The organism is Flexivirga sp. YIM B11880 (assembly GCF_058148645.1).
Genome location: NZ_JBMAMH010000005.1, coordinates 56385 through 169029, shown reverse-complemented (window position 1 = coordinate 169029; position 112645 = coordinate 56385). Strand labels below are relative to the sequence as shown.

At 68.3% G+C, this 112645-nt stretch carries 102 protein-coding genes, 3 tRNA genes, 1 pseudogene and 1 riboswitch (1 of these 107 running past the window's edge); of the genes and pseudogenes, 61 read left to right on the top strand and 45 right to left on the bottom strand.

The annotated features are described in order from the left end of the window. Positions 1 to 334: 334 nt before the first annotated feature. A complete protein-coding gene (locus ACN8HC_RS09980) occupies positions 335 to 1201 on the bottom strand; it encodes a hypothetical protein (RefSeq protein ID WP_490074678.1) in 867 nt (288 codons plus the stop codon). A gap of 220 nt (positions 1202 to 1421) precedes the next feature. On the opposite strand from ACN8HC_RS09980, the gene ACN8HC_RS09975 reads away from it, so the two are divergent. Both ACN8HC_RS09975 and ACN8HC_RS09970 read left to right on the top strand, forming a co-directional pair. Then, complete coding sequence (locus ACN8HC_RS09975; RefSeq protein WP_490074677.1) at positions 1422 to 1769, top strand: hypothetical protein; 348 nt, start codon at positions 1422 to 1424, stop codon at positions 1767 to 1769. Continuing rightward, the gene (locus ACN8HC_RS09970) at positions 1766 to 3202 is read left to right on the top strand and encodes a hypothetical protein (protein ID WP_490074676.1); all 1437 of its coding nucleotides are present in this window, start codon (positions 1766 to 1768) and stop codon (positions 3200 to 3202) included. Before ACN8HC_RS09975 ends, ACN8HC_RS09970 begins: the two co-directional genes overlap by 4 nt. Positions 3203 to 3392: 190 nt before the next feature. On the opposite strand, the gene ACN8HC_RS09965 is transcribed toward ACN8HC_RS09970, so the two are convergent. Continuing rightward, positions 3393 to 4571 (bottom strand): tyrosine-type recombinase/integrase, encoded by a 1179-nt coding sequence (locus tag ACN8HC_RS09965; RefSeq protein ID WP_490074675.1) that lies wholly within the window; start codon positions 4569 to 4571, stop codon positions 3393 to 3395. Positions 4572 to 4732: 161 nt separating this feature from the next. Then, positions 4733 to 4805: transfer RNA gene (locus ACN8HC_RS09960), tRNA-Thr, on the bottom strand. A 108-nt stretch (positions 4806 to 4913) separates the two neighbouring features. Between ACN8HC_RS09960 and mgrA the strand changes: the two genes are divergently transcribed. Continuing rightward, positions 4914 to 5966, top strand: a complete 1053-nt coding sequence (gene mgrA / locus ACN8HC_RS09955) for an L-glyceraldehyde 3-phosphate reductase (protein WP_490074674.1) — start codon at positions 4914 to 4916, stop codon at positions 5964 to 5966. A gap of 186 nt (positions 5967 to 6152) precedes the next feature. Here the strand turns inward: mgrA and ACN8HC_RS09950 are convergent, their stop codons facing one another. Both ACN8HC_RS09950 and ACN8HC_RS09945 read right to left on the bottom strand, forming a co-directional pair. Beyond that, a complete protein-coding gene (locus ACN8HC_RS09950; protein ID WP_490074673.1) occupies positions 6153 to 6917 on the bottom strand; it encodes an SDR family NAD(P)-dependent oxidoreductase in 765 nt (254 codons plus the stop codon). Further along, positions 6914 to 8089, bottom strand: a complete 1176-nt coding sequence (locus ACN8HC_RS09945; RefSeq protein WP_490074672.1) for an acyl-CoA dehydrogenase family protein — start codon at positions 8087 to 8089, stop codon at positions 6914 to 6916. Before ACN8HC_RS09945 ends, ACN8HC_RS09950 begins: the two co-directional genes overlap by 4 nt. 120 nt (positions 8090 to 8209) lie before the next feature. Here ACN8HC_RS09945 and ACN8HC_RS09940 point away from each other — a divergent pair, with 120 nt between their 5' ends. From ACN8HC_RS09940 to ACN8HC_RS09930, 3 genes are read left to right on the top strand one after another with little or no spacing between them, the layout of a single operon-like run. Next, the gene (locus ACN8HC_RS09940; protein ID WP_490074671.1) at positions 8210 to 10324 is read left to right on the top strand and encodes a DUF6421 family protein; all 2115 of its coding nucleotides are present in this window, start codon (positions 8210 to 8212) and stop codon (positions 10322 to 10324) included. Next, positions 10321 to 11019 (top strand): SDR family NAD(P)-dependent oxidoreductase, encoded by a 699-nt coding sequence (locus ACN8HC_RS09935; protein ID WP_490074670.1) that lies wholly within the window; start codon positions 10321 to 10323, stop codon positions 11017 to 11019. Before ACN8HC_RS09940 ends, ACN8HC_RS09935 begins: the two co-directional genes overlap by 4 nt. After that, positions 11016 to 12083 (top strand): threonine aldolase family protein, encoded by a 1068-nt coding sequence (locus ACN8HC_RS09930; RefSeq protein WP_490074669.1) that lies wholly within the window; start codon positions 11016 to 11018, stop codon positions 12081 to 12083. The genes ACN8HC_RS09935 and ACN8HC_RS09930 overlap by 4 nt, the downstream gene beginning before the upstream one ends. A gap of 101 nt (positions 12084 to 12184) precedes the next feature. On the opposite strand, the gene ACN8HC_RS09925 is transcribed toward ACN8HC_RS09930, so the two are convergent. Further along, complete coding sequence (locus ACN8HC_RS09925; protein ID WP_490074668.1) at positions 12185 to 12862, bottom strand: uracil-DNA glycosylase; 678 nt, start codon at positions 12860 to 12862, stop codon at positions 12185 to 12187. Positions 12863 to 12898: 36 nt separating this feature from the next. Here ACN8HC_RS09925 and ACN8HC_RS09920 point away from each other — a divergent pair, with 36 nt between their 5' ends. Continuing rightward, the gene (locus tag ACN8HC_RS09920; RefSeq protein ID WP_490074667.1) at positions 12899 to 14257 is read left to right on the top strand and encodes a pyridoxal phosphate-dependent decarboxylase family protein; all 1359 of its coding nucleotides are present in this window, start codon (positions 12899 to 12901) and stop codon (positions 14255 to 14257) included. Here the strand turns inward: ACN8HC_RS09920 and ACN8HC_RS09915 are convergent. Beyond that, entirely contained in the window at positions 14254 to 15198 is a 945-nt protein-coding gene (locus ACN8HC_RS09915; RefSeq protein WP_490074666.1) for an RNA polymerase sigma-70 factor, read from the bottom strand. The two genes, ACN8HC_RS09920 and ACN8HC_RS09915, sit on opposite strands and share 4 nt — an antisense overlap. Next, positions 15195 to 16127: an NAD-dependent epimerase/dehydratase family protein gene (locus tag ACN8HC_RS09910; protein WP_490074795.1), complete on the bottom strand. Its 933-nt coding sequence runs from the start codon at positions 16125 to 16127 to the stop codon at positions 15195 to 15197. Before ACN8HC_RS09910 ends, ACN8HC_RS09915 begins: the two co-directional genes overlap by 4 nt. A 280-nt stretch (positions 16128 to 16407) precedes the next feature. Between ACN8HC_RS09910 and ACN8HC_RS09905 the strand changes: the two genes are divergently transcribed. Next, entirely contained in the window at positions 16408 to 16704 is a 297-nt protein-coding gene (locus ACN8HC_RS09905; RefSeq protein WP_490074665.1) for a DUF3263 domain-containing protein, read from the top strand. Here the strand turns inward: ACN8HC_RS09905 and ACN8HC_RS09900 are convergent. From ACN8HC_RS09900 to ACN8HC_RS09890, 3 genes are read right to left on the bottom strand one after another with little or no spacing between them, the layout of a single operon-like run. Next, positions 16701 to 17930, bottom strand: a complete 1230-nt coding sequence (locus ACN8HC_RS09900; RefSeq protein WP_490074664.1) for an acyl-CoA dehydrogenase family protein — start codon at positions 17928 to 17930, stop codon at positions 16701 to 16703. The genes ACN8HC_RS09905 and ACN8HC_RS09900 overlap by 4 nt on opposite strands. A gap of 8 nt (positions 17931 to 17938) precedes the next feature. Then, entirely contained in the window at positions 17939 to 18973 is a 1035-nt protein-coding gene (locus ACN8HC_RS09895; RefSeq protein WP_490074663.1) for a phosphotransferase family protein, read from the bottom strand. Next, complete coding sequence (locus ACN8HC_RS09890; protein ID WP_490074662.1) at positions 18973 to 19719, bottom strand: SDR family oxidoreductase; 747 nt, start codon at positions 19717 to 19719, stop codon at positions 18973 to 18975. Before ACN8HC_RS09890 ends, ACN8HC_RS09895 begins: the two co-directional genes overlap by 1 nt. An 82-nt stretch (positions 19720 to 19801) precedes the next feature. On the opposite strand from ACN8HC_RS09890, the gene ACN8HC_RS09885 reads away from it, so the two are divergent. From ACN8HC_RS09885 to ACN8HC_RS09870, 4 genes are all read left to right on the top strand, one after another. Continuing rightward, entirely contained in the window at positions 19802 to 20950 is a 1149-nt protein-coding gene (locus tag ACN8HC_RS09885) for a CaiB/BaiF CoA transferase family protein (protein WP_490074661.1), read from the top strand. Next, entirely contained in the window at positions 20947 to 21483 is a 537-nt protein-coding gene (locus ACN8HC_RS09880) for a GNAT family N-acetyltransferase (protein WP_490074660.1), read from the top strand. The genes ACN8HC_RS09885 and ACN8HC_RS09880 overlap by 4 nt, the downstream gene beginning before the upstream one ends. Before the next feature lie 391 nt (positions 21484 to 21874). Then, a complete protein-coding gene (gene groL, locus ACN8HC_RS09875; RefSeq protein ID WP_490074659.1) occupies positions 21875 to 23506 on the top strand; it encodes a chaperonin GroEL in 1632 nt (543 codons plus the stop codon). A gap of 229 nt (positions 23507 to 23735) precedes the next feature. Further along, complete coding sequence (locus ACN8HC_RS09870; RefSeq protein ID WP_490074658.1) at positions 23736 to 25751, top strand: NADPH-dependent 2,4-dienoyl-CoA reductase; 2016 nt, start codon at positions 23736 to 23738, stop codon at positions 25749 to 25751. A gap of 94 nt (positions 25752 to 25845) precedes the next feature. On the opposite strand, the gene ACN8HC_RS09865 is transcribed toward ACN8HC_RS09870, so the two are convergent. The 5 genes from ACN8HC_RS09865 to ACN8HC_RS09845 all read right to left on the bottom strand — a co-directional run bounded on the left by ACN8HC_RS09865 (position 25846) and on the right by ACN8HC_RS09845 (position 32569). Further along, positions 25846 to 26154: a WXG100 family type VII secretion target gene (locus ACN8HC_RS09865; RefSeq protein ID WP_490074657.1), complete on the bottom strand. Its 309-nt coding sequence runs from the start codon at positions 26152 to 26154 to the stop codon at positions 25846 to 25848. Positions 26155 to 26256: 102 nt separating this feature from the next. Further along, positions 26257 to 28272, bottom strand: a complete 2016-nt coding sequence (locus ACN8HC_RS09860) for a HelD family protein (protein ID WP_490074656.1) — start codon at positions 28270 to 28272, stop codon at positions 26257 to 26259. Positions 28273 to 28614: 342 nt separating this feature from the next. Beyond that, a complete protein-coding gene (locus ACN8HC_RS09855) occupies positions 28615 to 30174 on the bottom strand; it encodes a S1C family serine protease (RefSeq protein ID WP_490074655.1) in 1560 nt (519 codons plus the stop codon). A 74-nt stretch (positions 30175 to 30248) separates the two neighbouring features. Beyond that, on the bottom strand, positions 30249 to 31799 hold the full coding sequence (locus ACN8HC_RS09850; RefSeq protein ID WP_490074654.1) for a sensor histidine kinase: 1551 nt from the start codon (positions 31797 to 31799) through the stop codon (positions 30249 to 30251). Between the two features lie 71 nt (positions 31800 to 31870). Then, positions 31871 to 32569 carry a response regulator transcription factor gene (locus ACN8HC_RS09845; protein WP_490074653.1) on the bottom strand — a complete coding sequence of 233 codons (699 nt, stop codon included), beginning with the start codon at positions 32567 to 32569 and terminating at the stop codon, positions 31871 to 31873. A 131-nt stretch (positions 32570 to 32700) separates the two neighbouring features. Here ACN8HC_RS09845 and ACN8HC_RS09840 point away from each other — a divergent pair, with 131 nt between their 5' ends. Beyond that, entirely contained in the window at positions 32701 to 33126 is a 426-nt protein-coding gene (locus tag ACN8HC_RS09840) for a MarR family winged helix-turn-helix transcriptional regulator (protein ID WP_490074652.1), read from the top strand. 61 nt (positions 33127 to 33187) lie between these two features. Continuing rightward, positions 33188 to 34486 (top strand): MFS transporter, encoded by a 1299-nt coding sequence (locus ACN8HC_RS09835; protein ID WP_490074651.1) that lies wholly within the window; start codon positions 33188 to 33190, stop codon positions 34484 to 34486. Between the two features lie 92 nt (positions 34487 to 34578). On the opposite strand, the gene pepN is transcribed toward ACN8HC_RS09835, so the two are convergent. Further along, entirely contained in the window at positions 34579 to 37215 is a 2637-nt protein-coding gene (gene pepN / locus ACN8HC_RS09830) for an aminopeptidase N (protein ID WP_490074650.1), read from the bottom strand. 89 nt (positions 37216 to 37304) lie between these two features. After that, entirely contained in the window at positions 37305 to 38417 is a 1113-nt protein-coding gene (gene serC / locus ACN8HC_RS09825; protein ID WP_490074649.1) for a phosphoserine transaminase, read from the bottom strand. A 33-nt stretch (positions 38418 to 38450) separates the two neighbouring features. Between serC and pdxH the strand changes: the two genes are divergently transcribed. The 6 genes from pdxH (at position 38451) to ACN8HC_RS09795 (ending at position 43116) form a co-directional block, all read left to right on the top strand. After that, a complete protein-coding gene (gene pdxH, locus ACN8HC_RS09820) occupies positions 38451 to 39131 on the top strand; it encodes a pyridoxamine 5'-phosphate oxidase (protein WP_490074648.1) in 681 nt (226 codons plus the stop codon). A 605-nt stretch (positions 39132 to 39736) separates the two neighbouring features. Then, positions 39737 to 40426 carry an iron-dependent transcriptional repressor DtxR gene (locus tag ACN8HC_RS09815; protein ID WP_490074647.1) on the top strand — a complete coding sequence of 230 codons (690 nt, stop codon included), beginning with the start codon at positions 39737 to 39739 and terminating at the stop codon, positions 40424 to 40426. A 119-nt stretch (positions 40427 to 40545) separates the two neighbouring features. Continuing rightward, positions 40546 to 40742: riboswitch (cyclic di-AMP (ydaO/yuaA leader) on the top strand. Beyond that, positions 40743 to 41537, top strand: a complete 795-nt coding sequence (locus ACN8HC_RS09810; protein WP_490074646.1) for a C40 family peptidase — start codon at positions 40743 to 40745, stop codon at positions 41535 to 41537. 94 nt (positions 41538 to 41631) lie between these two features. Beyond that, positions 41632 to 42069, top strand: a complete 438-nt coding sequence (locus tag ACN8HC_RS09805) for a DUF6918 family protein (RefSeq protein WP_490074645.1) — start codon at positions 41632 to 41634, stop codon at positions 42067 to 42069. A gap of 33 nt (positions 42070 to 42102) precedes the next feature. Continuing rightward, positions 42103 to 42846, top strand: coding sequence for a dienelactone hydrolase family protein (locus tag ACN8HC_RS09800; RefSeq protein ID WP_490074644.1), 744 nt, complete (start codon positions 42103 to 42105; stop codon positions 42844 to 42846). Between the two features lie 3 nt (positions 42847 to 42849). Continuing rightward, the gene (locus ACN8HC_RS09795) at positions 42850 to 43116 is read left to right on the top strand and encodes a DUF6295 family protein (protein ID WP_490074643.1); all 267 of its coding nucleotides are present in this window, start codon (positions 42850 to 42852) and stop codon (positions 43114 to 43116) included. Positions 43117 to 43128: 12 nt separating this feature from the next. Here ACN8HC_RS09795 and ACN8HC_RS09790 read toward each other — a convergent pair whose 3' ends face one another. Then, positions 43129 to 43617, bottom strand: coding sequence for a hypothetical protein (locus tag ACN8HC_RS09790; RefSeq protein WP_490074642.1), 489 nt, complete (start codon positions 43615 to 43617; stop codon positions 43129 to 43131). 80 nt (positions 43618 to 43697) lie between these two features. Here ACN8HC_RS09790 and ACN8HC_RS09785 point away from each other — a divergent pair, with 80 nt between their 5' ends. Then, a complete protein-coding gene (locus ACN8HC_RS09785; RefSeq protein ID WP_490074641.1) occupies positions 43698 to 45455 on the top strand; it encodes a DUF429 domain-containing protein in 1758 nt (585 codons plus the stop codon). A gap of 8 nt (positions 45456 to 45463) precedes the next feature. On the opposite strand, the gene ACN8HC_RS09780 is transcribed toward ACN8HC_RS09785, so the two are convergent. Beyond that, complete coding sequence (locus ACN8HC_RS09780; RefSeq protein ID WP_490074640.1) at positions 45464 to 45922, bottom strand: SRPBCC family protein; 459 nt, start codon at positions 45920 to 45922, stop codon at positions 45464 to 45466. A 104-nt stretch (positions 45923 to 46026) separates the two neighbouring features. Between ACN8HC_RS09780 and ACN8HC_RS09775 the strand changes: the two genes are divergently transcribed. From ACN8HC_RS09775 to ACN8HC_RS09765, 3 genes are all read left to right on the top strand, one after another. After that, positions 46027 to 46467: a PPC domain-containing DNA-binding protein gene (locus tag ACN8HC_RS09775; RefSeq protein ID WP_490074639.1), complete on the top strand. Its 441-nt coding sequence runs from the start codon at positions 46027 to 46029 to the stop codon at positions 46465 to 46467. A gap of 122 nt (positions 46468 to 46589) precedes the next feature. After that, a complete protein-coding gene (locus ACN8HC_RS09770) occupies positions 46590 to 47156 on the top strand; it encodes a dihydrofolate reductase family protein (RefSeq protein ID WP_490074638.1) in 567 nt (188 codons plus the stop codon). Between the two features lie 72 nt (positions 47157 to 47228). Continuing rightward, the gene (locus ACN8HC_RS09765; RefSeq protein WP_490074637.1) at positions 47229 to 47789 is read left to right on the top strand and encodes a hypothetical protein; all 561 of its coding nucleotides are present in this window, start codon (positions 47229 to 47231) and stop codon (positions 47787 to 47789) included. A 102-nt stretch (positions 47790 to 47891) separates the two neighbouring features. On the opposite strand, the gene ACN8HC_RS09760 is transcribed toward ACN8HC_RS09765, so the two are convergent. The 5 genes from ACN8HC_RS09760 to ACN8HC_RS09740 all read right to left on the bottom strand — a co-directional run bounded on the left by ACN8HC_RS09760 (position 47892) and on the right by ACN8HC_RS09740 (position 53255). After that, positions 47892 to 48443: a hypothetical protein gene (locus ACN8HC_RS09760; protein ID WP_490074636.1), complete on the bottom strand. Its 552-nt coding sequence runs from the start codon at positions 48441 to 48443 to the stop codon at positions 47892 to 47894. 228 nt (positions 48444 to 48671) lie between these two features. After that, positions 48672 to 50936: a S8 family peptidase gene (locus ACN8HC_RS09755; RefSeq protein ID WP_490074635.1), complete on the bottom strand. Its 2265-nt coding sequence runs from the start codon at positions 50934 to 50936 to the stop codon at positions 48672 to 48674. Positions 50937 to 50938: 2 nt separating this feature from the next. Continuing rightward, positions 50939 to 52048: an AAA family ATPase gene (locus ACN8HC_RS09750; protein ID WP_490074634.1), complete on the bottom strand. Its 1110-nt coding sequence runs from the start codon at positions 52046 to 52048 to the stop codon at positions 50939 to 50941. Positions 52049 to 52639: 591 nt separating this feature from the next. Then, positions 52640 to 52712: transfer RNA gene (locus tag ACN8HC_RS09745), tRNA-Arg, on the bottom strand. A gap of 66 nt (positions 52713 to 52778) precedes the next feature. Beyond that, positions 52779 to 53255, bottom strand: a complete 477-nt coding sequence (locus ACN8HC_RS09740; protein ID WP_490074633.1) for a hypothetical protein — start codon at positions 53253 to 53255, stop codon at positions 52779 to 52781. 94 nt (positions 53256 to 53349) lie between these two features. Here ACN8HC_RS09740 and ACN8HC_RS09735 point away from each other — a divergent pair, with 94 nt between their 5' ends. Then, complete coding sequence (locus ACN8HC_RS09735; protein WP_490074632.1) at positions 53350 to 53979, top strand: DUF2461 domain-containing protein; 630 nt, start codon at positions 53350 to 53352, stop codon at positions 53977 to 53979. Between the two features lie 12 nt (positions 53980 to 53991). Here ACN8HC_RS09735 and ACN8HC_RS09730 read toward each other — a convergent pair whose 3' ends face one another. After that, positions 53992 to 55299: an AI-2E family transporter gene (locus tag ACN8HC_RS09730; protein ID WP_490074631.1), complete on the bottom strand. Its 1308-nt coding sequence runs from the start codon at positions 55297 to 55299 to the stop codon at positions 53992 to 53994. A gap of 148 nt (positions 55300 to 55447) precedes the next feature. Here ACN8HC_RS09730 and ACN8HC_RS09725 point away from each other — a divergent pair, with 148 nt between their 5' ends. Together ACN8HC_RS09725 and ACN8HC_RS09720 are read left to right on the top strand one after the other, a co-directional pair. Beyond that, complete coding sequence (locus ACN8HC_RS09725; RefSeq protein ID WP_490074630.1) at positions 55448 to 59332, top strand: AAA domain-containing protein; 3885 nt, start codon at positions 55448 to 55450, stop codon at positions 59330 to 59332. After that, positions 59325 to 59597, top strand: a complete 273-nt coding sequence (locus ACN8HC_RS09720; RefSeq protein WP_490074629.1) for a hypothetical protein — start codon at positions 59325 to 59327, stop codon at positions 59595 to 59597. The genes ACN8HC_RS09725 and ACN8HC_RS09720 overlap by 8 nt, the downstream gene beginning before the upstream one ends. Before the next feature lie 99 nt (positions 59598 to 59696). Here ACN8HC_RS09720 and ACN8HC_RS09715 read toward each other — a convergent pair whose 3' ends face one another. The 6 genes from ACN8HC_RS09715 to ACN8HC_RS09690 form a co-directional block, all read right to left on the bottom strand. Then, the gene (locus tag ACN8HC_RS09715; protein ID WP_490074628.1) at positions 59697 to 60059 is read right to left on the bottom strand and encodes an MscL family protein; all 363 of its coding nucleotides are present in this window, start codon (positions 60057 to 60059) and stop codon (positions 59697 to 59699) included. A 130-nt stretch (positions 60060 to 60189) separates the two neighbouring features. After that, positions 60190 to 60912 (bottom strand): SAF domain-containing protein, encoded by a 723-nt coding sequence (locus ACN8HC_RS09710; RefSeq protein WP_490074627.1) that lies wholly within the window; start codon positions 60910 to 60912, stop codon positions 60190 to 60192. Beyond that, entirely contained in the window at positions 60909 to 61742 is an 834-nt protein-coding gene (locus ACN8HC_RS09705) for an S-methyl-5'-thioadenosine phosphorylase (RefSeq protein ID WP_490074626.1), read from the bottom strand. The genes ACN8HC_RS09710 and ACN8HC_RS09705 overlap by 4 nt, the downstream gene beginning before the upstream one ends. 116 nt (positions 61743 to 61858) lie before the next feature. Further along, positions 61859 to 62194 carry an FmdB family zinc ribbon protein gene (locus ACN8HC_RS09700; protein ID WP_490074625.1) on the bottom strand — a complete coding sequence of 112 codons (336 nt, stop codon included), beginning with the start codon at positions 62192 to 62194 and terminating at the stop codon, positions 61859 to 61861. Positions 62195 to 62248: 54 nt separating this feature from the next. Continuing rightward, the gene (locus ACN8HC_RS09695; RefSeq protein WP_490074624.1) at positions 62249 to 63787 is read right to left on the bottom strand and encodes a potassium/proton antiporter; all 1539 of its coding nucleotides are present in this window, start codon (positions 63785 to 63787) and stop codon (positions 62249 to 62251) included. Between the two features lie 48 nt (positions 63788 to 63835). Beyond that, positions 63836 to 64405 carry a 5-formyltetrahydrofolate cyclo-ligase gene (locus ACN8HC_RS09690; protein ID WP_490074623.1) on the bottom strand — a complete coding sequence of 190 codons (570 nt, stop codon included), beginning with the start codon at positions 64403 to 64405 and terminating at the stop codon, positions 63836 to 63838. A gap of 62 nt (positions 64406 to 64467) precedes the next feature. Here ACN8HC_RS09690 and galU point away from each other — a divergent pair, with 62 nt between their 5' ends. The 10 genes from galU (at position 64468) to ACN8HC_RS09640 (ending at position 71512) form a co-directional block, all read left to right on the top strand. Beyond that, a complete protein-coding gene (gene galU / locus ACN8HC_RS09685; RefSeq protein ID WP_490074622.1) occupies positions 64468 to 65436 on the top strand; it encodes a UTP--glucose-1-phosphate uridylyltransferase GalU in 969 nt (322 codons plus the stop codon). A 33-nt stretch (positions 65437 to 65469) separates the two neighbouring features. Next, on the top strand, positions 65470 to 66684 hold the full coding sequence (locus tag ACN8HC_RS09680) for a molybdopterin molybdotransferase MoeA (protein ID WP_490074621.1): 1215 nt from the start codon (positions 65470 to 65472) through the stop codon (positions 66682 to 66684). Positions 66685 to 66707: 23 nt separating this feature from the next. Continuing rightward, positions 66708 to 67190 carry a cyclic pyranopterin monophosphate synthase MoaC gene (gene moaC, locus ACN8HC_RS09675; RefSeq protein WP_490074620.1) on the top strand — a complete coding sequence of 161 codons (483 nt, stop codon included), beginning with the start codon at positions 66708 to 66710 and terminating at the stop codon, positions 67188 to 67190. Next, complete coding sequence (locus ACN8HC_RS09670; RefSeq protein ID WP_490074619.1) at positions 67190 to 67660, top strand: MogA/MoaB family molybdenum cofactor biosynthesis protein; 471 nt, start codon at positions 67190 to 67192, stop codon at positions 67658 to 67660. The genes moaC and ACN8HC_RS09670 overlap by 1 nt, the downstream gene beginning before the upstream one ends. After that, positions 67626 to 68276: a GNAT family N-acetyltransferase gene (locus ACN8HC_RS09665; protein ID WP_490074618.1), complete on the top strand. Its 651-nt coding sequence runs from the start codon at positions 67626 to 67628 to the stop codon at positions 68274 to 68276. The genes ACN8HC_RS09670 and ACN8HC_RS09665 overlap by 35 nt, the downstream gene beginning before the upstream one ends. 164 nt (positions 68277 to 68440) lie before the next feature. Further along, positions 68441 to 69496, top strand: coding sequence for a hypothetical protein (locus tag ACN8HC_RS09660; RefSeq protein ID WP_490074617.1), 1056 nt, complete (start codon positions 68441 to 68443; stop codon positions 69494 to 69496). 86 nt (positions 69497 to 69582) lie between these two features. Next, positions 69583 to 69658 (top strand) — tRNA-Ala (locus tag ACN8HC_RS09655). A gap of 106 nt (positions 69659 to 69764) precedes the next feature. Then, positions 69765 to 70082, top strand: coding sequence for a hypothetical protein (locus ACN8HC_RS09650; protein WP_490074616.1), 318 nt, complete (start codon positions 69765 to 69767; stop codon positions 70080 to 70082). A 50-nt stretch (positions 70083 to 70132) separates the two neighbouring features. After that, complete coding sequence (locus ACN8HC_RS09645; RefSeq protein WP_490074615.1) at positions 70133 to 70489, top strand: PRC-barrel domain-containing protein; 357 nt, start codon at positions 70133 to 70135, stop codon at positions 70487 to 70489. 48 nt (positions 70490 to 70537) lie between these two features. Then, positions 70538 to 71512 carry a YihY/virulence factor BrkB family protein gene (locus tag ACN8HC_RS09640; RefSeq protein WP_490074614.1) on the top strand — a complete coding sequence of 325 codons (975 nt, stop codon included), beginning with the start codon at positions 70538 to 70540 and terminating at the stop codon, positions 71510 to 71512. An 84-nt stretch (positions 71513 to 71596) separates the two neighbouring features. On the opposite strand, the gene ACN8HC_RS09635 is transcribed toward ACN8HC_RS09640, so the two are convergent. From ACN8HC_RS09635 to ACN8HC_RS09625, 3 genes are all read right to left on the bottom strand, one after another. Next, on the bottom strand, positions 71597 to 73537 hold the full coding sequence (locus ACN8HC_RS09635) for a S53 family peptidase (RefSeq protein ID WP_490074613.1): 1941 nt from the start codon (positions 73535 to 73537) through the stop codon (positions 71597 to 71599). Positions 73538 to 73811: 274 nt separating this feature from the next. Further along, a complete protein-coding gene (locus tag ACN8HC_RS09630; protein WP_490074612.1) occupies positions 73812 to 74543 on the bottom strand; it encodes a maleylpyruvate isomerase family mycothiol-dependent enzyme in 732 nt (243 codons plus the stop codon). Continuing rightward, a complete protein-coding gene (locus ACN8HC_RS09625; protein ID WP_490074611.1) occupies positions 74540 to 75124 on the bottom strand; it encodes a TetR/AcrR family transcriptional regulator in 585 nt (194 codons plus the stop codon). The genes ACN8HC_RS09630 and ACN8HC_RS09625 overlap by 4 nt, the downstream gene beginning before the upstream one ends. A gap of 444 nt (positions 75125 to 75568) precedes the next feature. Here ACN8HC_RS09625 and ACN8HC_RS09620 point away from each other — a divergent pair, with 444 nt between their 5' ends. Both ACN8HC_RS09620 and ACN8HC_RS09615 read left to right on the top strand, forming a co-directional pair. Beyond that, positions 75569 to 76936 (top strand): HNH endonuclease signature motif containing protein, encoded by a 1368-nt coding sequence (locus ACN8HC_RS09620; protein ID WP_490074610.1) that lies wholly within the window; start codon positions 75569 to 75571, stop codon positions 76934 to 76936. A 52-nt stretch (positions 76937 to 76988) separates the two neighbouring features. Next, the gene (locus ACN8HC_RS09615) at positions 76989 to 77951 is read left to right on the top strand and encodes a proline iminopeptidase-family hydrolase (RefSeq protein ID WP_490074609.1); all 963 of its coding nucleotides are present in this window, start codon (positions 76989 to 76991) and stop codon (positions 77949 to 77951) included. Between the two features lie 7 nt (positions 77952 to 77958). Here ACN8HC_RS09615 and ACN8HC_RS09610 read toward each other — a convergent pair whose 3' ends face one another. After that, entirely contained in the window at positions 77959 to 79110 is a 1152-nt protein-coding gene (locus tag ACN8HC_RS09610; RefSeq protein WP_490074608.1) for an alkaline phosphatase family protein, read from the bottom strand. 200 nt (positions 79111 to 79310) lie between these two features. Here ACN8HC_RS09610 and ACN8HC_RS09605 point away from each other — a divergent pair, with 200 nt between their 5' ends. Genes ACN8HC_RS09605 through ACN8HC_RS09595 form a run of 3 tightly spaced genes read left to right on the top strand, consistent with a single transcriptional unit; the run spans position 79311 to position 82731 of the window. Beyond that, on the top strand, positions 79311 to 80153 hold the full coding sequence (locus tag ACN8HC_RS09605; protein ID WP_490074607.1) for a MerR family transcriptional regulator: 843 nt from the start codon (positions 79311 to 79313) through the stop codon (positions 80151 to 80153). Beyond that, complete coding sequence (locus tag ACN8HC_RS09600; RefSeq protein ID WP_490074606.1) at positions 80150 to 81133, top strand: ABC transporter ATP-binding protein; 984 nt, start codon at positions 80150 to 80152, stop codon at positions 81131 to 81133. The genes ACN8HC_RS09605 and ACN8HC_RS09600 overlap by 4 nt, the downstream gene beginning before the upstream one ends. Then, positions 81130 to 82731 carry a hypothetical protein gene (locus ACN8HC_RS09595; RefSeq protein ID WP_490074605.1) on the top strand — a complete coding sequence of 534 codons (1602 nt, stop codon included), beginning with the start codon at positions 81130 to 81132 and terminating at the stop codon, positions 82729 to 82731. Before ACN8HC_RS09600 ends, ACN8HC_RS09595 begins: the two co-directional genes overlap by 4 nt. Before the next feature lie 75 nt (positions 82732 to 82806). On the opposite strand, the gene ACN8HC_RS09590 is transcribed toward ACN8HC_RS09595, so the two are convergent. Together ACN8HC_RS09590 and ACN8HC_RS09585 are read right to left on the bottom strand one after the other, a co-directional pair. Then, positions 82807 to 84036 carry a S53 family peptidase gene (locus ACN8HC_RS09590; RefSeq protein ID WP_490074604.1) on the bottom strand — a complete coding sequence of 410 codons (1230 nt, stop codon included), beginning with the start codon at positions 84034 to 84036 and terminating at the stop codon, positions 82807 to 82809. A 146-nt stretch (positions 84037 to 84182) separates the two neighbouring features. Continuing rightward, entirely contained in the window at positions 84183 to 84551 is a 369-nt protein-coding gene (locus ACN8HC_RS09585) for a DUF488 domain-containing protein (RefSeq protein WP_490074603.1), read from the bottom strand. A gap of 87 nt (positions 84552 to 84638) precedes the next feature. Between ACN8HC_RS09585 and ACN8HC_RS09580 the strand changes: the two genes are divergently transcribed. The 4 genes from ACN8HC_RS09580 to ACN8HC_RS09565 are packed head-to-tail and all read left to right on the top strand — an operon-like array spanning position 84639 to position 88569. Then, positions 84639 to 85676, top strand: a complete 1038-nt coding sequence (locus tag ACN8HC_RS09580) for a Dyp-type peroxidase (protein WP_490074602.1) — start codon at positions 84639 to 84641, stop codon at positions 85674 to 85676. 3 nt (positions 85677 to 85679) lie between these two features. Next, entirely contained in the window at positions 85680 to 86480 is an 801-nt protein-coding gene (locus ACN8HC_RS09575; protein ID WP_490074601.1) for a family 1 encapsulin nanocompartment shell protein, read from the top strand. A 2-nt stretch (positions 86481 to 86482) separates the two neighbouring features. Continuing rightward, positions 86483 to 86968 (top strand): PH domain-containing protein, encoded by a 486-nt coding sequence (locus tag ACN8HC_RS09570; RefSeq protein WP_490074600.1) that lies wholly within the window; start codon positions 86483 to 86485, stop codon positions 86966 to 86968. Further along, a complete protein-coding gene (locus ACN8HC_RS09565) occupies positions 86965 to 88569 on the top strand; it encodes a PH domain-containing protein (protein WP_490074599.1) in 1605 nt (534 codons plus the stop codon). Before ACN8HC_RS09570 ends, ACN8HC_RS09565 begins: the two co-directional genes overlap by 4 nt. Positions 88570 to 88694: 125 nt before the next feature. Here the strand turns inward: ACN8HC_RS09565 and ACN8HC_RS09560 are convergent, their stop codons facing one another. Beyond that, entirely contained in the window at positions 88695 to 90359 is a 1665-nt protein-coding gene (locus ACN8HC_RS09560; protein WP_490074598.1) for a dolichyl-phosphate-mannose--protein mannosyltransferase, read from the bottom strand. Between the two features lie 150 nt (positions 90360 to 90509). Between ACN8HC_RS09560 and rsmI the strand changes: the two genes are divergently transcribed. After that, entirely contained in the window at positions 90510 to 91340 is an 831-nt protein-coding gene (rsmI, locus tag ACN8HC_RS09555) for a 16S rRNA (cytidine(1402)-2'-O)-methyltransferase (RefSeq protein WP_490074597.1), read from the top strand. Continuing rightward, positions 91315 to 92742 carry a DUF2079 domain-containing protein gene (locus ACN8HC_RS09550; RefSeq protein WP_490074596.1) on the top strand — a complete coding sequence of 476 codons (1428 nt, stop codon included), beginning with the start codon at positions 91315 to 91317 and terminating at the stop codon, positions 92740 to 92742. The genes rsmI and ACN8HC_RS09550 overlap by 26 nt, the downstream gene beginning before the upstream one ends. A gap of 4 nt (positions 92743 to 92746) precedes the next feature. Here the strand turns inward: ACN8HC_RS09550 and ACN8HC_RS09545 are convergent, their stop codons facing one another. Together ACN8HC_RS09545 and ACN8HC_RS09540 are read right to left on the bottom strand one after the other, a co-directional pair. After that, positions 92747 to 93112 carry a hypothetical protein gene (locus tag ACN8HC_RS09545; RefSeq protein ID WP_490074798.1) on the bottom strand — a complete coding sequence of 122 codons (366 nt, stop codon included), beginning with the start codon at positions 93110 to 93112 and terminating at the stop codon, positions 92747 to 92749. 43 nt (positions 93113 to 93155) lie between these two features. Further along, positions 93156 to 93344: pseudogene (locus ACN8HC_RS09540) on the bottom strand (DUF4126 domain-containing protein); the annotation flags it as partial. Between the two features lie 35 nt (positions 93345 to 93379). On the opposite strand from ACN8HC_RS09540, the gene metG reads away from it, so the two are divergent. From metG to mobA, 9 genes are all read left to right on the top strand, one after another. Continuing rightward, entirely contained in the window at positions 93380 to 95161 is a 1782-nt protein-coding gene (metG, locus tag ACN8HC_RS09535) for a methionine--tRNA ligase (RefSeq protein ID WP_490074595.1), read from the top strand. Between the two features lie 132 nt (positions 95162 to 95293). Beyond that, positions 95294 to 96154: a TatD family hydrolase gene (locus ACN8HC_RS09530; RefSeq protein WP_490074594.1), complete on the top strand. Its 861-nt coding sequence runs from the start codon at positions 95294 to 95296 to the stop codon at positions 96152 to 96154. A 278-nt stretch (positions 96155 to 96432) separates the two neighbouring features. Next, a complete protein-coding gene (locus tag ACN8HC_RS09525) occupies positions 96433 to 97200 on the top strand; it encodes a resuscitation-promoting factor (RefSeq protein WP_490074593.1) in 768 nt (255 codons plus the stop codon). 253 nt (positions 97201 to 97453) lie between these two features. After that, positions 97454 to 98746 carry an MFS transporter gene (locus ACN8HC_RS09520; protein WP_490074592.1) on the top strand — a complete coding sequence of 431 codons (1293 nt, stop codon included), beginning with the start codon at positions 97454 to 97456 and terminating at the stop codon, positions 98744 to 98746. Continuing rightward, the gene (locus tag ACN8HC_RS09515; protein WP_490074591.1) at positions 98743 to 102423 is read left to right on the top strand and encodes a nitrate reductase subunit alpha; all 3681 of its coding nucleotides are present in this window, start codon (positions 98743 to 98745) and stop codon (positions 102421 to 102423) included. Before ACN8HC_RS09520 ends, ACN8HC_RS09515 begins: the two co-directional genes overlap by 4 nt. Positions 102424 to 102444: 21 nt before the next feature. Next, positions 102445 to 104172 carry a nitrate reductase subunit beta gene (narH, locus tag ACN8HC_RS09510; protein WP_490074590.1) on the top strand — a complete coding sequence of 576 codons (1728 nt, stop codon included), beginning with the start codon at positions 102445 to 102447 and terminating at the stop codon, positions 104170 to 104172. Then, entirely contained in the window at positions 104169 to 104888 is a 720-nt protein-coding gene (gene narJ / locus ACN8HC_RS09505; protein ID WP_490074589.1) for a nitrate reductase molybdenum cofactor assembly chaperone, read from the top strand. Before narH ends, narJ begins: the two co-directional genes overlap by 4 nt. Then, positions 104888 to 105637 (top strand): respiratory nitrate reductase subunit gamma, encoded by a 750-nt coding sequence (gene narI, locus ACN8HC_RS09500; RefSeq protein WP_490074588.1) that lies wholly within the window; start codon positions 104888 to 104890, stop codon positions 105635 to 105637. The genes narJ and narI overlap by 1 nt, the downstream gene beginning before the upstream one ends. Further along, positions 105634 to 106224, top strand: coding sequence for a molybdenum cofactor guanylyltransferase (mobA, locus tag ACN8HC_RS09495; RefSeq protein WP_490074587.1), 591 nt, complete (start codon positions 105634 to 105636; stop codon positions 106222 to 106224). Before narI ends, mobA begins: the two co-directional genes overlap by 4 nt. A 12-nt stretch (positions 106225 to 106236) precedes the next feature. On the opposite strand, the gene ACN8HC_RS09490 is transcribed toward mobA, so the two are convergent. Then, positions 106237 to 106677: a pyridoxamine 5'-phosphate oxidase family protein gene (locus tag ACN8HC_RS09490; RefSeq protein ID WP_490074586.1), complete on the bottom strand. Its 441-nt coding sequence runs from the start codon at positions 106675 to 106677 to the stop codon at positions 106237 to 106239. 144 nt (positions 106678 to 106821) lie between these two features. Between ACN8HC_RS09490 and ACN8HC_RS09485 the strand changes: the two genes are divergently transcribed. Next, positions 106822 to 107025, top strand: a complete 204-nt coding sequence (locus ACN8HC_RS09485; RefSeq protein ID WP_490074585.1) for a hypothetical protein — start codon at positions 106822 to 106824, stop codon at positions 107023 to 107025. Between the two features lie 13 nt (positions 107026 to 107038). Here ACN8HC_RS09485 and ACN8HC_RS09480 read toward each other — a convergent pair whose 3' ends face one another. Genes ACN8HC_RS09480 through ACN8HC_RS09470 form a run of 3 tightly spaced genes read right to left on the bottom strand, consistent with a single transcriptional unit; the run spans position 107039 to position 109877 of the window. Next, complete coding sequence (locus ACN8HC_RS09480; protein WP_490074584.1) at positions 107039 to 107485, bottom strand: pyridoxamine 5'-phosphate oxidase family protein; 447 nt, start codon at positions 107483 to 107485, stop codon at positions 107039 to 107041. A gap of 40 nt (positions 107486 to 107525) precedes the next feature. Further along, entirely contained in the window at positions 107526 to 108179 is a 654-nt protein-coding gene (locus tag ACN8HC_RS09475) for a response regulator (protein WP_490074583.1), read from the bottom strand. Between the two features lie 9 nt (positions 108180 to 108188). Beyond that, on the bottom strand, positions 108189 to 109877 hold the full coding sequence (locus ACN8HC_RS09470) for a sensor histidine kinase (protein ID WP_490074582.1): 1689 nt from the start codon (positions 109875 to 109877) through the stop codon (positions 108189 to 108191). A gap of 195 nt (positions 109878 to 110072) precedes the next feature. On the opposite strand from ACN8HC_RS09470, the gene ACN8HC_RS09465 reads away from it, so the two are divergent. From ACN8HC_RS09465 to rsmA, 3 genes are all read left to right on the top strand, one after another. Beyond that, the gene (locus ACN8HC_RS09465; protein WP_490074581.1) at positions 110073 to 110648 is read left to right on the top strand and encodes a hypothetical protein; all 576 of its coding nucleotides are present in this window, start codon (positions 110073 to 110075) and stop codon (positions 110646 to 110648) included. 169 nt (positions 110649 to 110817) lie between these two features. Then, positions 110818 to 111726 (top strand): universal stress protein, encoded by a 909-nt coding sequence (locus tag ACN8HC_RS09460; RefSeq protein ID WP_490074580.1) that lies wholly within the window; start codon positions 110818 to 110820, stop codon positions 111724 to 111726. Between the two features lie 125 nt (positions 111727 to 111851). Further along, positions 111852 to 112645, top strand: partial view of a 16S rRNA (adenine(1518)-N(6)/adenine(1519)-N(6))-dimethyltransferase RsmA gene (gene rsmA, locus ACN8HC_RS09455; protein WP_490074579.1) — the 5' portion only. The gene runs 91 nt beyond the window's last position; the window shows 794 of its 885 coding nt (coding positions 1-794); it begins with the start codon at positions 111852 to 111854; its stop codon lies beyond the right edge, outside the window.

Sequence of the window (112645 nt, the reverse complement as noted above, 5' to 3'; positions counted from 1 at the left end):
GTTGTTCCGACGCGTCTGCGACGGTGCAGGTCACAGCTGAGGGCAGTGAGCGAAGGTCCGCTCACCAAACGGTGAGCGGACCCTCGTGCGTCAGGCGGGCGTCAACCTCGTTCGTGAGGCAGCGCTCGGCTGAGAGTCTCGCGAAGTCCCTCAGCCGCTCCTCGATCTGGGCGACTGCGCGAGGAGGCTGCGGGTGGCCGGCGCGCAGCCAGTGCGCCGCAGCCACGGCCTCGTGCTCTCCGATGGTCGCCACCAGGTTCGGACGCGACCGCGCCGACCTCGATCGCCGCGCGCGCATCACCTTCGGCCACGATCAGCGGTCCGTCCTCCATTGTCACGGCGCAAGAACAGCCCGGTCGGGCGCCACCGGTGCCGGCACCGAGCGCAGCCGGTGCACCCGTTGGAGAACCCGCGGCGATCGCCGTCCTCGCTCAAGGAACCGGCACAGCGCATCTCCGAGGCCAGCGGCGGCGACGAACCGGTCGGCCTCGTCCTCGCCCGACAGTCCCGCTCGCTGCTCCGCCCACGGGACGGCGTACGACAAGGCCGCCACGCCGGCGCCGATCAGACCGAACGCGGCCTGGCGATCGGTGAACCCCTGCACCAGGGCGACGGCGCCGGTGACGAATCGCACACGCCATGCGAATGCGGCCATCGGAAACCAGCCGATCACTCGGCCGACGCCGCGGGCGACAGACTGAAGCAGCCGGTACGGCAGCATCCAGAATTCCAGTGCCACGTCGTAGCGGCTCTGGCCCAGACGGATCCGGCCGATCGCATGCGCGAGAAGGGCCGCCGCTTCGTCGGGTCGGATCCGGCCGTTGGCAATCGCCTCGACCAGACCCTGCGAGATCACCACGGTCCGCCGTCCGACGGCACAAACGCGGACGCCGGTCTGCCCAGCACGCACCAGCAACTGCACCGGCGGCGAAACCAGGTCGAGCTCCTCGAGCACGGCGATCGCCGGACGCAATGCGGCCAACTCGTAGTCGCGCGGTTTGCGCGCCCGTGCCAGCAACCGGACGAACAGGCTCTCGCCATGCCCGGAGAGCAGAACACCGAACGTCACCAGACCCACGACGAACAACGCCGCACCCGCCACGGGCTGCACGAGGGCCCCCACGACGCAGGTGATGAGCGTGCTCACCACCATGCCGACCCCGTCGGATACGGCCCGGTACACCTTTCGCCGACTCCTCATCGCCACCACTCCCTTCCTTCAAAGCACTAGTGCAAGTGCCTTGATCTGGTGACCGGTTGCCGCCAGAGCAAGCTGCGCTCCTTAGGGCTTGCAGGACCAAGTTTCGCGTGCACCCCGGACACGACGCGGAAGTTATCCACAGGCGATCGCTGAGTGGAGCGGGAGAGGGCGATGGCCTGGCTGGATTGCTGGAGACCGAACGAACGAAAAGGAGAAGCCTGTGACGACCTCGACTTTGTGGCCGCACGACACCCAGGAGACGATCGCTGCGATCGCGAGGCTGCTGCATCATGCAGCCGACCGGACCGCCCACCATGCGGCCACCGAAGGCCCTCGCTCGGAACTGCACGTCCTCGGCTTGGGCTTGCACGTGGCGGCGGCCGAGGTCGCGTTGCTGGTGCCTCCGGACCTGGAACCGTACTGGCCGCAGCCCACCCAAAACGACCCGCTGGAGCTGCTGCGGAATGCCGAACGGCTCGCCCGCACTGTGCCCGTCACCGACGAGACAGCTGGCTTCTCCAAGGTCGTCGTCAGCGTCACGGATCTACTGCGCGAGGCCGGGTCGTGAGCACGTCGACCACGGTGGATCAACGATCGATCGGTGAGCTGTTGCTGGATGCCGATTACCAGGCCCGGCAGTTGCTGCTTGACGTCGATGGCGCTGATGCCGCAGCGATGCTGCGGACTTGGGGCGAAGTCGTCCAGGCGGCAGGTGATCTGTGGTCCTCGCTGCCGCCTACGCCGTACACCAGCCCGCTCGACGGGGCCACGATGCAACGCCTGGAGACGATGAGCCAAGCCCAGCACAGGGCACAGTTGGCCCGAGGCTGGCCAGGCGACGGACCACCCGATGAGCGGCTGCTGGGCATTGCCGAAAACTTTCAGCGGGCCGCCGAACTAGCCGCCGGCCCAGGGCGTCGCGTCAGGCCACGGACCCCGGCCGCGTACGACGACCTTGACGCTGCCCGGATGCGGGTGATGCACACCCTGTACGTCGGCGCACACGCCGTCGGGGTCGCTGTGCATCAACACGTCGACGACGTCCGGACAACCGTGGGTCGGCACGCATCCGATCGAGAGACCCGAGACATCCCTCGAGGGCAGGACGCCGCCACCCGGATAGCAGCCTTCGAGCAACTCGCCGGCGACTTCGTGGGCAACCGATTCAGTCAGACCATGGCCGGTCAGCACTACACGCCACCGACGGGCACCCGCCGACTGCACCAGGCCCTGATCGGCTGGGACATCCAGGCGCACCGAACCCTGGCAGTCGCCCCGAGCGCACCGAACCTGCACCTGGCCGCAGGCACCCAGGCCATGATCGCGACGGCAGGCACAGCGATTCTCGACGCGGCGGCCACGGCAGGCCGGGTCCGCGTCGAGGACTACCAGCACCGGCTCGCTCCTGCGCTGGACGCCAACCAGCAGTCGTGGGCCAAGGCAGCGAACCGCTGGGGCACCCTGAGCAGCAGGGGCGAGCGCGCGGACCCGGACCTCGTGCAAGCGGCCAACGAGGTTCGCGCAGCCGTGTACGAGATCGCCTTCGATCGCACACAATGGGCCACGCCGGAAGTGATGGCCGGACGCATCGATCTGGCAGAGGCCGCCGCCATGGTCCAGCAGGCGATGATTGCGGGCGCCGAACTGGCCTGCGTGCACCGAAACATTGCCGAACACGAACCGGGCCTGACCGGATCCGCCCGCGCCATCGCGGCATGGAGCCGCGAAACGGGCAGCGACGACGAGATCGCACTCATCTCGCCCGCCGATGTCTACACCAACCGGGCCGTCAAAGTCCCTGACATCATCCGGCAGGCTCTGGTCGCCAATGCCGAGCAGCTCATCGACGTCAGCGACGCCACCCTGTCAGCGGCGGGAGCTCTGGCAGACGTGTCCCGGCGGGAGTCCGGCCCGACACCAGGACGCCCGCAGTGCAGATCGGAAGAAAGGGACCCAGCGCGCATCCCAGCACCCGGGCGGCCACCGACCGCAAGCCGCTGACACGCACGGGCGATCCGCCGCCTTCTTCACGCGGCAGAGCTGTGGCTCACAGCTGGGACTCGCCGGGAAGGGCGACCGTCCATAGATCCTTCACTGCCTGCGATGCGAACGAGGGCGACGCATCCTTTCAACTCACAAAGCTGCGGCATCAAGCCTGGGCGGTCCAGCGGGGCCCGGGCGGTGATGAAGGTCAGCTCCCCGTCGTGGTGTTTGTTGCTCGTTCGCTCATCGCTCGCGCAATAGCGGCGTCGCGGCCTTCGGCGACGTGTTGGTAGCGCAGCGCCATCGTTGGTGTTGAGTGCCCGAGTCGCTGCATCAATTCTTTGAGGGTGGCGCCCGATTGCGCTGCCAGGACGGCACCGGTGTGTCGAAGGTCGTGGAACCGCAAGTCGTCCCGGTCGGCGGCGTCCCGTGCGACCGCGAATACTCTCGCGAATGGGCCGCCGTTGGTCCAGGGTTCGTCGCTGCCGGGGACGCACGGGAACAGCAGCGCGTCACGGCCTTTGCCGGTGTGCTTGCGTAGGTGGTCCTCCAGCATGGGGACGATGTGCGGGGGTAGCGCGATCGTCCGCACGCCGGCGGCCGACTTCGGCTCACCGATAATGTTCTGACCGTCCAGGTGGACCACAGCCCGCTCAACTCTCACCGTGCCGGCCTTGGTGTCGATGTCGCGGCGACGTAGCGCGGCGACCTCACCGAAGCGCAGACCGCACCACGCGGACATTATGACCATGGCTTGCAATTCGTCGGGCATGTTCTCGGTGATCGCCGCCAGTTCCTCGACGGTGGCGGGTTTGATCTCGCGGACACGCTCGGCGACTCCGGCGCCCTTGATCCGGCAGGGGTTCACGCGCACCACGGGTTTGTTGGTGCGGTCGGCTTCCTCGTCGATGTCCTGCTGTAGCAGCGATGACAGCAGGCTGTATGCGTGCGCGCGCTGGGTTGGGTGCTCGGCCGGGAGGGCGTCGTACCAGGCGGAGACCTGTTGGGGCGTGATGCGCGACATGATCGTGTCGCCGAACCTCGGGTAGAGCACCTTTTCGAGCAGCCGATCGTAGTGCGCGAGCGTCCGTGGTGTGAGGGATCGGCCGCGTACCTTCCGGCGGCGGGTCGCGTCGGGTGCGAAGGCACGCAAGGTCATGCCGGACTGTCGCCGTGCCTCACGGACACGCGGTGATGTCCAGGCGTCGGGATCGTCAGTGAGTCTGCGCTCTTTATTGAGCCATCCCTCGGCATCCTCGCGGGCCTCGAACGTGCGAATTGCGGTGTGCCGCAGCAGATCCGGTCCGATGTAGGACGCCTGGTACCGCCCTGACGGCAGCTTGCGGATTTTGCCGAATCCACGTCGCGCTCGGCGCTTACCTGGCATCGTCGCACCTCCCTTGAGGGCACGTGCCCTAACTGTGTCACCCTACGTGCACTAACTATGGCAGCGCGTGGGCAGTTGTGTCCATCACGGACAGAGCCTTGAGTCGCGCGATTGCAGGTGATTTCGCGAAGATCGTTGGAATTGCCCGAGTGGCGAAACGGAGCCGGTGACAGGAGTCGAACCCGCGACATCTTCATTACAAGTGAAGCGCTCTACCAACTGAGCTACACCGGCGTGTCGCGGGTGTGCGCCCACGAGCGGACCAATGTTATCCATCGGTGTGTCACTCTCACGAATCCGCATTGCACCGCAATCACCGACCGCTCGTGCACCTGCGCTTGAATGTATGGCGTGACGATGCACGTAGACGATTACCAAGCCGACCGCCGCCGCTACGACTCGATGAGCTACCGCCGGTGCGGAGCGAGCGGACTGGACCTTCCGGCGATCTCGCTCGGCCTGTGGCACAACTTCGGCGATGACGTGCCGCTCGACCGGCAGCGCGCAATCCTGCGCCGGGCGTTCGACCGCGGCGTGACGCATTTCGACCTGGCGAACAACTACGGCCCGCCATACGGCTCGGCCGAGCGTAACTTCGGCACGATCTTCGCCCAGGACTTCAAGCGGTACCGCGACGAGCTGATCCTGTCGACCAAGGCCGGTTACGACATGTGGCCCGGGCCCTACGGCCAAGGCGGCGGCTCGCGGAAGTACCTGCTCGCGTCGCTCGACCAGTCGCTGCAGCGGATGGGTGTGGACTACGTCGACATCTTCTACAGCCACCGCTTCGACGCGACGACGCCGCTCGTGGAGACCCTCGGCGCACTGGACACCGCTGTGCGTCAGGGCAAGGCGCTGTATGTCGGGATCTCGTCATACAGCGGCGAGCGGACGCGCGAGGCCGTGAAGATCCTGCGCGAGATGGGCACGCCGCTGCTCATCCACCAGCCGTCCTACTCGATGCTCAACCGTTGGGTCGAGGAAGACCTGCTGGACGTGCTCGCGGTGAACGGCATTGGCTGCATTGCGTTCTCGCCGCTCGCCCAAGGCATGCTGACGTCGAAATACCTCAAGGGCGTGCCGGAGGGATCGCGCGCCACCCAGGGCAAGTCGCTCGATCCGAAGCTGCTCACCGAGGAGACGGTCAAACACCTGCAGGCGCTCAACCGGATCGCCAAGAAGCGCGGTCAGACGTTGGCGCAGCTCGCGCTGGCCTGGGTGTTGCAGGACAAGCGCGTCACGTCGGTGCTCGTGGGTGCCTCGAGTGTCGAGCAGCTCGACGACAATCTCGGTGCGCTCGACAACCTCAAGTTCACCGATGACGAGCTGAAGAAGATCGACCGGCACGCCGTCGAGTCCGGCATCAACCTCTGGGCGAGATCGTCCAACAGCTGATCGGAAGGCGCGCGGGACCTCGAGATGCTCGTTCCTCGCTCCTCGGCCACCGCGTGGTGGCGACCCACGATCAGGTGAGTGGACGACAAGTGGACGGCCGTGAGACGACGACCAGGGCAGCGCCGGCGCACCGCGAGCTTGCGAGCGGGAGCCGGCACTGCCCTGCGAGGAGTCGAGCCAATAGGCTCAGCGGGGCGGCATGCGCAGGGCACCGTCGAGCCGGATGACCTCGCCGTTGAGCATCGGGTTGTCGACGATGTGGGCGACGAGGGATGCGTATTCGTCGGGCCGACCGAGGCGTGACGGATGCGGCACCTGTGCCTCGAGCACCGACTTCACGTCGTTCGGCAGGCCGGCGAGCATCGGGGTCTCGAAGGTGCCCGGAGCGACCGTGACGACGCGAATCCCCTTGTCCGCCAGGTCTCGTGCTGCGGTGAGAGTCAATCCGACGATGCCTGCCTTGGACGAGGCGTATGCCGCCTGGCCGATCTGCCCGTCATACGCGGCGATGGATGCTGTCATGGTGATGACGCCGCGGTCGCCGTCGACCGGCTCGTTGCCGACCATCTGTTCGGCGGCCAGCCGCAGCACGTTGAAGGTGCCGATCAGATTGATCTGCACGACCTTACTGAACGCCTCGAGCGGCAGCACCCCACGCTTGCTGATGACGCGCCCCGGTGTCGCGACGCCGGCGCAGTTGACGACGATCCGGAGGGTGCCGAGAGCGCCGGCAGCCGCGATCGCGGCCTTCACCTGCTCCTCGTCCGTGACATCTGCGGCGACGAAGGTGGCTGTGTCGCCGAGGGATTCGGCGACCTCGGCACCCTTGGAAGTCGGGAGGTCGAGCACCACGACGGCGGCGCCTTCGGCGGAGAGCTTTCGCGCGGTCGCCTCGCCGAGGCCGGAGCCGGCGCCCGTGATCAGGGCGACGGTGGTGGGGTCGATCTTCATCGGGTGGTGCCCTTTCCGTTGCTGATGTCCCGCAGCAGGTGCCGCGAGATCACGAGTCGCTGAATCTGGTTGGTGCCCTCGAAGATCTGGGTCACCTTGGCCTCGCGCATGAACCGCTCTGCGGGGAAGTCGGTCGTGTATCCCGCACCGCCGAGCACCTGCACCGCACCGGTGGTCACCCGCATCGCCGCGTCGGTGGCGACGAGTTTGGCGACGGCGGCCTGTTTGGCGAAGTCGCGCCCGGCATCCTTCAGCCGGGCCGCGTGCAGATAGGTCGCCCGGGCCGACGTCGTCGCCGCCTCCATGTCCGCGAGCAGGAAGGCCAGGCCCTCGAAGTCCGCGATGGGCCGGCCGAATTGCTTGCGCCCAGCCGCGTATGACGTCGCGAGGTCGACCGCCGACTGCGCCAATCCCGTGGCGGCGGCAGCAATGCCGAGCCGCCCCGAGTCGAGCGCTGAGAGCGCGATCGGCATACCTTCACCGCGCGCACCGATCATCCGGTCCGCGCTCACGGCGACCTTGTCGAAGTGCACTTCCGCGACGGGGTCTGCCGCCAGACCCATCTTGCGTTCCGGCGACCCGAAGCTGAGCCCCGCGGCGTCGGCCGGCACCACGAAGCACGAGATGCCTTTGCCACCAGTGTCATCGGTGCGGGCGAAGGTCGTGTAGTAGTCGGCGTGTGCCGCGTGTGAGATCCAGCTCTTGGTGCCGGTGAGCGTCGCGCTGCCGTCGTCGGCGAGCATTGCCCGCGTACGCATGGCCCCGATGTCGGAGCCAGCCTCGCGCTCGGAAAGGCAGTAGCCGCCGAGCGTTTCGCCACCCAGAATGTCCGGCAACAGTGCCGCGCGCTGCTCGTCGGTGCCGTAGTGCTCTATCGGGTATGCCGTCAGCGAGTGCACCGAGACGCCGATCGCGACGCTCATCCAGGCGATGGCGAGCTCCTCCACCACCTGCAGATAGACCTCGTAGGGCTGACCGCCGCCGCCGAACTCCTCCGGGTAGGCGAGCGACAGCAGACCCGCACGGCCCAGCGTGCGGAAGATGTCGCGCGGCGGCGCGCCGGTGCGCTCCGCCTCGTCGACACGGGGGGCCAGTTCGCGGGCGGCGATCTCGCGGGTGAGCTCGATCAGATCCGTCGCGTCGGCCGTGGGAAGGATGCGTTCGACCGGCATGTCATGGAGCGTAATCCGCGTCACATCGAACCAGCACTCGGGGTTGGAGGCAGCAACTTTTCCTGTCTAGAATGCTCTTGACAAGAAAATCTTCAATCGATGGCGAAGGATGTGACCGAAATGACCGTCTTCCCAAAGGTGGTCGTCGAGCAGGCCCACAGCAGCGCATGGGCTCTGCGGCGCGACACCGCGGCGGCGATGAACCCCGCGAACCCCGCGGACTCGTCCCTGGAGAAGGCCGCGGACACCTTGCGCGCCAAGGGATTCGACGTCGTCGGTCACGACTCCGGTCGCCTGGATGCGTCGGCCCTGGCGGACGCGGACGTCCTGGTCATCGACCACCCGTCCGACGCACAGGCCGAGAAGGTCACCGGCGACCTGCCGCCGGTGCTGGATGCAGCCGAGCTCGACACCATCGTCGACTTCGTCGAGCAGGGCGGCGGCCTGGTCGTTCTCGCCGAGTGCGACCAGGACACCTACGGCAACAACGTCAACGACTTGCTCGCGCGGTTCGGCGTGCGCGTGACCAGCACGACCGTGCACGAATCGGCCGAGAGCGGTCGCCGCTTCCACAACAACGCCACCTGGGTGCTGGCCGAGATCGAGGGCGGCCTCGGCCAAGGGCTGCTCGCCGGCGTCGACGAGGTCTGCTTCTACCGGGCAGGTGTCATCGACATCTCCGGTGCGCCGGGCGCGCAGGTCCTCGCTCGGACCAGCGGCACGGCATACCCGGCCCGTGAGCCGCTCGCCGTTGCTCTGCCGTATGGCGCGGGCCGCGTCGTCGTGCTGGCCGACTCCGACCTGGTCGGTGACGACTCGATCGACGAGCTCGACCACCGCCGCTTCTGGACCAACCTGGTGACCTGGGCGTCCGCCGCGCGCAAGCCGGTCGCGACCGTCACCTCCATCGGCTCCGGCGTCGAGCGCAGCCCGGAGTGGATCGCCCTCAAGGCGGCCGTCGAGGAGTTGCGGCTGCTGCAGGGCAAGGACGGCTCCATCGAGGACGCGACGCAGCACGCCCGCGCCGCGGAGCTGGTGGAGACCATGAAGACCGAAATCGCTGCCCTGGCGCCGCGATTCCCGCACGACGCGGATTACCTGGCGGAGCTGCCGGTGGACCTGACGAAGTGGGTCGACTCCGGATTCGGCAAGCCGGACTTCCTGGACTCGCTGATGAAGTTCCGCCCGGACCTGTGCCGCGAGGACGGCATCGAGCACCTCGTCGTCTTCCCGATGTACACCCAGAACGGCAACCTCGACCGGGTCTTCGAGGCATTGCTGATCTCGGTGCAGTGGCCGGACTGGCTCGCGCAGCTGGAGCAGGTCTACGACAACAAGATGTTCCTGGCGGTCAACTTCATCGACTTCACGCCCGGTTACGACACCAACTCCGCGGTGCTCTTCCCCGAAACCGTTGCCGTGCGTGAGGTTCCGAAGTTCAGCTGGGGCGCGATCTTCTGCGACCGCGAGGGAGCGCGCTTCCGCCGGGTGGTCTCGGCCGCCTCCGAGCTGCTGTCGCTGCAGCTGCCGCCGGATGCCGAGCGCCTCGTCGCCTCCCAGGAGCTGGTGCAGTCCACCTTCGCGATGTGGGACATGATCCACGACCGCACGCACAGCCACGGCGACCTGCCGTTCGACCCGTTCATGATCAAGCAGCGGATGCCGTTCTGGATGTACGCACTCGAGGAGCTGCGTTGCGACCTCAACACCTTCCGCCAGGCGGTCAAGCTGGAGGACGAGGGTCAGCCCTACGCCCGATCCGTCCAGCTGGCAATCCTGTTCGACCGGCTCTTCCGCTTCCCGATCACCGGTGACCGGGTGCGCAACTACGACGGACTGGGCGGCCAGCTGATGTTCGCCTACCTGCACAAGGCGGGTGCGCTGAACTGGACCGACAACCGGCTGTCGTTCGACTGGCGCCGAGTGCCCGAGGTCGTCGTCGAGCTGTGCGAGAAGGTCGAGGAGCTCTACCGCACCGGCATCGATCGGTCGAAGGTCGGCCACTGGCTCGCGGCCTACCAGTTCGTGTCGGCGTATGTCGCCCCGAGCCCCGCCTCGACGTGGGCCAAGGGCCCGGACGCGCTGCCGCTCGACGGCCCGGTCAAGGAGCTGGTCAACCTGGTGCAACCGGACGAGTTCCCGCTCAACGTCTTCTACGAGGCGCTGCGCCGCAAGATGAAGACAGTCATCGAGTCGACCTCCGGCATCACCGCGTCGACGCCGGACGCAGCATGACAGATCTGCACGATTCAGTCATCGTCGTCACCGGTGCGGCCGGCGACCAGGGAAAGCCCACGGCCGCGGCGTTCGCCGCGGCCGGGGCGACGGTCGTCGCCGCCGGCCGGGACGCCGGCCGGCTGGCCGAGGTCGTCGCACTCGATCCGGAGCACATCGTGCCCTCAGTGGTCGACCTCAGCGACGAGCGAGCCACCCGGGAATGGGCGCAGACTCTGCTGGCCGAGCAGGGTCGGGTTGACGGGCTGATGCACCTGGTCGGGGGCTGGCGCGGTGGCCAGGGCATCGTGGAAAGCGACCTCGCTGACTGGGACTTCTTGCAGGCCAACCTGATTCGTACCCTCCAGCACGCCACGCGCGCCCTGCACGGTCCGTTGCTGAAGTCGCCGCACGGTCGGCTCGCGATCATCTCGACGACCGGCCTGGACAAGCCGCGCGCCACGAACGCGGCATACCTGACCGCGAAGGCCGGCGCCGAGATGTGGCTGCGCGCGGTGGCCGATTCGTTCGCCGACACCAACGCCGCGGCCGCGATCGGCCGCATCATGGCGCTCGTGACGCCGCAGATGCAGGCCGCGAAGCCGGACGGTTACAAGAAGTTCACGCCGGTCGACACGATCGCGGACTGGCTGGTCGGTCTCTACGACCGGCCCGCTGCCGAGGTCAACGGGCTGATTGAGACGATGAGCCGGTGAGCGACTCCCAGACCTTCCCCACCCCCCTGCACGACCCGTCGGTTCGCGGCTTCGCCAGCGACAACTACTCCGGCGTTCACCCGGAAGTCCTCGCGGCGATCGTGCGCGCGAACGGCGGTCACCAGGTGTCGTATGGCGAGGACGTCTACACCGAACACCTGCAGGAGGTGTTCGCCGCGCACTTCGGACCCGGCGTCCAGGCGTTCCCCGTCTTCAACGGCACCGGCGCGAACGTCGTTGCCCTGCAGTCGGTCACCCGTCGATGGGAGGCGGTGATCTGCACCAGCACGGCGCATATCCAGGTCGACGAGTGCGCGGCGCCGGAACGTATGGGCGGGCTGAAGCTCTTCGCCGTGCCGACCCCGGACGGAAGGCTCACTCCGGAGCTGATCGACACCGTCCCGGTCCGAGTCGGGGACGAGCACCACGCACAACCCCGGGTCGTCTCGATCACCCAGACCACGGAACTCGGCACGGCATACACCGCCCCGGAGATCCGGGCGATCGCCGAGCACGTCCACGCTCGCGGCATGGTGCTGCACGTCGACGGCTCCCGGTTGTCCAATGCCGCTGCGAGCCTCGGGGTCTCGTTCCGCGAGATGATCACCGACACCGGTGTGGACATCGTGTCGTTCGGCGGCACGAAGAACGGCCTGCTCGGCGGCGAAGCGGTGCTGGTGCTCAACGCTGACGCGGTGTCCGGGATGAAATACCTGCGCAAGCAGTCGATGCAGCTGGCCTCGAAGATGCGGTTCATCTCCGCCCAGCTGATCGCACTGCTCACCGACGACCTCTACCTGCGCAACGCCGGGCACGCCAACGCCATGGCGCAGCGGCTCGCCGACGGTGTCCGTGATCTGCCGGGACTGACGATTCCGCTGCCGGTGCAGGCCAACGGCGTGTTCCCGATCCTGTCGCGCGAGGTGTCGGAGCGGCTGATGGAGAAGTTCCGCTTCTACTTCTGGGACGAGGCCACCGGTCAGGTGCGGTGGATGTGCTCCTTCGACACCACCGAGGCCGACGTCGACGCGTTCATCGCCGCCATCCGCGCCGAGCTGCACTGACCGCGCCTCCTGCTGGTCACCTCTCGGCGAAGTGAGTCACTCGGTTTCGGTGACCTGTGTGCCGAGGTCGACACCAGGCCGACCGGCAGCCCGAGCCGTTTTCACGGCAGGCTCCAGTCGATCGGCTCGGCGCCCTGCTCGGCGAGCAGCCGGTTGGCCCGGCTGAACGGGCGGGAGCCGAAGAAGCCGCGGTGCGCCGACAGGGGGGACGGGTGTGCGCTGGTCAGATAAGGAACCGGCCCGAGGTGCCGGGTGAGACCGGCCGCGTCGCGACCCCAGAGGATCGCCACCAGCGGTCCGCCGCGCGCGACGAGCCCGTTGATCGCGGCCGCCGTCACGTGTTCCCACCCCTGGCCACGGTGGCTCGCCGGCGCGTTGGACCGCACCGTGAGCACCCGGTTGAGCAGCAGGACGCCTCGGTCGGCCCACGGCGACAGGTCGCCCGTGCTGGGCCGCGGGCAACCGATGTCGTTGGTCAGCTCCTGGTAGATGTTCTGCAGACTCCGCGGGATCGGCGTGACGTCGGGGGCGACCGCGAAGGACAGCCCGATCGCATGCCCGGGGGTCGGGTAGGGGTCCTGCCCGACGATCAGCACCCGAACGTCGTCCAGTGGTCGCTCGAAGGCCCGCAGCACCTTGTCGCCGCTGGGCAGGTAGCCGCGCCCGGCGGCGAGCTCCGAGCGGAGGAACTCGCCGCATGCTGCGACCTTGTCGGCGACCGGCTGCAGCACGGGCAGCCAGGAAGGGTGCACGAGCTCAGCGAGGGGGCGCACCGTCATACCGACAACTTAGTGGGGTGTCTCTAGACTTCGCGGGTGCACCGTTACACCGAGGAGACCGAGCAGCTCGGCCACGCGATCCTGAAGTATGCCGCCGACCGTCTGGCGCTCGACCCCGTGCCGCTGGATTTCAGCCGCACCGTCGAGGAGCTGGACGCCGTTGCCGGTGGAGCGATTTCGCCCGAAGGCATCGGCGGTCAGGCCGCGCTCAAGCTCTTCGAGGAGGAGCTGGCGCTCGCGTGCTTGTCCATCGACCACCCACGCTATCTGTCGTTCATCCCCTGCGCGCCGACGCGCGAGGCGGCGATGTTCGACCTGGTCGTGGGTGCCTCCTCCATCTATGCCGGTTCCTGGCTGGAGGGCGCCGGCGCGGTGTATGCCGAGAACCAGGCGCTGCGCTGGATCGCGGATCTCGCCGGGATGCCGGAGGGCGCCGGCGGTGGCTTCGTGCAGGGCGGCACCATTGGCAACCTGTCCGCCCTGGTGACGGCACGGGCGACCGCCCGGGCGAACGCCGCCCGTGGCCGGGACGACGCGCGGCCGTTCCGGGTGGCCGCGACGGCAGGATCGCACTCGTCGATCGCGTCGGCCTGCGAAGTGATGGACGCCGAGCTGGTGCCGGTGCCCGTCGACGAGCAGTTGCGGCTGACCGGTGAGGCACTGCGCGAGGTGCTGCTGCGCGAAGGTCCGGAGACGTTCTTCGCAGTCGTCGCGACCGCCGGCACCACCAACCTGGGCATCATCGACGACCTGGAGTCGGTGGCCGCCGTGTGCCAGGAGTTCGGCATCTGGTTCCACGTCGACGGCGCGTATGGCGGGGCGGGTCTCGCCGCACCGAGCGTGCGCGACCGCTACCGCGCTGTCGAGCTGTGCGACTCCTTCATCGTCGACCCGCACAAGTGGCTGTTCGCGCCGTTCGACTGCTGCGCGCTGCTCTACCGGGAGCCGGCGCTGGCGCGGGCCGCGCACACGCAGCACGCGTCATACCTCGACGTCCTCAACGAGACGCCGGACTGGAACCCGACCGACTACTCGGTGGGACTGACCCGGCGCGCGCGTGGCCTGCCGTTCTGGTTCTCGTTGGTCGCCAACGGCACCGACGCCTACACCGCGGCCATCGAGCAGACGCTGGAGGTGGCGCGCTTCGCTGCCGAGCAGATCACGGCCCGGCCGGAGTTCGAGCTGATCCGGGAGCCGGACCTGTCCGTGGTGGCCTTCCGGCGGCTCGGCTGGACTCCCGCCGACTACCAGGCCTGGTCCGACGGACTGCTGCAGCGCCAGGAAGGCTTCGTGGTGCCCAGCTCGCACGACGGCGAGACCATCGCGCGCTTCGCGATCGTCAACCCGAAGACGTCCGAGGAGGACATCGCGGCGATCCTGGACTCGATGGTCTAGAAAGGTCGTCCGCGGGTCCCGAACGCCTCGCGCAGGACCGCCCAGGCGTCGGCGACCGGTCCCACGTGGGCGAGCTTGCCGGGGTTGAGGACGGTGCGGATCGTCTGGATCTGACCATCTCGGATCTCCAAGGTCCACGTGTTGACGACCAGCCCGTCGCGGTCGCGGAAGATCGCGCCCGGCTCGCCGTTGACTTCGTGCAGCTGCACGCTGCCGCCGATCCGCTGGAACGGCCCGGAGAGCGCGACGAGCACCCGGGCCACCTTGTCGGTGCCGAAGATCCCGCCGCCCCACTGCGGCGCGCGGCCACCGCTGTCGCTCACCAGGTGCACGTCGGCCGCCAGCAGCTGGCGGAGCGCGTCGATGTCGCCGTGATGAAACGCGTCGAAGAAGCGATCGGCCAGTGCGTCCCGCTCCCGTCGATCGACGGCGAAGCGCGGGCGACCGGCCGCCATGTGGCGTCGGGCGCGGCTGGCGAGCTGGCGACACGCGTCCTCGCTTCGGCCCACCGCCGCCGCGACCTCGGCGACGTCGAAGCCGAAGACCTCCCGGAGCACGAAGACCGCGCGCTCGAGCGGCGACAGGCGTTCTAACAGCAGCAATGCGGCCATCGACACGGAGTCGGCCAGCTCGGCGGCGCGCTCGGGGTCCTCGTAGGGATCGTCGAGCAGCGGCTCGGGGAACCACGCACCGACATACTGCTCGCGCCGGACCCGGGCCGACCGCAGCACATCGATCGCCAGCCGGGTGACCACGGTCGAGAGGAATGCTTTGGGGGAGTCGACGGTGCGGGCCGCCTGCTCGAAGCGCAGCCACGCTTCCTGCACGACGTCCTCGCTCTCGGCCACGCTGCTGGTGATGCGGTAGGCGATCGAGAACAGCAGCGGCCGAAGGTCTTCGAAAACCTCTGCGGCAGAAGCGCTCCCGGGTGCGCCGGTCATCGCAGTTCCTTGTCGAACCCCGTGCGCCAGGAGGTGTATGCCGGAAGCCAGCCGAGTTGCCGCTTCGCCTTGGCGTTGGCGAATCCACGGCCGGCCGTCATCATCACGACTGCCTGGTCCCCGGCCGCGAGGCGGCCCAGCCAGACCGGGATCCGGATGGGACGTTTGGCGCCGGCGCACTCGGCCAGCCATGGCAGCCACTCGCCGGCCGGCGCGGGGTCGTCGTCCACGATGTTGAACAACCCGGTGGCGCGTTGCTCGATGGCCAGGACGGTCGCGCTCGCGGCGTCGTCCAGGTGCAGCCACGAGCTGATGCCGGCACCGCTGCCGATGAGCGGGTATTGCCGTTTCCGCAGCAGGGTGACTTGGTCGTCGATGGCGCCGGGGCCGTAGAGGGCGCCGTACCGCAGCACCGCGCCGCCGACCGCGAGCACCTTCGCCTCCAGGTCGTGCAGGATCTGCAGCCCGGGGTGGGAGGCGGTGCCCGGCATGAGGTTCTGCGGCTCGTCCTCGCTCTGGGCGGGGCCGCCGCTCGGATTGCCGTTCCAGCTGGCGTAGCCCTGGGCGACGATGTGGCCCACCCGGGCGAGCCGTGCCGCGGCGAGCAGATTGTCGGTGCCTTCGGAGCGGAGCCGGTTGGTGATCGCGAACCAGCGGTCCGGGTGTTTGATGTCCGGCTTCCCGGCGTGCTGCGCCGAGATGGCGGTCATCTGATGGACGATCGTGTCGGGCGCGGCTGCGACCACAGCGCCGGCAACGGCCTCCGAGTCGAGTCCATCCATGACCACCGGCTCGGCGCCCATGCCGGCGAGCAGGCGCAGCTTGGCCGGATCGGTGGTAGTCGCAGTGACCTGGTGGCCACGCTCGATCAGTTGCGGAATCAGCCGCCGGCCCAGGACACCGCTGCCACCTGCCACGAACACTCTCATCACGTGCACTCCTCGTCGTTCGACATCTTCACAGCTGGAGACGGGGCACGGCTTCGGTCTGTGACATCGGTCGGGCGGTCCCCCGAGTCGGAACCACAACTGCCACACCCGTCACGACATGCCGGACGCGGTGCTTGCCGGAATGACATCGATGTGATTTACCGCCTATCATCGGTGACGGAGATCGGCTCACCACTGAAAGGACCGCATTCATGGGCGAGCGCAGCGAGCTGCAAAGAGCGCAGCCGGATGCCAGCACCCGAGGCACGAGGGGGCTGGCATGAACGCCGCCGCGGAGCAGCAGGTGATGCCGTCGAACGACGGTGAGCTGAGTGAACGCGATGCCGCGATCCTGGCTTTCGAGCGCAACTGGTGGAAGCTCCAGGGTGCCAAGGAACAGGCGATCCGCGAGACGTTCAACATGAGCTCGACCCGCTACTACCAGGTGCTCAACGCGGTCATCGACACGCCCGCCGCACTGAAATACGACCCGATGCTGGTCAAGCGGTTGCAGCGGCTGCGCGCCGGCCGGATGCGCCAGCGCACCGCGCGCCGGCTGGGCTTCGAGCTCGATTAGCGCTCGGCGCGACGCGCTGCTTGCCGGCGCAGTTCACGGCGCGCCAATGACGCCTTGTGCACCTCGTCCGGGCCGTCGGCGAAGCGCAGCGTGCGGATGCCGGCATACGCCTTGGCGAGGGGGAAATCCTGCGAGAGACCGCCTGCGCCATACACCTGGATTGCCTTGTCGAGGATCCACTGCACGGTCTCCGGGGTGGCGATCTTGATGGCCTGGATCTCCGTGTGGGCGCCCTTGTTGCCGACGGTGTCCATCAGCCACGCCGTCTTGAGCACCAGCAGCCGTAGTTGCTCGACGCGGACCCGCGCCTCTGCGATCCAGTCCCGTATGACGCCCTGCTCCGACAACGGTTTCCCGAAAGCGGTGCGCGCGTCGGCGCGCTCGCACATCAGCTCGATGGCCTTCTCGGCCAAGCCGATCGAGCGCATGCAGTGGTGAATCCGGCCAGGACCGAGACGAGCCTGCGCGATCGCGAAACCCGTGCCTTCACCGGCGATCAGGTTGCTCGCCGGGACCCGCACGTCGTGGAACGTCAGCTCCGCGTGGCCGCCGTGGTCGTGGTCGTCATACCCGAAGACCTCCATGCCGCGCTTGATCTCCAGCCCGGCGGCGTTCCGCGGCACCAGGATCTGCGACTGCTGGCGGTGTCGCTCGGCGGCCGGGTCGGTCTTGCCCATGACGATGAAGATCTGCGCCTCGGGATTCATGGCGCCGGTGATCCACCACTTGCGACCGTTGATCACGTAGTCGTCGCCGTCGCGCTCGATCCGGGTGGCGATGTTGGTGGCGTCGGAGGAGGCCACGTCGGGCTCGGTCATCGCGAACGAGGAGCGGATCTCACCGCGCAGCAACGGTTTCAGCCACTGCTCCTGCTGCTCCGGACTGCCGAACTCGTTCAGCACCTCCATGTTTCCGGTGTCCGGAGCGGCACAGTTGAAGACCGCCGGAGCGAGGAAGGAGCGGCCGGTGATCTCGGCGAGCGGTGCGTATTGCAGGTTGGTGAGGCCGGCGCCGTTGTCACCGGGGAGGAAGAGATTCCACAGGCCGGCGGACTTGGCCCTGTCCTTCAGCTCCTCGAAGACCGGGACGGTGCTCCACGCCCACCGATCCTCCAGGCCGGCCAGCTGCTCCTCGAAGACCGGCTCGGCCGGAGTGATCTCCTGGTCGAGGAAGTCACGCACGCGCACGCAAAGGTTCTCGGTGGTGGCGTCGAACTCGAAATCCATTGTGGCCCTCAGTCTTTCGGTGCTGCGTCGTAGTGCTGTATGACGGCCAGCCCGGCGGCGAGCAGTGGCTCGGTGGAGTTTCCGATCTCCTCGAAGCCGGCGCCGACGGTCTGCCCCTGCTGGTGCCGGAAATAGATGCCCTCGAGGATCGCGGCGAGTTTGTAGTAGGCAAGCGCCTCGTGGAAGGCCAGGTGACTGACGTCGCGACCGGACCGCTCGCTGTACCGCTGGACGATCTCGTCACGGCTCGGATGACCGTCGGCCTGCGACACGGTCGAGACCGCACCCGGCGCGACGTCGGCAAGCGCCTGGTACACGAGCATGAGCGCGACGTCGGAGAGTGGATCGCCCAAAGTTGCCATCTCCCAGTCGAGCACGGCGGTCACCCGGTCGTCCGCGATGAGCGTGTTGTCCATGCGGTAGTCGCCATGGACGATCGTCGCCCCGCTCGACTCCGGTATGGCGGAGGCGAGTCGTCGGTGCAGTTCCTCCTCGCCGGTCAGCTCTCGGGATCGGGAAGCGTCCATCTGCCGCCGCCAGCGGTGGACCTGGCGCTCCAGGTAGCCCGCCGGCCTGCCGAAGCCGGTCAGCCCGACCTCGTCGATGTCGACGGCGTGCAGGGCGACCAGAGTGTCGGTCACGGCATCGGCGATCGCCCGAACACGGTGCGGGCCGAGGCGATTCAGCTCGTCCGCGGTCCGGTATGGCGTGCCGGCCACGCGTTCCATGACGTAGAAGGGGGCACCGATCACGTCGGGGTCGGTGCATGCGGCATACATCCGGGGGACCGGGACGGGGGTCTTCGCGAGGGCGGCCATCACCCGGTGCTCGCGAGTCATGTCGTGCGCGGTGGCGAGCACATGACCGAGTGGCGGGCGGCGCACGACGACGTCGCGCGTACCGTCCGAGACGATGTAGGTGAGGTTGGACTTGCCGCCGACGATCAGCTCGGCGGTCAGCCGACCGTCGAGCAACCCGGGGGCCTTGTCGGCCAGGAACCCTTGCAGCGCTCGCAGATCCAGGCCGGGCAAGTTCTCGCTCATCAGATGCCTCCGCCGAGCAGTACGCCGCCGTCGACGGCGAGCGTCTGCCCGGTCATCCAGCCGGCTTCTTCGGAGAGCAGGAACGCCACGACACTGCCGATGTCGTCCGGCACGCCGAGGCGCTTCAATGCGTATGGCGCGGCCACCTGCTCCTCGCGGCCGTCATACAGCGCCTTGGCGAAGTCGGTCTTCACGATCGCCGGCGCGACGGCGTTGACCCGGATGTTGGGTCCGAGCTCCCAGGCGAGTTCTTCGGTCAGATGGATGAGGGCGGCCTTGCTCACGCCATACATCGCGATGCCCGGGGCGGGGCGCAGTCCGGCGATGGAGGCGAGGTTGACGACGGCTCCGCCGTGCTCGCCCAGCCATGCCGCGCGCAGCTTCTGTACCCAGGACAGGGCCGCAATCACGTTGACGTCCATGATCTTCCGGGCAACCCCGGGTTCGATGTCCATCAGTGGCCCGTACGCCGGGTTGATGCCGGTGTTGTTGACCAGGAAGTCCGCACTGCCGAACCTCTCCAGTGCCGCGGCGATGACCTCGTCCTGGTGCTCGGCGTCGTCCGCGCGACCTGCGACATACGTTGCGCGCTCGCCCAGCGCGCGGGCGGCCTCGGCGAGAGTGTCCTCCTTGCGCGCGGTGATGAGGACGTTGGCGCCCTCGGCGATGAGGCGCTGCGCGATGGCGAGGCCGATGCCACGGCTGGCACCGGTCACGATCGCGGTCTTTCCGGCAAGGCCATTCATGCGGTGCTGACTCCCTCGATTCGGCGGGCTGCCGCACTACAGTAAGTGCTAAGCAAGCGCTTAGTCACTAGTTGGAGGCGTGATGCCGGGTCCACTGGAGGGCGTGCGGGTCATCGAGCTCGCCGCGATCGGTCCCGCGCCATTTGCGGGCATGCTGCTCGCCGACCTCGGCGCCGAGGTGATCCACGTCGCGCGGCTCGATGACGCCGGAGGTATGCCGGCGTCGGCTGCTGCGCACCAGGTGCTGCTGCGCGGGCGACGGCGGGTTCACGTCGACCTGAAGCATCCGGCCGGCGCGGACGTGATCCGCGACCTCGCGGCGGGCGCTGAGGTGTTTGTCGAGGGGTTCCGGCCGGGCGTCGCCGAGCGGCTGGGCGTCGGCCCGGACGATCTGCTGGCCGCCAACTCGCGGCTGGTCTACGGGCGGATGACGGGCTGGGGGCAGGACGGCCCCCGCGCCACGGAGGCCGGCCATGACCTGGGCTATCTCGCACTGTCCGGCGCGCTCGCACCCTGCGTCGGTGACGACGGTCGGCCCGTGGCGCCGCTGAACATGCTGGGCGACTTCGGCGGTGGCGGAATGTTGCTCGTGATCGGCGTGCTGAGTGCACTCTTCGCGGTGCAGCAGACGGGGGAGGGGCAGGTCGTCGACGCGGCGATCGTGGACGGTGCAGCGCTGCTCACCGCGATGCACCAGGGAATGCTGGCCGGCGGACTGTGGGAGTCGCCGCCCGGCGGCAACCTCTTCGACGGTGGTGCGCCGTTCTACCGGGTCTATCGCACTTCCGACGGCAAGTGGCTCTCGGTGAGCGCCGTCGAACCGAAGTTCTACGCGGCGCTTCTCGAGGGGCTCGGCCTGTCGATCGACCCGGCGGCGCAGCACGACCGCAGTCGATGGCGGGCCTGGCGTGAGACGTTCGCGGCGCGCATCGCGACTCGCACCCGCGACGAGTGGGTCGAGCTGTTTGCCGGCTCGGACGCGTGCGTGGTGCCGGTGCTGGAGCCCGATGAGGCTGCCGCCGACCCGCACCTGGTCGAACGCGGTGTGTATGTCGACGCCGGCGCCATACGTCACCCGGCGCCTGCGCCGCGGTTCAGTGCGACACCGACCGAGCTACCGGACGACTCCGTCGAGGACGAAACGGCCACGGTGCTCGGCGAATTCGGCTACACCCACTCCGACCTCCGGCGGTTGGCCGACGCCGGAGTCATCGGGCCACTCCGTCAATGACGGGTTCCCCCGGGACCGGCAGCGGCGTGCGGATAGTCCAGGTGGCGGATGATGCCGAACTCATCGCGCAGGTCGGGGAGTTGCGGTGGCGGGAGTGGGGATACGACACCACCTCGCGCGAGGAGTGGATCCAGATCACCGCTCGAGAATGTGGTCGCGCCCATCTGCCGATCACGCTTGTCGCGCTGGACGACTCCGGCGCGGTCCTGGGCGCCGTCGGCCTCGGGGAAGGCGATGACGCACTCACGGAATCCGAACGCCGCGGACGCCACCCATGGCTTCTGGGGCTCGTGGTCCGTGCCGATCGTCGCGGTGAAGGCATTGCCCGGCAGCTGGTGAACGGGCTGCGGCGTCAGGCCGGCGACCGTGGTTTCCTCGAGGTCTGGGTCTCGACCGGTGACGACGCGGTGTCGTTCTACGAGCGATGTGGCTGGACGGTCGAGGAGCGGCTTGTGCTGAGCAGGGGCGGCTGGACGAATCACGTCCTCGCAAGCCGGACCAGCTCATTCGATGGTGCCAAACGTGCTCCATGAAGCGCGTTCGGCACCATCGAAGCCAGAGGGCCTCGTTCGACCGTGCCAAGCGTGCTCCATACGGCGCGTTCGGCACGGCAGGAGACGTCGCAGCGCGGGTGCTCGCGGAGACGGGCTTCGCTGAGTGACGGTCAGTTCGTCCGGTGACGGGGAGATCGTGCCGCCGTTCGGCGAAGAAGCCGTCATTGACCGAAGTTGGTGCGCCGACGCGTTTGCACTCTCCCCCCGAGAGTGCCAATAATGGGGTTAGCACTCTCCAGTTAAGAGTGATAGTTCGGATGTATGGCGAGGGTCGGACCTCGCGGTGCTCAGACAGCGCCGAAGGACCGGCTCGTCCGTCGCGGGCGCCATACGACTGACTCCGCAACAACACGTGAGGATTGGACTGCACATGGCCAAGACCATTGCATTCGACGAGGAGGCCCGGCGCGGGCTCGAGCGGGGCATGAACACCCTCGCCGACGCCGTCAAGGTCACCCTCGGCCCGAAGGGCCGCAACGTCGTCCTGGAGAAGAAGTGGGGCGCCCCCACCATCACCAACGACGGTGTGAGCATCGCCAAGGAGATCGAGCTCGACGAGCCCTACGAGAAGATCGGCGCCGAGCTCGTCAAGGAAGTTGCCAAGAAGACCGACGACGTGGCCGGTGACGGCACCACCACGGCGACGGTGCTTGCCCAGGCCATGGTGAAGGAAGGCCTGCGCAACGTGGCCGCCGGCGCCAACCCGATGGCTCTGAAGCGTGGCATCGAGGCCGCTGTCGGCGCCGTGTCCGACGAGCTGACCAAGGCGTCCAAGGAGATCGACACCAAGGAGCAGATCGCGGCGGTCGCCGGGATCTCCGCCGGTGGCGACGCCAGCGTCGGCGAGCTGATCGCCGAGGCCATGGACAAGGTCGGCAAGGAAGGCGTCATCACCGTCGAGGAGAGCAACACCTTCGGTCTGGAGCTGGAGCTCACCGAGGGCATGCGCTTCGACAAGGGGTACATCTCCGGTTACTTCGTGACCGACACCGAGCGCATGGAGACCGTGCTCGAGGACCCCTACATCCTGATCGTCAACTCGAAGATCTCGAGCATCAAGGACCTGCTGCCGCTGCTGGAGAAGGTCATGCAGTCCGGCAAGCCGCTCGCGATCATCGCCGAGGACGTCGAGGGCGAGGCCCTGTCGACCCTGGTGGTCAACAAGATCCGCGGCACCTTCAAGTCCGTTGCCGTCAAGGCTCCGGGCTTCGGTGACCGTCGCAAGGCCATGCTGGGCGACATCGCGATCCTGACCGGTGGCCAGGTCATCTCCGAGGAGGTCGGCCTCAAGCTCGACACCGCCGAGCTGGACCTGCTGGGCAAGGCGCGCAAGATCGTGGTCACCAAGGACGAGACCACCATCGTCGAGGGCGCCGGCGACGCCGACCAGATCCAGGGCCGGGTCAACCAGATCCGCGCCGAGATCGAGAACTCCGACTCCGACTACGACCGCGAGAAGCTGCAGGAGCGCCTGGCCAAGCTGGCCGGCGGTGTTGCGGTCATCAAGGTCGGCGCGGCCACCGAGGTGGAGCTGAAGGAGCGCAAGCACCGCATCGAGGACGCCGTCCGTGCGGCCAAGGCCTCGGTCGAGGAGGGCATCCTCGCCGGTGGTGGCGTTGCGCTGCTGCAGGCCGCGAAGGTCGCCTTCGACTCCCTCAAGCTCGAGGGTGACGAGGCCACCGGTGCCAACATCGTCCAGGTCGCCGCTTCCGCGCCGCTGAAGCAGATCGCTGCCAACGCGGGCCTGGAGCCGGGTGTCGTCGCCGCCAAGGTGGCCACGCTGCCCGTCGGTGAGGGCCTCAACGCCGCCACCGGTGAGTATGTCGACATGCTCGAGGCCGGCATCCCGGACCCGACCAAGGTGACCCGTTCGGCGCTGCAGAACGCCGGCTCGATCGCCGCGCTGTTCCTCACCACCGAGGCGGTCATCGCCGACAAGCCGGAGAAGACGCCGGCGATGCCGGCGGATCCGTCCGGTGGCATGGGCGACATGGGCTTCTGACGAAGCGCGAAACGGAGGTTGTCCGCGCAGCGACGAAGGAGCGAAGCGGGCGGCCGAAGTGGAGTGCGAGGAAGAAGCCCAGAAAAATGGGCTTCTGAGTCCACAGACGCATCGGCGGCCGTCCACCCGCAAGGGTGGGCGGCCGTTCGCGTTCGGTATGGCGCCGCCCCGCAGCTCTGCTACTCGCTGGTAACATCGGCGCACACCCGACGCGCGAAGGCGGCAATCCGTGGCATACGAGCGACTGCTGGCACCCCTTGAGATCGACGGCGTGCGGCTGCGCAACCGGGTGGTCATGGGCTCGATGCACAGCGGCTTGGAGGACCGCAGCAAGGACTTCGGCCGGCTGGCGGCATACCTCGCCGAACGGGCCCGCGGCGGCACCGGACTCATCGTGACCGGCGGCTTCGCACCCAACATCGAGGGCTGGCTGCTTCCCGCCGGCTCGTTGCTGACCACCCGGCGCGCCGCCGGCAAGCACCGCGCGGTCACCGACGCCGTACACGCCGAGAACGGCCGCATCCTGGTGCAGTTGCTGCATTCGGGACGCTACGGCTATCACCCCTTCATTCGGTCGGCGAGCGGTCGCAAGTCGCCCATCACGCCGTTCAGACCACGGGCGCTGTCCGCCAGGGGAGTGGAGCGCACGATCGATGCGTTCGTCCGGGCGGCGCGGTTGGCCAAGATCGCGGGGTATGACGGCGTCGAGATCATGGGCTCCGAGGGCTACCTGATCAACCAGTTCCTAGCGGCACAGACCAACGACCGCACCGACGCCTGGGGTGGCACCGCTGAGAAGCGGATGCGCTTCCCGGTGGAGATCGTGCGACGCGTGCGTGACGAGATCGGTCCCGATTTCATTGTTAATTACCGGATCTCGCTGCTCGACCTGGTCCAGCAGGGCCAGACGTGGAACGAAGTCGTCACGCTCGCCGGCAAACTGGAGGAGGCCGGCGCCTCGATGTTCGGCACCGGCATCGGGTGGCACGAGGCCCGCGTGCCGACGATCGTGACCTCCGTGCCGAGGGCGGCGTTCGTCGACTGGACGGCCCGGCTGAAGCAGGAGGTCGACCTACCGGTCATCGCCTCCAACCGGATCAACACCCCGGACGTGGCCGAGCAGATCCTCGCGCACGGGCAGGCGGACCTGGTGTCGATGGCGCGCCCGCTGCTCGCCGATCCCGACCTCGTCCGCAAGGCGCAGGACAACCGCGCCGACGAGATTAACACCTGCATCGCCTGCAACCAGGCGTGCCTCGACCACACGTTCGCGAACAAGAAGGCGAGCTGCCTGGTGAACCCCCGCGCCGGCCGGGAAACCTCTCTCGTGTTGCTGCCGGTGCCCGCGGGGCGGCAGCGGCGCATCGCGGTCGTCGGTGCCGGTCCGGCCGGGCTCGCCGCCGCGGTCTCGTGCGCCGAACGCGGGCACCAGGTCACGCTTTTCGAGGGCAGTTCGCAGCTCGGCGGACAGTTCCGGCTGGCGATGCGGATCCCCGGCAAGGAGGAGTTCGCCGAGACGCTGCGTTACTACGAGCGGCGGCTGGAGGTCCTCGGTGTCGACGTCCGACTGAACACCGTGGCGGGCGAGGGCGACCTGCGCCGCTTCGACGACGTCATCGTCGCCACCGGCGTCCGCCCACGGGTGCCCGACATCCCGGGCATCGACCACCCCAGCGTCGTTCTGTACGACGCACTGCTGCGCGGCGAGGTCGAAGCCGGACACCGCGTCGCCGTCATCGGCGCCGGTGGCATCGGGTATGACGTCAGCGAGTTCCTGCTCCAGGACCAGCACGAGAAACTGGCCGACTGGCAGGCGCAGTGGGGCGTGACCGACGATCCGATGGCGCCGGGCGGTCTCACCGCGAAGCGGCCAGCCGAGCCGCGCCGGCGGGTCCATCTGCTGCAGCGCAAGCCCGCCCCGCTCGGCGCCGGTCTCGGCAAGACCACCGGTTGGGTGCACCGTGCCGCGCTCAAGGACGCGCAGGTCGAATTGATCGGCTCGGCGTCATACGAACGCATCGACGACGCCGGCCTGCACATCACCGTGCGGCACAGGAGCGGGCAACCGCAGCAGCGCACCCTCGAGGTCGACACCATCGTCATCTGTGCCGGCCAGGAGTCCGTGCGTGAACTCGCGCGCGACGGCGACGCGGCCCGGCACGTCATCGGCGGCGCCGACGTCGCCGCCGAGCTCGATGCCAAGCGCGCGATCGCACAGGCCACCGAGCTGGTAGCCATGATCTGACGGGAGGATTCGTTCCTCATCCTTCCGTCGTCGACCCGATGTTGATGGTCCGGCCTTCGGCCGGCACGAGCTGACCTCAGAAACAGTCCCGTTGTCAGGCGCTCGGCGTGAACGCCTTGACCACGTCGGCCTCGACCTGGGCGTAGGCCGTGCCGGCGGAACCCACGGCGACGCCGATCTCACTCAGCGCAGTGCGGACCTTGGTCTGCGCCTTCGCCCACTCGGCGTTGAGCGCGGCGTATTGGTTGGCGCCCTTGCCGGTCCAATTCGACTGCAGGTTGGCCAGTTTGCCCTTCATCCGCTGCATCAACAGGTCGATCTCCTCCGCCATCTGGGCGATGTCGGAACTGTGCGTGCCGAGGTCCGCGCTGCTGACGGAGTAGCCGTCGTTCGGTGTGTGCATGTCTGCCTCCCATGAAGCCGTCCGCCGGATGCGAACGTGATGGGTCGACGCTAGGCAACGCTGCCGGTCGCCCGCAGAAGTTATCCACAGTGACGGGAGGCATCAGCCGATCTCGGCGAGCTCCGCCGGCAGCGGCCGGGAATGTATGACGGTGAGTGACGAAACAGCGCGGGTGAGCACGACATACAGACGACGCAGCCCGGTGCGCGTGTCCGGTTCGGCGTCCGCGATGTCGGCCGGGTCGAGCACTACGACCTGGTCGAACTCCAGGCCTTTCGCCACCGTGGCGGGGATCACCTGGACGCGGTGATCGGCTTCGTCGCCCGTGTCGACGTCGAGGCGACCGTGCTCGATTCCTTCTGCGTGCAGCGCTTTCGACACCTTCGCGCCCTCCGCGTCACGCACGATGACGCCCACCGACCCTTCGCCGGCGAGCCCGGAGCGGACAACGGAGACGAGGGTGTCGAGGGCGCGTGCCCGGTCCACCGGCAACAACGTCAGCTCGCCGGGGTTGTCGCGGACACTGACCGGTGCGCCGAGCCCGGGCGCCATGCTCGGCAGCAGCCGCGCCGCGAAGTCGATCACCGACGCCGGCACCCGGAAGCCGCGGTCGAGCACCTCGAGATGGTGGTCGGGTTTGCCGAGGTGCCCCATCGCCTCCGCCCAGCTGTCGGTCGCCCACGGTGTCGTGCCCTGGGCGATGTCCCCGAGCACGGTGACCGAGCCGGTCGAACAGCGTCGACCGACCGCACGCAGTTGCATCGGTGACAGGTCCTGCGCCTCGTCGAGGACCACATGCCCGAGGCTGCGGGTGCGGCCCATGAGGTCATGGAGTTCGTCGAGGAGCGTCAGGTCCGCCATCGACCACTTCGCGCTGCCTCTGCTGCGAGCAGGCTTGTCCCACAGCAGCATTCGTTGTTCCTCGGCGGACAGCACCTCCGCTGCCGCGTCCCCGAGGATCTCCGGCGAGGACCACAGGTCGAAGAGGACCTGCGTCGGGTCCGCGGCCGGCCAGATCGACGCGGCGTACTTCTTCACCGGCGCACTCCGGGCCACCGACTCCTGCACCCGGTCGTCCGGCGAGTCGCCCGCGCGTTCCATGCGCAGCAGAACGGCGTGGGCGAGGCGGCGGGGGAGCATGTCGCGAGCCGCGTTGAACCGCACCCCGCGGGTGGTCAGCTCGTCGACGATCTCCTGCACCTCGTATGCCGGGATCCTCCATTTGCGGGATCCGCGCGGCACGACCAGGGCTTCTGGGGGTTTGCCGACGCGGGACCAGAGTGCCCGGCGGAGCACCTCCGCCATACGCGAATCGCCTTTCAGGCGAGCGGCTTCGGTGCTGTCTGCTGTCCGCACTCGCGCGTGCGCGACCAGATCGGCGGCGGTGGAGTGCTCGACCCGGATCTCGCCGAGCGCCGGCAGAACGGCGCTGATGTGGTCGAGGAAGGCGCGGTTCGGCCCGACGACGAGGACGCCCGAGCGGTCCAGCCGATCGCGGTGCGTGTAGAGCAGCCAGGCGGCGCGGTGCAGGCCGACCGCCGTCTTGCCGGTGCCCGGAGCACCCTGGACACACACCGACACGTCGACGTCGGAGCGGACGATCTCGTCCTGCTCCGGCTGGATGGTCGCGACGATGTCGCGCATCGGTCCCGTACGTGGGCGCTCGATCTCGTGCGCCAGGATCTGACTGGAACCGCGGGACTCATCTGCAGCCAGCAGGTTTTCGTCCTCGATCGCGGAGATCTGACCGTGGTCGATCCCGAACCGGCGCCGACGTACGACCCCCATCGGCTCAGTGCGCGAAGCGCGGTAGAACGCGGTCGACACCGGCGCGCGCCAGTCGAGCACGACCGGGTCGCCGTCCTCGTTGCTCACGTGCCGCCGACCAATGTAACGAGAAGGCGGGTCGACGAGGTCGAGCCGGCCGAAGAAGAGCGCGGTGTGCGGGTCGTCCTGCAGGGACGCGACTCGCCGGGCGAGCGTGACGGCCAGCTCGTATGCCGAGTCGCCGTCACTGGCCCGCGTCGGGTCCAGGGACTCAGCACGTTCCCGCATCCGGGCCAGGTCGGCGCGTGCCGCTGCGAGATAGGCGCGTTCGGCGTCCAGTTCAGGGGTCAACGGGCAACTCCGAGGGATTGACGGTGACTTTGGTCTCGGGGTCCCCGCGAAGTATTCGGGGGAGCGATGGCGGGGTCCTCACGAAGTATTCGGAGGAGCGAAGCGGGGAGAAACTTCGTGGGGTGCCGGAGCGGAGGAGAAACTTCGTGGGGTGAGGCGAAAGGGGCGCCTCTTCCGGCGGTTGATGGTGGGGGAAGAGCGAGTATAGCGCTCGATTCCGCCACCTCCGCCGTAGGAGGCGCCCCTCGCGAGATCCGGCCCCGTCACAAGCCGGATCCACCCCGTCAGGACCAACCGGGCACGGAGGAAGGGAGAGTTACCCGGGGTCCTTTTCGTCGCGGCCTAACCAGACGATGCCTCGCCCAGCGTGACCGTGACGTTCTGCTGCTGCCCACCGCGCACGATGGTCAGCGTGACCTTGTCCCCGACGTTGAGCGCTCGGACGTAACCGACGAGCGCGTCGGAGGATGAAACCTGTTCGCCGTTGAACTTCGTGACCACGTCGCCCGCCTTGAGGCCAGCCTTGGCGGCCGGCGAGCCACTGTTGACCGAAACGATCTTGGCGGCCTGCACCGTCGCGTTGCCGAGCTTGACCGAGGTCGGCTGCGACGAAACTCGAACACCCAGCTGAGCGTGCTTCACCCTTCCGGTCTTGATCAGCTGCGAGGTGATGTTCTGGACGACGCTCACAGGGATAGCAAACCCGATTCCGATGTTGCCGGACTGAGAAGAACCTGACGATTGACCGAGAGTCGCGATCGACGAGTTGATCCCGATCAGCTTGCCGGACCCGTTGACGAGTGCGCCACCGGAGTTGCCGGGGTTGATCGCCGCGCTGGTCTGGATGGCATTGGTGGTTGAGCTGTTGTCCTGCGACGACTGCGACCCGCCGAACGGGTCGCTGCCGCCGCCCTGGCTCTCCTGCTGGGTGGTGACCGGCCGGTTCAGCGCGCTCACGATGCCGGTGGTCACGGTGCCGGACAGGCCGAGCGGGTTGCCGACCGCCATCACCGGCTGCCCGACGACCAGCTTCTTGTCGTCGCCGAAGCTGATCGGCTTCAGATCGTTCGGCGGCTTGACCAGCTTGACGACCGCGAGGTCGGTGCTCGGGTCGGTGCCGACGACCTTCGCCTCGTAGGTGCGGTTGTCGTTGAGCGTCACCGTGACCTTCGGGTTGCTGCCCGCGCCGGTGACAACGTGGTTGTTGGTCACGATGTTGCCGGCCTTGTCCAGGATCACGCCCGAACCCTGGTCGCCGGCGTTGCCCGCGAGGACGGTGATCGACACGACGCTGGGCCCGACCTTGCTCGCGGTGGCGGACCAGTCGACCGTGCCGGCGTTGGCGAAGTCCGCGGGGTCGGCCTGCACCACTGTCGTGTGGGAGCCGCTGCTCGCTGAGGAACCGCCGTTGTCCTGGGTCAGTGCGTAGGTGCCACCGCTGGCCAGGACGGCGGCGAGAAGGGCCGCCAGGGGCACCGCCGCCCAGCGGGTGCGCTTCTTGCTTCCGGTGCCGTTGTCGCCGGGACGGTACGGCGTGTTCGAGGCGTATGACGGGACGCCGTAACCGTTGCCCGCGCTGCCGGCGTGGTGCTGCGCCGGCGGCGCATAGGGATTGGGCGCCCCGGCGCCGTACGACTGCTGGGGCGACCCCGCGCCGTACGGCTGCTGCTGCGATCCGGTGCCGTAGGACTGCTGCTGGGGTCCGCCATACGTCTGCTGACCCCCGCCGTACTGCTGCTGGGCACCCGAAGGGCCCTGCTGCGTGCCGCCCTCGTGCTCGGGCCGCGGGTGCGCCGGCAGGTGCGCGGTGTGGTCGTCGGCTCCGTAGATGCGTCCGGTCGTCTCGGCATCCTGGGGATCGCGCCTCCCGCCGTCCTGCTCAGGGTGCTGCTCAAACGACATGCTTCATACCCCTCGTGGTGTGTGTGCCGCGTTCGCCGGCTTCCTGGCCTCCACTGAACGTCGCGCGGCTGTTCTCATGCTTCGCCATGCCTGTGCGCCTCCTGTGGCTCACGGACGCCCGGGTTCGCGGCGGTTCGGTCGGCCTCTGTCGTGACCGAGGGTATTTTCGCGACGAAGGTGGCACCACCGCCGGGGGTGTCCCGCACCTCCACAGTGCCCTTGTGGCTCTGCACGATCGCGGTCACGATCGCCAGCCCCAGCCCGCTCCCGCCGCGCTCACTGTTGCGCGACGCGTCCGCGCGGTAGAACCGCTCGAAGATGCGTTCGCGCAGGTCGGGTGGGATGCCGTCGCCGTGGTCGATCACCTGCAGTTCGGCCGTGCCGTTCGCCGCCCCCACGGCGACCTCGATGGGAGTGCCGGAGGGTGTGTAGCCGATCGCATTGGCCACCAGGTTCGTCACGACCTGGCGCAGCGCCGCGTCATCGCCGAGCACAGTGGTCGGTCGCACCGGGCCGTGCAGTCCGATCAGCCGCACGTCCCGGCTGTGGTCGATCGCGGTCGCGTCCTGCACCGCGTCCGCCGCGAGGACGGTCAGATCGACGGGGCTGTGCGGCTTTTCGGTGCTGTCCTTGTGCCGGCGCTCGAGCCGGGTGAGGAGCAGCAGGTCGTCGACCATCGCGGCCATCCGGGTTGCCTCGTCCTCGATGCGGCGCATCGCGGACCGCACGTCCGCAGGCGTGGAGACCGCGCCCTGGCGGAAGAGCTCGGCATACCCCCGCACCGTGGCGAGGGGCGTCCGTAATTCGTGCGACGCGTCGGCGACGAACCGGCGCATCCGCTCCTCGGACGCGCGGCGTACGGCGAAGGAGTCCTCGATGCGCGCCAGCATGACGTTGAGCGATTTGCTGAGGCTGCCGATCTCGTCCTGGGCGCCGGGCGCGGGAACGCGTTGGGTGAGATCACCGCCGGCGATCTTCTTGGCCGTGTCCTCGATCTCGCGCAACGGGCGCAACGCCCGCCGTACGGCGAACCAGCCGAGACCCGCGCAGGCCACCAGGGCGACGAGACCGACCAGCACGATCACCAGCTCGAGGTGCTCGATCACCTCCTGGGTGTGGTCCATGGAGACGGCCACTGCGTAGACGTAGGTGACGCCCTCGTCGGTGACCGTGCCCGCGACCACGTGCCAGGTGCCGCCGCCGTTCTGCGAGCCGACGCTGAAGACGCGCCCGCTGGTGACCCGGGGGTCGGTGCTGGTCAGATTGGGGATCGCCGGCAGGGTGCCGTGTGCCGAGTTGCCCGGATCGGTCATCAGGCTGCGTTCCTGACCGTCGATGGTCAGCAGCTCGATGGCGTAGGTGTTGGTCGGCACGTAGGCGAAGGCTCGTTGTTCGGTCGCCTGGTTGGCCACCGCGCCGTCGACCAGGTGAGCGCTGGCGGCGCGGAGTTCGGCATCCTGGCGTGCCGTCATGAAGCTGCGCACCTGGGTCGTCACGGCGGTGCCGGTGACGAGCAGGGCGACGGCGAGCAGCACCATGAGCAGTACCGTGAGGCGTAGCCGCAGCGGCATGGCGGACAGTTCGTGCCCGACCCGCCGCAGGTTGGGAGAAGATCCGTTTCTCATCTTCTCTTCATCTTGCTGCATCCGGTGGCCGTGTTCCGGCCGGACCGGTGAAGCGGTGTGCTCGACTCGGGTCACTCCCGCGGTGCGCGCAGCACGTAGCCGACGCCGCGCTTGGTGTGGATCAACGGAGCGACGTCGCCGACGTCGATCTTCCGCCGCAGGTAGGAGATGTAGCTCTCCACGATGCCGGCCTCACCCCGGAAGTCGTAATCCCAGACGTGGTCGAGGATCTGGGCTTTGGACAGCACCCGGCCCTGGTTGAGCATGAGGTAGCGCAGCAGCTTGAACTCGGTGGGGGAGACCTCGATCACCTGGCCGGCGCGGCGTACCTCGTGCGAGTCCTCGTCGAGCTCGAGGTCAGCGACCTGCACGGTCGAGCGAGAGTCGTCCTCGACGTGGGTGCGACGCAGCACCGCACGGATGCGGGCGACGACCTCCTCCAGGCTGAACGGCTTGGTCACGTAATCGTCCCCACCGACGGTCAGCCCCTTGACCTTGTCCTCGACGGCGTCGCGGGCCGTCAGGAAGACGATCGGCAGGTCGATGCCGTTGCCGCGCAGCTTGCGGGTGACGGTGAAACCGTCCATGTCCGGCAGCATCACGTCGAGCACGGCGAGGTCGAGCGGGTGCTCGCCGGCGACGGTGAGGGCCTCGTTGCCGTTGGCTGCGGTGTGCACCTCGAAACCGGCGAACTTCAAGCTGGTTGCGAGCAATTCGCGGATGTTGGTCTCGTCCTCGACCACAAGGAGACGTGCTTCCGGTGAGTTCATGCCCGTCACTGTGACCTCCGACGCTGGGAATTGTCTGAGAGTCCCATGATATTGCTCCGGAGGCCGGTGGAGAGTTGCCGAAACGGCTCGGCAAATGTACTTAGCTGTGTTAATGAGTTATGCTAAGTATCGTGACTCCTGCCGAACGAAGACAACTCGCGGTCGATCTCCGGTCGGTCTGCATGCGGATCAGCAGGCGGGTCCGGTTTTCCGGAGGCTCGGTCCTGCCACCGCACCAGGTGTCGGTGCTGGGAAAGCTGGAGACGCAGGTGCGCACCCCTCGCGAACTGGCCGAGCTCGAGTGCGTCAGCGCCCCGTCGATGACGCGCACCGTCAACGCACTGGTCGACCAGGGCTACGTGCGCCGTGAGTCCGACCCGGACGACGGGCGTCAGGTGCGGCTGCAGATCACCCCGGAAGGGCGCAAGAAGCTGCTCGGCATCAGGCGGTCACGTGACGAGTGGGTACATACCCGGATACGCAACATCTCGGACGAGGAGTGTGACGTGCTGCGTCAGGCAGCGGACATCCTGGACAGGGTGGTGTCCTCCACATGAAAATCACCCCACGAAGTTTCTCCCCCGCTCCGCTCCTCCGAATACTTCGCGGGGACCCCGAGTGAGTAGAAGCCGGACGTTCGCGTCCCTGTCCGTCTACAACTACCGCGTCTACTTCGCCGGCGCCCTCGTGTCGAACATCGGCACCTGGATGGGGCGCACCGCCCAGGACTGGCTGGTCCTCACCCAGTTGACCGACCACGACTCCACCGCCCTCGGCATCGTCACCGCGCTGCAGTTCGCGCCGGTCGTCGCCCTCGCGCCGTGGGCCGGCGCGATCACCGACCGCTTCCCCAAGCGCCGGGTGCTCTTCGGCACCCAGACGGCGCTCGCCGTCACCTCCGCACTGCTCGCCGCCCTCGTCCTCGGCGGCGTCGTGCAGTTGTGGCACGTCTACGCGCTCGCGCTGCTGCAGGGCGTGGCGACCGCCCTCGACAATCCGGGCCGGCAGGCCTTCGTCTCCGAGATGGTCGAATCCGACCTGCTCAGCAACGCGGTCGGCCTGAACGCCACGTCGTTCAACGCGGCCCGCCTCATCGGCCCCGGCATCGCGGGCCTCTGCATCGGCCTGCTCGGCACCGGGCAGACGCTGGTCTTCAACACGTTCTCGTTCGTGGCGGTTCTCATCGCGCTCAAGGCGATGCGTCCGCGCGAACTGATGCCGGCGCCACAGGTCCGCGGCAAGGGCAAGGTCCGCGAAGGCCTCCACTACGTCAAGCGCCGGCCGGACATCATGCTCATCATGTTCATGGTCTTCATGCTCGGCACGTTCGGCATGAACTTCCAGCTGACCATCGCGCTGATGGCCACCACCATCTTCCACAAGGGCGCTGCCGAATACGGCCTCCTCGGCTCGGTCATGGCGATCGGCTCGCTCGCCGGTGCGCTGATGGCTGCACGCCGGCAACGGCCGCGACTGCGGATCGTGCTGGGGTCGCTCGCCGGGTTCATGGTCTTCTCCGCATTCGCGGCACTCGCCCCGTCATACCTGCTCTTCGCGGTGTTCCTCATCCCGACCGGACTGTGCGCGATCACCTGCCTCAACACGGCCAACGCCACCGTGCAGCTCAGCGTCACGCCGGTGATGCGCGGCCGGGTGATGGCGCTCTACATGGCGATCTTCATGGGTGGCACGCCGGTCGGTGCGCCGCTGATCGGCTGGATCGGGTCGGCGTTCGGCGCGCGGTGGACCATCCTCGTGGGCAGCGTCGCCACGGCGGCTACCGTGGTCGGCACGATGGTCTATCTGATGCGACGCGATGACCTACGGGTCCGGCTGGAAGGGCGGCCGATCCCGCACTTCGAGGTGCGGCACCGTGACGGCACCAGCGCCGATCTCGCCAGTCAGCGCGTCGCATGATGTCCCCGCGCACCCAGCGCCTGGTGGTCGTCGTCGCGCTCGTCGCCCTGGTCGGTGTGGCGATCCTGGGCGCGATCCTCTAGACGCGCCGGTCAACCGAGTTGGGCCGTCAGCCGGCGGCGGGTGTCGTCCAGTCCCTCGAGGACGATGCGGCGCAACGCCTGCGGCGCGTCCTGATGTATGGCGAGCCACTTCTCGGCCGCCACGACGACCGGGTTGTCTTCGAAGCCCTCGGCCACGGTGGTTCGCGGAAAGAGCCCGGCGGCGAGCCGGGTCGCCATGGCCATGGTCTGCTGTTCCCACCACCGGCCGACTTCCTCGAAGTACGGATCGATGAAGCCGGCGGTGTCCTCCTCGGAGCCGGTCACGAACCCGGCGAGCAGGGCACGCTGCCGGTCGTTGGTGAGCGTGGTGTCGGTGGTGAGTTCCCGCCATACCCGCTGCTTGACCGTGGCACCGGGCAGGGAAGCCAGTGCACGATCGCGCGCGACCGCGCCGCTCATCGTCGGGTCGGCCCCGTATTCGTCGTGCAGCCGGGCCTCGTCGACCGCGCCGAGTTCCGCGAGCGCCGTCAGCAGCTCCCAGCGCAGCGACGGAGTGAGCTCCAGGCCGGTGACGGAACCGTCGAGGGTCCGGCGCACCGGCTCCTCGCCGGCCGGGGAGAGTCCGCCGGTGATGGCGAGCGCCTGAGCCCACGCGCGCTGCAGGTCCGAACCCGACGGTGCCGCCCCGAGTCCGTCGGCGACTGCGGCGACCAAATGTATTGCAGCTTCAGCGCGTTCGGCCGGTGGGAGATAACCGGTGAGCGCACCGCGCGCCTGGCGGAGGACGAGGGCGAGCAGGCCGGCATCCGACTCGGTCCGGGCGTTCCGCTCGACCGCGATCAGGTAGTGGCCGGCGTGCAGTTCGGCATCGCGCACGGCGTTCCAGAGCGCCGACCAGACGACCGCCCGGGTGAGGGTCGGCTCCAGGGACGAGAGGTCGGCCAGCAGTGTCATGACCGACCGGTCGTCCAGGCGCAGGACGGCGTAGGTGAGATCGTCGTCGTTGGCGACGACCACGTCGGCGCGCGTGCCGGCCGGGAGCGGGACGGCGACCTTCGGGGCGTCGAGGGTCATCTCGACGCGTGCCGTGCGCTCCAGACCGTCGGCGGTCCGGCCGAACGTCGACACCACGATGCGGTGCTTGCGGTCGATCGGTGCGCCGGTCAGCCGGTCGACGGATTCAGTTGTGAGGTAAAGCTCTTCGCCCTCGCGGGCCACCCGGATCTGTGAAGGCCCGGTGGTCTCCAGCCAGGTCGGCACCCAGCTCGACAGGTCCGTTTCGCTGCTGTCCTGCAGCGCGTCGATGAGGTCCTGCAGCCCGGTCGAGCCGAAGGCGTGCCGCTGGAAATACAGCTGTGCCGCGGGGAAGAACGCGTCGCGACCGGCATACGCCATCAGCTGCTTGAGCACCGACGCGCCCTTGGCGTAGGTGATGCCGTCGAAGTTCTGCCGGGCGGCTTCGAGGTCGGGGATGTCGGCGACGATCGGGTGCGTGGTCGGCAACTGGTCCTGCACGTAAGCCCATTGCTTGCGGCCGAGTGCGAAGGTGACCCACGGGCCGGAGAAGCCGGCGGCCTCGGTCGCGGCGAGGTAACCCATCAGATCGGCGAACGACTCCTTGAGCCAGGTGTCGTCCCACCAGCGCGGGGTGGCCAGATCGCCGAACCACATGTGCGCCATCTCGTGCATGATGACCTCGGCCCGCGACTCACGTTGGGTCTCGCTCGGGGTGCCGCGGAAGATGTAGCTGCCCTCGCTGAAGGTGACCAGCCCGGGGTGCTCCATCGCACCGATGTTGTATTCCGGCAGGAAGATCTGGTCGTATTTGCCCCAGGGGTAAGGGAATCGGAAGTTCTCGTCGAAGAACGTCAGACCCTGCTTGGTGATCCGGAAGATCTCCTCCGACTCCAGGTGCTCGGCCATCGAGTCGCGGCAGATGGCTCCCAGTGGAACCTCGAGAACGCTGCCGTCAGGGCGCTCGGCCCGCCATACATCGTGGACCTCGTGGAAGGGACCGGCGGCCACGGCGGTGAGGTATGACGAGAGCGGCAGTGTCGGCGCGAACGTCACCGTGTGCACGGTGTTCCGTGCGAGGTCCTCGGCGACCGCCTGGTTGCTGAAGATCCGGCAGTTCGCGGGTGCGGTCACCGAGAAGGTGAAACGGGCCTTGAGGTCCGGCTGCTCGAAGCAGGCGAAGGTGCGGCGGGCGTCAGTGGGCTCGAAATGCGTGTAGGCGTAAGTCTTCTCGTCGACGGGATCGGTGAAGCGATGCATTCCTTCGCCGGTGCGGCTGTAGCGGCAGCGCGCCTCCACGACGACCTCGTTGACGACGTCACCCGTGCGCAGCCCGTCGACGGTGAGGCGCCCGCCGTCATACGCGATGTCAGCCGGGACACCGTTGACCGAGACCGAGGTGACCTCGTCGGCGATCAGATCGAGCCAGGTCGACGCGTGCGTGCTGGTGAAGCGGATCGTGGACCGGGAGCCGAAGGTCGTGGCGTCGGACCGGTCCAGCTCGCTCAGATCGAGGTCGACCCGGTGGGTGTCGACGGCGATCCGGCGACCGCGCAGCGCGCAGTCGTCACGAGTGAGGTTGAGGTCGCGGGCAGCCATACCGGCCATCGTCGCTGATGCCGCCCGGTGCACCGCCTCGGGGGCCACCACCTCCCACGCCGAGAGGCTCACCAACGTCCGACAGGCTCACTTGCGCCCGGCCAAATCACCTCTGTAACTGAGCCTCTCGGTGCAGATGTGAGCCTCTCGGCGAAAGGGCATCAGAGGTGTTCCACCACGTAGTCGATGCAGGCGGTGAGCGCGGCGACGTCGTCGGGGTCGACCGCGGGATACATGCCGATCCGCAGCTGGTTGCGGCCGAGCTTGCGATAGGGCTCGGTGTCCACGATCCCGTTGGTGCGCAACGTCTTTGCGACGACGGCGGCATCGACGCCGTCGAAGTCGATCGTGCCCACGACCGGGGAACGCTCGGACGGATCGGTCACGAACGGTGAGGTGTATGGCGTGCGCTCGGCCCACTCGAAGAGGGTGCGGCTCGAGGCGGCGCTGCGCTCGGCGGCCCAGGCGAGACCGCCGTTGCCCAGGATCCAGTCCAGCTGCGCCGCCATGAGGCCGAAAGTGGCGACGGCAGGGGTGTTGTAGGTCTGGTTGAGACGCGAATTGTCCACACAGACCTGCAGATCCAGGATCGCGGGCGTCCACCGCTGCCCGGTCAGCTCGGCGATGCGGGCCAGTGCCGCCGGCGACATGACGGCGAACCAGAGGCCGCCGTCGGCGGCGAATACCTTCTGCGGCGCGAAGTAATAGACATCGGTCTCGGCGATGTCGACCGGCACCGCACCTGCGGCCGAAGTGGCGTCCACCAACATGAGCGCGTCCCCGGACCCGGGCACGCGGCGGACGGGCGTGACCACGCCGGTCGAGGTCTCGTTGTGCGCCCAGCAATAGACGTCCGCGTCCGGCGTGGCGCTCAGCTGCATCGACGTGCCGGCCGGTGCCTCGCTGACGACCGGGTCGCCCAGGAACGGCGCCTTGCGCGCGACGGTGGCGAACTTCGCGCTGAACTCGCCGCAGACCGCGAACGCGCCGAGATCGCGGATGAGCCCGAACGAGGCTGCGTCCCAGAGGAGATTGGTGCCGCCCATGCCCACGACGATCTCGTAGCCGTCCGGCAGGTCGAAGAGTTCCATGAGCCCGGAGCGCACCTCACCGACGAGATCCTTGACCGGCGCCTGCCGATGCGACGTGCCGAGCACCGTCCGCCCTTGCGACAGCAGCCTGTCCAGCTGCTCGCTGCGCACCTTGCTGGGACCGGAGCCAAAGCGGCCGTCCACGGGTTTCAACGAGTCGGGGATGACGAGCTGGTCGGTCACGGGGGACAGTTTGCCAGCGGTAGCGTCGGGTCCATGCAGCCGATCACACGTTGGGACTACGCGGGCGAGGGCCTGGACGAGCACGATCTGCCGGCGGCGCCGCTGCCGCTGGTCGAGCAGTGGGTGCGCGATGCCGTGGACCGGCAGGCCGCCAGGGGCGATGTGCCGGAGCCGGACGCGATCTCGGTCGCGACCGTCGACGTCGCGGGCCAGCCGCACGTACGGACGGTGCTGATGCGTCACCTCGGCGCCGACGGGCCCGGCTTCTACACCAACTACACGAGCCGCAAGGGCCGCGACCTGGAGGACAATCCGAACATCGCGGCGGCCCTCACCTGGCCCTCGATGTTCCGTGCCATCCGCTTCGTCGGGGTCGCGCACCGGATGACCGCCGAGCGGTCGGAAGCCTACTTCCGCAGCCGGCCGTACGGGTCGCGCATCGGGGCGTGGGCCTCGGAGCAGTCGCAGCCGGTGGCGAGCCGTGCGGAACTCGAGGCGGCGGTGGCGGCATACGAGCAGAAGTGGCCGGACACCGGAAGCCCGCAGGATGTGCCGCTGCCCGACTTCTGGGGCGGGTATGTGGTGCACTGCGACGAGGTGGAGTTCTGGGCCGGGCGCAGAAGCCGGCTCCACGACCGGCTCGTCTTCGTCCGCACCGGCGAGGGTGACCTGGCCGATCCGGCGAGTTGGAGTGTGCAGCGCCGCCAGCCGTGAGAGCACTTGGTCTCGATAGGCCCTCCGCCGGCGCTCCGCGCTACTCGACCAGCGTGTGCGGACATCGGACAGCCCGTGGGTTGCCGGCACGAGTGCCGGCGAGCGCGATAGACGAGATCGCGCCACCCACGGGCTGCGGTGGCTGCGTTGGAGTAGCTACCGAACGTCCGTTTCGTCGGTCCACCGGAGGTGGCCGGCGACGAATACGAAGGCTGCGCTAGCGCGCAACCACCTCACGCGTCCTTTGAGAATTCACTCTTGGACCACCTCCTTTCTCGTGTGCCACCACGCTAGAACGGGTTGCCGGATCCTGGCAACGGATTAACCCGCGCCGACGAGATCCGGCCGGCGGCCAGAGATCGGAGACAAAGAACGGCTGGCGCCCAGGGGAGGTGCGCCAGCCGTCCGAGCACTGCTGCGAACAGCGTGCTCACCCCGTCCGCAGTGCGGACGGTTCGGGAAGCCGAGGGTCAGGGGGGAGGAGCCCCTCGGCCTCCATGGAGAAGAACGTAGCGCCCCTACCTGGGATTCCCGAATCAATCCAGGAATATTGCGCGGAAGATGCCAAATGGCACCGGTCCGTCCTAAGTGGCAGGCTTGTGCGTGTGAGCGACCTGATCGACACCACCGAGATGTATCTCCGCACCATCTTCGACCTCGAAGAGGAGGGGATCGTCCCGTTGCGCGCGCGCATCGCCGAGCGTCTCGGACACTCGGGACCGACTGTTTCCCAGACCGTGGCACGGATGGAGAGAGACGGTCTGCTCACGCTCGCCGGCGACCGGCACCTGGAGCTCACCGAACGCGGACGGCTGCTGGCCGTGCGGGTGATGCGCAAGCACCGACTTGCGGAGCGGTTGCTCGTCGACGTGATCGGCGTCGAGCTCGAGTTCGCACACGACGAGGCGTGCCGGTGGGAGCACGTGATGAGCGAGCGGGTCGAACGCAAGATCCTCGGCCTGCTGGACGAGCGGCACATCTCGCCCTACGGCAACCCGATCCCCGGCCTGGAAGAGCTGGGTGAGGAGGAGACCCGGCTGCACTTCCGTGACGGCGTGCAGTCGCTGACCGAGGTCGTCACCGAGGAGCCCGCCAAGCACGTCGTCCGCCGGGTGGGCGAGCCGGCGCAGGCCGACCAGGAGGCGCTCAGTGTGCTGACTGCCGGCGGCATCACGCCGGACGCCACGGTGCTGACCCAGCTGGAGGGGGACCGGGTGCTCGTCAAGGCCGACGGCAGCGACGCGGTCTCGCTCCCGCGGGACGTCGCCATGCACGTCTTCGTCGACAGCCAGTGACGTCCGGCACGGCGCGATTGGTTGGCGTCATACCTTTCGACAAGCAATTCGTGACCTCGCTGTGACATTGTCGTGACGGTTGTGTACCGTTACCTCCGGCTCGCCGACCGGTGAGCTCCCGGAAGGCAACGCCGAGTCCTGCCAGCCGTCCGGGTGAGCGATTCCGCCAGGCAGGAGCGGGGGACCCAAGATCGGGTGGCGAACGTCATCCTTGGGGCGAAGTAGCGGCGCAGCACCACGGGGATTGCTGCACCGAGACCGGGCATCTTCGGCCCGAGCCCGACAGCTCACCTCGTAGGCGACGGAGAGGTTCTACGTGTCCATTCTTGGTCCCCGCGGTCGCCACCGCGCCCAGAGCAAGCTGTCGACCACTTTCAACTCGACCGCCCGTGTGTCCGCGACCGTCGCCGTTGCCGGCGGCCTGGTCGCGTCGATCGCTGCTCCGCAGGCCGCGAACGCCGCCACCGGTGTCGCCTCCATCTCGGGTGCGAGCACGGTCGACTTCGCCGCGCAGACCGCACGCGCTCAGGCGCTGGCCCACCCGCTGAAGACGACCCGCGCCCAGCAGCAGCTGGGTGCCGTGCCCGCGCAGACCGAGCTCGCCTCGGCGGTGCAGGCGAAGACCTTCGTCGTTCCGAAGCCGGTCGTTCGGCCCCGCGTCTCGACCGTGTCGCGTTCGACGACCCGCCCGACGCCCACCCAGCCGGTGCAGCACTCCCAGCCCGCGCCGCCCACCCCGCCGAAGGCCAACCCGACGCCGGCCCCGCCGGCAGCCACCGGCGGCATCGTTGCCATCGCCGAGCGTTTCATCGGTTCGCCCTACGTCTACGGCGGCTCCAGCCCGGCCGGCTTCGACTGCTCCGGCTTCACCTCCTACGTCTACGGCTTGGCCGGCAAGTCCCTGCCGCGCACGGCGACTGCTCAGATGCAGGTCGCGACCCGCGTGAGCAGCCCGCAGCCGGGTGACCTGATCTTCTTCGGCAACGGCAGCTACGCCTACCACGTCGCCATCTACATCGGCAACGGCATGATGATCGACGCCAACCACCCCGGTGGTTCGGTCGGCATCCGCGCCATCTACAGCGGTGTGTCCGGTTACGGCCGCATCTGAAACATCAGCCATTCTGCGAACCCGTCGTGCTCCTCAGGGCGCGGCGGGTTCGTGCGTCCAGCCCATCCCTGCAGCCCACCAGACAGGATCCCGTATGTCGTCGTTGTCCGAGACCTTGCTCGCGGCGGACCGCCGCCCCGCCGTCGTCGCCGATCTGGTGTCGGTGATCGACGCCGAGGTGAAGGGCAAGAAGGGGCTCGGCGGGGTCGCCGTCAAGGGCGGGTATGCCGCGGTGCGCAAGGTCAGCCCGACCATCGCGGCCAGTGCCACCGATCGCATGTTGCCGGACTTCGCTGCCGCCCTCCAGCCGTTCTGGGACGACTTCGACGGCACGGGTGACTTCGGCGCCTACCTGGCCGACCGAGGCGACGCGGCCTCGGATGCGCTGCTGGCGGTGACCGACGCACGCGCCGCAGCGACGGACCGCGAGCCGCTACGGCGCGCCTACAACGGGTTGCGCGGCAAGGCCAAGGGACACGTCGAGCAGGCGCTGCCGCGGCTCGGGCAGGTCGTGCAGCAGCACGCGTCCTGAGCGGCGCTCACCAAGGTCTGATAGACCTGCGATATGTCTGATTCGCTGACCGCCACCACCGTGCACCTGACCGGCGAGGACGGGGCCGACATCGAGGCCTATCTCGCCACCCCCGACGCAGACCTGCCCCGGGGCGGAGTCGTCGTCATCCACCACATGCCCGGTTACGACCGGGCCACCAAGGAGATGGTGCGTCGCTTCGCCGAGCTGGGCTATGACGCGATCTGTCCCAATCTCTATTCCCGCGAGGCGCCGGGTGCGGAGCCGTCCGACGCTGCTGCGACGGTCCGGGCCGCCGGCGGCGTCCCGGACGACCGCCTGGTCGCCGACGCGAAAGCCGCCGCGGCCCACCTGCGGGCGCTGCCGCACTCCAACGGCAAGGTCGGCATCATCGGGCACTGCTCCGGTGGGCGGCAGGCCGTGCTCGCCGCCTGCCATCTCGAGCTGGACGCGGCCGTCGACTGCTACGGCGCCTTCGTCACCGGCACCCCGCCCGAGGGCTATCCCTTGAGCATCACCAATCTGGTGCCGTTGCTGCCGCAGCTGCGGGCACCGCTGCTCGGCCTCTTCGGCAAGGAGGACAAGTTCCCCAGTCCCGAGCAGGTCGCGGAACTCGACCAGATCCTGACGGCGAACCACAAGCCACACCAGTTCTTTTCGTATGACGACGCAGGGCACGCCTTTTTCGCGAACGACCGGCCGTCATACAACGTCGCAGCGGCCAACGACGGCTGGGAACGCGTCGAGACCTTCTTCGCCGAGCACCTGGGAGCCTGACGCATGTGCACCTACATCACGGTCAAGACCGACATCGACGGCAGCGCAAAAGCACCGGGTGGCACGTGGTTCCGGGTCACCGACGCGGCGGCATACTTCGACCATCCGGTGCACGCAATGGCCGAGCACACGCTCAACCTGGACCTCACCGACCCGAGCGCCGGACCGGGTCAGCGCATCGCCTTGGAGCTGACCGCCGCGTCGGCGCAGCGCATCATCGATGCCATCCAGGAGGCGCTGGACGCGGCACCGGACGAGCTGAAGGTGTGACCCGCAGGCCGGTCAGCCGACGGAGTGGGTCGGCAGGATGATCCCGGTCGAGGTCACCGTGGTGGTCTGGGTCACCGTCGTCGTCTGAGGGGACGCGGTCGCAGTAGTGGTCGCCGTGCTGGTGACCGTGGTGTTCGTCCCCGGTTGCACGACCTTGACCGTCACGGTTCTCGCCGGCTCCGTCACGGTGGTGGTCTCGGTCAAGGTGCTGTCGGCGGCGGGAGTGGCGTCACGCTGCTGGATCACCGTCTGCGTCGGTCCGTCCTGGGTGAAGGTGACGGTTTGCGGACTCGCCCCGTGCCCACCGGTGCCGCTCCCGGCGAGCAGGTAGATGCCGATCGCGCAGATCGCGGCCACACCCGCTCCGAGCAGAGCTCCGGGCAGCAGTCCCGGAGCAGCGCGCCGGTGACGCTCGTCGTCGTAGTAGTCCCCGTCGTCGGCCCACCTGTCCATGAACTCGTCGTTCGCGGACCGCTGCTCGTCGTCCCCACTCGTCGACATGGGTTCAATGCTACGAGCAGGGACGCGCCGGATCGTGCCGCGCGCGCCGGACATCTGCGGCGATGCGGCATGCTGCAGTCATGCACTTCGTCGGCCTCGACCTCGCCTGGGCTGCCCGTAACCCGACCGGCGTGGCCGTCCTCGACGAGTCCGGCGCCCTCTGCCACGCAAGCTCGGTGCGCAGCGACGAGGAGATCGTCGAGGCGATCCGGGCCGCCGTGCCCGGCGACTGCGTGGTCGGCATCGATGCTCCGCTGATCGTCGTCAACGCGACCGGCAGTCGCCCGGCGGAACAGGCCCTGGGCAAGGACTTCGCGGCATACGAAGCGGGTGCACACCCCTCGAACACGGCGAACCCGGCCTTCGCCGGCGGCACCCGCGGCGCACGGATCGCCGGTCTCCTGGAGCTCGACATGGACCCGGCGTCGCACGCCGGTCGTCGCGCCCTGGAGGTCTATCCGCACCCGGCGACGGTGGCGCTCTTCCGGCTGGGCCAGACGCTGAAGTACAAGAACAAGCCGGGGCGTTCGGTCGAGCAGCTGCGCGGTGAGCTCGTCACGCTAATCCGGTTGCTGGAGTCACTGTCCGGCGCCAAGCCGGCGCTGCGGCTGAAGCAGAGCGAGCACTGGCAGCGCCTCGTCGACACGGTGCAGGGGGCGACCCGCAAGGCGCAGCTGCGCAGCGCCGAGGACCCGATCGACGCGGTCATCTGCGCGTATGTCGCGCTGCTCGCGCACCAGGCCCCGGAGCGGGTGCACACCTACGGCGACTTCGCCACCGGTTACATCGTGACGCCCCGGCTGCCGGCCGGCCTCAGCCCGTCGCGTCAGTCGCCGGACCAGCGCAGCCGGGCGCAGCTGGTCAGCGCGGCCCGGCGCGAGTATGCCGTGCTCTTCCCGCGGATCGAGCAGGCCGCGGCGGACGCGGTCGACCTGATCGCCGGCGTGCTCGACGACGCCGGGCTCAACTATCTGACCGTGACCGGCCGTGCGAAAACCGTTGCGTCCTTCGCGGAGAAGGCAGCCCGGGAAGAGGACGGGGTGCTGCTCTACCCGGACCCCCTACGCGACATCGGCGACACCATCGGCGTGCGGGTGATCACCTATGTACGCGGTGACGTCGACGCGGTGGTGCAGCTGCTCGCGGCGGAGACGGAGGTGCTGCACGACCGCGACCTGGGGGAGGAGACGGCGAGCGAGGGACGCTTCGGCTACTCCAGCAGGCACCTCCAGCTGGAGCTCAGTGCCGAGGACCGGGCGGCGCACCCGGAGATCGGGGACCGGCAGATTCAGGTGCAGATCCGGACCGTGCTGCAGCACGCGTGGGCGGAGTTCGAGCACGACATCCGCTACAAAGGCACCATCCCGGACAACCAGCGCCCCGACTTCGACCGCCGCTTCACTCTGGCGGCCGGGCTGCTCGAACTGGCCGATCAGGAGTTCTCGACGATCCGCGACACCCTCCGCTCGGGGGTGGCCGAGGCGGTGCCGAGCACCGCGCAGGCGGACCGGATCTCGTCCCGCGAGCTCGCCGCCTACCTGGCCGGTCAGTATGCCGAGGCGGCCTGGTCGCGTGCCGACCACTACACGTGGATGGCCGGGCTGGTCCATGAACTCGGCATCCACTCGCTCGCGCAACTCGCCGAGGAGTTGCGGCAGGTGGACACGGCACGCATCGACGAACGAATGGCCTATCGGACGCCGCCCGGCGCGGTTCGCCGACTCGACGACGCGTTGCTGCAGCGCTTCGGGGAGGAGTATGTCGCGCTCGACGGCAACGCCCACCGCGTCGGCCGCCTTCAGTCCCGGCTGGCCAAACTCCGCCGCGGAGCGGACTGAACCCGTGCTCAGTCGGACCCGACCACGGCAGCAAGGTTGTCGAGCGACTTGGCCAGCATCTCGGAGGTGGTCGCGCGGGCTCGTTCCATGCGCCGCGGGTCGGTGAGGTGCGTCCAGTCGTAGGTGTGCGTGACCCTCGTGCGGCCGTCGCTGGTCGGTTGCAGCTCCCAGCGCCAGAGGTGCCCGGCCGGCGGCTCGCCAGCAGTGCTGGGGCACCAGGCGATGCGGCGGCCCTCCTCGAACTCCACGACCTTGTTGTCGCGGACCGCCCCGTCCTTGGTGAGCGTCATCTGGAAGATCTCTCCGACGCCGTGCACCCGCTGCCCGGGCGCGGCCGCAGCGAGATTGTCGTTGCCGTCCCACTCCGGCTGCCTGCTGGGATCGGCGATGAACTCGAAGATGGCGGCCGCGGGAGCGGCGATGGTGCGTGTCGCGGTGACGATCTTGTCCTCAGGTGGCTGCGTCATACCTCCATCGTGGCAGGGGCAGCGGCGACGGCTGCGGGAGTGCACGAGTCTTCTGTGAGGACGCCGGCGGTTTGTCGGCGCGTCGGAGCGGGCAGTACGTCGGCATGAAGGCGAAGCAGGTGTATGAGAACGACGGTCTGCGCACGTTCGTGGTGGTGATGGACAAGGGCGACGAGGCGTTCGGACAGCTGGGGGCGTTCGCCGCCGAGCACGAAGTCAGCGCGGCCTCACTGACCGCGGTGGGCGCCGCCCGGGCGGTCACGCTCGGCTACTTCGACCCCGAGATCAGCGACTACCGCAGCACGGAGTTCACCGAGCAGCTCGAGGTGCTCTCGCTGATCGGCGACATCGCCTGGAAAGGCGACCGGCCCGCCATACACGCCCATCTCACCCTGGGCCGCAAGGACAGCTCCACGATCGGCGGGCATCTGCAGAGCTTGACCGTGTGGCCGACGCTCGAGGTCGTCGTCACCGAGACGCCCGCCCATCTCGCCAAGAAGATCGACCCCGAGACCGGTCTGGCACTCATCGATCTGTCGAGCTGAGGGCGTCCCCGTGAGCCGCGAGGGGAGTGCTGGCTCGACTGGTGGTGTCGCGAGACGTCGAGATCTTACTGGTGGTGGAGTGACGCCTTATCGTGTTGCCCTTCCCAGGCCGGAGGGCTCCAATGGCACAGCTGATCTTTGCAGCCAACGTTTCGCTCGACGGCTTCCTCGAGGACGAAACCGGCTCGTTCGACTGGTCCGTGCCCGACGAGGAGGTGCACGCGTTCTGGAACGAGCACGAGCGGCAGATCGGCACGTCGCTCTACGGGCGACGGATGTACGAGACAATGCGTGTCTGGGAGGACGACGACTGGTTGCGTGACGAGCCCGGGGTGGTCCGTGACTACGCCCAGATCTGGCGGGCCGCCGACAAGGTGGTCTATTCCTCCTCGCTCACGAGCGTCTCGACTGCGCGCACGAGGATCGAGCGCCGGTTCGAGCCCGACGCGGTGCGAATGCTGAAAGAGACCTCCGGTTCGGACTTGAGCATCGGAGGAGCATGCATCGCGGCGGAGGCCTTTCGGCACGGTCTGGTCGACGAGTGTGTGCTGCTCCTGTGCCCGGTCTCGGTGGGCGGCGGCAAGCCAGCGCTGCCTCGGGACGTCCGCCTCGACCTGGAGCTGCTGGACCACCGACGATTCGGCAACGGTGTGATCTACGTGCGTTACGGGGTGCGAAACACATCCTGACGAGTGCGGTGCCGAGCATTCGACCGCTCCCGGTAGAAGGCGCCCCTCGTGTTGCCGGCTCTATCCTGAGACATGGCTGCCGCAACCGGCATTGTGGTCAAAGACGCGGATCCCTCCGGCTGGATCGCGCCCGACGTGCTTGGTTACGAGATCCCGCCGTCCGCACAGCAGCAAGCAGCCAGATTCGTCGTCGACATGTTGGCCTCGGTGGCGGATCGAGCCGAGATCACGGTGAGTTCCCCGCCGGCCTGGCTCGATGTCTTCGGCATGATCGTCCCGAGGACTCGGCTCAACATCCGCTGGAAGGCGGAGCGTCCGAGCGTTGGACGGATCCTGGCGGGGATTGGCGCGGCGGTTGCCGTCGACCCACATCACGGTCCGAAGACCGCAGCCGCATCGGTCGCCGCAATCTTCCTGCCCCAATTGCGTCGCCTCTCCGATGAGCAACTCGAGGCCATGCTCCTGCTTCAGCGGCTCACGCGTGGGTCGATCTATCGGCAAGGCGTGAGCATCCGCGACCTGCGCCGCTCCTGGCCAAGTGACAGCGGCTCCACGATTGACGAAGTGGTCGACGACCTGACGCGCGCCGACGTGCTCTACCGTCGCGGCGATCACGTGATCGCGCGGGTTTGAGCACCTGTCGGGATCGGCGACTGCGGAAGCCCTTCAGCACTCAGCGAGCACTGACAGCTCATTGGCGGCGGAATGACGCAGGCCGATCGGGTGGCGCATCTCTCATCCCAAAGGCAGGTGCGCCATCTCGGTGATCGCGCGCTCCATGGTTGCGCGGGCCTCCGGATCCAGTAGAGCAAGCCCGCCCTCACGCATCGCGACGATCTTGGCGACGATCGCGTTCGCATCTTGATCCGCAGCGATTCGAGCCGCGAAGTACACGAATCCCCGGAACTCGATCGCACCTGGCGGAATCAGTAACGCCGAGGTTGCCTCATTGGCTGGAAGCCGAGTGAACCACGCGAGTTCGACAAGCGAGCCAACCGCCCGCACAACCGGCGTGAGCGCAGCACCCGCAAGATAGACGTTCATCGGAGTGTGTATCAGCCACCAAGCGTTCACGGCGGCAAGCACGCACAGCTCTCCACCGACCATCGGACGAGCAGCACGCAGCCAGCAGTTTCCCTGCTCGCGATCAGTCACCTCGATGCCGTTGACCGTCAGGGACTTCAATCCGACTAGCCACAGGTCCGACAAACGATCAGTCGGGGTGAGCACGTCGCACTTGCGCAGCTCACGTTCAATCATTGACCGAATCACGCGCTTCGTCGGCATTGCACCCCCTGGTTGTGCCCCTGCGGCACTATCCCACGACGCAGACGTACGCACATGGTTTTTCCAGACCCTGACGCGGCGAAGTGACGCGGGTCCGAAGGCGCCTTTCCCGGCGGCGCAGGGCATGGCCGGTTGTCCCCGCCTCCATGTCCGACCTTGCCACGCCGGTCCGACACGAGCCAAAGCTGTGGGGCGGCCCGCCGGGGCTTTGGCTCCTGACGGCAAGTCTTATGGCGCCACCCGCAGTCGCCCAGCGTCGACGGCCAGCGAACTCGGATAGTGAAGTCGGGCAATCGCTGCCAACCCGTCTTGATAGACCGAGAGCGCCGGGTCCAGACTTTCGACCGTAAGTATCACATACGCCCGCTGGGTGAGCGGCTCAATGGCGCTGTCGCGAGCAGTTAGCCGAAGCTTCAGTGCCCAGTCCCCCGAACCGTCGATGCCCTGCTTCCAGACTTGCCGATAAGTCTTGACTGGGCTCCATTTTCCCCGGTCAACAAGCGATCGCTCCCAATCATGGCTGCCCCCCATCTTGCCGGCAAACTCCTCCTCGCCATGTTTGAGAACATAGCGACCAAAGGATGGCTCGACGCACGTGCGGACGCATTCTTCGCCGAACGCCGCATCGATAAGAGGTGCATAGGCGACCGTTAGGGTAACGACTGCCCTGATCTTCCGCTTAGAATTGAAGAGGCACTCAGGCATTGGAAAGGGGCGCTTCTCCCAATTGACACCGCTTCTCAGCTCTACTTCATGCACCGTCGTGAACGAGTCAGGGCGATCAAAGAGAGCCATCGACTCGCCCCGCGGGACTCCAGCACCGTAGTAGATCCGATGATCATCCTGGATATCCATGTTGGCCACTGTTGCGCTGTGGATCACCAGCCCCTTGACGAGTTCCGGACGTACCGGATCCACTGCATTTGCGTCCGCCAAGTCCCCCCAGACATTTGCCGCGATTGAGCTCACTATCGGAGTCGCGAAACTTGTCCCCACGGACTCCATTTCCACGTCCTCTGGGCCTATTGACTTCACGCCAAACCCGGACAGCGCACCATGGCCGTCCACGTCGCCAGACCAGTATGTGAGGTCGGGCTTCTGCTGACCGCCGAAGCTGGGTCCTCTTCGGCTGTAGGACGCGACAGCACCTACTGGCGCCATACCCCCCAGGTGCGAGAGCGAACCAACCGTCAAGCTCTGCACTCCTTCGGCTGGTGTCGCCAACGCATCCTCGACTCCGACAGACCCGTCTGGGGGCCAGACCGTCCGGAGGTTGGAGTAGTTTCCGGCCGACTGAACGAACAGGATTCCATGTCTGGAAGAGAGCAGATCCAACTCCTGACTCAGGGTTCCATAGTCAACGGGGTCCATTCGGCAGGGGTTGTTGAACGAGCAGTTCCACACCCTTGGACCCGCCGGACCTGCTTCATCCAGCACTTCCGTAACGCGCTCGATGATGATGTCCTCGGTTATCGGACCCGCCGGCAGGATCTGGGCGTCGTAAACTCGCGCCGGATCACGGGGGAACTCGTCAGTGCCACCGTTGAGGTCACGACTGGCTACGACGAGACCAGCCACGAACGTTCCGTGGTTTGTGTCCAGTTCCGGACCGAGGTCGTACGTCCATCGCCTCTGGATCCAGGGATCCAGCAATCCGGGACTAACACCCGAGTCGAATATGCCGACCAAAGCATCCACGCCATCAGGGCCGGGAATGGCGACCGGACATGCACTGCTCAAGATTCGAAAGCTTTGCTGCGCAATTCGCTCCGGTGTTGCATAGGAAGGCGCCAGGATGGCGCTCCGGATGCCGATCAGGTTGCGGAGGGAATCCACTGTGGCGTCGTCAAGCACCCGAAGATAGAGCGCGGTGCGACTGCGGGAACCAGCGACGGAAATGACAGGAAGGCCCACCTCCGCCAGGTAGTCCTCGAGCGTCTCATTGCTACTGCCCCAGATTGACTGCACCGAAAGCCAAGGAAACAGTTCCACGCGCAACGGACGGTCCGTTGCTCGCGCCTCATCCAGCAACGCGTCAGCGGAATCGGCCGCACTCGCCGGTATTGCGTCCACAACGGGATCCCAGATGCGAAACGAGTCGAACGTCGAGATCGCGAAGGTGTCCGCCTTCGAGGTCCGGCTCGCAATAAGATTCGCCAACGCACGAGAATTCTCAGGAGTTGCGCGGCTGATCATCTCGCCACGCTTCTCGCCAGCAACAGGCGACAGGTCTGCGTCGGCGAGCAGCTTGTAGGGCCGCTTTGACTTGGCCAGAGCCTCGTCCCGTACGCGAATGGCAAGAGGAACGCCCTGCGAGAAGCCGGGCAGGTTGCTGGCAGCCAGGTTCTCGACGGCGGTCAGTTGCTCGACGAACCCTGAACGAAGGGCCGCGTCGACGGGAACGATTGGCGCGGGCGTGCCACCGCCACCTGGCTTGCGCGTGTACTCGCTCCGCTGCGCTGGCAGCAGTACGATCGGTTCGAACTCTGGCATCCCTACCCCCTGATCGCGTTGTTCACCTGTCTCGCGCTGACATTGAAGAGTTCACTCAGCGCCCTGACCGTGAAGATGTTCGGCGCCCACCTTCTCAGGGCAGCGATCTCCGTGTGGTCGTTCTCGAATCGTTCGTACGAGTCGAACCACAGCACTCGCGCCAGCCGACGCAGCATACTGGGCAAGGAAGGCGCGCCACCACCACTCCTGATCGCCATCCGCCCTATGTCCCTGGCTGCGAGCTTGATTCCGGCACCTGACATTCCGTCCGATAGCTCGACCAAACGCGCGAGATCAGCTTCGTTTGGCGTGAACTCACCAAGCGCCACTTTCCATATTGACGAACGCTCCGTCGCGGTCGGGAGATCGACCTTCAATGTGTAGTCGAATCGCCGCCAGGCGGCGGGATCGAGCAACTCCGGATGATTGGTCGCTGCTACCAAGACGGTAGATGGGTGCAGCGCGTCAATGTTCTGCAGCAGGGCGATGACGACCCTTTGCAGCTCACCAATTTCGCGCGAGTCCTTGCGGTCCTTGGCCAAGGCGTCAAATTCATCAAGAAGGAGGACGCTGGGTGTTCCCTCCGCGAACTCAAAGATGTTTCTGATGTTGCGGCTCGTTTGCCCGAGCAGTGACGACACCAGCGCGTCGCTCCGACTCAAAATCAATGGGAGGCCAAGCTCTCTGGCTATCAGAGTGGAGATGCTCGTTTTTCCTGTTCCCGGCGGACCGTAGATGAGCAGGCGATTGGCCGATGCGACGCCTCGTGCCGCCCACGCGTCGTGCATCCGCACCGACTCGAGGAAGTCATCCACCCGGTCTCGAACGTACGGGTGGAGCGCAAGATCGGTTGGAGGTAGTTCCTCCAGGGCCTTGAAGTCAACAACAGCCAGCGTGTTCTCCGCGTCCTTCGGAAGGCGTGGGTTCGTGTATGAGGCACCCACTGCTGGGCTCGGCAGTTTGGCCAGAATTGACCTGACAGCCCGCGCCTGGCGGGGCTGACGATCTTCATCGAGTTTGGTAGCCAATAGACTCGCGTACGCGGACGCCTTGTCTGTGTCGTGCATGAGCGCCGCATCCAAGATCTTGACGACCTCTGACAAATGCTCCATGCAGGCTCCTGGTCTGAGTGGGCACCACCGACGTCCGCGACAAGCCCTCTAGGGTGTTCTGGTACGAAAGTCTAGACTTCTGATCCGCTTGAGCGGGTATCTGGTACGCCAATGCGCCATAGTGTTACATTCGCCTCGGATCGTATCCGCTCGCCCCGACATCGTCCCACGGACATGCGTGACGACGGCTGTCGGGTCGACATCGCCCCGCTCGGAGCGGTCCACACCAGCCTCAAGGGCTCGCCCTGAACGTGACCAACGGCCAAGGGGCCGCCGCGCCCACTGGGTGATCGAGCCCATCGGCGACCGGACGCATCACGACGGGCACGCTATCTGGCGCATACGCGCCCACTCTGGGCGATAGGACGCGGGTCGGCGATCATTCTCTTGGCAGCTGCTATTGAGGTCGTCTTTGTCTGGCTCCGCCACTCCGCCGCAAAGCTCCCTCCGTATGGAGGGCACCAGACGGGCACCGACGCGGATCGCGCCGCGATCGAGCGGGTGAGCGTGCCTTCGGGTGCAGCCACCGTCCGGGTCGGTGTTTCGGCTCCCTAGGACGGGCAAGGCAGGGCCGTGACCCGCATAACACTGTGCCCCCGAGACGATTCGAACGTCCGACACCCGCTTTAGGAGAGCGGTGCTCTATCCCCTGAGCTACGGGGGCGTGCCGGTTGCCCGGCGCCGCCCAGTGTAGGGGGAGGAGGTGCCGGCGGCTGACCGGAGGGCGCGCTCAGCGGCCAGCAGGTTCGCGCGGGGTGATCCGGAACGCTCTCGCGCCGGCATTCCACGCCGCCTCCAGGTCGCGCTCGTCGGGCTCGCCGTCCTGGCCGCGCGCGATCTTGTTGAACTTCGCGAACTGCGGGTTGTCCCGACACATCACGGCATACGCCTCGATGACGCCGTCGCGATCGGTGTACGCGACGACATCGGCTTGCCGGCGAACGCCCATCAGCACGATGTCGATGACGTCGCCGGTGCGCAGATTGCGGCCCCACCCGAACGGCGTGCCCACCAGTAGGTCGGCGCCCTGCCGTGTGTAGGCGACCGGCACCTCGAAGTGCTTTCCGCTGCGGCGCCCGATGATCTCCAGCAGCACGAGCCGTCGGCCGGGTCCGCGGCTCAGCACGGGCAGCCGCAGCAGGGTGCGCATGACACGGTTGACCGCGCCCTGGAAACGCAGGGTCTGTGCGCGTGGTTGTTGGGTCATCCGGGGCTCCCGTCGATCGTCCGACGGTTCCATCCTGCGCCGGATCGCGGCATACGTCGACCGCCATACCGACCCGTACATTTACGATCGGCGGGTGGCATTCACCGGCATCCCCGAGGCGGCCTTCGACTTCTACGACGATCTGGAGGCGGACAACTCCAAGACGTTCTGGAACCAGCACAAGCAGGTGTATGACGACGCCGTCCGCGCGCCGATGGCCGCGCTGGCCGCGGCTCTGGAGGACGACTTCGGCCCGGCCAAGCTCTTCCGCCCGAACCGGGACCTGCGTTTCTCGGCCGACAAGTCTCCCTACAAGACCCACCAGGGGCTTTTCGTGACTGCAGGCACGGCCACTGGTTGGTATCTCGAGGTGTCGGCAGCTGGTGTCCGTTCGGCCGCCGGCTGCTACCACGCGGATTCGGCCGCGCTCAAAGCGATCCGCGCCGGCATCGATTCACCGGACGGCGCGGAACTGCAGCGCTGGCTCGACGACACGGTCGCGACCGGTTGGCAACTGGGCGGCGACCAGCTGAAGACCGTGCCGCGTGGCTACGCCATGGACCACCCGCGCATCGATCTGCTGCGCAGACGCTCACTGGTCGTGTCCCAGGACTACGGGTTCGCGGACTTCGTCCGCACGCCGGAGCTGCTGGACCGGGTGCGGTCCGACTGGGATAAGGCGCGCCCGGTCGTGGACTGGATCGTGCCTCGCCTGCCGAGCTGATCGGGAAGCTCGTCAGCCGTTTCGGAGCAGCCGGGCCAACCGACGACCGTGATCCGCGCCGCGCGCGGCGGCATACTCGCCCTCGGAGGTGACCTGCCGCAGCTCGGCAGCCGACGCATCGCCGGTGCGCAGGTCGATCTGCTCGGACAGATAGCGCCAGAGCACCGCCACCGACGCCGCGACGGGCACCGCGAAGAACGCACCGATGATGCCGAACTGGTCCCCGCCGAACGCGATCGACAGCAGCACGATCGCCGGGTGCAGCGACATGGACCGGCTCTGCAACAGCGGTTGCAGCACGTGCCCTTCGATCTGCTGCACCGCCACGATGATCACCAGGACGATGACGGCCTTGGTGAGGCCGCCGGCCACGAGGGCGACCAGGACGGCAATGGTGCCGGCCGCGAACGCACCGACGATCGGAATGAAACCGCCGAAGAACGTCAGCACGACCAACGGCGCCGCGAGTGGAATCTGCAGCGCCACCAAACCGATGCCGATGCAGATCGAGTCGACGGCGCTCACGATGGCCTGCGTGCGGATGAAGCCCGACAAGGTGTTCCAGATCCGGGTCAGCGCCTCGGTGAGATGCGCGCCTGCGCCCCGGCCGACCGAGACGCGCAACCACGGCAGGAAGCGCGGCCCGTCCTTGAGGAAGAAGAACGTCAGCACGAGTGCAACGAAGCCGTCGATCAGCACCTGACCGGCCAGCGTGATGCCGTTCAGCACCTCGGAGGCGATGCGGTCGCCACTGGCCTTCAGCTTGTCGGTGATACTCGCGGTCGCCTGGTCGATCTGGTCCGGCTGGATGTGCAGCGGGCCGTTCTGCAACTGGTCCCGCAGCTGGTTGACACCGGCGACGGACTGGTCGACCAGGTCGCCCCACTGGGAGGACACCGTGGGCGCCATCGCCGCGATGATGCCGCCGACGACCACGATCGCGAGGAGTATGCCGCCCAGCGCTGCGACGGCCGGCGGCACGCCGTGGGCGCGCATCCAGCGCACCGGCGGCCACAGCACCGTGGTGACCAGCAGGGCGACGGCGACCGGCAACAGGGCCGGCCAGAACATGCCGATGATGTGCAGCACCACCCAGGTCGCCGCCACCACGATGAGGAAGCGGAGCGACCAGCTGGCCGTCCACTTCAGGGCATGGCTGATCACGCCTGCCCGGTCGATGCCCTGGTTGGGGTTGCGGGCGGCCGCCTCCTCGGCGGACGGTGCCGGCTCGTCGCCGGCGTCGATGCGTTCCTCCGTGCGTTTCGCCTCGCGGTCGATCACCGGCTCCGGGTCGCTGGGACGGCGGCGCAGGATCGTCATGGCGGCTCCTCCCAGGTATGACGGTGACGGATCGAGGCAACGGGTGACCCCGGTGACACCGTATGACACGCTCCCGCACAGCTTGCAGATGTCTCGCCGCCGGGCGTGCCTCGTGGGCTGCAGCCGTGCCGACCGTTAGCCTTGCTCGGTGAGTTCGCCCGCCGCGCAAGACGATTCGGTCGACCCGTCCATGCAGACCGGTCGGGACCCTCTTGTGCGCGATGCGGTGGCCGCATGGCAGCGCCATCTGGTGGATCTCGGCGGCCGCAACACGTTGCTGTGGTTCCGCGATCTCCCGCACGCGACGCTCGACCTGACCCGCGCCCATCCGGCGGGTATGGCGCAGCTGTTGTCGGCCGGTTCCGCGCCGCTCCAACTGCTGCTGCGCGAGCCGGAGGCACTCGCCGATGCCGAACGCCGCGCTCGGGTCATCCGGTCCCGGACACAAGCGTTGGAGGAGGAGCGCGGCATCTCCTCGTGTTACCTCGCCACCGGGATGGCGACGTGGGAGCACCCAGGTGCCCCGCGTCGGCCGGCTGCTCCCATCCTGCTGCGCCGGCTGGATATCACCGGGTCGTCGAAGGATCCCCAGGAACTCGTCCTGCGCGTCGCGCCGGAGATCGAATTCAACTCGGTCTTCGCGAAGTACGTCGAGGTCGAGCACGGCATCGATCTCGACCAGGCCGCGATCGACGACTTCCTCGGGGGCAGGACGAGCGCGGACGTCAACACCGTGCTGGCGCGCGTGCAGGAAGCGTGCTCCGGCATACCGGGTTTCCGGATCGACCGGCGCTACGTCGTCGGCACGTTCAGCTACACCAAGCTCCCGATGGTTCGGGACCTCGCCGACCAGCTGGACACGCTGTCGGCGCATCCGGTGATCGCCGCACTCGGCGGCGACAACGGCGCGCGTGCCGAGGTGGGTGCCGATGCGCAGCCACTTGTCGACCGTGATCCACAGGCGGAGTGCCTCGTGCTCGACGCCGACGCCTCCCAGCAGGACGTCGTCGAAGCTGCCCGCGCCGGCGCCCATCTGGTGGTGGAAGGCCCTCCCGGCACCGGCAAGAGCCAGACGATCGCCAACCTCATCGCGGCGATCGCGGCCGACGGGCGACGAGTGCTCTTCGTCGCGGAGAAGCGTGCGGCCATCGACGCCGTCGTCAAACGGCTCGATCGGGTGGGCTTGCGCGACATGGTGCTCGACGCCCACGACCGCCGCGGCGGACACGGCGAGCGGCTGACCGGCCTGGTGTCGATGATGGACCGGATCGTCGCCGCCGATCCCGCGCCGCGTCAGGACCGATCGGAGCTGGTCACCCTGCGTGACGCCCTGGCGGCGCACCGGGCCGCGATGCACGAGCGCCGCGACCCGTGGGGAGTCAGCGTCGACGAGGCCCAGGCCGCGGTGGCGGCCTTCCACGCGACCAAGCCGACACCGCGCTCCCGCGCCGGCATCGACCCCGCCGACCTGGACGGGATCTCGGCGACCCGCCGGGACGAATTGCGCGATCAGCTGATCGAGGTGGCCGAGCTCGGTGCGTGGCGCACGGACGACCAGCCGGACCCCTGGTATGGCGCCCGCGTCGTCGGCGTGCAGCAAGCAGCCCGCACCGAGGAGCTGGTGGCGCGGCTCGCCGGCGGCAGGTTGCAGGAGCACCGCGACGCGATCAACGCGCTCGCCGACAAAGTGGGTCTGCCCGAGCCGCGCACCATGCTCGAGTCGGAGCAGCAGCTGGAGCTGATGACCGAGGCGCACCGGACCCTGGAGACGTTCCGTCCGGAGGTCTTCGCCGCGCCACTGGACCAGTTGGCGTTCGCCACCGGCTCGAGCGACTACCGCAAGGCGCACCCGGCCGACCTCGGCGCACTCGACCGGCGACGGCTGCGCAAACAGGCCAGGACGCTGCTGCGGCCCGGGCAGCCGCCGTCGGACCTGCACGGCGTGCTGGTCCTCGCCGCGGGCCAGCAGGAGCGCTGGAAGAAGGCGGCCGGTAAGGGTTCCCGGCCCTCGGCACCGGTCGACCTGTCGCGCTACGTCACGGCCCATGAGCGGCTGCGGGAGGACCTGGAGTGGCTCGCCCAGCGGCTGGACGGCACCGCGGAGGGCAACGCGATGCTGGACGTCGACTTCGACACGCTGCAGGACCGGCTGCGCCGGCTCGCCGATGCCAAGGACCGGCTCGCGCTGGTGCCGTCGGTGATCGGCAGCCTGGACCAGCTGCGGGCCAACGGGCTCGGCGACCTCATCGACGACCTCGCGGCACGCCGGGTGCCGGCGTCGCGCGTCGGGAGCGAGTTCGAATTCGTCTGGTGGAGAGCGGTGCTCGGCCGGATCGCGGAGCTGGATCCGGCATACGGCGAGGCGAACGGCGCGCGGCTGCGGGAGCAGGTGGCGTCATACACCGAGGCCGATCGCGAGCACGTGCGCTCCGGGAGCGCGGCGGTGCTGGCGTCCTGGGCCGACCAAGTACGCCGCACGATGCGCGACCTGCCCGAGCAGGAGACCCTGCTGCGCGAGCAGGCGCAGGCCGAGCGGCCGCCGGGGCTGCGCGAGCTGTTGCCGCAGGCCCCGGAGCTGCTGACCGCGATCAAGCCCTGCTGGGTGATGAGTCCGTTGCTCGTCGCCTCGGTGCTGCCGCCCGGGGTGTGGTTCGACGTGGTGGTGTTCGACGAGGCGTCGCAGATCCCGCCGGCGGAGGCCATCTCGGCGATCTCCCGCGGCGGCCAGGTCGTCGTCTCCGGCGACCGGCGTCAGCTGCCGCCCACCAACTTCTTCCGCGGGGTCGACGACTCCGACGACCTCACGCCGGTGACCGCGGAGTCGATCCTGGACGCTCTCGCGCCACTACTCCCACGACGTGAGTTGACCTGGCACTACCGGGCTTTGGACGAGCGATTGATCGCCTTCGCCAATGCGCAGATGTATGGCGGGCGTCTGGTCACCTTCCCCGGCGTGGGGGACGACACCGTCGTGCGTCTCGACGTGGTCACCGGACTGCCGGTCTCCGGTGACGCCACCGAGGCGGAGGTCGACCGGGTGGTCCGCGTGGTGCTCGACCAGGCCCAGCAGCGGCCGGACGAGTCGATCGGCGTCATCGCCTTCGGGCAACGGCACGCGGACCGCATCGAGGCGGCGCTGCGGGAGGCGGTCGCCCAGCAGCCCAAGCTGGCCGGCCTGTTCGACGACACCGCCGCCGAGCCGTTCTTCGTCAAGAACCTGGAGCGGGTGCAGGGTGACGAGCGGGACGCCATCGTCCTGTCGGTGGGCCATGGCCGGGCGGCCGACGGGTCGGCGCCGCACCGGTTCGGTCCGATCAGTGCCGAAGGCGGCGAGCGCCGGCTCAATGTCGCGATCACCCGCGCTCGGCGCCGCATGGTGATGGTGTCCTCGTTCTCCGGGACCGAGCTCCACCCGGGCAAACTGCACTCGCGCGGCGGGCTGCTGCTGCGCGACTTCCTGCTGTATGCCGGGTCCGGTGGCGCCGCCCGGCGCGTCCAGCCCGACGACGACGAGGCCGGGTCGGCCGCTGTCGCTCCGCAGCCGACCGGCGTGGTGCGCGGGCCGGACGGTCGCCGTCGTCGCGCCGCCTCCGCCGGCAGCGTGCTGGACCGGCCGATGCTGCCGGCCGCTCCCGAGGCCGAGATCCCCGCCTTGGTGCAGGACCTCGCCCGCCGGTTGCGAGCCCAGGGCCTGGTCGTCCATCCCGGCTGGGGCACGTCGCGGCACCGGCTCGACCTCGCGGTCGAGGATCCGCGGCGGCCCGGCTCGCTGCTCGTCGCGATCGAGACCGACGGCCCGGTCTACGGCTCGATCCCGTCGACCCGCGACCGCGAGCGGCTGCGCGTCGACCAACTGCGCAGGCTCGGCTGGACCCACGAGCGGGTCTGGACCCGCGACCTCTTTCGCGATCCCGGCCGTGAGGTGGCCCGGCTGACCGCAGCTGTCCATGCCGCGTCGGCTGTTGCCGATGAGGACCGCCTGGAGAACGCCCGCAATCGTGGCGCGCTCAATCCCTGGCTCGCCGATGACTGACGGTCCGGACGCACCGGAGCCGCGGCAACCCCGCACCCGCAGGCACCGCCGGGCGAGCAGTCCGGCGACAACCGGTCACTCCGACGCGGGTCACTGGACGAAGGCGACCAAGCCCGGTGCGTCCCGCGGCTCGGACGCGGCCAGTGGAGAAGCCGGCGGCGAGACTGACCGGCCGGCCGAGCGCCGGGTCGCCGGCGCCGACGGCGGCCCGGAGTCGGCGCAGGACCGCTGGTGGCGCGAGCAGCGACCGCCGCACTGGGACTGAGTTCGGGGCCGTCCTTCGGCGGCCTTGCAGGCATCAGCACGCAGAAAAGGGGCGAGACCGAGCGGTCTCGCCCCTTCCAGGGGATCGTTGGGGGTGCGGTCAGGCGCGGCCGTTGCCCTGGCGCAGCTCCTGGAGGATCTCGGTCAGCACGTCGACCTCGGTCGCCTCGGCGGCCTCTTCCTTCATGTAGCGCGCGTGGAACGCCTCATAGGGCTTCACCACGCCGAAGTAGACGACCGCGGCGATGATGACGAAGGTGATGACGGCGGTGATGAAGAGACCGACGTGGATCCCGCCCGGGCGGTAGCCGCTGAAGTTCGGTGTCCCGCCGGCCTTGCCGATCAGATCGAGGATGATCGTCGTGAAGGCCGTCACAACGGTCGCGAAGGCCGTGCCGATGATGAAGGCAACCGCGATCTGGACCAGATTGCCCTGCATGAGGAACTTCTTGAAGCCTGCCATGAAAGGAATCTTTCTGACGATGGAAGGTGCTCGGTCGCCGGAACGATATCGGAGAACCCGCCGCTGACGAACGCGAAACACCGACGGATTTCGTTGCATTGTGGTAATGGCGATCCGCCGGGGCGGGCCATCAGACACCCGCCCGGAGTGCGAGCTGTATGCCGCCGCCCAGGCCTCCGGATCGCGCCGCGCCGGCGGACGCGACGGCGGCAGCCTCCGCCGGGGTGACCGCCACCAGCACGGCCGGCGGCTCGGCGGCGGGGGATCCACCAGTGAGGCCGGTGTGCTGCGCGGTGCCGGCTCCGCCGGTCACCGACACGACCGGCACATCGGCAGCGACCGCCGTGCCGTCGCCGGTGTCGATCAGATCGACGCGATCACCCGCGCGCAGCACGCGCGCGATCGCGCTGTCGGTGGCGGTGACGCCGACGATGACCCGGCCGGCGGGCACCGACGGCCACCCGCGCGCGGCGCGGACACGGGCAGCGGTGAACGGCTCGCCGGCGCTGATCGGGGCCGTCAGGATCGTGCCTGGCACTGCGCTAGCCGGCATGGCACCCGGCACCCGGTCCCCGGCGGACCATCGCACTTCGCGCACGTCCGCTCGGGTCAGTCGGCTGCCGGCCGGCAGGTCGTGCGCCGCGACGGCCACCGCGTGGGTCGGAGCCGGACCGGGGCGGACGGCACCGACCACCGCGAGGACGGCGAAGCCGCACAACAGGCCCGCGAGCACCCGCCGTCCCCGCGACCGGCGCCACCGCGCCTCGCGGCCGTCGCCCTGCCAGGAATCGGGCAGCAACCGTCGGAGACCACGGTCCGGTGCCGGCGCGCGAGCGGTGCGTCGGCGGCTCATGACGGCAGGGTGACGGGCAGCTCCTGGCCGTCGAGCACGCGCCGGCAGGGGCAGGTCGCGGCGTCGTCGGCTTCCGCATCCGGCAGTCGCGAGATCGCTTCGCGCAGAGCGACCTTGAGCTTCTCGATGTTGGCCGCGAAGACCCGCATCACCTCGTCGTGGGTGACCGACTCACCGCCCTCGACGCCGGCGTCGTTGTCGGTGATCAGGCACGCCGTGGAGAAGCACATCGCCAGCTCCCGGGCGATCGACGCCTCCGGCATGCCCGTCATGCCGACGACCGACCAGCCCGCCGCCTGGTGCCACTGCGACTCGGCACGGGAGGAGAAGCGCGGCCCGCCGATCACGACCAGGGTGCCGCCGTCGACAGTGCGGTCGAACTGCCCGCTCGCGGCTTCGAGCAGCGCCGAACGTCCCCGCGGGCAGTAGGGATCGGCGAACGACACGTGCACCACCGGACCGACCTCGTCATAGACCGTGCCGGCCCGGCCGGTGGTGCGGTCGACGACCTGATCAGGCACGAGCAGCGTGCCCGGGGCGTGCTCGGCGCGCAGCGAGCCGACGGCGCAGGGCGCGAGGACCTGCCGGACGCCGACCGATCGGAGCGCCCAGAGGTTGGCCCGGTAGTTGACCAGGTGCGGCGGGTAACGGTGTCCCTGCCCGTGCCGGGCGAGGAACGCGACGCGGCGGCCGTCGACATCACCGATGACGACGTCATCGCTGGGCTGTCCGAACGGCGTGTCGACACTGATCCGTTCGGGCGAGTCGAAGAAGGAGTAGAACCCGGAGCCGCCGATGACGCCGATGTCCGCTCGCTGCGCTGAAGTCATGCAGCCGAGGTTAGCCAGCGGCCGGTGATGGTCCGGACGCCGCTGCGGGCATCAGTGGACGACGCGGTCCACTGGGATGGGGATGTGGATCGAGCCCGCGCTCAGGCGGGGGTGCGTCAGGCGGCGGTGCCGCCGCTGCTCGAGGCGGTCGACGTCGAGCTCGACGCCGACGTGGCCTTGTCGCTGCTGGACGAGGTGGCCGAGGAGTCCTTGGCCGTCTCCTTGCTCGCGGACTCATTCGTCGACGAGCTCGAGGAAGTCGCCTTCTTGCCGGAGTCGCGGGAGTCGGTCTTGTAGAAGCCGGAACCCTTGAAGACGACTCCGACCGCGCCGAACTGCTTGCGCAACAGGCCACCGCACTCGGGGCACACGGTCAGGGCGTCATCGGAGAAGGACTGCTGGACATCGAAGGCGTGCCCGCAGTCCTTGCATGCATAGGCGTAGGTCGGCACGGCGCACAGTGTACGGCGTGATCGGTGAATGCTCGTAATCCACTGCTGCCCGCGTCATTGATCCGGGTCCGTGCGCCACGGTGTCGACCAGCCCGCCATCCGACCATCGCGCGAGACGGAACGCACCCGGCGGATCGCCTGCTCGCGCGACCGGGCGGTGGTCACGAGCAGCAACTGGTCGCCGTGTCGTATGACGGTCCGCGGCCCCGGCACGAAACCGCGGTCACCGCGCACGATCAGCGTGACGTTGGCACCTTCGGGCAGACGCAGCTCCTGGATCTCGACGCCGTTGAGCCGCGAGGTGCCGCCCACGTGCAACTGCAGTACGTCCGCGCGCAGTTCCTCCAGCGGAGTGGCCTCCACATCGAGGTCGATGACCTGGGCGGACTCGGCGAGGCCGAGCTTGCCGGCGATCCACGGCATCGGCAACGCCTGCACGAGGGTGAAGACCAGCACCAGGACGAAGACCAGGTCGAAGATCCATTCGGTGCGCGGGGTGCCGACGGTGAGCGGCACCGTCGCGAGCACGACGGGGACCGCGCCGCGCAGACCGGCCCATGACAGGAAGAGCTGCTCGCGCCAGGGGAAGCGGAACCAGCTCAGACTGGCGAAGACAGACAGCGGCCGCGCGATCAGCAGCAGGACGAGCCCCACGACGATGGCCGGCACGACCTGTGATCCGAGGCGGCTCGGCGACGCGAGCAGGCCGAGCAGCACGAAGAGCCCGATCTGGGCGAGCCAGCCGACCGCTTGGGCGAAACCGTGGACGGCCCGGTGGTGCGGCAGGTTGCTGTTGCCGAGCACGAGCGCGGCCAGGTAGACGGCGATGAAGCCGCTGGTGTGCGCGAGGCTGGCCGCGGCATACGCCAGCACGGTGACGGCGAGGATGCCGATGGAGAAAAGACCGGACGAACCAGGCGCCGCCCAGCGGGCGACCCGGGCGAAGAACCATCCGAGCACGAGCCCGATGACGGTTCCGCCGGCCAGTTCGAGCACCGCCTGGATGGCGATGAACCACCAGGGGTGTGCGGTCCGGCCGGGGGTGGCGGCGTCGGCGAGTGCCACGACCAGCAGCACGACGGGAGCGTCGTTGAAGCCCGACTCCGCCTCCAGCACGCCGGTCAGCCGGCGCGGCAGGGTGACCCGCTTGAGCACCGAGAACACGGCGGCGGCGTCCGTGGACGTGACGATGGCACCGAGCAGCAGCGCGATCGTCCACGACTTCCCGAGCAGCGGCACCACGAAGGCCGCGACGATGACGACGGACACGAGCACCCCGACCGTGGCCAGCAGCGCGGCCGGTGCGACCGACCGGCGGATGCCCGACCAGCGGGTGGAGATGCCGCCCTCGGCCAGGATGAGCGCGAGGGCGGAGTAACCGAGGACCTGGGTCAGCTCCGGGTTCTCGAAATGTATGCCGAGCCCGGCCTCGCCCATGACCAGCCCGATCCCGAGGTAGAGGACGAGCGTCGGCATGCCGGAGCGGTTGGCAAAGCGCACCGCCGCGATGGATACCAGCAGCACCAGGGATCCGATGAACAGAACGAATGCCAGGTCGTGAGTGGTGAAGCTCGACGCGGCGGAGGCGGCCACACGGGTCTCCTTCGCAGGATGGGATCGACCGGAGTTGGGGCCAGTATTTCAAACGCGCCGACCGACCGGAGTCACCCCGCAGGAGGGAGTCAGGACGGCATCGACCGCACGGTCGTGGGGCTCGGCGGGTACGTCGGACACCAGCTCGTCGTCGAAAAGCATTGTCAGGACTGGGCATTGCGCCTCGGCACGGTAAAGCGCACGGTCGTAGCTGCCGCCACCCTGCCCCAGCCGGAGGCCGGTATGGCGTGCGACCGCCAGTCCGGGACTGACGATCAGCTCAACCGCAGCGATCGCGTCCGGTCCGAGGTCGGCGCCCGTCGCGACGTCGCGCCAGGAGAGATCCTTGTCCGGCAACAGGATCGGCACCAGCAGCCGAACGCCCAAGGAACTCAAGGCATCTCGCACGGCGTCGGTCGGTGGCTCGGTCGGCAGCGCCTCGTAGATCGCGGCGGACCGGACCGGTCGCGCGCTCAACCAGTCGCGCAGCCCGCCGGCGAGGCGCTCGCCATACCGCTCCCATTCCTCGACCGAGGCGGTCGCCCGCCGCTCCCGGCGTGCCGCGCGCACGAGGCGTCGGGCCGCGACCTTGTCCGGCGGCAACGCGAGCGGGGACATGTGGCGAATTCTTCCCGGAACTGCCGGGTACGACAACGACGAGTGTCCTAACCTTGGGCACCATGACGAGTGAGGGGGCACCACGAGTGCACACGGCGGTCATTCCAGCGGCAGGTCTCGGCACCCGGTTCCTGCCGTCCACCAAGGCGATTCCCAAGGAAATGCTGCCGGTGGTGGACAAGCCGGCCATCCAGTACGTCGTGGAGGAGGCCGAGCGAGCCGGCATCCACGACATCCTGATGGTGACCGGACGCAACAAGGCCGCCCTCGAGGACCACTTCGACCGGCACTGGGAGCTGGAGCAGGCGCTCGAGCGCAAGGGCGACGAGCTCCGACTGCGTCGGGTGCGCAAGTCCGCCAACCTCGGCAACGTGCATTTCATCCGGCAGGGCGAACCGCTCGGTCTCGGGCACGCGGTGCTCTCGGCGCGCACCCACGTGGGCGACAACCCGTTCGCCGTGCTGTTGGGTGACGACCTCATCGACGAGCGGGATCAATTGCTGGAGCGCATGGTCCAGACCCAGGAGACGTACGGCGGCTGCGTCGTCGCCCTGATGGAGGTGCCGGAGGAGCAGATCCACCTCTACGGCTGCGCGGCCGTGTCGCCCGTCCCGGGCGGGGCCGACGACATCGTCCGGGTCAGCTCGCTGGTGGAGAAGCCGGCGATCGGAGAGGCGCCGAGCAATCTGGCGATCATCGGCCGCTACGTGCTGTCACCGCAGATCTTCGACGTGCTGGAGCGCACCGAACCCGGCCGGGGCGGCGAGATCCAGCTGACCGACGCGCTCCGCGAGATGACGCAGGACGGATCCGGTCCCGGGCGAGGCGTCACCGGAGTGGTCTTCCGGGGTCGTCGTTACGACACCGGCGACCGGCTCGACTATCTCAAGGCGATGGTGCGGCTGGCCGTGCGGCACCGCGACTTCGGCTCCGACTTCCGCGGTTGGCTGACCGACTGGATCGACTCCGACGAGGGACGTGGCCGGAACGCCGAGGTCAAGGAAGCCCCGGCGGAGCAGCTCGGGCACTGAGCCGCGGGACCGTGGGGTGATTACCCTGGCCAGGTGCTCACTTTCGATGAATACCAGCAGCACGTGGTCGCCTCGGTGCGCGCCCGGTCGGCCGAGAGCCGGCCGACGGCCGACGTTGCGGACCTCCTGGGGCTGGTGACCGCGGAGCCGGTGCGCAGCGCGGTGGCGCTGCCCGGCTTCACCAACTCCGCGATGGACGGGTATGCCGTGAGCGCCGCCGACCTGGACGGCGCGTCGGAGCAGGCACCGGTGACGCTGCCCGTCACGGGCGACGTGCCGGCCGGTGACACCCGAACGCTGGAGCTCACGCCGGGATCGTGCTGGCGGATCATGACCGGCGCACCGCTGCCGGCCGGCGCCGACGCGGTGGTGCAGGTCGAGCTGACCGACGGCGGAGTGGAGACGGCGCAGGTCCGCGCCGCGGTAGCGGTGGGCACCGCCGTCCGGCACCAGGGTGAGGACGTGCAGCCCGGCGATGAAGTCCTCGCGGCCGGAACGCTCTTGCAGCCACGACACGTGCCGGTGCTGCTCTCGGTCGGAGTCGAGCAGGTCTCGGTCATTCCCCGGCCGCGAGTGGCGGTGGTGAGCACCGGGGATGAGCTGGTGTCGCCAGGGGAGCAGGCCGGTCACGGCCAGGTGGTCGACTCCAACGGGCCGATGTTGGCCGCGCTGGCGGCGGAGTGCGGCTTCGAGGTGATCGGGGTCCGACGAGCGGGCGACACCGCAGACGCGGTCCGCGCGGTCCTGAAGGAGGTCGCCGGACAAGCTGACCTGATCGTCACCAGTGGCGGGGTCAGCGCAGGGGCGTTCGAGCCGATGAAGCTGGCCTTCGAGGGCAGCGGGGACTTCGAGTTCGTCCAGGTGGCCATGCAGCCGGGCAAACCACAAGGCTTCGGCAAGCTCGACGGCACACCGGTTTTCGCCCTTCCCGGCAACCCGGTCAGCTCCCTCGTGTCGTTCCTCATGTTCGTCGCTCCAGCAGCCCGGGTGCTCGCGGGCCGCGACCCCTCCGTGCCGACCGTGGAGGCAGCGGTGGCGCAGCGATGGACGTCACCGCCGGGTCGCCAGCAGTTCGCCCGCGTGGTCTTCGACGACGACGGCCGGCTCGTCCGTCCGATCGGTGGCCAGGGCTCCCACGTGCTCGGCGGTCTCGCCGGATCGCAGGCGCTGGCCATCGTCCCCGCGGACACCACTGAGGTGGCGGTGGGCGAGAAGCTGCGCGTCATACCGCTGGACGGTCAGGCATGACAATCGACAGAGGTGAGCACCCGATGACGGAGCCCGTGAAACTCACGCACGTCCGGGCGGACGGCACGGCACACATGGTGGACGTCAGCGCCAAGACGGTGACCGCGCGTGTCGCCGAAGCCCGCGGTCGTGTCCTGTTGTCCGCCAAGGCGATCGACGCCCTGCGTGGCGGCAACGTGCCCAAGGGCGATGCCCTCGCCGTCGCGCGCATCGCGGGCATCCAGGCCGCCAAGCGCACGCCCGACCTGGTGCCGCTCGCGCACCCGATCGCCGTGCACGGCGTCTCGGTCGACCTCACCGTGCAGGACGACGGGGTCGACATCGTCGCCGAGGTGCGCACCGCCGACCGGACCGGCATCGAGATGGAGGCGCTGACCTGCGTGGCGGTCGCGGCACTGGCGCTCATCGACATGGTGAAGGCGGTCGACAAGCACGGTCGGATCACCGACGTGCGAGTCACCGCGAAGGCCGGCGGCCGTTCGGGGGACTGGCGGGAGGAGTCCTGATGAGCACTGCCTGGGTGATCACCTGCTCCAATCGTGCGTCCGCCGGCGTCTATGACGACCGCTCCGGCAAACTGCTCGAGAACGCCCTGCAGGACTGGGGATTCGCCGTGACGCGCAAAGTCGTGCCGGACGGCCCACCGGTCGGGGAGGCGCTGCGTGAGGCGGTGCAGGCGGGTGCACGCGTCGTGCTCACGACCGGCGGCACCGGCATCTCGCCCACCGATCGCACGCCGGAGGAGACGCTCGCGGTGCTGGACCGGGAGGTGCCGGGCATTCCCGAAGCGCTGCGGGCCGAGGGGCTGCGGGGCGGCATACCGACCGCGTGCCTGTCCCGCGGCATCGCCGGCGTGGCAGGCAGTGCCCTGATCGTCAACCTGCCGGGGTCGACCGGTGGGGTGAAGGACGCACTCAGCTTGCTCGAAACCGTGCTGCCACATGCCGTTTCACAGCTCGACGGGGGAGACCATTAGCTCACGGTGGTGGCCGGCCGCGGTCGCCGGCGAATGGGGTGGCTCGCGAATCCTGCTGCGCGGACTGCGGGCTCACGCCGACAAGAAGGAGTTCCTGGCGCTGCGCGCGGCCAACGCGGCGTGGACTCGACCCTGGGACTCGACCGCACCGGCCGCGGGCCGTGCCGTCTCGATGAGCTACTCCCAGATGGTCCGCTTCCAGGACCGGGAGGCCAAGGAGGGCCGGCTGCTGCCGTTTGCCATCGAGCGGGACGGCGAACTCGTCGGGCAGATGCACTTGTTCGGGATTTCGCGAGGAGCGCTGCTGTCGGCGTCGGCCGGCTACTGGATCGCCGAGCGGTATGCCGGCCGGTCGATCACGCCATTCGCGCTCGCCATGCTGATCGACCATGCGTTCGGCGACGTCGGCCTGCACCGCGTGGAGGTCAACATCCGGCCGGACAACGATGCCAGCCTGCGGGTGATGGAGAAGCTCGGTCTGCGGGAGGAGGGGGTGCGCAAGCGCTACCTGCACATCAACGGTGCCTGGCACGACCACCTGACCTTCGCCGTCACGACCGAGGAGCTGCCGAGCGAGACCATGGTGGAGCGGTTGCGTCGCCGGGTGTCCGGCTGACACGAAATCCGTTGTAACCGCTGTTGCACCTGTGAAAACGCTTGGCAGCCAACCCGCTTGGCGGCGGTATCGCTGATCGAGCACACTGCCGTCTTGCTGTGCAAGCAGCGACACACCGCGGACCTCCACGGCTCGCAACGGTTTTGGCTCTAACGTCTTGTTCCGTGCAGCAGCCGAGCAGCCTGATCTTCCTGGCCATCATCCTCATCTGGGCTGCCTATCTGTTGCAGCACTGGATCCGGCGTCGCGAGGCCTTGGCCACCGCGCGCTCGGTCGACCAGTTCAGCGATGCCATGCGGGTGCTCGAACGCCGCGAGCGCCGCGTCGAGATCGACGGCATCGTCGAGCAGACCTCCGAAGCACCGCACGCCAGCCGACCCTCGGCAGCGCAGGCCCGCACGAGCGCGCCGCGTCCGTCACTGCGAGCAGGGACCGTCATGACCGGAGAACCTCAGCCCACCGTCACCGGACCGTCGAGCCACGAGCGCATCGCCGCCGACACTCCCACCACCGAGGACCGCACGGAGAGCGCCTGGCGGCGCTTCACACGGATCGCCGCCACCGCGGGTTCGCCCAAGCTGCGGGCCATCGCACTCATCGCGAGTGTGTCCGTGCTGTTGATCACCGTTGTCTGCGCGCCGTTCGGCGCGTTGCCGTGGTGGTCCCCGATCCTGATGCTCGCCGTCTCCGGCGGCGCCCTCTACTGGTGCCGCATCTCGGCGATGGCCGCCGCTGTCGCCCACCGGCCGGCCGGCGCTCGCGCTCCCAAGCCGGCCATGCGCACCCGGCGGACAGCTCCGTCGCAGGCCGCCCCGGTCGCCGGTCGCAAGGGTGCAGCAAAGCTGCCGAAGCGCAAGACCGAGGCGCACGTGCCGGTGGCGAAGGCGACGATGCCGGCTCCCGTTGCTGCGGCTCCCGCGCCGCAGCCGGTTGTCGAGCAGGTCTTCGACGTGTCCGCCTCGATCCCTGACTCCATGCCTGTGGCGACGGATGTCCCGGCGCCGGCCAAGACTGTCGCCGAGGGTGCCTGGCGCCCCGTGGCGGTGCCACCTCCGACATACACGATGAAGGAGCGCGCCCCCGAGCGGCCGCAGCAGGCCCCCGCGCCGACCACGGGCGCCACGTCCTACGAACACGTCCCGAACGAGGACCTGCCCTTCGACGGGCTCGCGCTCGACCAGGACCTCGACGACCTGCCGTCGGTCTTCCGCGCGGGCTGACCCGCTCCGAGCGCGGCGACCCCGCCACGGCGGGCGCCCGGATTTAACCCGGCGCCCTCTGGGTGTTAAAGTTGCTCTCGCTTCCCGGGGCATTGGCGCAGTTGGTAGCGCGTCTCGTTCGCAATGAGAAGGTCAGGGGTTCGAATCCCCTATGCTCCACCAATTCGACGTAGGGCCGGACACTCAGCTGTCCGGCCCTACCTCGTTTTCCCTGACCGTGCGTGGTGGCCGCCTTCGACGATGTGCTGCCGTCAGGGAGCCGATGCCGGTGACGCAGGAGCTCAGGCGGGCGATCCCGGGGCTGCAGCGGGGCGGTGAGCGAACGACGGGGCAGGATCCTTGTTTGAGGTTCGTCGGAGATCAGCGGGGTACGTTCCCGACACAGCGTCGCGCCGGCCATGCCATTTCGAGGAAAGGACACACCTTGCTCGCCCTCATCCTGTTTTTGATCCTGATCTGCGTCGTGCTGGGAATCTTCGGTGCCGTGGTGCACGGGCTGCTGTGGCTATTGATCGTCGCCGTGGTGTTGTTCCTGGCGACGCTGGTGTTCAGCGGCACGCGGTTGCGCAAACGAACCCACCGGTGACCGCCCGTCACCACAATCCGCAGCGGTACTACCCCTTGTGAGGAGTTGTGATGTTCGAAGCAGACGACATTCGTGACTGGCGCGGCCAGGACGTGGTGGATCAGGACGGATCGAAGATCGGCGTCCTGGAGGCGGTGTATTACGACACCGCCAGTCAGGACCCGACGTTCGCGTCGGTGCAGATCGGGATGGTCGGCCGGCATCGGCTCACCTTCGTCCCGCTCGAGGGTGCCAGAGTGGCTCCGAAGCAGGTGCGGGTGATGGTCGACAAGAAGCTCGCCAAGGAGGCGCCGACCATCGATACCGATGGTGAACTCGATGCCGCCGAGGAACCCGCACTGTTCGAGCACTACAAGCTGCCCTATATTCCGGGCGCCAGCGGTGAACGTCGCCTGGGCCGTCGCTGACCTTCGCGTCACCGATCGGCGATTCGTGTCGTTGGAGGGGAGAGCCGGATGGGCGTGGCTGACCGGTTGGACGCGTTCCAGCAGCGCCACCGGACCGCCGGGTTCGCGCTCGGGGTGCTGTACAAGTACGTCGACGACAACGGTGGCTATCTGGCGGCGTTGATCGCCTATTACGCGTTCGTGTCGTTGTTCCCGCTGCTGCTGTTGCTGTCGACGGTGCTGGGATACGTGCTGGCAGGCGACCCGCACGTGCAGCAGCAGGTGCTGCACTCGGCCCTCTCACAGTTCCCGGTCGTGGGGGGCCAGCTCGGTGAGCCCAAGAAGATCGGCGGCGGTCTGACCGGCCTGATCGTCGGGGTGCTCGGGTCGCTGTACGGCGGGCTCGGCGTAGCCCAAGCGTTGCAGTATGCGATGAACACCGCCTGGAGGGTGCCGCGCAACAGCCGGCCCAACCCGTTCAAGTCCCGCGGCCGCAGTCTGCTGCTGCTGGCCACCGGCGGTGTCGCGGTGCTGGCCACCACCGTGTTGTCCACCCTAGGCGCCGGCGGGACCTCCTTCGGGCCGGCGCTCAAAGTACTGGTCCTGGCTGCCTCGGTGGTGGTCAACGCCGCGGTGTTGGTGTTCGTCTTCCGCATCTCCACCGCCCGCGACCTAAGCCTGGCCGATATCGCGCCGGGCGCGATCGCCGCCGCGATCGCTTGGCAATTGCTCCAGTCGTTCGGGGTCGTCTACGTCGCCCATGTCATCAAGGGCGCCTCGGCCACCAACGGGGTGTTCGCGCTCGTGCTGGGCATGCTCGCCTTCTTGTACCTGACCGCCACCGTGGTGGTGATGTGCGTCGAGATCAACGTCGTGCGGGTGGACCATCTGCACCCACGGGCGCTGCTGACCCCGTTCACCGACGATGTCGACCTGACCACCGGTGACCGCCGTTCCTACACCGGCCAGGCAGAAGCACAACGATCCAAAGGCTTCGAAGACGTCGACGTCACGTTCAACCCGTCCGAACGATCCGAGGACTGACCGACGCCGTTTCGCGATCAGCTCCACCGGAACGACGTGGGGCCGGACACTTCGGTGTCCGGCCCCACATCGTTTCCCAACCGCCTACTGGGTGAGCGCGTTCAGCCAGGTGGTGCCGTTCGGGGATCCGACGCCGGTGACGTCGTCATACCCGGGACGCACGTGGATGGTCAGCGGGTTGTCGTCGTCGAACCACCGCGCCGAGTAGACGTAGCCGCCACTCGCGTCGACCCCGTTGACGTAGTCCACGCGGACGTCGCCGGGGTAGGCCGCCAGGTCGTTCTTGGTGATGTCGTATGCCGTTGACCGCGCGGCATACAGCGCGGGGTTGGCCAAGCCGTAGGGTCCGTGCTGCTGCACCGCGAGCGCGAACATGCCCGCGAACAGCGGCGAGGAGAGACTCGTGCCCCCGATGCGGTACTCGGAGTATGCACTGTGCCCGTCGGGGAACAGCTGCGTCTGCCCGATCAGCATGCCGGTGTTGGGGTCGCCGAGGGCGGAGACATCGGGCACGGTCCGCATCGGGGCGCCGCCGTAGACCTCGCTGATCGAGTTCGGTACGACGCCCTTCTGGTAGGCCGGCTGGGCGAACAGCCGTGAGGTGCCACCACCCGAGCCGTAGAGGTAGGCACCGGGCATCGGCGGGTTCCAGGCGCCGTTCTGCAGGGTGCTCTTGCCGGTCTCCCAGCCGAGTTCGAACAGGCGCGTGTTGTCCGCGGTCACGCCCATCGAGGTGCCGCCGACGGCGGTGACGTAGGGGCTGGATGCCGGCCAGTCGGGTGTCGGTGTCGCCCCGGCGACGCCGCCGGTCTCGTCGCCGTTGTCACCCGAGCTGAAGAAGAGGCTGATGCCCTCCGCTGCGGCCTGGATCTGGGTGTCCAGTTGCGGCTTGATGTAGCCCTTCGGCAGCGCCTCACCGCCATACCCGTAGGAGTTGGACACGATGTCAGCCAGGTGGTTGTCGACGACCTTGTTCATGATCGCGTCGAGGTCCCGGTAGTTGTTCGGGGCGCCGATGTAGACCAGGTTCGCGCCCGGAGCCATGGTGTGCACGGCTTCGAGGTCGAGCGCTTCCTCACCGGCCCAGCCCTGCGGGTCTTGTTGCTTGTTGACCGCGCGGTTGTAGGTGCCCGGCGGAACGACTTCCGTGAGGTTGGGCTTGGGTAGCCCGTGCAGCGAGGAGTAGGTGTCGAGGTCCTGCTTCATCGTCGGCGACGCGTAGGCGTCGATCACGCCGACCGTCACGCCGGCGCCGTTGTTGCCAGCTTTGATCGTGCCGGCCAGGCCGTACGCGCCCTGCAGTTGGGCACCTGCATAGCCGCACGGCGCGAATGCCGAAGGGACGTCCGGCAATTTAGTGCCGTCAGGAGTCGCGGTGTTCTGGACCGTCTTTTCCCCCCAGTATGCCGAGCACGGTTGCGCGTTCTTGAACACCGGCGGCGCGGGTACGACGTCGGCCCGCGCCAGCGTGGCCGAGTCGTCCAGCCCGATGACCGCCTCGACCGTCCCGACGGACGCCGGCACGCTGAGCGGTGTGGTGTTGGCGCGCAGCACCCGGCCCTGGAAGGAGTACTCGGCAAAGCTCGTGCCGAACATCGTTGCGGCGTTCGAGACGGTGGTGGTTGCCTCGACATACTTGTTGTTCGCCGGCACCGAGCCCACCTGTGCACCCTGCGATTTCAGCCACGACTTGACCGCGGCCACTTGTCCGGCGGTGGGTGAGAACTTGGCGCGGTACTGCGCAGGCGTGAGGAACTTGCCGTAGAGGGCGTTCCCCGGTGTGGACACTGCCATCGCATAGCCGGACGCGTCCGCCTTGTTCGGCAGGTAGATGCGGAACGTGACCTTGTCGGCCCCGTGGGCGGAGCCGATCTTGTGGGCCGAAGTCGCCCACGGCGCCTGCGATCCGCTGAGCGTATGGCGACCGGTTGCCGGCGCGGCTTGTGCGCTGACGGCTCCGATGCCTGCGAGCGCGGTGGCGCCGGCGATGGCCATGAGCGTGCGAAGGGTTCGAGTTCGTGACACGAGGACTCCAATGGTGCGGTCGGAAAAGCGGCTCTCCCCGAGTCGGAGTCGCGGTCGCCGTGGCGGACGACCGAGATCATTCTGCGCCGAATTCCGCTCGTGCTGGAAGAAATGCGCCGATTTTTCCGCGGTGACTTTCCGCGCCGGTGGTCGGCATGTCCGACACCGGTCCCCGGGATGTACGAGCGCTTGCTCGTGCCATCGGGTGATCTCGCAAGTGGCGGACGCACTCCAGTTCCCCATGCGCGACCGTGACGCCCTCGGTGGGCGCACCTCAGAAGAGCACGACGTCGGCGCGGATGCCGGGCAGTTCGTCGCGGCCGGACAGCGCGCGGGCAAAGTCAATGGCGTCGTAGGACGGGACGCCGTCGCCGTCAGCGCGGTTCGCCGATCCTGCCGGGCCGGTGAGCACCACATCGCCGTGTCCTGTCGCCCGCTGCCAGGCACGTGCCGCGTCCGCGGCGATCAGGGCGTCGTGGTCCGCGGTGAGCCGCAGCGGGGCGCCGGTCGCCCGGCAGATGTCGATGCGATGCATCCAGGCATCCCGTGTGTAGACGGTGTCGTTGAGGAAGCCGAGAGTCGCCCAGCCGACAGGCGGCGGAAAGCGAAAGCGCAGTGCGCGCACCGGAGCCGGCATTCGGGTGCGGCCACGCACGCCGCGTCGGCCGGCGTCGACGAGCGCCTGGCGCAGCTGTGCCGGGCTCAGTCCGGACCGCTCGCGGATCTGGAGGTCGTTGACAGCGTCGATCTGCAGCCGGTCACCCTTCTCCTTGCGCCCGAGTCGCTGCTGACGCAACTGCTCCCGGATCCGCGCGCCGGCCTCAGCCGCACCGATGAGGTGCGCGACGATGTCGCGGACGGTCCAATCGTCGCAATCCGTCGGTGCGGTCCACTGGTCGTCGGTCAGCGAGCCGAGCACCTCGTCGAGGCGGCGATATTCCTCCGCGGCGAGGATCATCCACTGGTGGTGGCCGTGCACGGTGAGCGTGTTGTTCTGAGTGGTCATCGATGTGCTCCTGTCAGCCGAACGTGGGCGAGAAACATGTCTGTGGCATCGGCCGCCAGGCGGGTCCACCGGCTGCCACCAGGGTCGTTGGCGAGCTGCTGGGCGGCCATGCCGGTCATCAGGGCAGTCCACAGGTCGAGGTGCCGCTGCTCGTGGATTCCGATCGGCGCGAAGCGAACCCGCATGCGGGCGTAGGCGTCCACGGCCGGTGCGTAGGAATCCGCCGATGGTTCGAAGCCGGGCAGGGTCCGTTGGAAGAGCAGCTGATAGCGCACCGGGTCGTCCACGCAGAAGCGCAGGTAGGTCCGCGCCGCCGCACGCAGTAGGCGCACCGGGTCGCGGTGGGACGGAACGGCCTGCACCGCCGCGTAGAACGCCTCAGCGGCCGAGCGAAACATGGCGTCATACATGTCCGTCTTGGCCGTGAAATAGGAGTAGAGACTCGGCGCGCGGATGCCGACCGCTGCCGCGACCTGGCGCAGCGTGAATCCCGACAGGCCGTGCTCGCTCGCGAGTGTCCAGCACGCCTGCAGAATCTCCTGGCGTGCCGAGTCCCGCCGTGCCTCACGTCCCAGTGGCATACGCCGAACCTCCTGTCTCAAGACCGCGGTTGGAGCGCGCCCTCGCTTCTGACTCTGCCTAACAATGTTAGGCAACGCAAACGACGATAGGCAAGGGTTTGGGCAGATCGCTGCGCATGTGTTGGCTGTGGACCGGTCGGTTGCTCGTCGTCGCCGGGGAGACACTTGGCGTCGCGACGGCGCTCGCAGAACCGGGCGGCGCCCTCGAAGGGGACTGGCTGACCGCTGTTTGTCCTCATCACGTATCGATCGTGCGGGAGATGTCGGGGGATAACGCGGAGCTGCCCACGTCTCGGCTATGCGATGGAAAGCCGAATTTCTCAGCTAGTTTGGGGCAAAGATGTAGTCCTTTGCCCTTGTGCAAGCCATCGAACAAGAGTATGATGAAGCACGAACGCAAACCAGCAACACGAGCGCGGACAGGATGGTCCTGCGTTTGGTGGTTTGCCCGATCCGGTGGACCTGTCGGCGTATGCCGTGCCCGATGGTGCGGGAGTGTTGGCGGGCGTGCCGGCCGGAGCTGGCAGTGGGATGCGGCCGGGCACCGGGGCGGCAGCGCGGAAACTGCTGCACGGGGCGGTGGACCCGATCCGAGACGTGGGGGACGCGTGCGGTCAGTTGTCCGATGCGGACCTGGCCGACGCTGCGGAGATGTTGTTGCGGGTCCGCGAGGGTGCGGAGCGGTCGCTGGTGTTGGCCCTGGCGGACGCCATCCAGCGTGGGGTGGTGCAAGCCTCGGACAGTGGCGGCGCGCGGCAGTGGCTGACCGACCGAGCCGGGTTTCTGGAGCCGGCCGAGGCCAGCCGGTTGACGGTGGCGGCGGAGGCGCTCAATCGGCCGGAGAACGCGCGGTTACGGGCGGGGTTCGTGGCCGGCGGGTTGAGCGCGGCGATGCTGGTGACGGTGCTGGGCGAGGTGCCCCAGGCGATGGTGGCGCTGCCGGACGCCCAACGCGAGCAGGTGATCGGTTATTACCTGCAGCTGATACAACCGGGCAGCACCCGCGCCCAGTTACGAGGATTGACCAAACGCATCATCGCCGAATTCGGCGACGATCAGCAGCCGGACGCCGAGGAGAAGGCCCAACGGGCCGAGTCCGTGTCGTGGCGGGAGTTGCCCAGCGGGTTGGTGGAGCTGCTCGCGATCTTGTCGCCGGGACACGCCGCGCAACTGAGCGAGGCGATCACCGCGCTGTCCGGGCCGCAACCCGGCACGGACTCGGGCACCGGCGCGACGGTGCGCGATGAGCGGACCCCGGGCAAACGGCGCGCGGACGCACTGATGGAGCTGGTCGGGGCGGCGGCCCGGTGCGCGGACCGGGACGCGATGCGCTCCACGGCCAAGGTGATCGTCACGATGGGCCTGGACGGTCTGCTGCGTCGGCTCGGCCGGCAGGGGTTCGCGGTCACGGCGACCGGGCAGGTGCTGGACGCGACCACCGCCCGTCACCTGGCCTGTGCCGGGGACATCATCCCGGTGATCCTGGGCAGCAATGGTCAGCCGGTGGATGTCGGTGGTGAGGTGCGGTTGTTCACCGGGGCGGTGCGCACCGCGATCATCGTGCGGGACAAGCACTGCACGTTCCCCGGCTGTGACCGGCCGCCGGGCTGGTGCGAGGCGCACCACATCATCCCGTGGTGGGCCGGCGGCCCCACCATTGCAAGCAACGGCACCCTGTTGTGCAAACGCCACCACAGCGTGGTCCACGCCAAGGGCTACCTCGCGACCATCACCCCCGACGGCATGGTGGTCTGGGACCTGACCCCGGACCGGATGACCAACCTGCCACCCCGGAACCGCAACGCCGCCTGACCGTTAGAGCGTGGTCTGGTCGCGCTTCGCGCGTCGGTGCGACGATGCACTCATGGCGCACCTGACATCTGGCCCGGCATACCTCGACTACCGCGGACGCGACGACGTCCGCAGCGGGGGAGCGCGGCTGATCCCGATCACCACACCGTCCGGCACCTTCCGGGTGTGGACCAAGCGGGTCGGCAACAATCCCGATCTCAAGTTGCTGCTGCTGCACGGCGGTCCCGGCTGCACGCACGAATACTTCGAGGCCTGCGACAGCTTCCTGCCCGTGGCCGGGGTCGAGTATTACTACTACGACCAGCTCGGCTCGACACGCAGTGACCATCCCGATGACGAATCGCTGTGGGAGCTGGACCGATTCGTCGACGAGGTGGAGCAGGTGCGCACAGCGCTCGGTCTGGACGCGAGCAACTTCGTGCTTCTCGGCCACTCCTGGGGCGGCATCCTGGCCACCGAATACGCGCTCCGGCACCAGCAGCACCTCCGCGGGCTGGTGATCTCCAACATGATGTCGAGCGTCCCGGCATACAACGCGTATGCCGAGCGAGTGCTCATGCCCGACATGGATCAGGAGAAGCTGGCGCGCATCAAGCAACTGGAGGCCGACGGTGACGTCGACAATCCGCTCTACGAGGAGCTGCTGCTGGAGCAGCACTACGTCCACCACGTGCTGCGGATGCCCGCGACCGAGTGGCCGGAGCCGGCACAGCGCGCGATGGCGCACATCAATCCCGTCATCTACCGCAAGATGCAAGGCCCGAGCGAGCTCGGCATCTCCAGCGACGCGACGCTCGCTCAGTGGGACCGGACCGACGAGCTGAGCGCGATCACGGTGCCAACGCTGGTGATCGGGGCGCGGCACGACACCATGGACCCCGACTTCATGCGGATGATGTCGCAGCGACTACCGAACGGGCGGCACCTGCACTGCCCGTCCGGCAGCCACCTGGCGATGTATGACGACCAGGACGTCTACTTCTCCGGTTTGATCGACTTCCTCACGGATCTGTGACCCGCGGTCAGTGCGACCGGCCGGTGATCAGCGGCCACATCGGCTGAACCTGTCGGCTGTCGGAGGTGAAGCCCAGCTTGGGCAGCCCGAGGCCCTCCTCGATGGTGAGCAGCATCGAGTAGTGGTTGTATGCCGTGTCGTCCGTGACGTGACGCGGGCCCTTCGAGGTCACCACCACCATGGGGACCAACCCACCGCCATACACGCCACCCGGCCAGTCCGCGCTGACAGCCGGATCACCCGCGGGCAGCACCGGCGAGTCGCAGCAGCCGGCGGTGGACAGGTAGTAGTTGTCGGCCGGGTTCGAGCCGTCGTAGTCGGTCTCGTCGGCGGTGACGAAGATGACGCTGTTCGGCGTCCACGCCTTGCTGTGCCTGATGGTGTTCACCGTCTTCTTCAGGAACGCGTCGGCCTTGGCCTTCAGTGACTCGTCGGCGGCGTCACCGGAAGTGTCGCTGTAGGGACACGGGGTCTCCGCGTGCCCGGCGATCGAGCTGTAGACGCCACCGTGCATGTCGTTGCACTGGTCCGGGCTGATCCAGACGTAGCGCGGTGCATGCGGCGAATTCAGATCATGCCTCAGGGAATTGATCGGCTTCACCTGCGCCATCCGTGCGGCGTTCTCGCGCACATCGGTGTAGAGCGCGAAGGGATTGTGCTTGCTCGCGTAGAGCGCGCCGCCGGTGGCCGGCCACTGGTCGGGCAGGTAGCCCGCGGACGGCATCGCGTCCATGTAAGCGCCCCAGCTGATGTGTGCGGCGTCCAGTTCGTCGACGATGTTGGTGTGGTCGTAGTGGTTGGTTCCGGAGTTCGTCGCCGTCGGGTACCAGCCGTTGTCGTTGTTGACGTCCCAGTTGGATCCGCTGGTCGCCGCGATGTAGTTGGGCTCGCTGGTGTGGGTGACGCCGTAGTATTGCGTCGCCTGGTTGTATGACGCGACCAGGCTGTTCAGGAACGGCATGTTCGGGTCGCCGATCACGTGATCCTGCGCGTGGTTCTCCTCCATGATGATGAACACGTGGCCCAGCCGGTGGCTGTGTGCGTGGGCGTTCGGACTTCCGGACGCCGGTGCGGTTGCTGCGAATCCGAGTGCCGCTGCGGCGACAAGCCCGCCGCCGAAGATCATCCGGCGACTGCGGCGCGACGGTGATGCCGACATATCTGGCCTCCATTTCAGGGTGTGCTCCGTTGCACCGGCACGACGTTTCTCCTGCTGCGTGGAAGCTGTCAATCAGCTGGTACAGCAACCATCCAGCAGGCTCTCGCAAGGTGCCGAGGAAACTCGGAGGAAAGCCGTCGTGGGCGGACATGGCCTGCGACGCTTGACTGTGACGTTACGTCACAGTCGATGATCGGAGCATGCGCGTCAAAGAGTTGGCGGACCTGACCGGCACCACGGTCCGGACCATCCGCTACTACCACCAGATCGGATTGCTTCCGGTTCCCGAGGCGACCGGAGGGGTGCGCGACTACGGCATGACACATCTCGCCCGGCTGGTTCGAGTGCGCTGGCTGGTGGGATCCGGAGTGCCGCTCGCGTCCGTCCGGTCGATGATCCAGCAGTCCGATGGGGACCCGGACGAGCGGGTCGCCGTCCGCACCGACCTGGGCGTGACCCTGGCCGGCGTGGACGAGCGGATCGCCGAGCTCCGCCGGCAGCGGCAGCAGTTGGTCAGCCTGTTGCGGACGACGGAAGAGGGTGGACCGGTGTCGCCCATGCCGAAGGCCGTGCACCGGATGTACGACCGGCTGATCGCGCGCGTCGCTGACGAGGAGGTGGCGGCACTCATCGCGGCCGAGCGGCAAGTGGTCGAATTCGCCTGTTATCGCGGCCAGTTGCCGACGATGATCGTCGAGCTCGCCGAGCGGTTGACCGACGAGCAACTCGACCTCATCGTTCCGCTCTTCGTCGAGTTCCGGGACCTCAACCGGTCGATGGCGACGCTGTCCGAGACGGAGCTGCATCGCCGGGTCGACACGATGGCGGAGCACGCGGTCGATTTCGTGGCGACCCTCGGGTTCTCACCCGTCGAGATCCTGAGCCTGCTCGAGCAGGCGTCGCTGAGCTCCGGCGAATACGTCGGCTATGCGACGACGGAGCTGTTCGCCAAACCCTTGCAGGAACGCTTCCAGATCGGGCTCGCGACCGGGTTGCAGCGACAGGGACTGCTGCCGGCCGAGCCGAAAGGTGCCAACTCATGACCAGTCAGTCCACGACACAACGTGCGCACGAGCACTCCTCGACGGTCGACCCCGTCATCGCAGTGCGCGGCCTCACCAAGAGCTTCGGCCGCTTCCGCGCCGTCGACGACCTCGACCTGGGGGTGGAGCGGGGCGCCGTGCACGGCTTCCTCGGACCGAACGGCGCCGGTAGGACGACGACCATCCGGGTGCTCCTGGGCCTCTATCGCAGAGATGCGGGGCAGGTGACGGTGCTCGGGCGGGATCCCGCCACCCAGAGCGCGGCCATCAACCGGGACCTGTCGTATGTCGCCGGGGAGGTGACCCTCTGGTCGACGCTCACCGGAAGGCAGACGCTCGACGTGCTGGCCGGACTGCGACGTGCCGCCGGTGGCGACTACGACGACGACCGGGAACGCGCGCTGATCGAAGCCTTCGCGCTCGATCCGACGAAGCGCATTCGCAAGTATTCCAAGGGAAACCGCCAGAAGGTCATGCTGGTCGCAGCCTTCGCCGCACGCACCGAGCTGCTCATCCTCGACGAACCGACCTCCGGGCTCGACCCGCTGATGGAACGCACCTTCGCCGACTGTGTGGAACGGGCGACGGCCGAGGGACGCACCGTCCTGCTGTCCAGCCACCTTCTCGGCGAGGTCGAGCAACTGTGTGACGCCGTCACGATCATCAAGGACGGCCGGTTGGTGGAGACCGGACAGCTCTCCCGGATGCGCCACCTCGCGGCGTCCACGATCAGCGCGGTGGTGTCCAGGGACCTCGCCGACCGGGTCGCCGACGAGGTGGTGACGTTGCTCGGCCGGCAGACTGCCGTGACGCGGAACGCATTGCCGGACAATGCAGTTCGCGTGGAGGCGAGCGTGCCCCAGGAGGATGTCGACCGCATCCTGCAGACGCTGCTGCGAGCACGCCCGACCGACGTGCGCTGCACTCCGGCCAGCCTCGAGGACCTTTTCCTCCGCCACTACCGGGTGGCGGCGCGATGATCGGCCCGCGCGGGATCGGTCCCGCACGTCTGTTGCTGCGCACGCACCGCGCGCGCATTCTCGCGTGGTCGGTGCCCTTGGTGGCGCTGCTCGCGGTCGTGGCACCGTCATACGCCGCGACCTATCCGCGGCTGGACCAGCGCCGGCATCTGGTGAGCAGTCTGGGCGACAACGCGGCCACCCGGTTGCTCTACGGTCCGCTGCCCACGCCGGGAACCATCGGTCAACTCGTGGCGTGGGAGATGGGAACCTACCTGATCATCGCGTCATCGGTGATGGCGCTGCTGCTCGGGGTGAGTTTTGTTCGGGGCGCGGAGGATTCGGGTGTGGCGGAGCTGGTGCAGGCATGTGGGCACACCGCTGCCGACCGGCTGCGCGCCGGACTGGTCTCCGTCACGGTGGTCACGCTGGGCCTCGGTTTGACGGTCGCGGCGGTGGAGCTGGTGGAGGTGCCGTTCGTCGACGAGCTGACCTGGCAGGGTGCCGTCGGGCTCGGTGTCGTCACCGGCTGCTGCAGTCTCTGCTTCGCCTTGCTCGGCCTGCTGGCCGGCGAGGTCGCGGACAGCTCGGGATTGGCGAAGTTGCTCGGATTTCTCTGTCTGGCAGCCGCTTTCGCGCTTCGTGCGGTCGCCAACGTGCACGGTGTCACCGTGCTGCGCTGGGTCAGTCCGCTCGCCTGGAGGGATGTCGAGGCGCCATACAGCCAGGACCGGTGGTGGAGCATCGCGGTCTTCCTGGCCGTCTGCGCCGGCCTGGCCGCCGGGGTGTGGCTGCTCGGGAGCCGCCGGGAGTATGCCGCGGCGCCGCTGCACGAGCGCGCGACCAGCGACGACCGGCTGCCGGTGCGATCGGTGTTCGCGCTGACCTGGCATCTCGAGCGGCGTCGGTGGTTCACCTGGGCCGCTGTCGTGTCGGCACTGACCGCGCTGTTCGGCGGGATGAGCGGCAGTCTCGTGCAGTTGCTTCAGGGCGACGCGTCGACGGCGAAACTGATGAACGAGCTGACCGGTGAGCACCGGCTGGACGCGTCCTTCTTCTCGTTCGCCGGGGTGCTGATCGCGTTGCTTGCCGGCTGTTATGCGGTGCCCACCGTGCTGGCGAGCGGCGCGGACGAGGCGGACGGACTGGTGGAGGACCTGTTGACCTGTGGCGTCCCTTGTCGCCGGCCGCTCGCGGCGCGCGCGATCATCGCGGTGATGGGCTCGCTCGGCATGCTCGTTATCGCCGGTCTGGCGGGCGCCGTCGTCACGAGGACCCAGCTGGACGGTGCCGCGGCCGCGCGCAGTTTCGGCTATGTCGTCGGGCAGTGGCCGGCGGTGCTGGCGCTGACCGGAGTAGCGGTGCTGCTGGTGGGCGTGCGGCGGCGCTGGGGGCCTGCCGCGTGGGTGCCGGTCGCGGGCTCTGCCGTGCTCGTGCTGATGGGTTCGGTGCTGCACGCGCCGCACTGGCTGCGGGTGAGTGCGGTCTTCGCGCACGTGCCCGACTATGCCGACGGGAACGGGCCGAGCGCAGGGGTTTTCGTGCTCGTGCTCTGTTTCCTCGTGTGTCTGCCGATCGGCATCGTATGGCGCGGTCGGCGCGACCTGGTGCCGGACTGAAACCGAACGAGCGAGGTCCCCGCCGGGCGCCTGCCCGACGGGGACCTTTCCCCGAGTGTTCGTGATGCGCGCCGATCAGAAGGCGGCAGTGCCGTTCGGCGTGCCGAGACCGGTCGGTCCGTCCCAGCCGACGCCGGCGTTCGACCAGTACTGGTTGGTGCCGTTGCTGCCCGTCGTCACGTCGAACAGCGCCGACTGGTGGGCGTAGGGCAGCGTGTTGGCGTCACCACTGGTGTTGCCGGACAGGGCGTACACCGACGCCACGAGCGGCGATGAGAGCGACGTGCCGCCATACTGCGCCCACGAGGAGGACTTCGACGTGGTCGGAGCGTAGACCGCGAGACCGGTGTTGGGGTCGGCGTCGGCGGACACGTCGGCCATCGCGCGACCGGTGCAGTGTGTCACGGACGAAGACTGGCCGGCGGGTGCCACGTTGGACGTGCTGCAGCCGGATCCCGAGCCGCTCCAAGCTGATTCGGTCCAACCACGGGTGTTGGACGCGGTGTAGAGCGACGTGCCGCCCACCGCGGTCACGTAGTGGGAGGAGGCCGGGTAGCTCGCGCCCTGGTAGCCGTTGTCACCGGTCGATGCCGTCACGGCGATGCCCGGGTGGTTGTAGTAGCTGCCGTAGGTCGAGTCGGGCGCATCGCCGCCGCCGTACGAGTTGGAGATCGCGACGACTCCGGCCACCGTGGCGGCCTGGTTCACCGCTGCGCCCAGATCGGCGAAGGACGCCGACTTCGCTTGGACCAGAAGGATCTTGCAGTCGGGGCAGGCGGCCGAGACGGCGTCGAGGTCGAGCGCCTGCTCCTGCGACCAGCCGACATCGGTGCGCGGCAGGTTGGTGGTGCTCCCGGTCTGGCTCATGATCGTCAGGCAGCCGTTGGCCTTCGTGCAGGACGACAATCCGAACTGCGACCGGTAGACACCGAGGTCGCGCTCGGCGTTGGGGTAGCCGTAGGCGTCGACGATGGCGACGGTCCGGCCGCCGGACTTCAGCCCGGCCAGCTTGTAGGCGCTCTGGATGTCCGTCGGCGTCTTGCCGGAGATCGCTGCGGGCGACACCGGCTTGCCGTTCGCGGCGGCCGGCTGCACTCTGCCGCTGGCGCTGACGTTCTGTCCGTCGCTGTTGACGAGGTGGATCGCATTGCACGCCGCCGAGCCGGCTTTGGCCGTGGCACAGGAGTGCACCGAGCGTACGTCGGGGGTGTGCCCGGCGGCTGCACTCGCGGTGGGAACCATGCTGCCGATCGTGCCGACGGATGCGGCCAGCCCGATGGCGGCGAGCAGAGGGATTTTGCGCATGTGGAACTCCTCAAGGGGGGACGTGCCGAGCAGGATCTGTCTCTCGGCGACGGCTGAGTTTCCTGCTGTGGGTCACCGGTCCGCAATACCCCTGGAGAGATCTTGGGGCGATCTTGACGAAAAACTTGACGGACGGTGAAGTTGCCTTATTCGCTTCTGCCGTTGAGGATCTCGGCCAGCACGGTGGCCTCGCTGATGTCGCTGCGCTTGGCCGCAGTGAGCAGGGTGAGCGGTCCTTTCGCCGCGTCCCGCCGCAGCCGGTCGACCGCCGCCGCGCGCTCGGGCTGCTGCAGCTCCTGCCGGTAACGCTCGGCGAATTCGGCGAACTTCTCCGGGTCGTGGCCGTACCACTTGCGCAGTTCGGTCGACGGCGCCACGTCCTTGCACCAGTCGTCCAGATCGGCCTTCTCCTTCGAGAGGCCCCGCGGCCAGAGCCGGTCCACCAGCACCCGGGTGCCGTCGGAGGGCTCGGGTGCGTCATACGCCCTGCGGACCTGGACCTCGGGTGTGGTCATTCACCCATCATGGGAGCGACCTGCAGGCGGCTGCAACGGTGCTGTGCCAGACTCGGAGCCGGTCCGGACCCGACGAAGGAGAACCAGGTGACCGCCGGCGTCAAACCGCAGCCGATCCTGCAGGAACCAGCGCGCTATGCAATGTTCCTCGTCCTCACGGTGCGTGACGGCGCCGAAGCCGACGTCGTCGAGATCCTGGCGGATGTTTCCGGTCTGACGCGAGCGGTCGCCTTCCGGTCCCCCGAGGATCGGCTCAGTTGCATCGTCGGCATCGGCGCGACGGTCTGGGACCGGATGTATGACGTGCCGCGTCCCGCGGGCCTGCACGTCTTCGAGGAGATCACCGGCGCGAAGCACACCGCGGTGTCCACGCCGGGCGACCTGCTGTTCCACCTGCGTGCGGAGCGGATGGACCTGTGCTTCGAGCTCGCACGGCAGCTGATGATCCGGTTCGCCGACCGGGCCGACGTGGTGATGGAGGTGCACGGGTTCCGCTACTTCGATGAGCGCGACATGCTCGGCTTCGTCGATGGCACCGAGAGCCCTGGCGGGTCCGACGGTGCGGCAGCGGTTTTCGTGGGTGACGAAGACCCGGCATACGCCGGCAGCAGCTATGTGATCACCCAGAAGTACGTGCACGACCTGGTGGCGTGGCGGGCGATCTCGATCGAGGAGCAGGAGCGGGTGATCGGCCGCACCAAGCTGGAGGACATCGAGCTGTCCGACGACGTCAAGCCCAGCAACTCGCACGTCGCGCTCAACACGATCGTCGACGAGAACGGCGTCGAGCACGACATCGTGCGCGACAACATGGCGTTCGGGGAGGTCGGTGCGGGCGAGTACGGCACGTTCTTCATCGGCTATGCCGCGGACTCCGGCGTGACCGAGCAGATGCTGCGCAACATGTTCGTCGGCAAACCGCCGGGCAACTACGACCGGATCCTCGACTTCTCCACTGCCGTCACGGGCTCGCTCTTCTTCGTGCCGACCCTGGACGTCCTCGAGACGGGGCCGCCGCCCGGAGACGATGCCGCGGACGAGACGCCCGTCCCATCAGCCACCGAGCAGGATGCCGGTTCGTTGCGCATCGGCAGCCTGCGCGCTCACGACCACAACGAGAGGTAGACCGTGAACAATCTGCACCGGGAACTCGCACCCATCTCCGATGTCGCGTGGGGGCAGATCGAGGAGGAAGCGCGACGGTCGTTCTCGATCCGAGCTGCCGCACGGCGCATCGTCGACGTGCCGGAGGCGGGCGGTGTCGCGCTGTCGGCGGTGGGCACCGGTCACTTCCACGACCTCGGATCGCCCTCCGACAGCGTTCAGGCGCGGCAGCGCGAAGTGCGGCCCGTGGTGGAGCTCCGCGCCCGTTTCACCGTCAACCGGACCGACGTCGACAACGTCGAGCGTGGTGCGGAGGACTCCGACTGGCAGCCGGTCAAGGATGCGGCGGCGGCGCTGGCCTACGCCGAGGACCGCACTGTCTTCTACGGATCCAGCGACGGGCAGATCGCCGGTATGGCGCCGGAGAGCACCAACCGCAACATCGTGTTGCCGGGGGACGTGACCGAAGCGCCGGCGGCGGTCGCGTCGGCGCTCAACACCCTGCGGCTCGCGGATGTGGCCGGACCCTACAACCTGTTGCTCTCGCCCGAGCTCTACACCGCGGTCTCCGAAACCACCGATCACGGCTACCCGGTGCGCGACCACGTCGCGCGGCTGCTCGGTGACGGCAGCATCATCTGGGCACCGGCGCTCGACGGTGCCCTGCTCGTGACGGGGCGTGGTGGCGACTACACGCTCCAGCTGGGGCAGGACGTTTCGATCGGCTACCTGTCACACGACGCGGACACCGTCGAGCTCTATCTGCAGGAGTCGATGACGTTCCTCGTCAACACCGCCGAGGCGTGTGTGTCGATCTCGTCCTGAGCATGGAGTTGCGTTCGCCGGCCCAGTTGGTGTCGACCCGCGCGCGGACGATGTGGGCCGTCCAGGGCGTCGTGCTGAGCGCCGTCCTGCTCGTGGCCGGGATCATCACGCTGATCGCGGTCGGGGATCTGCCGGGCTGGTCGATCGAGCTCGGCGTCGCAGTGGTGGCAGCGGTTCTCGTCGTCGGTGGGCTGCTCGTGCCGATACTGCGCTACCGCATCCACCGCTGGGAGGTGACCGGCGACGCGGTCTACACGCAACGCGGGCTCCTCACCGTGGAGCAGCGCATCGCCCCGATCTCGAGGGTGCAGACCGTCGACACCGAACGTGGTGCGTTGTCGCGCCTGTTCGGCCTGAGCACGGTCACCGTCACCACGGCGTCCGCCAAGGGTGAGCTGCGCATCGAGGGTCTGGACCGCGAGGTCGCCGAGCGGATCGTGCGCGAGCTGACGGTCGTGACCGCGGCGAGCGAGGGCGATGCGACATGAGCGACCCCCTCGGCCCGCGTGCCGAAAGGCCGGCACAGAGGGTGCCGTCCGCCGATGCGGTCTGGCAACGACTGAGCCCCAGGATGCTGCTGATCCATCCGGTCAAGGAGATCGTCCGCTTCCTGCCCGCACTGATCGCGGTCGTGGTGGCCGGGTCGACCGGAGGGCAGCACTGGTGGGGCCTGGCCGGCGCCGGCGCCGCGATCGGGCTCGGTGTGCTGCGGTGGTTCACCACCAGCTATCGCTTTGCTCCCGACCAGGTCCAGCTGCGGCACGGCCTGATCAACACCACCACGGTGTCCGCTCCGATCGACCGGGTGCGTTCGGTCGACGTCACCGCCTCGGTCCTGCACCGCGTGCTCGGTCTCGCCGAGGTGCGGATCGGCACCGGTGCCGGGGAGAAGCAGCTCCGCCTCGACGGGCTGACCGCAGCCGAGGCGGCGGCGCTCCGTGGCGATCTGCTGCACCGCGCCGGGTCGGCGTCGACGGACGGCTCCACTGCATCGGCCGGCGGCGATGTCGCACCGTCGGGGCAGGCGGCGGTGGCCGGGGACAGTGCGGCGCCCGGAGACGCGGTGGGGGAGGCCCGCCGCGCGGCGGCATACCAACCGGATCTAGTTGTGTACCAACTCAATCCGGCATGGATCCGGTATGCGCCGTTCGGGCCTGCCGGACTGATCGCGGCGCTCGCGATCTTCGGTGTCGGCACGCAGTTCCTCAACGAGTCGGGGCTCGGCTGGGGCCCGAACGGGATCGTCAGCGACGCCGCCGGCCGACTGCGGACGCTCGGTGCGCTGCTCGCCGTGCTCGCCGTCCTGGTGGTGGCGCTGGTCGCGGTGGTGGTTCTGGCCTTGCTCGGCTATCTGTTGGCTTTCCATGGTTTTCGGCTTTCCCGCGACGGCCGGGCGAGCAGCTATCACGTCAGTCGCGGCCTGCTCACCACGCGCGCGACCTCGCTGGAGATCCGCCGGATGCGGGGCGTGGAGATTCACCGGGCCGTGCCGCTGCGCTGGGTGGGTGGCGCGCGTCTGGAGGCGATCACCACCGGCGTCAAGGAGGACGACCGGGGGATGAGCACGACCCTCACACCGCCCTCGCCACTGCCCGTCGTGGTCCGCACCGCGGATGTCGTGCTCGGTGCGGCGGCCGCGGACCTGCCGCTCCGGTCGCACGGTCGGCGGGCGACACGTCGTCGCTACACCCGTGCGATCGGCTCGGCGTGCCTACCGGCTGCGGCTCTGCTCGTCGCGGCGATCGTATGGCGCCTGCCGGCGCTCGGCGCCTGCGCGGTGCTGCCGCTCGTCATTGGCGTACTGCTCGGCCGGAGCCGGGCGCACTGGCTCGGGCACCTCGTCACCGATCGGTTCCTGGTGACCCGCTCCGGCTCGATCACCATGTCCACCGATGTGATCGAGCGCCGGGGAGCGGTCGGCATCACGGTGCGACGGTCGTTCTTCCAGCGCCGCGCCGGGGTCGCCACGGTCGGTCTGGCGACGGCCGCCGGACGCAAGGAATATCGCGTCCTGGACGTGCCGCACGGCGAGGTCGGCAAGCTCGCGGCGCAACTGCTGCCCGGCGACGTCGAGCAATTCCTCCGCTGACAGCCGAGAGGCTCAGCAATGCTCGACAGGCTCAGATAATTGCCCGGGCTCGGGCTGGAATTACTGAGCCTGTCGGTCGTATCTGAGCCTCTCGGCAAAGGGAGTCGGGCGTTAGGCGGCAGGCGTCATACCCAGCTCGGCAGCCACATCCGCCACTGCCAGTGGCTGTAGGGGATGACCTGGGCGGTCCAGATCGGCCAGAAGAAGACGAAGAGGCCGACGGTCACGATCGTGAAAGCGCCCACCGCCGCCTTGCCGATCAGCACCCGCTGGTCGGACGCGCCGGGCCGCGCGAGGACCAGCCCGAGGACGAAGACGCACGCCAGCACCATGTATGGCGCAAACGCGACCGAGTAGAAGGTGAAGATGGTGCGGCTCTGGTAAAGGAACCACGGCAACCAGCCGGCTGCGACACCGACCAGGATGCCGCCGGCGCGCCAGTCGCGGCGGAGCAGCCAGTAGAAGACCAGCACGGCGAGCGCGATCGTCCCCAGCCACCAGATGCTCACCGTGCCCAGCGAGGTGATCGCCTTGCTGCACGCCTGGGCGGTGCACCCGGAGGTGCCCTTCGCGGGCGCCTCGTAGAAGAACGACGTGGGTCGCGTCTGCAGCGTCCATGACCACGGGTTCGACATGTAGGGATGGAACGACGTGATGTCCGCGGCGGACTGGTACATCTGGATGTTGTATTCCCAGAGCGACCGCAGCCAGTCCGGCATCCAGGCGAAGAGCGAGCTGTCCGGTGAGAAGCCGGAGCCCAGGTCGGCGGCGTGCTGTGCGGCCCACTGCCGGTCGTACGCGTCGCTGCTCGCGATCCAGCCGAACCAGCTCGCCAGATAGACGCCGATCGACACCATCAGCACGCTGATGCAGGCCGGCAACGCGTCCTTGACGAAGGTGGCCGACCAGTAGCGGCGGACGCCGACCGCCCGCCGCGCGCCCAGGTCCCAGAAGCAGGTCATCAGGCCGAAGGCGGCCAGGAAGTACAGGCCGGACCACTTGGTCGCGATGTCGAGGCCGAGGCAGCCGCCGGCCACCCACCGCCAGGGTCGCCAGCCCAGCCAGGGCCCGGCGAGCGAGCGTTTGTCCCACGTGCCGGCGAACTGCATCGCGGCGACCTTGTCGGCGAGGATCCGGCGAGTGCGGTTCCTGTCGGCGAGCAGTGCCGTGAACGCCGCCAGGGCCCAGAACATCACCATGATGTCGAGGATCGAGGTCCGCGACATGACGAACTCGGTTCCCTCGAAACACAACAGGATCGACGCGAGGGTCGCGAGGACCGGGGACCGGAAGAGGTGCCAGGCCGCCCGGCCGACGAGGTAGATGCCCAGGGTGCCGAAGAGCGCGACCGCGAACCGCCAGCCGAAGGACGAGTCGATGCCGAAGAGCTTCTCGCCGATCCCGATGAACCACTTACCGATCGGCGGGTGCACCACGAAATCGGGATTGGAACCATAGATGTGTGGGTTGCCCATGGTGAACAACCCGTCGGGGTTGTTGGTGATCAGCGTCGACTTGTCCTGCTTGCGCTCGTAGCCGTAGAGGAACATCGACCAGCCCTCTTTGACGTAGTAGGTCTCGTCAAAGATGAGTTGATGCGGCCGACCGACGTTCCAGAAGCGGATGATGCCGCCGAACACGGTGACGATCGCCGGGCCGAGGAACGCCCACAGCTTGGCCTCGGCGGCGCGCGGGGCGCCGAGCAGTCGGCGCCGCAGCACGGCGCGTCGCTCGGTCAGCGGGTCGCCTGCGGTGCTGTCGTCGGTATCCCGTGCCAACGTGACCGTCACCCGGTGTCCCCTTTTTCTGCGTGGAAGGTGAGCCCAGGTGAGGTTAACGGAGGAAGCTACGAGTCGCAGCTTTCGCCGATGCCAGGCGGGCGGTGGAGCGCCCGATGGGCATAGGCGGAAGCCGCGAAGCGGGCATGCGAGACTGCCGGCATGTCCGACGGTGTGCTGGTGCTGGCTGCGACGCCCATCGGGGACCCGAGGGACGCCGCACCCCGGCTGGCCGCCGAGCTGGCGGGCGCCGACCTCGTCGCCGCGGAGGACACCCGCCGGCTGCGCCGCCTGCTCGACGAGCTGGGCGTGACGCCGCACGGCACCGTTCTGAGCTATCACGAACACAACGAGCGCGCCCGCACGCCGGAGCTGCTCGAGCGGTTGCGCGATGGAGCCCGCGTGGTGCTGGTCACCGACGCCGGTATGCCGTCCGTCTCCGACCCCGGCTACCGGCTGACCAACGCGTGCGTCGAAGCCGGCGTGCGGGTGACCTGCGTGCCCGGGCCGTCCGCCGTGCTGATGGCGCTCGCGGTGTCCGGACTGCCGACCGACCGCTTCTGCTTCGAGGGATTCCTGCCACGCAAACCCGGTGAGCGCGCGCGCCGCCTGGCCGGTCTGGCAGCCGAGCAGCGCACCATGGTGTTCTTCGAGGCGCCGCACCGGCTCGCCGAGATGCTCACGGCGGTGGCGCAGGCGTTCGGGCCGGACCGGGTCGCCGCGGTGTGCCGGGAACTGACCAAGACCTACGAGGAGGTCCGGCGGGACGGGCTTGCCGCGCTGGCGCAGTGGGCGGTGGACGGCGCTCGCGGCGAGATCACCGTGGTGGTGAGTGGCGCGCCGGCGGTCAGCGCATCGGTCGACGACGTGCTGCCCGCCATACTCGGGCGGGTGGCGGCGGGAGAGCGCCTCAAGACCGTGTGTGCCGAGGTGGCAGCAGAGACCGGCCTGTCCAAGAAGGCGTTGTATGACGCAGCCCTCGTCCGCCGCTGACCGCATGCGGCCGGCCTGGCGATGGGGCGGTGTCGCCGGCCTCCTCGCCGCCGCCTTCTTCGCGGTGCTGGCGCTCGGCCGGTGGAACGCCGGCAACAGCGCCGACTACGACCTCGGGATCTTCGCGCAGGGCGCCGACGCGTGGTCGCGAGGACACTGGCCGGTGTCGCACATCCGCGGATTGTCGCTGCTCGGCGACCATTTCAGTCCGATCCTGGCGACCTGGGGCGTCGTCTGGCGGATCTGGCCGACCCCGCCCGCGCTGCTCATCACCCAATCGGTCCTGCTCGGGGCGGCGCTCGGCGTGATCGTCGGGTATGCGCGCCGCCGTGCCGGATGGCGGATCGCGCTGTTGATCGCGCTTGTCGGCACCTTCTCCCGGGCGGTGCTCACGACGGCGATGTTCGACGTGCACGAGGTCGCGTATGCCGCAATTGCCTTGGCAGTCCTGTGCATTGCGTTGCTGCAGCACCGTTTCGGCTGGGCAGTTGCCGCGTCCGCCTGGCTGGTGCTCACCAAGGAGGACCTCGGGCTGACCGTCTTCGCCGCCGGGGCCTGCTGGTGGTGGATGCATCGCTCGGACGGTTGGCGCCGGCCGCTGATCCTCGCGGGGATCGGTGTCGCCGGCGTGATCGTCGCGATGCTCGTCATCGGCGCGTTCGCGCCGGGCAGCGGCACCGGTTATCTCGCCTATTTCGGCGTCGGCAAGAGCAACAAGCTGCCCGTCCCGGAGGACCAGAGCCTCAGCGCGCAACGGCTGTTGCCGGTGCTGATGTATGTCGTGCTCGCGCTCGTCATCGGCGTGCGGTCCAAGCTCACCCTGCTCGCCATACCGACGCTGCTGTGGCGCGGCGCCTCCTCGAACATCCACTACTGGGCGTTGGACTTCCACTACGACGTCATCCTCTGGCCGATCGGTCTGCTTGCCTTCGTCGATTGCGTCGGTCGAGTGCCGGGAGAGCGGAGCGGAGGAGGTGTATCGAGACCAAGGCTGCCGGCATGGGAGAAGACTGTCGTGGGAGTCGCCGTCCTCGCCGGCTTCGCGCTGGCCGTCTCCGAGATGCAGGACCGCTCGGTGGCGCCGTCGTCGCTGTTCCGCACCGCGCCGGTCGTGCACAACATCCGCTCCCTGGCAGCCGACCACCTCCGGCACGGCGCGCGTGTCGCGACCCAGGCGGATGTCGGCGCCTACCTCGTGCCGGAATACGACGCCTATGCACTGCGTCCGGATCAGCACCCGTCCGTCGACTACGTAATGTTCACCAGCAAGCCCAAATGGATCTACCAGGTGCCGAACTGCGCCAAGGCGAAGCTCGTCCGCGAAGGCGCGCAGGTATGGCGCCGCGGCACCGTCACCCTGGTGAAACTGCCGCGCCGGCAACGCGTGACGCCGGCCTGCTGACCGGTCACTGCTGACCGCAGAGCGGGTCCTCGGGCAGCCGGATCGACGCGTCGGCCGGATCGCCGGGTGCGTAACACGCCCACGCGACCTTGCCCTGCGTCCGGAATGCCGCTGCAGCAACCGGTTTCGTCACGTCATACGTCTTTCCGTCGACGCGGTAGCGGATGGTGAGTTCGGTCTCGCCGTCGTGCACCGCTCCCTGATGCACGACGCTCGCGGGCGCCATACCGGGTCGGGCGGGGCCGCTGGGCTGCCGGCCGGTCCACCACTGCAGCACGAGCAGTGCCCCGGCGACGAGCACCACGAACGCGATGACCTTCTCCCACCGACTGCCGAGGAATGCCGGGCCCGCACGGGACGTACTCGGCATACCTCCTCCTTCGGGCGAACGACCGCACGCGTCGCGCGAACTTCCACAGCACCCCGGCCAGGACGATGAGTGCGACCACCACCAGGAGCGGTACGAAGATCGCGATCAGCGACAACCCGAGTGACGATACGTCCTCGGCCGTGGAGACGATGGGCGCACCCAGGCCCGCGGTGCGGAGGTTGACCGCCGGCCGGGCCGTCGACCTGCCGACGTGCACGAGGCCGGCGATCACACGGCGTCATACGGCCACACCTAGGATTACTCACCATGAAGGTTCTGTCCGCGCTCGCGTGGCCCTACACCAACGGGCCGCGTCACATTGGTCACGTCGCCGGATTCGGCGTCCCCGCAGACGTTTTCAGTCGATACATGCGTATGGCGGGCCACGACGTGCTGATGGTGAGCGGCACCGACGAGCACGGCACGCCCATCCTGGTGCTCGCCGACCAGGAGGGGATCGGCGTCCAGGAGATCGTCGACAAGTACAACGCGATCATCGCGCAGGACCTGCTGGACCTGGGGCTGTCCTACGACCTGTTCACCCGCACCACCACCCGCAACCACTACCAGGTGGTCCAGAACCTCTTCACCCAGATCCGCGCGAACGGCTACATGATCGAGCGGACGACCACGACGGCGATCAGCCCGTCGACCGGTCGCACGCTGCCCGATCGCTACCTCGAGGGCACCTGTCCGATCTGCGGTTTCCCGGAGGCGCGGGGTGACCAGTGCGACAACTGTGGCAACCAGCTCGACCCGTCCGACCTGATCAACCCGCGCTCCAAGGTCAACGGGGAGGTGCCGGAATTCATCGAGACCCAGCACTTCTTCCTGGATCTCCCGGCGCTCGCCGATGCCCTGCAGCGCTGGCTGGACGAGGTGGACTCGGCCGGCACCTGGCGACCGGGCGTCATCAACTTCGCCAAGGGGCTGGCCAAGGACATGCATCCGCGTGCGATGACCCGTGACATCGACTGGGGCATCCCCATCCCGGTCGAGGGCTGGGAGAGCAAGCGGTTCTACGTCTGGTTCGACGCGGTCATCGGCTATCTGTCGGCGTCCATCGAGTGGGCGCGCCGGCTCGGACAGTCGGAACGGTGGCGCGAGTGGTGGAACGACCCGGCGGCGAAAACCTATTACTTCCAAGGAAAAGACAACATCACGTTCCACGCTCAGATCTGGCCGGCCGAGCTGCTCGGCTACATGGGCAAGGGCGACAAGGGTGGCGAGCCGGGCGAGTACGGCGAGCTCAATCTGCCCACCGAGGTCGTCGCGTCCGGGTTCCTCAACCTGGCCGGTGCGCAGTTCTCGACGTCCCGGGGCAATGTCATCTACGTGCAGGACATGATCGCGACGTATGGCGCGGACGCGTTGCGCTACTTCATCTGTGCGGCCGGCCCGGAGACGCAGGACAGCGACTTCACCTGGGAGGAGTTCGTCACCCGCAACAACAACGAACTCGTCGCGGGCTGGGGCAATCTGGTCAACCGCACGGCGTCGATGATCGCCAAGAACTTCGGGCAGATCCCGTCGCCGGGGGAGCTGGAGGCGGTGGACCAGTTGTTATTGGCTGCTGTCCAAGAAGGCTTCGACTCCGTCGGCCGGTCGCTCGAAGCGCAGCGACAGAAGGCGGCGCTCGCCGAGGTGATGCGTCTGGTCCGGATGGCGAACAAGTACGTCACCGACACCGAGCCGTTCCGGCTCAAGGGCGACGACCAGCGCGAACGCCTCGCGACCGTGCTGCACACACTCGCCCAGGCGATCGCCGACCTCAACACGATGATGGCGCCGTTCCTGCCGCACAGCTCCAACCGGGTCTTCCGGACCTTCGGTGGCACAGAGGAATTCATGCCGATGCCGCGCCTGGAGCAGGTGCGCGACCTGGACGACGACAGCCGGGCCTACCCGATCATCACGGGTGAATACTCCGGCACTCCGCCCTGGGAGTCGCGTCCCGTGCAGGTAGGCGCACCGGTGGCCAAGCCGACGCCGATCTTCGCCAAGCTGGACGCGATCGACCCCGCGGACCCGTTCGGCCGCGCACGCTGATCGGACGGCCACGCTGATCGAGTAGCCGACGAAGGCGTATCGAGATCAAGTGCGCACAGGTGGTCTCGATACGTGCCTTCCCCCGCTGCGCTCCTCCAGGCGCTACTCGACCGACGGAAGAGAGGATTGTGCATGAGCAAGGGGCATGAGGGCGGACGGAGCGGTCCGCCGCCGGCACCTCAGCCGTTGCCGGTTGCGGTGGTCGACAACCACACGCATCTCGACATCGCCCGCGACGACCGGCCGGCGCCGGACGTCGAAGCCGCGCTCGCGCAAGCAGCTGCGGTCGGGGTCGACCGGGTCGTCCAGATCGGCTGTGACCTGCCCGGCGCTCGCTTCACCGTCGACCAGGTGGAGCAGCACCCGCGAATGCTCGGGGGTGTCGCCATACATCCCAACGAAGCGGCGAAGCTGGCCGCGACCGGTCAACTACCCGATGCCTGGGCCGAGATCGAGCGGCTCGCGGTCCACCCGCGCATCCGGGTCATCGGCGAGACCGGCCTCGACTACTTCCGCACGGGCCCGGACGGCGTGCAGGCCCAACAGGATTCGTTCCGCTGGCACATCGACCTGGCAAAGCGCACCGGCAAGGCGTTGCAGATCCACGACCGCGACGCACACGCCGACGTGATGCGCATCCTGGACGAGGAGTGCGCGCCGGAAACTACTGTCCTGCATTGCTTTTCGGGGGACATCAACCTTGCTCGGGAGTGCGTCGAGAAGGGCTACTTCCTGTCCTTCGCGGGCACGGTGACTTTCAAGAACGCGCGGGCTCTGCGGGACGCTCTCGCGATCGTGCCGTTGGACCAGGTGCTGGTCGAGACGGATGCGCCGTTCCTGACCCCGTCGCCCTACCGCGGAGCGGTCAACTCGTCATACCTGATCCCGCTGACAGTGCGGGCGATGGCCGACGTCCTGGCGGTCGACGTGCCGACCTTGTGTGCCGCGATCTCGGCCAACAGCGAGCGGATCTACGGCTCCTGGGCGGTATGACGCAGCCGCCGCCTCTCCCGGTCTGGTTGCCAGGTCATAGGCGCGCGAAAAGCAAGTGTGACGAGGCTATCGTTACCGAAATTTGACCTTTGCGTCGCGACTGCGTCACTCTCGAAGGGTTCAACCCGAGAGCAGGCGCCCCCCCGATACGGTCGCGCACCCGGCGACCGGGCGAGCCTGGCACGAGCCGCTCGCCTGCACCGCTCCGGCAATTTCCCCTGATTGCTGGCTGACGTGCGCCACGCCGCTCGGCGGGACAGCACGACATCGGAGATCTTTTGAGCTACCCCCGCACCAAGACTGCCCTGATCGCTGCCTCAGCGGTCGCCGCCGGCCTCGGAATCACCGCGTGTGCCGGCACCACCTCCACCGGCGCGCACAGCGCCCGGATCGGCTTCCGGACCAGCGCCTCGGCGTCACCCACGCCGTCGTCGTCGACCACGACGAGGACGCCCGAAGCCACCCACCACAAGAGCGCGGCGTCTCGCACGACCGTCCGTCAGGTGTCGCGCAACGAGTCGCGCCCGAGGGTGACGACCCGTTTCGTCAGCGAGACCGCGGCTGTTCCGTTCCAGACCTTGCGCAAATACGACTCCACTCTGGACGCCGGAACCAACCGCGTGCAGCGTTCCGGCGTCGCCGGGCTCGCGACGCTGACCTACCGCCAGCAGGTGGTGGGCGCCACCGTGAGCGCCCGCGCCGTCGTCAAGCGTGTCGTGACGCGCCGGCCGGTTGCGCGCGTGCTGCTCGTCGGCACCAAGAAGACCGCGCCGGCTCCGACGAGCCAGCCGTCCGGCATCGACGTGTCGCGGGCGGCGATGTGGGACCGGATCGCGCAGTGCGAGTCCAGCGGCAACTGGCAGATCAACACCGGCAACGGCTACTACGGCGGTCTGCAGTTCGACATCGGCACCTGGCTGAGCGCCGGCGGCGGGGCTTACGCCCCGCGCGCGGATCTCGCGAGCCGCGCCGAGCAGATCACCATCGCCAACCACGTCTACGCATCCCGGGGGCTCAGCCCCTGGAGTTGTGCGGGCGCTGCCTGAGTCGTCCGGCAGACCGCACCGACGGCCGGGCCGCAGCCTTCCTCACGGAGGCTACGGCCCGGCCGCTGCCATCCGTCGGACCGGCCAGTCGGCATTCGATGGGTGTCGAATCCTCACTCGACAGTGGACTGCGGGTAATAGTGGACGAGGGGCGCGGCCGCGCCGGCGGGTCGCTGGGTGCTGACTCGGTGGCGGCATACTACGTGTTGTAGTAGTTTGTGCGGGAAGGCACCGTCGACCGATCGGGGATGAGATGACTGCCACGTCGGACCGGCCACGGCCCGAGAGGGGCGCGCCCTGGGTACAACTGGTGACGGTCACCGTCGGCTTCGCGATCAACTTCTGGGCATGGGCCCTGATCAGTCCACTCGGCCCGCTGTTCAGCCCGGACCAGAGCAAGCTCGGACCGGCCGCCTATGCCAAGGCACTCCACTGGCTGCCGTTCAGCGACGGCCGGCCGCTCACCGCCAGTCAGGCCAGCCTGCTGGTCGCCGTGCCGGTGATCGTCGGATCGATCGGCCGCATCCCGGTCGGCGCGCTCACGGACCGGTATGGCGGCCGCCTCATGTTCCCGCTGGTCTCCGCGGCCACGATCATCCCGGTCCTGGTCATCGGCTTCTGGGCGCAGCGCTCGTTCGTCGGATTGCTCGTCGCGGGGGTCTTCCTCGGCATCGGTGGCACGTCGTTCGCGGTCGGCGTCCCCTTCGTCAACGGCTGGTTCCCGCCGGAGAAGCGCGGTATGGCGATCGGCATCTTCGGTGCGGGCATGGGTGGCACGGCCATCAGCGCGCTCACGACCGTCAGCATCTACAAGGCACACGGCACGTCCACGGCGTTCAGCCTGGTGGCGGTCCTGCTGGCGATCTACGCGGTCGTCGCGTGGTTCGTGCTGCGCGATGCTCCGGGGCGAGTCATACCGACTGCACCACTCACGCAGCGGCTCACGGCGACGGCCAAGCTGCCGATCACCTGGCACGCCGGCGTCCTCTACACGGTCGGATTCGGCGGCTACGTCGCCTTCTCGGTCTTCCTGCCGCTCTATCTCAAGAACGCCTACACGCTGACTGCCGTGGACGCGGCCAACAGGATGGCCGGCTTCGTCCTGATCGCCGTCATCATGCGCCCGATCGGCGGCACGCTGGCCGACAAGCTCGGTTCTGTCCCGGTCCTCGCGACGTGTTTCGCCATCGTGGCGGTCGGTGCCGCCATCGCATCGGGCGAACCACCGCTGCGCGGCTACGGCACCCCGATCTTCCTCGTCATGGCTGCCGCACTCGGTGCGGCCTCCGGCGCGACCTTCGCGCTGATCGCGGAGGCGACCGACCCGGCACGGGTCGGCGGTGTCACCGGACTGGTCGGAGCGGCAGGCGGACTCGGCGGATTCGTGCCACCGTTGGTGATGGCTTACATCTACAGCCAGACGCGGTCCTACGCGATCGGTATGTGGCTGCTGGCGATCTGTTCGGCGCTCACCTTGGTGCTGACGCTGACCGTCATACGCCGCACGACACGGATATCCCCGGCAGCACAGGAGGTTTCGGTATGAGTGCGGGGTTGGACGACAAGCTGACCGACGCGCTGGTGGGGACGCGGCGGTTCTTCACCCGGGCGCAGGTCTCGCCGGATCACCGGTCGATGTATGCGGAGGGCGGCCGGCAGGGCGACTCCTTCTACCGGGACCGCTGGAGCCACGACAAGGTGGTGCGCTCGACCCACGGCGTGAACTGCACCGGGTCGTGCTCCTGGAAGGTCTACGTCAAGGACGGCATCATCACCTGGGAGGCGCAGCAGACCGACTATCCGACGGCCGGCGCGGACCGCCCGGAGTACGAACCCCGTGGTTGCCCGCGAGGTGCGGCCTTCAGTTGGTACACGTATTCACCGACCCGCGTGCGCTACCCGTATGTGCGGGCGGCGCTGCTGACCATGTTCCAGGAGGCGCGCGCCCAGTACGGCGACCCGGTGGTCGCCTGGGCGTCGATCGTCCAGGACGCCGAAAAGGCTTCGCACTACAAGAAAGCCCGCGGCAAGGGCGGGCTGGTGCGCGCGTCGTGGGCGGACGCGGTGGAGATGATCGCCGCCGCACACGTCTACACCATCAAGCGGTACGGACCGGACCGGATCGCCGGCTTCTCGCCGATCCCGGCCATGTCGCAGGTCAGCTACGTCTCCGGGGCCCGCTTCAACGAGCTCATCGGCGCGCCGATGCTCAGCTTCTACGACTGGTATGCCGACCTGCCCGTCGCCAGCCCGCAGATCTTCGGCGACCAGACCGACGTCCCGGAGTCTGGCGACTGGTGGGACGCCGGCTACCTGATCATGTGGGGCACCAACGTGCCGCTGACGCGCACGCCGGACGCGCATTGGATGACCGAAGCCCGTTACCGCGGCCAGAAGGTCGTCGTGATGAGTCCGGACTACGCCGAGAACGTCAAGTTCGCCGACGAGTGGCTCGCGCCGGCGCCGGGCACCGACGCGGCCCTCGCGATGGCGATGGGACACGTCGTGCTGCGCGAGTTCTTCGTCGACCGGCAGGTCGACTTCTTCGACGACTACGTGAAGAAATACACCGACCTGCCGTTCCTGGTCACCCTCGAGCAACAGGAGGACGGCAGCTGGCGCCCCGGCAAGAACCTCGTCGCCGCCGACTTCGAGAACCCAGCGCGCACCAGCGAGAACGCGCTGTTCAAGCCCGTGGTGTTCGATGAGACGACCGGTGTCCCGGTCGTGCCGAACGGCACCCTCGGCGACCGGTTCGGCGACGAGGGCATCGGCAAGTGGAACCTCGACCTGGAGGACATTCGGCCGCGACTGTCCTTCTGGTCCGAAGACGGCGAGTCGGTGGCTGTGCGACTGCCCCGGTTCGACGCGCCGGACGGTCAGGCGGTCCACGAGGAGCGCGGCGTGCCCACCGCCCGCATCGGGGACCACGTGGTCACCACCGTTTTCGACCTGCTGCTGGCGCAGTACGGCGTCGGACGCGACGGACTGCCCGGTGTCTGGCCGGAGGGGTATGACGACCCGCGTGCGCCATACACGCCTGCCTGGCAGGAGGAGATCACCTCGGTCCCGGCGGCCGCATGTGCGCGCATTGCGCGCGAGTTCGCGCGCAATTCCGTTGACACCCAGGGCCGTTCGATGATCCTGATGGGCGCGGGGACCAACCACTGGTATCACTCGGACCTGATCTACCGGGCGATGCTGATGCTCACGACGATCACCGGTTGTCAGGGACGCAACGGCGGCGGGTGGGCCCACTACGTCGGGCAGGAGAAGGTCCGGCCGCTGATGGGCTTCCAGAACGCAGCGTTCGCGCTGGACTGGTCGCGACCGCCGCGGCACATGAACCAGACCGCCTATTGGTACGTCAACACCAGCCAGTACCGCTACGACACCTTCCTCGCCGACACGGTCGGCGCCGGCATGGGGGCCTTCCCCGAGCAGACGATCATGGACCTGCTGCTGAAGTCCGCGCGACTCGGCTGGTCCCCGTCATACCCGACGTTCGACAAGAGCTCGATCGAGATCCCGGAACTCGCCGCGGCCGACGGCGTCGATGTCCGTGACTGGGTGGTCGCCAAGCTGCAGTCGGGTGAGTTGAAGTTCGCGCTGGAGGAGCCGGAGAACCCGGAGAACTTCCCGCGGGTGCTCACGCTCTGGCGGTCCAATCTGCTCGGCTCCAGCGCGAAGGGCGACGAATACTTCCTGCAGCACCTGCTCGGCGCAGACGGAGCGGTCACCGCCCGCGAGGCCGCGCCCGAACAACGGCCCCGCGACATCGCCTGGGCCGAGCAGGTGCAGGACGGCAAGCTCGACCTGTTGATGACCATCGACTTCCGGATGACCAGCTCGACGCTGTTCTCCGACATCGTGCTGCCGGCGGCGACGTGGTACGAGAAGTACGACCTCAACACCACGGACATGCATCCGTTCATCCACTCCTTCAATCCGGCCATCAGTCCGCCGTGGCAGAGCAAGACCGACTGGGACGCGTGGAAGGAGATCGCCAAACGCTTCTCCGAGTTGGCCGTTGACCACCTCGGGACCCGCACCGACCTGGTCGCCAAACCGCTCTGGCACGACACACCGGACGCGATGGCCACGCCGCACGGCATCGTGCGTGACTGGAAGCTCGGCGAGTGCGAGCCGATCCCGGGCGTCACGATGCCGGCGCTGATCCCGGTCGAACGCGACTACCCGGCCGTCTACGACAAGCTCACCTCGGTCGGCCCGCTGCTCGACACGTTGGGCACCTCGTGCAAAGGCGTCACGTATGACGTGTCGGCCGAGGTCGACGAGCTGCGGCACGAGCACGGCGTGGTCGCGACCGGACCGGCGGCCGGGCGTCCCCGGCTGGACACCGACGTCCACGTCGCGCAGCTGATCCTGAAGCTGTCCGGCGCGACCAACGGTCACCTGGCGACCCAGGGGTTCCGGACGCAGGAGCGGCGGACCGGCCATCAGCTGCACGACCTCGCCGCCGAAAGCGAAGGCAGGCGCATCACTTTCGCCGACACCCAGAAGGCGCCACAGCCGGTGATCACCACCCCGGAATGGTCCGGGTCGGAGACCGGCGGCCGGCGCTACAGCCCGTTCACCGTCAACATCGAGCGGCTCACGCCCTTCCACACCCTGACCGGCCGGCAGCACTTCTACCTCGATCACGACTGGATGCTGCGGATGGGGGAGGCGCTGCCGACCTACCGGCCGCCACTGGACATGACCCGGCTCTTCGGCGAGGCGCAGATCGGCGCAACCGGCGAACTCGGTGTCTCGGTGCGCTATCTCACCCCGCACAACAAGTGGTCGATCCACTCCGAATACCAGGACAACCTCTTCATGCTCTCGCTGTCCCGTGGCGGGCAGACGGTGTGGATCTCCGACAAGGACGCCGCCAAGGTCGGCATCGGCGACAACGACTGGGTCGAGATGGTCAACCGCAACGGCGTCGTCGCCTGCCGGGCGATCGTCAGTCACCGGATGCCGGAGGGCACGGTCTTCATGCACCACGCGCAGGACCGGTTGATCGACGTGCCGCTCACCCAGCGAGACAAGAAGCGCGGCGGCATCCACAACTCGATGACCCGCATCATGATGAAGCCGAGCCATCTGATCGGCGGCTACGCCCAGCTGTCCTACTTCTTCAACTACATCGGGCCCACCGGCAGCAACCGCGACGAGGTGACGATGATCCGCAAGCGCACCGCACCCGTGGAATACTAGACGAGGCAAGAGGTTTCGAAGATGCGTGTCATGGCGCAGATGTCGATGGTGATGAACCTCGACAAGTGCATCGGCTGCCACACCTGCTCGGTCACCTGCAAGCAGGCGTGGACCAACCGGGCGGGCATGGAATACGTGTGGTTCAACAATGTCGAGACCCGGCCCGGGCTGGGCTATCCGCGCACGTGGCAGGACCAGGAGCGGTGGAAGGGCGGCTGGAAGGTCCTGCCGAACGGCCGGTTGACGCTCAAGTCGGGCAACCGGCTGAAGAAGCTCGCGACGATCTTCAGCAACCCCAAGCTGCCCAACATCAGCGACTACTACGAGCCGTGGAGCTACGACTACGAGACGCTCCTGGAGTCGCCGGTGACCAAGAACTACCCGGTCGCCCGGGCCTACTCGCTGCTGTCCGGCAAACCGATGAACGTCGAGTGGTCGGGCAACTGGGACGACGACCTCGGTGGCGCCGGGGAGCACGCCGTGAAGGACCCGATGCTCCGGGGCATCGAGGACAAGGTGAAGTTCGAGTTCGAGCAGACCTTCATGTTCTACCTGCCGCGGATCTGCGAGCACTGCCTCAACCCGGCCTGTGCGGCGTCCTGTCCGAGCGGCGCGATCTACAAGCGCGAGGAGGACGGGATCGTCCTGGTCGACCAGGACCGCTGCCGTGGCTGGCGCATGTGCATCAGCGGATGCCCTTACAAGAAGGTCTATTTCAACCACAAGACCGGCAAGGCCGAGAAGTGCACGTTCTGCTATCCGCGGGTGGAGGTGGGCATCCCGACGGTGTGCGCGGAGACGTGCGTCGGCCGGCTGCGCTACATCGGGATCATGTTGTACGACGCGGACCGCGTCCTCGACGCCGCGTCCGTCCAGAGCGATCAGGACCTCTATGCGGCCCAGGTGGACTGCTTCCTCGACCCGTTCGACCCCGAGGTACAACGCGCTGCCGAGCGGGACGGTGTCCCGGGTGACTGGATCGAGGCCGCGAAGAAGTCACCGGTGCGCCGGCTGATCATGGACTACCGGGTGGCGTTGCCGTTGCACCCGGAATTCCGCACCATGCCGATGGTTTGGTACATCCCGCCGTTGTCGCCGGTGGTCGACGTCGTCAAGGACACCGGTCACGACGCGGAGGACCAGGGCAACCTCTTCGCGGCGATCGACGCGTTGCGGATCCCTGTTGAATACCTCGCCAATCTGTTCACCGCGGGGGACACGGCAACCGTTGACCGGGTGCTGAAGAAGATGGCCGCGATGCGATCGTTCATGCGCGACATCAACCTGGGCGGCGACCCGAGTGAGGAGATCGCGGCGTCGGTCGGGATGAGCGCCGAGGACATGTACGAGATGTTCCGCCTGATGGCCATCGCGAAGTACGACGAGCGCTACGTCATACCGACCGCACATGCCGAGCAAGCCCACGGCCTTGAGGAATTGGCGACCGAGTGCGCGGTCTCCGGGTATGACGACCCGGAACGCGCGTCCGCGCCCTTCGGCGAGGGATCCGGCACCGGCGTGCTGACGCCGGTGGCGATCGAGAACTTCCAGATGCTCAAGGAGCGACAGACCTCGGACTACGACAGGCGAGTCAGCGGCGGGTCGCGCGCCGGCCGGGTCAACCTGCTCAACTGGGACGGTCGCGGCGTGCCCGAGGGCCTCTTTCCCAAGCCCGCCGGTCGAGTAGCGGAGGATCGGGGCGGGGGAGCGTATCGAGACCCCGGTCATGGCGAAGGGCCACAGCAATGAAGACCCTGCGCTGGCAACGACATCGCCGCCGGGACGCCGAGCTGCCGCACGATGTGCTGACCGCCACCTGGCAGGCAGTATCGCTTCTGCTGGAATACCCGGATGCCGAGGCGGTGCAACGGTTCTCGACCATTCGCGAGGTGGCCGAGCAACTGCCGCCGCGCATCGCTACGCCCCTGACGACCTTCCTCGACGACGCCGGTTCGATCCCGCTCGCCGACCTGCAGGCCGACTACGTCGACACCTTCGACGTGACCCGCAAGTGCAGCCTGCACCTGACCTACTTCAGCAGTGGCGACACCCGCCGCCGTGGCGTCGAGCTGGTGGAGTTCAAACAGGCCTACCGGCGCGCCGGGGTCGAACTCGCCGACGACAGCAGCGAGCTGCCCGACTTCCTGCCGGTGCTGCTGGAGTTCGGCGCGTTCACCGACCGCGCCACCGCGTGGAAGCTGCTCAACGACCACCGGGTCGGTCTCGAGCTGCTGCACCGGGCGCTGGTGCGGCGCCGATCGCGGTGGCTGCCAGTGGTCGACGCCTTGCGCGAGACGTTGCCTTCCCTCGGTGATGACGACGAGCGCGCTCTCGCGGAGCTGATCGCGTCCGGCCCGCCGTCGGAGAACGTGGGGATCGACAGTTCGCCATACAGCCTGGATCCGCGGATCAACCCGCGCCCGGTGCCCATCGAGCTCGGCATGCCGACGAACGGAGTGTCCTGATGGTCCTTTTCCTCTGGGTGATCGTGCCTTACATCTGTTTCGCGATCTTCATCGTCGGACACTTCTGGCGCTATCGCTACGACAAGTTCGGCTGGACGACCCGCAGCTCGCAGCTCTACGAGAACAATCTGCTGCGCTGGGGCAGTCCGATGTTCCATTTCGGCATGCTGGGTGTGCTCGCCGGCCACATCATCGGACTCGTCATCCCGAAGGTGTGGACCGACGCCCTGGGGATCTCCGAGCACGGCTACCACGTCATCGCGCTGGCCGGCGGGATCCCGGCCGGCCTGATCGCCCTCGCTGGCCTCGTCATTCTGGTCTACCGACGCCGGGTGACCGGACCGGTCTTCTCCGCGACGACGAAGATGGACAAGGTGATGTACGTCTTCCTCGCCGCGGCGATCGTGCTCGGTGTGTGGAACACCTTGGCATCCGGTCTTTTTCGCGTCGGCGGCGATTACAACTACCGCACCGGGGTCAGCCCCTGGTTCCGTGGCATCTGGACCTTCCGGCCGGACCCGGAGCTGATGGCGGACGCGCCGTGGAGCTTCCAACTCCACGCGATGGTGGCGATGGTGCTCTTTGCCCTGTGGCCGTTCACCCGGCTGGTCCACGTGTTCAGCGCCCCGATCGGCTACCTCACGCGCCCCTACATCGTCTATCGCTCGCGTGACGAACGACCCGGCTCCGGCACGGGCTCGCGGGCACCGCAGCGTGGCTGGGAGAAGCCGACGCTGCAGAAGAAATGACCGCGTTCGACGCGATCGTGCTGGTCGGCGGCGCCGGGTCCCGGCTGGGCGGTCTGGACAAGGCCGCCGTCGAACTGGCCGGGCGGTCGCTGGTCTCCCGGCCGTTGGATGCCGTCCGCGACGCGCGGACCCTCGTCGTCGTCGGCGCGACGGTCGCGGAAGTGCCCGATCGTGCGATGCGGGTCGTCGAGGACCCCCCGGGCAGCGGCCCGGCGGCGGCGACCGTCGCCGGGCTTCGCGCGATCGAGGAGCCGGCCGAGTGGACCTATCTGCTGGCCTGCGACCTGCCGGGCGCCGTGCCCGCCATACCGCTGCTTGCCGGGGCGGAGGTCGGTGACGCCGACGGGGTTGTGCTCGCCGAGCCGGACGGGCAACTGCAGTGGCTGCTCGGCCGCTACCGGTCCTTCGCGTTGTACGACGCCGCGGAGAGCATCGGCGATCCGAGCGATCGCTCGATGCGGGCGTTGCTCGGCGAGCTGCGGCTGATCTCGGTCGCCGCACCCGAACAGGTATGGCGGGACGTCGACACCTGGGCCGATCACGACCAGTGGACATGCGCTCTCGACGAGGGGCGTCGCGCGCCCTGAGACGCGGCGTGATCAGTTGCCGTCGACGAACGTCGAGAGCAGGTCCACCGCGGTGAACAGCCGGCCGGTGATGCGCTCTGGACGGATTCGCACCAGGTGCGGCTTGGCACCGGGTTCCCACGGAAACACCGGTAGCCGCAGCAGATCGAGCACTTGGTGAACCTGCACGATCTCGGTGGCGACCCCGGCCACCAGGACACTCCACACCGTCCGTGACACCGGGTCGAAGTCATCGACCTCGTAGGAGATCGGCTGGTCGAGCAGGTGGTCGAGCTTGGTGCCGGATCCGGTGCGGAAGAGTATGTCGCCCTCGTAGAGCGTGTGGTTCACCGGATAGATCTCGGGCCGGCCGGCGACGATCACGCCGAGCCGCCCGAACGGGACCGACCCCAGCAAGGACCTGCACTGCTCTTCGCTCAGCTGTTCGGTTCGGGGATGAGTTGATGTCTGCATGCCTCCAGCCTGACCCGGCGGGAGCGGCTCGGGCAGGGCCTTTGGTCCCCAGCGCGATCCCGAACGCGCAGGGCGTTGGGCCGCGGGACCTTGTTCCCTGTCCCCAAGGGTGTGCCGGGAGGGTCCCCGGGATCGCTGCGGACGATGCGGTGGGCCATTGACGAAGCGCGCCTACGCGGCACCGCCATTGAGGCGGTCACGGTGTGGCAGCCGGGTCTGGCGGAGGCGACGACCGCGCACGCCGCCAAACAAGTCCAGGCACGAGTTGTCGGACCGGCGCTCGAGGGACTCGCGCTCGGACCCGTGATCGCCGAGGAGAAGCCCTCGCACCCCGATCTCGCCAGGTAGACCGGGCAGGTGGCTATGCGGTGGTCCGGCCAGTGGTGGTGTGGCCGTCCGTCACCCGGATCCGGCGTCCGCTGATGGTGTCCGGTTCGATGCGCAGGAAGGATGGCTTCGGGCCGTCCTGCCAGGGGAACAGCGGCAACTGCAGTGCATCCACCACGTCGTGCAGCCGCTCGACGCTTCGGGCGAGGCCCTTGATGACCACACTCCACGCCTCAGAACGCTGCACGTCATACCCGTCGACCTCGAACGCAACATGGTGCGCGTTCGCCGCGCTCTGCTTGGTGCCGGGTCCGGTGCGCAGCACGACCGTTCCGTGATCGACCACGTGGTTCACCGGGAAGATGTCCGGGTGTCCGTCGACGGACACCGCAAGGCGGCCGACGGGCACCGAGCGAATCAGCGTCCAGCACTCCGAGGCAGACAGGTCGACAGTGTGCATGTCGTTCTTCGTGATACTCATGTCCCTCAGGCTGCTCGCCTGGGGTAGGCCCGAGACAGGGTCATTGGTCCCGGGCAGATGGCTCATCAGTGTGGGTCGCGGCGAAGACCGCCGCCTGGGTGCGGCGTTCCATGCCCAGTTTGGCGAGCAGGGACGTCACGTAGTTCTTCACCGTCTTTTCCGCGAGGTGCAGGCTGTCGGCAATCTGTTTGTTGGTCATGCCCTGGCCGATGTGGTCCAGGATGCGGCGCTCCTGGGGTGTCAGCACGTGCAGACGTGGGTCAGTGGTGTCCCGCTCCTGCCAGGACCGGCGCAGCCGCTCGACCTCCTGCTCGCGCAGCAGGTTTCGGCCGGCGGCAACGGCGCGCACCGCATCCGCCAGGCTCGGTCCCTTGATGTCCTTCAGCAGGTATCCCGCCGCGCCCGCGAGCACCGCCGCCTGCAAGGCGCCGGTGTCGGTGTATGACGTGAACATCAACGCCTTCATGGTGGGGAGCGCGGACCGCGCGTCCCGGCACACGTCGATGCCGGACCCGTCGGGCAGCCGCACATCGAGCAGGGCCACGTCCGGCCGGCTGAGGACGATTTCGCGCAGTGCTGCAGCGGCCGTTCCGGCCTCGCCGACCACTGTGAGATCGGGTTCGGCGTTGAGCAGGTCTCGGATGCCGCGACGTACCACTTCGTGGTCGTCGAGCAGGAAGATCCGGATCGACATGAGCGTTCCTCACCCTTCGCGTCGTGTTCTGGAGCCACCGGCGAGTGGGATGCGCCAGTGCAGCTCGGTGCCCGAGGGGTTGACCGGATGCAGTTCCAGGGAGCCGCCACGCGCTTGAGCCCGGTCCGACAGGTTGTCCAGCCCGCTGCGGCGCACGCCCGGGGTGATACCGGCGCCGTTGTCCCGCACCGTGATGACCAGTTCGTCCCCGCACGCCAGTTCCACGGATGCCTGATCGGCGCCGGCGTGCCGGGCGATATTGGACAACGCCTCGCGGACGACGGCCAGCACGTCGGAGGCGACCTGGGTGGGCAGTTGGTCGAGCGGGCCGCGGACGGTGACGTCAGGCCGGAAGCCGAGGATGTTCGTCAGGTTGGTCACCAGGGCCTGCACCGCCTGGGAGGTGCTCGTCGCTTCGACCTCGTGCAGTTCGAAGATAGCGAACCGGATGTCCTTGATCGCCCGGTCCAGATCGTCCACGGCTTCGAAGAGTCTTGCGCGCACCGTGGGATGGGTCGCCAGGTGACTGGCCGCCTGTAGCGACAGTCCGGTCGCGAACAGCCGCTGGATGACGTGGTCGTGCATGTCGCGCGCGATCCGGTCCCGGTCCTCCAGGAGCACCAGCCGCGACCGGTCGTGCTGGGCACGCGCCGCGGTCAACGCCAGCCCAGCCTGAGTCGCCAGTCCGGCCAGCAAGTCCAGCATCTCCGCGGCCATCGGCGAGCTGTCCTTCTCCCAGACGACGACCAGCACGCCGACGTCATCAGTGCCGACGACGAGCGGCAGCACCGCGACCTCGCCGTGCCCGCCGCCCAGCACCGACGTCAGCTCGGTCAGCAGGCTGTCACCGATCTCGGCCGGCGGAGGGTCGTCCTTACCGAGCAGAACCGGCTCGCCCGCGTCCACCAGGGTGTGCCAACCAGGGGCAGCCAGCACGGTGTCGCACGACTCGTCACCCGGTCCGAGATCGCAGGTCACCACGTGGAGCTGGCCCAACTCGTCGTGCAGCGCGACGAAGCCGTGTCGCGCGTACGTGTGCTCGACGGCGGCCCCGACCAGGAAACGCATCGCATCGCGTTCGGCTGACCCTTCCAGCAGCCGTTGGCTCAGCTCGTTACTGGTCTCCACCACGGCACGCTGGCGGCGGGTGCGTTCGTACAGGCGCGCGTTGTCGATCGCGATGCCGGCCGCCGCCGCCAGCGCAACCAGGATCGTCTCGTCGTCATCGGTGAAGTCACTCCCTTCGGCCTTCTCCGTGAGGTAGATGTTGCCGAACACCTCGTTGCGGATACGGACTGGTGCCCCGAGGAAGGTGTGCATCGCAGGGTGATGAGGCGGAAACCCAACGCTGGCCGGGTGCTGCGACAGATCCGCCAACCGCAACGGCTGCGGTTCCCGGATCAGCAGACCCAGGATGCCGTTGCCGTGCGGCAGGTCCCCGATCGCCGCGTGTTCCTCCGGCGTCACGCCGCGAGTGAGGAACTGGGCCAAGTGCTCCCCATCCCGGTCGAGCACGCCCAGGGCGCCATACCGCGCATCGACCAGTTCGCACGCGGCGCGCACGATTCGGGAGAGCACATCATTCAGGTCGAGGTCGGCGGTGATCGCCACGACGGCATCCAGCAGATGCGCCAGCTGCTCGTGGGAGCGGAACCGCTGCGTCGCCCGCGCGCGCAGCTCACTGATCAGATCGTCCAAATCGAGCTCCGACGGCGTCACCAAGGACGGGGCCCCATCAGCACCTTCGTGCGGGCTGTGCATAGCTCACCGTAAGTCCGGCGTGTCACTCATGGACACCCTTCGGGACCTTCGTCTCTGCGTACGGCGCCGCGCCCCAGGGAGGCTGGTGTTGTCAACAAGACCCGCCATGGCGGGCAAGCAGAGGAGAAAGTCATGAAGCTTTCCGCGCAATCTCGCAGTCGTCAGGCGACGCCGTCGTCCCGTGTCGACCTGCACAACGGCACGATCGCAGCACCGTCGGTGCCGGTGGCTGCGGGCTACCTGCTCGGCGTGCTGCGGGTCTGCCTCGGCTGGGTGTTCTTGTGGGCCTTCCTGGACAAGACGTTCGGGCTGGGCCACGACACCACCAGCAAGCAGGCCTGGATCCACGGCGGCAGCCCCACCTACGGATTCCTGCACTTCTCGGCAACCGGGCCGTTCGCCTCCTTCTACAAGGACATCGCCGGTCAGGGCTGGGCGGACTGGCTGTTCATGCTGGGTCTGCTGGGCATCGGCATCGGCCTGTGCGTCGGCGTCGCCATGCGGGCGTCCTCGGTCGCCGCCGCCATCATGCTCGTGCTCATGTGGTCGGTCGTGCTGCCACCGGCCAACAACCCCTTCATGGACGACCACCTGATCTACGCGATCGCGATCCTGGCCCTGCCCGTGCTGCAGGCGGACCGCATGCTGGGCCTCGGAACGTGGTGGAAGCAGACGGCGCTTGTCCGACGCTTCCCGGTGCTGTCCTGACCAGCCGCGAAGGGGATCAAGAACGGGTTCAGCAGCCACCGGGCTGATGAACCCGTTCGCGTTGGTCGCGGCGGGGGCCGGCGAACCTTCGGGACCTTCGGCCCTCGGCGCGATGTCCACTGCACGACACGCTGAACAAAAGTCAGAAGCCACATCGAGGAGGCGCACGATGAACATCCGCTTGGACGAGAAGACGATCGTCGTCGGAGTCGACGGGTCGACCGAGGGCTGGCACGCCCTGCGGTGGGCCGCCGACCGGGCCCGGCTCTCCGGCCGCCCCTTGCACATCCTGCACGCACAAGGCACACCGCCGGCCCACTTCGACGTGGAGCAGACGCCGGTCGTCGCCGACAACGTGTGCGACGAGGCGCTGGGGATCGTCGCCCGGCACGCTGAACTGAAGGTGAGTTGCTCCCAGCCGATGGAATCACCGGTTGTCGCATTGCTCGACGTGTCGCCTGCTGCGGGCGAGATCGTGCTCGGCAGCAGGGGCTTCGGGCCGGTCCGCGGTGCGCTGCTCGGATCCACCACGACTCGGGTTGCGGCAGAGTCGTCGTGCCCGGTCATCGTCGTGCGGCACGCTTTCCCGGTGCAACAACACACCGGGCCGGTCGTCGTCGGGGTCGACGCACGACACGATGGCGCCGGCGCTCTCGATTTCGCATTTGCCGAGGCCGACCGGAGCGGTGTGCCGCTCGTCGCGGTCCTGTGCTGGCAGCTCGACCGGCGGGATTTCGCCAGCGACATCCCGATGCCGGGCGGGACGATGGCGGCTGCTCACCAGCACTATCGAGCCGTCCTCGACAAGGTGCTGCAGGAGCCCACGGCGCGGCACCCCGGCGTGGAAGTCACGACTCAGATCGTCTGCGGGCCGACAGCGGGCAACCTCGCGCGATACGGCGCCGACGCCTCGCTGTTGGTCGTGGGTAGCCGGGGACACCACGAACTGGCCGGCCTCCTGTTAGGCTCGGTCAGTCAAACCCTGATGCGCCGTGCGCCCGCTCCGGTTGCCGTGGTCGGGCACACGCCGTCGCTCCAGTCGGCCGGCAGCGCAAAGCCGAGGCAGACCACCGCCTGAAGCCGGCCACGCAGCCGTAGGCCGCGGTTGACGCTCGAACCGGCGATCGACGCCTCCGCTGGGGCGTCAGCGGCCGGTTCGGGTGTCGCTGACCGTTTCGACGCTCAGCGGCTAGGGTCGGCCGGATGACCGACGACGCCGACGCCGCCACGCTACTCACCGCTCCGCTGGTGCGGGAGCTGGCCGGTCGCCTCGGGGTGCGGCCGACCAAGCAGTGGGGCCAGAACTTCGTCATCGATCCCAACACGGTGCGCAAGATCGTCCGGCTGGCCGAGGTCGGGCCGGCCGACAGCGTGGTCGAGGTCGGGCCGGGCCTCGGCTCGCTGACCCTGCCGCTGCTCGGGGCGGCGGCCCAGGTGACCGCGGTCGAGATCGACCCCCGGCTCGCGGAGCAACTGCCGCGGACGATCGAGGACCTGGCGCCGCATCTGGCCGGCCGGCTGCGGGTCATCCAGCAGGACGCAATGACGGTGACCGAGCTGCCCGACCCACAGCCGGTCGCGCTGGTCGCCAACCTGCCCTACAACGTCGCAGTGCCGGTCGTGCTGTCCTTCCTCGCCCGGTTCCCGTCGCTGCGACGGGTGCTGGTCATGGTGCAGCTGGAAGTCGCCGAGCGGCTCGCCGCCCGGCCGGGCAGCAAGGTCTACGGGGTGCCGAGCGTCAAGGCGGCCTGGTATGCCGACGTCCGGCTCGCCGACCGGGTTGGCCGCACCGTCTTCTGGCCGGCGCCTAACGTGGACTCCGGGCTGGTGTCGATGACGCGGCGCCGGCCGCCGGCGACGACCGCCTCTCGAGAGGACGTTTTCGCCTGCGTCGACGCGGCGTTCGCTGCGCGGCGCAAGACGCTGCGCGCGGCGCTCGCCGGCTGGGCAGGCTCGGCGCCCGAGGCTGAACGGCTGCTGCGTGCGGCCGGTGTCGA

What these genes read in the sequence shown, in the direction of transcription:
- ACN8HC_RS09980 (WP_490074678.1), bottom strand. Translation starts at nt 1,201, where the DNA reads ATGAGGAGTCGGCGAAAGGTGTACCGGGCCGTATCCGACGGGGTCGGC.
- ACN8HC_RS09965 (WP_490074675.1), bottom strand. Translation starts at nt 4,571, where the DNA reads ATGCCAGGTAAGCGCCGAGCGCGACGTGGATTCGGCAAAATCCGCAAG.
- mgrA (WP_490074674.1), top strand. Translation starts at nt 4,914, where the DNA reads ATGTATGGCGTGACGATGCACGTAGACGATTACCAAGCCGACCGCCGC.
- ACN8HC_RS09950 (WP_490074673.1), bottom strand. Translation starts at nt 6,917, where the DNA reads ATGAAGATCGACCCCACCACCGTCGCCCTGATCACGGGCGCCGGCTCC.
- ACN8HC_RS09945 (WP_490074672.1), bottom strand. Translation starts at nt 8,089, where the DNA reads ATGCCGGTCGAACGCATCCTTCCCACGGCCGACGCGACGGATCTGATC.
- ACN8HC_RS09940 (WP_490074671.1), top strand. Translation starts at nt 8,210, where the DNA reads ATGACCGTCTTCCCAAAGGTGGTCGTCGAGCAGGCCCACAGCAGCGCA.
- ACN8HC_RS09935 (WP_490074670.1), top strand. Translation starts at nt 10,321, where the DNA reads ATGACAGATCTGCACGATTCAGTCATCGTCGTCACCGGTGCGGCCGGC.
- ACN8HC_RS09925 (WP_490074668.1), bottom strand. Translation starts at nt 12,862, where the DNA reads ATGACGGTGCGCCCCCTCGCTGAGCTCGTGCACCCTTCCTGGCTGCCC.
- ACN8HC_RS09915 (WP_490074666.1), bottom strand. Translation starts at nt 15,198, where the DNA reads ATGACCGGCGCACCCGGGAGCGCTTCTGCCGCAGAGGTTTTCGAAGAC.
- ACN8HC_RS09910 (WP_490074795.1), bottom strand. Translation starts at nt 16,127, where the DNA reads ATGAGAGTGTTCGTGGCAGGTGGCAGCGGTGTCCTGGGCCGGCGGCTG.
- ACN8HC_RS09905 (WP_490074665.1), top strand. Translation starts at nt 16,408, where the DNA reads ATGAACGCCGCCGCGGAGCAGCAGGTGATGCCGTCGAACGACGGTGAG.
- ACN8HC_RS09900 (WP_490074664.1), bottom strand. Translation starts at nt 17,930, where the DNA reads ATGGATTTCGAGTTCGACGCCACCACCGAGAACCTTTGCGTGCGCGTG.
- ACN8HC_RS09895 (WP_490074663.1), bottom strand. Translation starts at nt 18,973, where the DNA reads ATGAGCGAGAACTTGCCCGGCCTGGATCTGCGAGCGCTGCAAGGGTTC.
- ACN8HC_RS09890 (WP_490074662.1), bottom strand. Translation starts at nt 19,719, where the DNA reads ATGAATGGCCTTGCCGGAAAGACCGCGATCGTGACCGGTGCCAGCCGT.
- ACN8HC_RS09885 (WP_490074661.1), top strand. Translation starts at nt 19,802, where the DNA reads ATGCCGGGTCCACTGGAGGGCGTGCGGGTCATCGAGCTCGCCGCGATC.
- ACN8HC_RS09880 (WP_490074660.1), top strand. Translation starts at nt 20,947, where the DNA reads ATGACGGGTTCCCCCGGGACCGGCAGCGGCGTGCGGATAGTCCAGGTG.
- groL (WP_490074659.1), top strand. Translation starts at nt 21,875, where the DNA reads ATGGCCAAGACCATTGCATTCGACGAGGAGGCCCGGCGCGGGCTCGAG.
- ACN8HC_RS09865 (WP_490074657.1), bottom strand. Translation starts at nt 26,154, where the DNA reads ATGCACACACCGAACGACGGCTACTCCGTCAGCAGCGCGGACCTCGGC.
- ACN8HC_RS09855 (WP_490074655.1), bottom strand. Translation starts at nt 30,174, where the DNA reads ATGTCGTTTGAGCAGCACCCTGAGCAGGACGGCGGGAGGCGCGATCCC.
- ACN8HC_RS09850 (WP_490074654.1), bottom strand. Translation starts at nt 31,799, where the DNA reads ATGAGAAACGGATCTTCTCCCAACCTGCGGCGGGTCGGGCACGAACTG.
- ACN8HC_RS09845 (WP_490074653.1), bottom strand. Translation starts at nt 32,569, where the DNA reads ATGAACTCACCGGAAGCACGTCTCCTTGTGGTCGAGGACGAGACCAAC.
- pdxH (WP_490074648.1), top strand. Translation starts at nt 38,451, where the DNA reads ATGCAGCCGATCACACGTTGGGACTACGCGGGCGAGGGCCTGGACGAG.
- ACN8HC_RS09805 (WP_490074645.1), top strand. Translation starts at nt 41,632, where the DNA reads ATGTCGTCGTTGTCCGAGACCTTGCTCGCGGCGGACCGCCGCCCCGCC.
- ACN8HC_RS09800 (WP_490074644.1), top strand. Translation starts at nt 42,103, where the DNA reads ATGTCTGATTCGCTGACCGCCACCACCGTGCACCTGACCGGCGAGGAC.
- ACN8HC_RS09795 (WP_490074643.1), top strand. Translation starts at nt 42,850, where the DNA reads ATGTGCACCTACATCACGGTCAAGACCGACATCGACGGCAGCGCAAAA.
- ACN8HC_RS09790 (WP_490074642.1), bottom strand. Translation starts at nt 43,617, where the DNA reads ATGTCGACGAGTGGGGACGACGAGCAGCGGTCCGCGAACGACGAGTTC.
- ACN8HC_RS09785 (WP_490074641.1), top strand. Translation starts at nt 43,698, where the DNA reads ATGCACTTCGTCGGCCTCGACCTCGCCTGGGCTGCCCGTAACCCGACC.
- ACN8HC_RS09780 (WP_490074640.1), bottom strand. Translation starts at nt 45,922, where the DNA reads ATGACGCAGCCACCTGAGGACAAGATCGTCACCGCGACACGCACCATC.
- ACN8HC_RS09775 (WP_490074639.1), top strand. Translation starts at nt 46,027, where the DNA reads ATGAAGGCGAAGCAGGTGTATGAGAACGACGGTCTGCGCACGTTCGTG.
- ACN8HC_RS09770 (WP_490074638.1), top strand. Translation starts at nt 46,590, where the DNA reads ATGGCACAGCTGATCTTTGCAGCCAACGTTTCGCTCGACGGCTTCCTC.
- ACN8HC_RS09765 (WP_490074637.1), top strand. Translation starts at nt 47,229, where the DNA reads ATGGCTGCCGCAACCGGCATTGTGGTCAAAGACGCGGATCCCTCCGGC.
- ACN8HC_RS09760 (WP_490074636.1), bottom strand. Translation starts at nt 48,443, where the DNA reads ATGCCGACGAAGCGCGTGATTCGGTCAATGATTGAACGTGAGCTGCGC.
- ACN8HC_RS09755 (WP_490074635.1), bottom strand. Translation starts at nt 50,936, where the DNA reads ATGCCAGAGTTCGAACCGATCGTACTGCTGCCAGCGCAGCGGAGCGAG.
- ACN8HC_RS09750 (WP_490074634.1), bottom strand. Translation starts at nt 52,048, where the DNA reads ATGGAGCATTTGTCAGAGGTCGTCAAGATCTTGGATGCGGCGCTCATG.
- ACN8HC_RS09740 (WP_490074633.1), bottom strand. Translation starts at nt 53,255, where the DNA reads ATGACCCAACAACCACGCGCACAGACCCTGCGTTTCCAGGGCGCGGTC.
- ACN8HC_RS09730 (WP_490074631.1), bottom strand. Translation starts at nt 55,299, where the DNA reads ATGACGATCCTGCGCCGCCGTCCCAGCGACCCGGAGCCGGTGATCGAC.
- ACN8HC_RS09720 (WP_490074629.1), top strand. Translation starts at nt 59,325, where the DNA reads ATGACTGACGGTCCGGACGCACCGGAGCCGCGGCAACCCCGCACCCGC.
- ACN8HC_RS09715 (WP_490074628.1), bottom strand. Translation starts at nt 60,059, where the DNA reads ATGGCAGGCTTCAAGAAGTTCCTCATGCAGGGCAATCTGGTCCAGATC.
- ACN8HC_RS09710 (WP_490074627.1), bottom strand. Translation starts at nt 60,912, where the DNA reads ATGAGCCGCCGACGCACCGCTCGCGCGCCGGCACCGGACCGTGGTCTC.
- ACN8HC_RS09705 (WP_490074626.1), bottom strand. Translation starts at nt 61,742, where the DNA reads ATGACTTCAGCGCAGCGAGCGGACATCGGCGTCATCGGCGGCTCCGGG.
- ACN8HC_RS09690 (WP_490074623.1), bottom strand. Translation starts at nt 64,405, where the DNA reads ATGTCCCCGCTCGCGTTGCCGCCGGACAAGGTCGCGGCCCGACGCCTC.
- galU (WP_490074622.1), top strand. Translation starts at nt 64,468, where the DNA reads ATGACGAGTGAGGGGGCACCACGAGTGCACACGGCGGTCATTCCAGCG.
- moaC (WP_490074620.1), top strand. Translation starts at nt 66,708, where the DNA reads ATGACGGAGCCCGTGAAACTCACGCACGTCCGGGCGGACGGCACGGCA.
- ACN8HC_RS09670 (WP_490074619.1), top strand. Translation starts at nt 67,190, where the DNA reads ATGAGCACTGCCTGGGTGATCACCTGCTCCAATCGTGCGTCCGCCGGC.
- ACN8HC_RS09665 (WP_490074618.1), top strand. Translation starts at nt 67,626, where the DNA reads ATGCCGTTTCACAGCTCGACGGGGGAGACCATTAGCTCACGGTGGTGG.
- ACN8HC_RS09645 (WP_490074615.1), top strand. Translation starts at nt 70,133, where the DNA reads ATGTTCGAAGCAGACGACATTCGTGACTGGCGCGGCCAGGACGTGGTG.
- ACN8HC_RS09640 (WP_490074614.1), top strand. Translation starts at nt 70,538, where the DNA reads ATGGGCGTGGCTGACCGGTTGGACGCGTTCCAGCAGCGCCACCGGACC.
- ACN8HC_RS09630 (WP_490074612.1), bottom strand. Translation starts at nt 74,543, where the DNA reads ATGACCACTCAGAACAACACGCTCACCGTGCACGGCCACCACCAGTGG.
- ACN8HC_RS09625 (WP_490074611.1), bottom strand. Translation starts at nt 75,124, where the DNA reads ATGCCACTGGGACGTGAGGCACGGCGGGACTCGGCACGCCAGGAGATT.
- ACN8HC_RS09615 (WP_490074609.1), top strand. Translation starts at nt 76,989, where the DNA reads ATGGCGCACCTGACATCTGGCCCGGCATACCTCGACTACCGCGGACGC.
- ACN8HC_RS09610 (WP_490074608.1), bottom strand. Translation starts at nt 79,110, where the DNA reads ATGTCGGCATCACCGTCGCGCCGCAGTCGCCGGATGATCTTCGGCGGC.
- ACN8HC_RS09605 (WP_490074607.1), top strand. Translation starts at nt 79,311, where the DNA reads ATGCGCGTCAAAGAGTTGGCGGACCTGACCGGCACCACGGTCCGGACC.
- ACN8HC_RS09600 (WP_490074606.1), top strand. Translation starts at nt 80,150, where the DNA reads ATGACCAGTCAGTCCACGACACAACGTGCGCACGAGCACTCCTCGACG.
- ACN8HC_RS09595 (WP_490074605.1), top strand. Translation starts at nt 81,130, where the DNA reads ATGATCGGCCCGCGCGGGATCGGTCCCGCACGTCTGTTGCTGCGCACG.
- ACN8HC_RS09590 (WP_490074604.1), bottom strand. Translation starts at nt 84,036, where the DNA reads ATGCGCAAAATCCCTCTGCTCGCCGCCATCGGGCTGGCCGCATCCGTC.
- ACN8HC_RS09585 (WP_490074603.1), bottom strand. Translation starts at nt 84,551, where the DNA reads ATGACCACACCCGAGGTCCAGGTCCGCAGGGCGTATGACGCACCCGAG.
- ACN8HC_RS09570 (WP_490074600.1), top strand. Translation starts at nt 86,483, where the DNA reads ATGGAGTTGCGTTCGCCGGCCCAGTTGGTGTCGACCCGCGCGCGGACG.
- ACN8HC_RS09565 (WP_490074599.1), top strand. Translation starts at nt 86,965, where the DNA reads ATGAGCGACCCCCTCGGCCCGCGTGCCGAAAGGCCGGCACAGAGGGTG.
- rsmI (WP_490074597.1), top strand. Translation starts at nt 90,510, where the DNA reads ATGTCCGACGGTGTGCTGGTGCTGGCTGCGACGCCCATCGGGGACCCG.
- ACN8HC_RS09550 (WP_490074596.1), top strand. Translation starts at nt 91,315, where the DNA reads ATGACGCAGCCCTCGTCCGCCGCTGACCGCATGCGGCCGGCCTGGCGA.
- ACN8HC_RS09545 (WP_490074798.1), bottom strand. Translation starts at nt 93,112, where the DNA reads ATGCCGAGTACGTCCCGTGCGGGCCCGGCATTCCTCGGCAGTCGGTGG.
- metG (WP_490074595.1), top strand. Translation starts at nt 93,380, where the DNA reads ATGAAGGTTCTGTCCGCGCTCGCGTGGCCCTACACCAACGGGCCGCGT.
- ACN8HC_RS09530 (WP_490074594.1), top strand. Translation starts at nt 95,294, where the DNA reads ATGAGCAAGGGGCATGAGGGCGGACGGAGCGGTCCGCCGCCGGCACCT.
- ACN8HC_RS09520 (WP_490074592.1), top strand. Translation starts at nt 97,454, where the DNA reads ATGACTGCCACGTCGGACCGGCCACGGCCCGAGAGGGGCGCGCCCTGG.
- ACN8HC_RS09515 (WP_490074591.1), top strand. Translation starts at nt 98,743, where the DNA reads ATGAGTGCGGGGTTGGACGACAAGCTGACCGACGCGCTGGTGGGGACG.
- narH (WP_490074590.1), top strand. Translation starts at nt 102,445, where the DNA reads ATGCGTGTCATGGCGCAGATGTCGATGGTGATGAACCTCGACAAGTGC.
- narJ (WP_490074589.1), top strand. Translation starts at nt 104,169, where the DNA reads ATGAAGACCCTGCGCTGGCAACGACATCGCCGCCGGGACGCCGAGCTG.
- narI (WP_490074588.1), top strand. Translation starts at nt 104,888, where the DNA reads ATGGTCCTTTTCCTCTGGGTGATCGTGCCTTACATCTGTTTCGCGATC.
- mobA (WP_490074587.1), top strand. Translation starts at nt 105,634, where the DNA reads ATGACCGCGTTCGACGCGATCGTGCTGGTCGGCGGCGCCGGGTCCCGG.
- ACN8HC_RS09490 (WP_490074586.1), bottom strand. Translation starts at nt 106,677, where the DNA reads ATGCAGACATCAACTCATCCCCGAACCGAACAGCTGAGCGAAGAGCAG.
- ACN8HC_RS09485 (WP_490074585.1), top strand. Translation starts at nt 106,822, where the DNA reads ATGCGGTGGGCCATTGACGAAGCGCGCCTACGCGGCACCGCCATTGAG.
- ACN8HC_RS09480 (WP_490074584.1), bottom strand. Translation starts at nt 107,485, where the DNA reads ATGAGTATCACGAAGAACGACATGCACACTGTCGACCTGTCTGCCTCG.
- ACN8HC_RS09475 (WP_490074583.1), bottom strand. Translation starts at nt 108,179, where the DNA reads ATGTCGATCCGGATCTTCCTGCTCGACGACCACGAAGTGGTACGTCGC.
- ACN8HC_RS09465 (WP_490074581.1), top strand. Translation starts at nt 110,073, where the DNA reads ATGAAGCTTTCCGCGCAATCTCGCAGTCGTCAGGCGACGCCGTCGTCC.
- ACN8HC_RS09460 (WP_490074580.1), top strand. Translation starts at nt 110,818, where the DNA reads ATGAACATCCGCTTGGACGAGAAGACGATCGTCGTCGGAGTCGACGGG.